The sequence below is a fragment of the Brevibacterium sp. CS2 genome (genome assembly GCF_005280295.1).
Taxonomy (GTDB): domain Bacteria; phylum Actinomycetota; class Actinomycetes; order Actinomycetales; family Brevibacteriaceae; genus Brevibacterium; species Brevibacterium pityocampae.
This window is the reverse complement of the sequence record NZ_CP040020.1, coordinates 2,116,955-2,230,393: the sequence shown is the minus strand read 5'-3', so window position 1 is coordinate 2,230,393 and position 113,439 is coordinate 2,116,955. Positions and strand designations below refer to the sequence as shown.

101 protein-coding genes, 5 tRNA genes and 2 pseudogenes (2 of these 108 only partly in view) are annotated in these 113,439 nt (G+C 70.1%); 40 read left to right on the top strand and 68 right to left on the bottom strand.

All coding sequences use genetic code 11. The annotated features are described in order from the left end of the window. Both FDF13_RS09975 and FDF13_RS09970 read left to right on the top strand, forming a co-directional pair. Positions 1-235, top strand: the 3' portion of a protein-coding gene (locus tag FDF13_RS09975) for a MobC family plasmid mobilization relaxosome protein (RefSeq protein WP_254668973.1). The gene continues 212 nt to the left of window position 1, outside the view; the window shows 235 of its 447 coding nt (coding positions 213-447); its start codon lies beyond the left edge, outside the window; it ends in the stop codon at positions 233-235. 4 nt (positions 236-239) lie between these two features. Further along, a complete protein-coding gene (locus FDF13_RS09970) occupies positions 240-2,237 on the top strand; it encodes a relaxase/mobilization nuclease domain-containing protein (RefSeq protein WP_175406946.1) in 1,998 nt (665 codons plus the stop codon). A gap of 73 nt (positions 2,238-2,310) precedes the next feature. On the opposite strand, the gene FDF13_RS09965 is transcribed toward FDF13_RS09970, so the two are convergent. Beyond that, positions 2,311-2,829 (bottom strand): hypothetical protein, encoded by a 519-nt coding sequence (locus tag FDF13_RS09965; protein ID WP_137319512.1) that lies wholly within the window; start codon positions 2,827-2,829, stop codon positions 2,311-2,313. A gap of 272 nt (positions 2,830-3,101) precedes the next feature. Here FDF13_RS09965 and FDF13_RS09960 point away from each other — a divergent pair, with 272 nt between their 5' ends. Then, on the top strand, positions 3,102-3,368 hold the full coding sequence (locus tag FDF13_RS09960; protein ID WP_137319511.1) for a helix-turn-helix domain-containing protein: 267 nt from the start codon (positions 3,102-3,104) through the stop codon (positions 3,366-3,368). Positions 3,369-3,373: 5 nt separating this feature from the next. Here FDF13_RS09960 and FDF13_RS09955 read toward each other — a convergent pair whose 3' ends face one another. The 6 genes from FDF13_RS09955 to FDF13_RS09930 form a co-directional block, all read right to left on the bottom strand. After that, the gene (locus FDF13_RS09955; RefSeq protein WP_137319510.1) at positions 3,374-3,937 is read right to left on the bottom strand and encodes an antirestriction protein ArdA; all 564 of its coding nucleotides are present in this window, start codon (positions 3,935-3,937) and stop codon (positions 3,374-3,376) included. Continuing rightward, positions 3,934-4,257, bottom strand: a complete 324-nt coding sequence (locus FDF13_RS09950; protein ID WP_137319509.1) for a hypothetical protein — start codon at positions 4,255-4,257, stop codon at positions 3,934-3,936. The genes FDF13_RS09955 and FDF13_RS09950 overlap by 4 nt, the downstream gene beginning before the upstream one ends. Positions 4,258-4,531: 274 nt before the next feature. Next, positions 4,532-4,738, bottom strand: a complete 207-nt coding sequence (locus FDF13_RS09945; protein WP_217494938.1) for a helix-turn-helix domain-containing protein — start codon at positions 4,736-4,738, stop codon at positions 4,532-4,534. Between the two features lie 26 nt (positions 4,739-4,764). Then, entirely contained in the window at positions 4,765-5,811 is a 1,047-nt protein-coding gene (locus FDF13_RS09940) for an Eco57I restriction-modification methylase domain-containing protein (RefSeq protein WP_137319507.1), read from the bottom strand. A gap of 3 nt (positions 5,812-5,814) precedes the next feature. Continuing rightward, a complete protein-coding gene (locus FDF13_RS09935; protein ID WP_137319506.1) occupies positions 5,815-9,093 on the bottom strand; it encodes a DEAD/DEAH box helicase in 3,279 nt (1,092 codons plus the stop codon). Positions 9,094-9,097: 4 nt separating this feature from the next. Continuing rightward, a complete protein-coding gene (locus tag FDF13_RS09930) occupies positions 9,098-9,784 on the bottom strand; it encodes a methylase (protein WP_137319505.1) in 687 nt (228 codons plus the stop codon). 336 nt (positions 9,785-10,120) lie between these two features. On the opposite strand from FDF13_RS09930, the gene FDF13_RS09925 reads away from it, so the two are divergent. Then, complete coding sequence (locus FDF13_RS09925; RefSeq protein ID WP_073187031.1) at positions 10,121-10,714, top strand: recombinase family protein; 594 nt, start codon at positions 10,121-10,123, stop codon at positions 10,712-10,714. Beyond that, positions 10,711-11,688, top strand: a pseudogene (locus FDF13_RS15615) (recombinase family protein); the annotation flags it as partial. The gene FDF13_RS09925 and the pseudogene FDF13_RS15615, both read left to right, overlap by 4 nt. A 356-nt stretch (positions 11,689-12,044) precedes the next feature. Here the strand turns inward: FDF13_RS15615 and FDF13_RS14835 are convergent. The 4 genes from FDF13_RS14835 to FDF13_RS09900 form a co-directional block, all read right to left on the bottom strand. Further along, positions 12,045-12,185, bottom strand: a complete 141-nt coding sequence (locus FDF13_RS14835) for a hypothetical protein (protein ID WP_175406944.1) — start codon at positions 12,183-12,185, stop codon at positions 12,045-12,047. Positions 12,186-12,257: 72 nt separating this feature from the next. Continuing rightward, a tRNA-Ala gene (locus FDF13_RS09910) sits at positions 12,258-12,330 on the bottom strand. A gap of 112 nt (positions 12,331-12,442) precedes the next feature. Next, on the bottom strand, positions 12,443-13,420 hold the full coding sequence (locus FDF13_RS09905) for a GTP pyrophosphokinase family protein (protein WP_137319504.1): 978 nt from the start codon (positions 13,418-13,420) through the stop codon (positions 12,443-12,445). A gap of 36 nt (positions 13,421-13,456) precedes the next feature. Then, positions 13,457-14,719: a hypothetical protein gene (locus FDF13_RS09900; RefSeq protein WP_137319503.1), complete on the bottom strand. Its 1,263-nt coding sequence runs from the start codon at positions 14,717-14,719 to the stop codon at positions 13,457-13,459. Positions 14,720-15,224: 505 nt separating this feature from the next. Here FDF13_RS09900 and FDF13_RS09895 point away from each other — a divergent pair. Genes FDF13_RS09895 through FDF13_RS09875 form a run of 5 tightly spaced genes read left to right on the top strand, consistent with a single transcriptional unit; the run spans position 15,225 to position 20,711 of the window. Continuing rightward, positions 15,225-16,694, top strand: coding sequence for a GntP family permease (locus FDF13_RS09895; protein WP_175406943.1), 1,470 nt, complete (start codon positions 15,225-15,227; stop codon positions 16,692-16,694). Between the two features lie 4 nt (positions 16,695-16,698). Then, a complete protein-coding gene (locus FDF13_RS09890; protein WP_137319502.1) occupies positions 16,699-18,108 on the top strand; it encodes a four-carbon acid sugar kinase family protein in 1,410 nt (469 codons plus the stop codon). Continuing rightward, positions 18,105-19,166 carry a 4-hydroxythreonine-4-phosphate dehydrogenase PdxA gene (gene pdxA, locus FDF13_RS09885; protein ID WP_137319501.1) on the top strand — a complete coding sequence of 354 codons (1,062 nt, stop codon included), beginning with the start codon at positions 18,105-18,107 and terminating at the stop codon, positions 19,164-19,166. Before FDF13_RS09890 ends, pdxA begins: the two co-directional genes overlap by 4 nt. 16 nt (positions 19,167-19,182) lie before the next feature. Next, a complete protein-coding gene (locus FDF13_RS09880) occupies positions 19,183-19,962 on the top strand; it encodes a DeoR/GlpR family DNA-binding transcription regulator (protein WP_137319500.1) in 780 nt (259 codons plus the stop codon). A 47-nt stretch (positions 19,963-20,009) separates the two neighbouring features. Then, positions 20,010-20,711: a hypothetical protein gene (locus FDF13_RS09875; RefSeq protein WP_137319499.1), complete on the top strand. Its 702-nt coding sequence runs from the start codon at positions 20,010-20,012 to the stop codon at positions 20,709-20,711. A gap of 64 nt (positions 20,712-20,775) precedes the next feature. Here FDF13_RS09875 and FDF13_RS09870 read toward each other — a convergent pair. Further along, positions 20,776-21,611: pseudogene (locus FDF13_RS09870) on the bottom strand (ornithine cyclodeaminase); the annotation flags it as partial. Between the two features lie 300 nt (positions 21,612-21,911). Between FDF13_RS09870 and FDF13_RS09865 the strand changes: the two are divergent. The 5 genes from FDF13_RS09865 to FDF13_RS09845 all read left to right on the top strand — a co-directional run bounded on the left by FDF13_RS09865 (position 21,912) and on the right by FDF13_RS09845 (position 27,380). Next, entirely contained in the window at positions 21,912-22,343 is a 432-nt protein-coding gene (locus tag FDF13_RS09865; protein ID WP_137319498.1) for an Lrp/AsnC family transcriptional regulator, read from the top strand. A 3-nt stretch (positions 22,344-22,346) separates the two neighbouring features. Continuing rightward, on the top strand, positions 22,347-23,273 hold the full coding sequence (locus FDF13_RS09860) for a DUF817 domain-containing protein (RefSeq protein ID WP_137319497.1): 927 nt from the start codon (positions 22,347-22,349) through the stop codon (positions 23,271-23,273). Positions 23,274-23,455: 182 nt separating this feature from the next. Further along, positions 23,456-25,522, top strand: a complete 2,067-nt coding sequence (gene acs / locus FDF13_RS09855; protein WP_254668764.1) for an acetate--CoA ligase — start codon at positions 23,456-23,458, stop codon at positions 25,520-25,522. A 47-nt stretch (positions 25,523-25,569) separates the two neighbouring features. After that, positions 25,570-26,892: an O-acetylhomoserine aminocarboxypropyltransferase/cysteine synthase family protein gene (locus FDF13_RS09850; protein ID WP_137319495.1), complete on the top strand. Its 1,323-nt coding sequence runs from the start codon at positions 25,570-25,572 to the stop codon at positions 26,890-26,892. Next, complete coding sequence (locus FDF13_RS09845; RefSeq protein ID WP_137319494.1) at positions 26,889-27,380, top strand: CoA-binding protein; 492 nt, start codon at positions 26,889-26,891, stop codon at positions 27,378-27,380. The genes FDF13_RS09850 and FDF13_RS09845 overlap by 4 nt, the downstream gene beginning before the upstream one ends. A 58-nt stretch (positions 27,381-27,438) precedes the next feature. Here FDF13_RS09845 and FDF13_RS09840 read toward each other — a convergent pair whose 3' ends face one another. Beyond that, positions 27,439-28,614 carry an oxygenase MpaB family protein gene (locus FDF13_RS09840; RefSeq protein WP_137319493.1) on the bottom strand — a complete coding sequence of 392 codons (1,176 nt, stop codon included), beginning with the start codon at positions 28,612-28,614 and terminating at the stop codon, positions 27,439-27,441. Positions 28,615-28,790: 176 nt separating this feature from the next. Here FDF13_RS09840 and FDF13_RS09835 point away from each other — a divergent pair, with 176 nt between their 5' ends. The 7 genes from FDF13_RS09835 (at position 28,791) to FDF13_RS09805 (ending at position 34,534) form a co-directional block, all read left to right on the top strand. After that, positions 28,791-29,174, top strand: a complete 384-nt coding sequence (locus tag FDF13_RS09835) for a hypothetical protein (protein ID WP_137319492.1) — start codon at positions 28,791-28,793, stop codon at positions 29,172-29,174. Between the two features lie 138 nt (positions 29,175-29,312). After that, positions 29,313-30,122, top strand: coding sequence for an ABC transporter ATP-binding protein (locus FDF13_RS09830; protein ID WP_137319491.1), 810 nt, complete (start codon positions 29,313-29,315; stop codon positions 30,120-30,122). A 19-nt stretch (positions 30,123-30,141) separates the two neighbouring features. After that, entirely contained in the window at positions 30,142-30,825 is a 684-nt protein-coding gene (locus FDF13_RS09825) for an ABC transporter permease (RefSeq protein ID WP_137319490.1), read from the top strand. After that, positions 30,822-31,505 carry an ABC transporter permease gene (locus FDF13_RS09820; RefSeq protein ID WP_137319489.1) on the top strand — a complete coding sequence of 228 codons (684 nt, stop codon included), beginning with the start codon at positions 30,822-30,824 and terminating at the stop codon, positions 31,503-31,505. Before FDF13_RS09825 ends, FDF13_RS09820 begins: the two co-directional genes overlap by 4 nt. After that, positions 31,502-32,428, top strand: a complete 927-nt coding sequence (locus FDF13_RS09815; RefSeq protein WP_137319488.1) for an ABC transporter substrate-binding protein — start codon at positions 31,502-31,504, stop codon at positions 32,426-32,428. Before FDF13_RS09820 ends, FDF13_RS09815 begins: the two co-directional genes overlap by 4 nt. Beyond that, positions 32,425-33,975 (top strand): YdiU family protein, encoded by a 1,551-nt coding sequence (locus FDF13_RS09810; protein ID WP_217494845.1) that lies wholly within the window; start codon positions 32,425-32,427, stop codon positions 33,973-33,975. The genes FDF13_RS09815 and FDF13_RS09810 overlap by 4 nt, the downstream gene beginning before the upstream one ends. 124 nt (positions 33,976-34,099) lie before the next feature. Further along, the gene (locus FDF13_RS09805; RefSeq protein WP_137319486.1) at positions 34,100-34,534 is read left to right on the top strand and encodes a hypothetical protein; all 435 of its coding nucleotides are present in this window, start codon (positions 34,100-34,102) and stop codon (positions 34,532-34,534) included. A gap of 89 nt (positions 34,535-34,623) precedes the next feature. Here FDF13_RS09805 and FDF13_RS09800 read toward each other — a convergent pair whose 3' ends face one another. The 4 genes from FDF13_RS09800 to FDF13_RS09785 all read right to left on the bottom strand — a co-directional run bounded on the left by FDF13_RS09800 (position 34,624) and on the right by FDF13_RS09785 (position 36,361). Beyond that, positions 34,624-34,989 (bottom strand): DUF86 domain-containing protein, encoded by a 366-nt coding sequence (locus tag FDF13_RS09800; RefSeq protein WP_175406942.1) that lies wholly within the window; start codon positions 34,987-34,989, stop codon positions 34,624-34,626. An 8-nt stretch (positions 34,990-34,997) separates the two neighbouring features. After that, positions 34,998-35,414: a helix-turn-helix domain-containing protein gene (locus tag FDF13_RS09795; protein WP_254668763.1), complete on the bottom strand. Its 417-nt coding sequence runs from the start codon at positions 35,412-35,414 to the stop codon at positions 34,998-35,000. Between the two features lie 157 nt (positions 35,415-35,571). Further along, positions 35,572-36,105: a CPBP family intramembrane glutamic endopeptidase gene (locus FDF13_RS09790; RefSeq protein ID WP_217494844.1), complete on the bottom strand. Its 534-nt coding sequence runs from the start codon at positions 36,103-36,105 to the stop codon at positions 35,572-35,574. Positions 36,106-36,288: 183 nt separating this feature from the next. Beyond that, a tRNA-Ala gene (locus FDF13_RS09785) sits at positions 36,289-36,361 on the bottom strand. 173 nt (positions 36,362-36,534) lie between these two features. On the opposite strand from FDF13_RS09785, the gene FDF13_RS09780 reads away from it, so the two are divergent. Next, a complete protein-coding gene (locus FDF13_RS09780; protein WP_137319483.1) occupies positions 36,535-37,455 on the top strand; it encodes an alpha/beta fold hydrolase in 921 nt (306 codons plus the stop codon). A 53-nt stretch (positions 37,456-37,508) separates the two neighbouring features. Further along, positions 37,509-38,147 carry a pyridoxal 5'-phosphate synthase gene (locus tag FDF13_RS09775; protein ID WP_137319482.1) on the top strand — a complete coding sequence of 213 codons (639 nt, stop codon included), beginning with the start codon at positions 37,509-37,511 and terminating at the stop codon, positions 38,145-38,147. Between the two features lie 231 nt (positions 38,148-38,378). On the opposite strand, the gene FDF13_RS09770 is transcribed toward FDF13_RS09775, so the two are convergent. Genes FDF13_RS09770 through FDF13_RS09745 form a run of 6 tightly spaced genes read right to left on the bottom strand, consistent with a single transcriptional unit; the run spans position 38,379 to position 44,370 of the window. Then, positions 38,379-38,804 carry a monovalent cation/H(+) antiporter subunit G gene (locus tag FDF13_RS09770; RefSeq protein WP_137319481.1) on the bottom strand — a complete coding sequence of 142 codons (426 nt, stop codon included), beginning with the start codon at positions 38,802-38,804 and terminating at the stop codon, positions 38,379-38,381. Continuing rightward, the gene (locus tag FDF13_RS09765; protein ID WP_137319480.1) at positions 38,804-39,064 is read right to left on the bottom strand and encodes a transporter; all 261 of its coding nucleotides are present in this window, start codon (positions 39,062-39,064) and stop codon (positions 38,804-38,806) included. Before FDF13_RS09765 ends, FDF13_RS09770 begins: the two co-directional genes overlap by 1 nt. Next, a complete protein-coding gene (locus FDF13_RS09760) occupies positions 39,061-39,480 on the bottom strand; it encodes a Na+/H+ antiporter subunit E (protein WP_137319479.1) in 420 nt (139 codons plus the stop codon). The genes FDF13_RS09765 and FDF13_RS09760 overlap by 4 nt, the downstream gene beginning before the upstream one ends. Beyond that, positions 39,477-40,994: a monovalent cation/H+ antiporter subunit D family protein gene (locus FDF13_RS09755; protein WP_137319478.1), complete on the bottom strand. Its 1,518-nt coding sequence runs from the start codon at positions 40,992-40,994 to the stop codon at positions 39,477-39,479. The genes FDF13_RS09760 and FDF13_RS09755 overlap by 4 nt, the downstream gene beginning before the upstream one ends. Further along, entirely contained in the window at positions 40,991-41,323 is a 333-nt protein-coding gene (locus FDF13_RS09750) for a sodium:proton antiporter (protein ID WP_137319477.1), read from the bottom strand. Before FDF13_RS09750 ends, FDF13_RS09755 begins: the two co-directional genes overlap by 4 nt. Beyond that, on the bottom strand, positions 41,320-44,370 hold the full coding sequence (locus tag FDF13_RS09745) for a DUF4040 family protein (RefSeq protein WP_137319476.1): 3,051 nt from the start codon (positions 44,368-44,370) through the stop codon (positions 41,320-41,322). Before FDF13_RS09745 ends, FDF13_RS09750 begins: the two co-directional genes overlap by 4 nt. Before the next feature lie 201 nt (positions 44,371-44,571). Between FDF13_RS09745 and FDF13_RS09740 the strand changes: the two genes are divergently transcribed. Next, entirely contained in the window at positions 44,572-45,669 is a 1,098-nt protein-coding gene (locus tag FDF13_RS09740; RefSeq protein ID WP_137319475.1) for a glycosyltransferase family 1 protein, read from the top strand. A 12-nt stretch (positions 45,670-45,681) separates the two neighbouring features. On the opposite strand, the gene FDF13_RS09735 is transcribed toward FDF13_RS09740, so the two are convergent. From FDF13_RS09735 to FDF13_RS09675, 14 genes are all read right to left on the bottom strand, one after another. Continuing rightward, on the bottom strand, positions 45,682-46,302 hold the full coding sequence (locus tag FDF13_RS09735; protein ID WP_137319474.1) for a histidine phosphatase family protein: 621 nt from the start codon (positions 46,300-46,302) through the stop codon (positions 45,682-45,684). Positions 46,303-46,305: 3 nt separating this feature from the next. Beyond that, positions 46,306-46,713, bottom strand: a complete 408-nt coding sequence (gene rsfS, locus FDF13_RS09730) for a ribosome silencing factor (RefSeq protein ID WP_137319473.1) — start codon at positions 46,711-46,713, stop codon at positions 46,306-46,308. Positions 46,714-46,768: 55 nt separating this feature from the next. Continuing rightward, the gene (locus tag FDF13_RS09725; protein ID WP_137319472.1) at positions 46,769-48,151 is read right to left on the bottom strand and encodes a hypothetical protein; all 1,383 of its coding nucleotides are present in this window, start codon (positions 48,149-48,151) and stop codon (positions 46,769-46,771) included. Then, positions 48,144-48,749: a nicotinate-nucleotide adenylyltransferase gene (gene nadD, locus FDF13_RS09720; protein ID WP_137319471.1), complete on the bottom strand. Its 606-nt coding sequence runs from the start codon at positions 48,747-48,749 to the stop codon at positions 48,144-48,146. Before nadD ends, FDF13_RS09725 begins: the two co-directional genes overlap by 8 nt. A 1-nt stretch (position 48,750) precedes the next feature. Beyond that, positions 48,751-48,909, bottom strand: coding sequence for a hypothetical protein (locus FDF13_RS14830; RefSeq protein WP_175406941.1), 159 nt, complete (start codon positions 48,907-48,909; stop codon positions 48,751-48,753). 110 nt (positions 48,910-49,019) lie between these two features. Further along, positions 49,020-50,321 (bottom strand): glutamate-5-semialdehyde dehydrogenase, encoded by a 1,302-nt coding sequence (locus FDF13_RS09715; RefSeq protein WP_137319470.1) that lies wholly within the window; start codon positions 50,319-50,321, stop codon positions 49,020-49,022. 12 nt (positions 50,322-50,333) lie between these two features. Further along, positions 50,334-51,494 carry a glutamate 5-kinase gene (proB, locus tag FDF13_RS09710; protein ID WP_137319469.1) on the bottom strand — a complete coding sequence of 387 codons (1,161 nt, stop codon included), beginning with the start codon at positions 51,492-51,494 and terminating at the stop codon, positions 50,334-50,336. Beyond that, a complete protein-coding gene (gene obgE, locus FDF13_RS09705; RefSeq protein ID WP_137319468.1) occupies positions 51,491-53,017 on the bottom strand; it encodes a GTPase ObgE in 1,527 nt (508 codons plus the stop codon). Before obgE ends, proB begins: the two co-directional genes overlap by 4 nt. Positions 53,018-53,150: 133 nt before the next feature. Further along, positions 53,151-53,402, bottom strand: a complete 252-nt coding sequence (gene rpmA, locus FDF13_RS09700) for a 50S ribosomal protein L27 (protein WP_137319467.1) — start codon at positions 53,400-53,402, stop codon at positions 53,151-53,153. 36 nt (positions 53,403-53,438) lie between these two features. Then, positions 53,439-53,747, bottom strand: a complete 309-nt coding sequence (rplU, locus tag FDF13_RS09695; protein WP_137319466.1) for a 50S ribosomal protein L21 — start codon at positions 53,745-53,747, stop codon at positions 53,439-53,441. A gap of 218 nt (positions 53,748-53,965) precedes the next feature. Further along, a complete protein-coding gene (locus FDF13_RS09690; RefSeq protein WP_137319465.1) occupies positions 53,966-54,271 on the bottom strand; it encodes a chorismate mutase in 306 nt (101 codons plus the stop codon). After that, positions 54,261-56,708, bottom strand: coding sequence for a 4-alpha-glucanotransferase (gene malQ, locus FDF13_RS09685; RefSeq protein ID WP_137319464.1), 2,448 nt, complete (start codon positions 56,706-56,708; stop codon positions 54,261-54,263). The genes FDF13_RS09690 and malQ overlap by 11 nt, the downstream gene beginning before the upstream one ends. 114 nt (positions 56,709-56,822) lie before the next feature. After that, positions 56,823-58,397, bottom strand: a complete 1,575-nt coding sequence (locus FDF13_RS09680) for a sodium:alanine symporter family protein (protein ID WP_137319463.1) — start codon at positions 58,395-58,397, stop codon at positions 56,823-56,825. A 235-nt stretch (positions 58,398-58,632) separates the two neighbouring features. Further along, the gene (locus FDF13_RS09675) at positions 58,633-61,971 is read right to left on the bottom strand and encodes an Rne/Rng family ribonuclease (protein WP_137319462.1); all 3,339 of its coding nucleotides are present in this window, start codon (positions 61,969-61,971) and stop codon (positions 58,633-58,635) included. 343 nt (positions 61,972-62,314) lie between these two features. Between FDF13_RS09675 and FDF13_RS09670 the strand changes: the two genes are divergently transcribed. Beyond that, on the top strand, positions 62,315-63,040 hold the full coding sequence (locus tag FDF13_RS09670) for a vitamin K epoxide reductase family protein (RefSeq protein ID WP_254668762.1): 726 nt from the start codon (positions 62,315-62,317) through the stop codon (positions 63,038-63,040). Here FDF13_RS09670 and ctaD read toward each other — a convergent pair. The 7 genes from ctaD to FDF13_RS09635 all read right to left on the bottom strand — a co-directional run bounded on the left by ctaD (position 62,986) and on the right by FDF13_RS09635 (position 73,344). Further along, positions 62,986-64,716: a cytochrome c oxidase subunit I gene (gene ctaD, locus FDF13_RS09665; RefSeq protein ID WP_137319461.1), complete on the bottom strand. Its 1,731-nt coding sequence runs from the start codon at positions 64,714-64,716 to the stop codon at positions 62,986-62,988. The two genes, FDF13_RS09670 and ctaD, sit on opposite strands and share 55 nt — an antisense overlap. A gap of 256 nt (positions 64,717-64,972) precedes the next feature. After that, positions 64,973-65,392 (bottom strand): nucleoside-diphosphate kinase, encoded by a 420-nt coding sequence (ndk, locus tag FDF13_RS09660; RefSeq protein WP_137319460.1) that lies wholly within the window; start codon positions 65,390-65,392, stop codon positions 64,973-64,975. Between the two features lie 163 nt (positions 65,393-65,555). Next, positions 65,556-65,927, bottom strand: coding sequence for a DUF4233 domain-containing protein (locus FDF13_RS09655; RefSeq protein ID WP_137319459.1), 372 nt, complete (start codon positions 65,925-65,927; stop codon positions 65,556-65,558). Then, on the bottom strand, positions 65,924-67,438 hold the full coding sequence (locus FDF13_RS09650) for a folylpolyglutamate synthase/dihydrofolate synthase family protein (RefSeq protein WP_137319458.1): 1,515 nt from the start codon (positions 67,436-67,438) through the stop codon (positions 65,924-65,926). The genes FDF13_RS09655 and FDF13_RS09650 overlap by 4 nt, the downstream gene beginning before the upstream one ends. Then, the gene (gene ileS, locus FDF13_RS09645; RefSeq protein ID WP_137319457.1) at positions 67,435-70,761 is read right to left on the bottom strand and encodes an isoleucine--tRNA ligase; all 3,327 of its coding nucleotides are present in this window, start codon (positions 70,759-70,761) and stop codon (positions 67,435-67,437) included. Before ileS ends, FDF13_RS09650 begins: the two co-directional genes overlap by 4 nt. 481 nt (positions 70,762-71,242) lie before the next feature. Further along, positions 71,243-71,995, bottom strand: coding sequence for an SDR family oxidoreductase (locus FDF13_RS09640; RefSeq protein WP_137319456.1), 753 nt, complete (start codon positions 71,993-71,995; stop codon positions 71,243-71,245). Positions 71,996-72,174: 179 nt separating this feature from the next. Next, positions 72,175-73,344 carry an acyltransferase gene (locus tag FDF13_RS09635; protein WP_137319455.1) on the bottom strand — a complete coding sequence of 390 codons (1,170 nt, stop codon included), beginning with the start codon at positions 73,342-73,344 and terminating at the stop codon, positions 72,175-72,177. 82 nt (positions 73,345-73,426) lie between these two features. Here FDF13_RS09635 and valS point away from each other — a divergent pair, with 82 nt between their 5' ends. Together valS and FDF13_RS09625 are read left to right on the top strand one after the other, a co-directional pair. After that, positions 73,427-76,087: a valine--tRNA ligase gene (valS, locus tag FDF13_RS09630; RefSeq protein ID WP_137319454.1), complete on the top strand. Its 2,661-nt coding sequence runs from the start codon at positions 73,427-73,429 to the stop codon at positions 76,085-76,087. An 89-nt stretch (positions 76,088-76,176) separates the two neighbouring features. Then, positions 76,177-76,866, top strand: a complete 690-nt coding sequence (locus FDF13_RS09625) for an AIM24 family protein (RefSeq protein ID WP_137319453.1) — start codon at positions 76,177-76,179, stop codon at positions 76,864-76,866. A gap of 70 nt (positions 76,867-76,936) precedes the next feature. Here the strand turns inward: FDF13_RS09625 and clpX are convergent, their stop codons facing one another. The 4 genes from clpX to tig all read right to left on the bottom strand — a co-directional run bounded on the left by clpX (position 76,937) and on the right by tig (position 81,618). Beyond that, entirely contained in the window at positions 76,937-78,217 is a 1,281-nt protein-coding gene (clpX, locus tag FDF13_RS09620; RefSeq protein ID WP_137319452.1) for an ATP-dependent Clp protease ATP-binding subunit ClpX, read from the bottom strand. Between the two features lie 245 nt (positions 78,218-78,462). Then, a complete protein-coding gene (locus FDF13_RS09615) occupies positions 78,463-79,110 on the bottom strand; it encodes an ATP-dependent Clp protease proteolytic subunit (protein WP_137319451.1) in 648 nt (215 codons plus the stop codon). Between the two features lie 20 nt (positions 79,111-79,130). Continuing rightward, on the bottom strand, positions 79,131-79,754 hold the full coding sequence (locus FDF13_RS09610; protein ID WP_137319450.1) for an ATP-dependent Clp protease proteolytic subunit: 624 nt from the start codon (positions 79,752-79,754) through the stop codon (positions 79,131-79,133). 298 nt (positions 79,755-80,052) lie between these two features. Then, complete coding sequence (gene tig / locus FDF13_RS09605) at positions 80,053-81,618, bottom strand: trigger factor (RefSeq protein WP_175406940.1); 1,566 nt, start codon at positions 81,616-81,618, stop codon at positions 80,053-80,055. A gap of 302 nt (positions 81,619-81,920) precedes the next feature. Between tig and FDF13_RS09600 the strand changes: the two genes are divergently transcribed. Next, the gene (locus tag FDF13_RS09600) at positions 81,921-82,967 is read left to right on the top strand and encodes an NAD(P)-dependent alcohol dehydrogenase (RefSeq protein ID WP_137319448.1); all 1,047 of its coding nucleotides are present in this window, start codon (positions 81,921-81,923) and stop codon (positions 82,965-82,967) included. 70 nt (positions 82,968-83,037) lie between these two features. Here the strand turns inward: FDF13_RS09600 and FDF13_RS09595 are convergent. Beyond that, a tRNA-Pro gene (locus FDF13_RS09595) sits at positions 83,038-83,111 on the bottom strand. 128 nt (positions 83,112-83,239) lie between these two features. Between FDF13_RS09595 and FDF13_RS09590 the strand changes: the two genes are divergently transcribed. Then, positions 83,240-83,310: transfer RNA gene (locus tag FDF13_RS09590), tRNA-Gly, on the top strand. Positions 83,311-83,381: 71 nt separating this feature from the next. Here the strand turns inward: FDF13_RS09590 and FDF13_RS09585 are convergent. Continuing rightward, positions 83,382-84,977, bottom strand: a complete 1,596-nt coding sequence (locus FDF13_RS09585; RefSeq protein ID WP_137319447.1) for a sodium:solute symporter — start codon at positions 84,975-84,977, stop codon at positions 83,382-83,384. A 32-nt stretch (positions 84,978-85,009) separates the two neighbouring features. Next, positions 85,010-86,608, bottom strand: a complete 1,599-nt coding sequence (locus FDF13_RS09580) for an amidohydrolase (RefSeq protein ID WP_175406939.1) — start codon at positions 86,606-86,608, stop codon at positions 85,010-85,012. A 214-nt stretch (positions 86,609-86,822) separates the two neighbouring features. On the opposite strand from FDF13_RS09580, the gene FDF13_RS09575 reads away from it, so the two are divergent. Beyond that, complete coding sequence (locus tag FDF13_RS09575; protein WP_254668972.1) at positions 86,823-87,578, top strand: CPBP family intramembrane glutamic endopeptidase; 756 nt, start codon at positions 86,823-86,825, stop codon at positions 87,576-87,578. 76 nt (positions 87,579-87,654) lie between these two features. On the opposite strand, the gene FDF13_RS09570 is transcribed toward FDF13_RS09575, so the two are convergent. Together FDF13_RS09570 and FDF13_RS09565 are read right to left on the bottom strand one after the other, a co-directional pair. After that, positions 87,655-88,122, bottom strand: coding sequence for a ribose-5-phosphate isomerase (locus FDF13_RS09570; RefSeq protein ID WP_137319445.1), 468 nt, complete (start codon positions 88,120-88,122; stop codon positions 87,655-87,657). 67 nt (positions 88,123-88,189) lie between these two features. After that, positions 88,190-88,795: a DsbA family protein gene (locus tag FDF13_RS09565; RefSeq protein ID WP_137319444.1), complete on the bottom strand. Its 606-nt coding sequence runs from the start codon at positions 88,793-88,795 to the stop codon at positions 88,190-88,192. Between the two features lie 168 nt (positions 88,796-88,963). Between FDF13_RS09565 and pepN the strand changes: the two genes are divergently transcribed. From pepN to FDF13_RS09550, 3 genes are all read left to right on the top strand, one after another. Continuing rightward, positions 88,964-91,624: an aminopeptidase N gene (gene pepN, locus FDF13_RS09560; RefSeq protein ID WP_137319443.1), complete on the top strand. Its 2,661-nt coding sequence runs from the start codon at positions 88,964-88,966 to the stop codon at positions 91,622-91,624. Between the two features lie 178 nt (positions 91,625-91,802). Then, positions 91,803-92,876, top strand: coding sequence for a mechanosensitive ion channel family protein (locus tag FDF13_RS09555; RefSeq protein WP_137319442.1), 1,074 nt, complete (start codon positions 91,803-91,805; stop codon positions 92,874-92,876). Positions 92,877-92,922: 46 nt separating this feature from the next. Further along, a complete protein-coding gene (locus FDF13_RS09550; RefSeq protein WP_137319441.1) occupies positions 92,923-93,396 on the top strand; it encodes a globin in 474 nt (157 codons plus the stop codon). Between the two features lie 44 nt (positions 93,397-93,440). On the opposite strand, the gene FDF13_RS09545 is transcribed toward FDF13_RS09550, so the two are convergent. Further along, positions 93,441-94,139, bottom strand: a complete 699-nt coding sequence (locus FDF13_RS09545; protein ID WP_137319440.1) for a hypothetical protein — start codon at positions 94,137-94,139, stop codon at positions 93,441-93,443. Between the two features lies 1 nt (position 94,140). Continuing rightward, a complete protein-coding gene (locus FDF13_RS09540; protein ID WP_137319439.1) occupies positions 94,141-94,677 on the bottom strand; it encodes a thioesterase family protein in 537 nt (178 codons plus the stop codon). Positions 94,678-94,919: 242 nt separating this feature from the next. On the opposite strand from FDF13_RS09540, the gene FDF13_RS09535 reads away from it, so the two are divergent. Continuing rightward, a complete protein-coding gene (locus tag FDF13_RS09535) occupies positions 94,920-95,801 on the top strand; it encodes an acyl-CoA thioesterase II (RefSeq protein ID WP_137319438.1) in 882 nt (293 codons plus the stop codon). 118 nt (positions 95,802-95,919) lie between these two features. Here the strand turns inward: FDF13_RS09535 and ettA are convergent, their stop codons facing one another. From ettA to FDF13_RS09510, 5 genes are all read right to left on the bottom strand, one after another. Continuing rightward, complete coding sequence (gene ettA / locus FDF13_RS09530; RefSeq protein WP_137319437.1) at positions 95,920-97,602, bottom strand: energy-dependent translational throttle protein EttA; 1,683 nt, start codon at positions 97,600-97,602, stop codon at positions 95,920-95,922. 66 nt (positions 97,603-97,668) lie between these two features. Then, entirely contained in the window at positions 97,669-98,310 is a 642-nt protein-coding gene (locus FDF13_RS09525) for a hypothetical protein (protein ID WP_137319436.1), read from the bottom strand. 77 nt (positions 98,311-98,387) lie between these two features. After that, complete coding sequence (gene ssb / locus FDF13_RS09520; protein ID WP_175406938.1) at positions 98,388-99,005, bottom strand: single-stranded DNA-binding protein; 618 nt, start codon at positions 99,003-99,005, stop codon at positions 98,388-98,390. A gap of 136 nt (positions 99,006-99,141) precedes the next feature. Further along, positions 99,142-100,725, bottom strand: coding sequence for a GTPase (locus tag FDF13_RS09515; RefSeq protein ID WP_137319434.1), 1,584 nt, complete (start codon positions 100,723-100,725; stop codon positions 99,142-99,144). Further along, positions 100,722-102,434 (bottom strand): dynamin family protein, encoded by a 1,713-nt coding sequence (locus FDF13_RS09510; protein WP_254668761.1) that lies wholly within the window; start codon positions 102,432-102,434, stop codon positions 100,722-100,724. Before FDF13_RS09510 ends, FDF13_RS09515 begins: the two co-directional genes overlap by 4 nt. Before the next feature lie 215 nt (positions 102,435-102,649). Between FDF13_RS09510 and FDF13_RS09505 the strand changes: the two genes are divergently transcribed. Beyond that, positions 102,650-102,859: a hypothetical protein gene (locus tag FDF13_RS09505; RefSeq protein ID WP_137319433.1), complete on the top strand. Its 210-nt coding sequence runs from the start codon at positions 102,650-102,652 to the stop codon at positions 102,857-102,859. A 185-nt stretch (positions 102,860-103,044) separates the two neighbouring features. Here the strand turns inward: FDF13_RS09505 and FDF13_RS09500 are convergent. The 5 genes from FDF13_RS09500 to FDF13_RS09480 all read right to left on the bottom strand — a co-directional run bounded on the left by FDF13_RS09500 (position 103,045) and on the right by FDF13_RS09480 (position 107,563). Next, positions 103,045-103,117, bottom strand: a tRNA-Arg gene (locus FDF13_RS09500). A 95-nt stretch (positions 103,118-103,212) separates the two neighbouring features. Beyond that, entirely contained in the window at positions 103,213-105,060 is a 1,848-nt protein-coding gene (locus FDF13_RS09495) for a pyruvate kinase (protein ID WP_137319432.1), read from the bottom strand. A 159-nt stretch (positions 105,061-105,219) separates the two neighbouring features. Further along, positions 105,220-105,531: a thiamine-binding protein gene (locus FDF13_RS09490; protein ID WP_137319431.1), complete on the bottom strand. Its 312-nt coding sequence runs from the start codon at positions 105,529-105,531 to the stop codon at positions 105,220-105,222. 58 nt (positions 105,532-105,589) lie between these two features. After that, positions 105,590-106,777, bottom strand: coding sequence for an acetyl-CoA C-acetyltransferase (locus FDF13_RS09485; protein ID WP_137319430.1), 1,188 nt, complete (start codon positions 106,775-106,777; stop codon positions 105,590-105,592). Positions 106,778-107,068: 291 nt separating this feature from the next. Then, the gene (locus tag FDF13_RS09480; protein WP_137319429.1) at positions 107,069-107,563 is read right to left on the bottom strand and encodes a Dps family protein; all 495 of its coding nucleotides are present in this window, start codon (positions 107,561-107,563) and stop codon (positions 107,069-107,071) included. 291 nt (positions 107,564-107,854) lie between these two features. Here FDF13_RS09480 and FDF13_RS09475 point away from each other — a divergent pair, with 291 nt between their 5' ends. Next, on the top strand, positions 107,855-109,501 hold the full coding sequence (locus FDF13_RS09475) for a cell division protein (RefSeq protein WP_217494843.1): 1,647 nt from the start codon (positions 107,855-107,857) through the stop codon (positions 109,499-109,501). Between the two features lie 99 nt (positions 109,502-109,600). Here the strand turns inward: FDF13_RS09475 and FDF13_RS09470 are convergent, their stop codons facing one another. Beyond that, positions 109,601-109,906, bottom strand: coding sequence for a hypothetical protein (locus tag FDF13_RS09470; RefSeq protein WP_247425370.1), 306 nt, complete (start codon positions 109,904-109,906; stop codon positions 109,601-109,603). A 29-nt stretch (positions 109,907-109,935) separates the two neighbouring features. On the opposite strand from FDF13_RS09470, the gene nucS reads away from it, so the two are divergent. The 3 genes from nucS to FDF13_RS09455 are packed head-to-tail and all read left to right on the top strand — an operon-like array spanning position 109,936 to position 112,131. Next, complete coding sequence (gene nucS, locus FDF13_RS09465; protein WP_137319428.1) at positions 109,936-110,631, top strand: endonuclease NucS; 696 nt, start codon at positions 109,936-109,938, stop codon at positions 110,629-110,631. 28 nt (positions 110,632-110,659) lie between these two features. Then, on the top strand, positions 110,660-111,745 hold the full coding sequence (locus tag FDF13_RS09460) for a pirin family protein (RefSeq protein ID WP_137319427.1): 1,086 nt from the start codon (positions 110,660-110,662) through the stop codon (positions 111,743-111,745). Next, positions 111,742-112,131, top strand: coding sequence for a GNAT family N-acetyltransferase (locus FDF13_RS09455; RefSeq protein WP_137319426.1), 390 nt, complete (start codon positions 111,742-111,744; stop codon positions 112,129-112,131). The genes FDF13_RS09460 and FDF13_RS09455 overlap by 4 nt, the downstream gene beginning before the upstream one ends. 77 nt (positions 112,132-112,208) lie before the next feature. Here FDF13_RS09455 and FDF13_RS09450 read toward each other — a convergent pair whose 3' ends face one another. Next, positions 112,209-113,141, bottom strand: a complete 933-nt coding sequence (locus FDF13_RS09450) for a hypothetical protein (protein WP_137319425.1) — start codon at positions 113,139-113,141, stop codon at positions 112,209-112,211. Positions 113,142-113,414: 273 nt separating this feature from the next. Beyond that, positions 113,415-113,439 carry the end of a UDP-N-acetylglucosamine 1-carboxyvinyltransferase gene (murA, locus tag FDF13_RS09445; RefSeq protein ID WP_137319424.1) on the bottom strand. 1,280 nt of this gene lie beyond the right edge of the window, so 25 of the gene's 1,305 nt are visible here — the last part of the coding sequence; its start codon lies off the right edge, out of view; its stop codon occupies positions 113,415-113,417.

Below are 113,439 nucleotides of genomic sequence, written 5' to 3'. Positions count from 1 at the left end.
GGCATCGGCCCGAAGGGGCGGTGCCGATCCCGGGGTGGTGGACGGCCTGATCGACGACGTCCAGGAGCTGAGGACCGAGATGAGGAAGGTCGGTCACAACGTCAACCAGATGGCCAAGGTCGCCCACCAGACGGGTCAGGTGACCGGCGACCTCGACGACGTGAAGCGCCAGCTCGAAGCGATCGACGGCAGGCTGGTGGAGCTGGCCGGGCGCATCGCGGGAGTGGATGACTGAGGTCATGGTGAAGCCCATCGCAGCGGTCGTGATGTCCAGCCCGACTAGGAACTCGGCGCGGCTGATTGCGTATGCGCTCACTGAGAAGGACGGTCAGGCCAAGGGCGACCGGTTCGTGGCTGCGAGCGGCATCAACGGCTGCATCCCGGAGTTCGCCGAGGGGCAGTTCCGGGACAACCGGAAGCGCTGGCGCAAGGACGGGACGAGGACGGTCAAGGTGCAGTGGGGCACCGACAAGGTGACGGGCCAGCCGACCTACCGCGACGTCACCGAGGGCGCCTATGTGCAGGCGTACCACGTCATCCAGAGCTTCGCGCGGGACGGTGCGGGGGCGCTCGACCCCGACGATCCCGACGACTGGGAGGAGGGGCACCGGCTGGGCCAAGAGCTGGCCCGCTCGCTCGCCGGTGACCACCGCCGCGCGCTGGTCGTCACCCAGGTCGACGGGAAGACCGGCTGCGTCCACAACCACATCGTGATCGACTCGATCGACAAGGCCACGGGCAAGAGCTTCGCGTCGTCCAACGTGAAGCACTCGGTCCTGTCCAGGACCCACGACGCCGTGCTCGCCGCGCAGGGGTATGAGCAGCGCAACGAGCTGACGTCCACGGGCTGGGAGCTGAAGGAGAAGTCCGAGCGGCGGGGGCTGGACAAGCATCAGAAGTGGAGCGCCGGGGCGTCGCCGAGCGAGCCGGAGCCGTTCAGCTTCGCGGTGCTGAAGGACCGCATCAGGACTGCGCTCGAGGCCACGGGCTACACCGACTTCGACGGGTACGCCCAGGTGCTGGCCGAGGTCGGCGTCGTGGTCGAGAAGCGCGGCGAGAAGGGCCGCGGGCTCACCTACCAGATGAAGCGTCGCGGGGCGGACGGTGAGTACATCGAGCCGAGCACCAGCGACCGGCGACGGGCCAGCAGGCTCGGCCGGTTCGCCATGCTCGACCACGTCGAGGAGACGATCCAGCGCAACGCCGAGCTGGCTGCGCAGGCCGCGCCGAAACCGGCCATGTCGGCGGCGCAGATGCGCGCGGCGATGGCGAGCAGCCTCGACGACGCCCTGGCTGAGCGCCGCAGCGAGAGCGCCGCGGCACTGGCCGCCCAGTGGGAGCAGGAGCGCCGCGCGGAGGAGATGATGGCCGAAGCCCGGCGGGCTGGGTTCGAGGCGGCCATGGTGCCCGAGAGCGCAGACGACGGCGTCGCCGTGGCGGATGGACTCGATGCGGATGGACCGGACGCGAAGCTGGCCGACAAGGTCGTCCTCGACGCTTGGGACCTCCAGAGGCGGCTGCGCACGCCCGACCGCGGCGCGATGCTCAGGGTGGGGATGCGCTACGCGGAGGTCGACGCCGCCATCGCCGCGTGGCGCGCGCTCGACGAGCCGAAGACCGCCTGGGAGCGCGAGCGGGAGGCCGAGCAGCAGCGTGCCGTCGAGACGGTCGAGGACGTGGCCGAGGTGAGCGCGTCGGCTGCCGCCGACACGACTCCGGCCCCAGCCCCGGCTACCGCCGGGTCCGGGGCCGAGGCGTCCTCGACCTCCGAGGTGCGGGCCGCTGCGCCCTACGAGTCGCCGCTGCGGGAGAGGAGGCCGACGCGCGAGCGCGAGGTGGCTGCATGGGAGCAGATGGTCCAGATCGACGAGCGCTGGCGCGTGCAACTGGCCGCCGGGGAGCCGCTGGACGGCGCGCTGGCCAAGGGGCTCAGGAGCGCCACGCTGGAGCGCTACGAGGACGCGCTGGACGCCTCGGTGGCCTTCGAGCTGTGGCGCCGCGCGGCGAAGCTCGCCGTGGCCCGCAGGGCCGTCGAGGTGCGCCAGGACAAGGCACTGGCCGACGCGATGCGCGCCGAGGTCGCTGCGGGCGACCACGCCTGGGACGGCGAGCCCTCGACGCTGGCCGAGCTGAGGCACGAGGCCACGAGGCGAGAGCTGACCAGCAGGGAGAAGGCGCTCAAGTCGGTCCGTGAGGCCGACCTCGAGGTCAACCACGAGGACGAGCTGGAGCGCTGAGGAAAAGGTAAGGAGCCCGCTGGCGCGGGCTCCTTGTCAGGTGCAGGGTGCCGGAACGCGTGGACACCGTGGCCTAGTCGGCAACCCAGTCGCCGTTTGAGTCACGGACGAAGTCCTCGACATCGCTGTCGACGATCGTGATGGACCCGTCTTTCATGACGGTGAAGTCGATCTCGGCACCGTCGGTCATGTCCCCGTCCCGCAGGAACTTGAAGTCGAGGGCGGAGGAGTTGTCGTCGTCCATGGGGCTTGCAGCGCAGTCGTTCACCCGGACCGCATGGGAGTAGTCGTCCGCGATGAAGAAGTTGCCGGGCCCTTCGCCGTCCGGGCTCAACTCGGACAGCGGGTGGTGGTAGGCGTAGCCGAGGGCGAAGCCGTAGTTCGGTCCGTCATCGGAGCTGCTGGACGATGCGATCAACTCATCGGCTCCGGGAGCCCACTCCAGGTCGATGCGCACTGCACAGTTCTGGGCCCCATCCAGCTCGTAGGCGGTGAGTGTGGCCCGCTGGAGAAACAGGTTCTCGCCGTCTGGACCCATCGCCTCCTTGAGCCCTTCGGGTATCTCGACGACGATCTCCTCGGCCGGTCCCATCGTCGGGGAGGAGAAGTCGAAGATGCCTCCCTGGCCTGCCGCTTCGTCCTGGGCTGATGCTCCATCCTGGCCGGCTGGACCGTCCTGCCCTCCGCAGCCTGCGAGCAGGCCTGTCGCCACGATCGCCGCGATGATCGCCCTTGTGTGTATTACCCGTGTCATGGGGTTCCTTCCGTCGGGTGGGTCGAGAGTTTGGAACTCCCGATCAGCGTACTGAAAACAGGTGCGTTTGGGTTACTGTGCAACGCACGCGCCTGCGGGAAGTTGGGTGGATGCCTGCTCCCGCTCCAGACCTGCGCGCCCTCGGCGTGGAGGTGGCGCGCCTGCGCAAGGAGTCCAGGTTCTCGATCGACCGGCTCGCAGAGGCTGCCGGGGTCCACCGCAAGACGATCATCGAGGTCGAGGCCGGGCGCGTGGCCGCGAAGATCTCCACGCTCCACGGCATCGCCCACGCCCTCGGGGTGCCCTTGACCGAGCTGGTGGCCCCGGTGTGCGCTCGTCACCCCAAGCAGGTGGGCGTGCCCACCAAGCTCGTCTGAGCAGCTCACAGGTTTCGGAACACGTAGACGCCGTAGCCCTCGACCGCCGGGGCGTCGACGACGGTGAAGTCGAACGCGAGATCACGGGTCCAGCTCGCCCAGTCGAAGTACCGCACGGCCTCCTCCGGCCAGCCGGTCATCATCCCGGTGCCGTCGGCGAGCTGCTCGGCGTACTCCCGGAAGCCCTCCCAGTGCCCGCAGTAGCGCTCCTCGAAGTCGCCCAAGCTCGGGATGTCGCCGGTGCCCTCGACCACGTGCATCCCCGACCGGACCCACGCGCACACGGCTGTCCAGCGGTCGGAGCCGGCTTCCTCGTAGCACCGGCCCCACTGAGCGGCCTCCAGAGGCCCGAACTCGCCCTCGACGGGCACGAACTCGTGGTCGAGCACCCAGACCTCCTCACAGGCCGCGTACGGCCTCCCAGAGCCCGCGTGGAGGTCGGCGAGGGTGACGTCCTCGACGTCGGTGCAGTCGAGCCACCGGCCCACCAGGGCCCCGTCGTTGTAGCAGCCCAGGCACCCGAGCCATACCCGGGGAGCACCAGTGTCCGTGGGGGTCGCCGTGCTCATGCTGCACCTCCCGCGGTCAGCACGCGCACGCGGTGCGCCGTGGCGGCGAACGGCCCGACGGCGATGGCGTCGAGCAGCTCGACGACGCCTGCCTCGGCCAGGGCGCGGGCCAGCCCGCTGTGCTCGGACCAGTCCTTGACGACGGCCTCGTCGGGCAGCAGTGGGAGGTCGGGCAAGCGGGTGGTCAGAACCTCGGACTCGCCGCTGGCGGGGTCCAGGGCCAGCAGGGCGTGCTGCGCGGGGTCGTGGTGGATCTCGACCGGCTCAGCGAAGGCGGGCAGGTCGAGAACGGCGTCGGTGCGGATCGTTGTCCAGGCCATGGTGGTCCTCCTCGGTGTCAGGGAGGACCCAGCGCACCCTCGCAGCCGTGCTCGGGTGAATCGGCGCTTGTGGGCGCAGCCGGGTCCTCGCCAGGAGGCCCGGCGCCGCGTCAGCGGCGCATGCAGGGTAGGTGTCCGAAATGGCCACGAGGCACGGCTTGGTACACCTACTGATCTGGATAGGGATTATAAGACACTGGTGGAGGCTCCGGCAGGCCGAACGGCTCCGAGCTGGACAGGTGTCCGAGATCGACCGATCCTGTGACAGCGCGCCCTAACCTTGATCTGCTACTGCAGACACCACCGTGAGCGTCAGTCCAAGGCAATCTACGACCTTGGCCAGGGTCGCGGTGGAGACGTCGCCCCCCCGCTCGATCCGGGCGATTGTGGGACGTGACAGGCCTGCTTGGGTGGCCAGCTCAGTCTGGGTCCAACCCAGGTTGTCGCGGGCGGCCCGCACACGGCCAGCGATGCTTTGCATCGGGTCGAGTGGGTCGGTCATCACGCTCACTCCATCGGCTTGACGTTGTCCTCGATGAAGGCGATCTCTTCGGCGGCGAGACCGTACTTGGCGTAGAGCTGTTGGTCGATCTCGGGGATCGGCTTGGTCCAGTCGATGTCGGAGTTGGCTGAGAAGTCCTGAGCCGGCACGTACTTCCAGGTGCCTCGGGGGTTGTGCTGGGTGACCTTCAACACGCCTAGCATTGCCCGCGCAAACTTCGTTCTGAGGTAATTCAGGCACGCGTCCGCTTCCGTTTCCGAACTGAACGCGCCGATCGTCATGAACGTGAGGGTGGCGCCGACACCTGGGCCCAGTACGAACGGGTTGGTTAGCGGCAAGCCGAAGAAGTCTGTCGTCGCCCCTGTTCCGTTGGCTGCTGCAATGGCCACCTTCCACTTATCGAAGGAAGCGGGCCCAGAGACGTAGTCCCGTCGAACGTAGCGAACCACACGCTTCGTCGACTGGAGGCCGTACATTGCTGCGTAGTTCTGGCCGTCACCCGGATTGTCTTGGTGCCAGAGGAACGGCAGGTTATCGAAGCCGACGACCATGTTGCTGCTGCCCTCGGGGATGAGTTGTCTCGCGCTCGGGTGCTCCTCGAACATCTTGTCGGTATAGCGGAAGGCGCCCTTGGCCGAGACCACCTCCATAATCGACGGCGCATTTGCTTTCTCGACTTTGTGCAGGGCTCCGCTGAGCGCGGGGTGACGGGTGAAGGTGCCGATCGGACCGAGGGTGCGTTCCGAGTCGCGGTGTGTAACGACGATGCCACCCTTGATTGTGTCCGTGATCTGGGGGAAAAGCTGTCCCGAGTCCGGCTCGAAGTGTGCGACCTCTAGGTGTGCATCGGCCAGCATCTTCTCGTTCCACACTTTCGGGGTCTGACCCGCATTGGAGAGGAACCGGGCGGGGGTGATGATGACGGCCTGTCGGCCGACTTCAAACGCCGCATCCATGAAGAGGTGATACAGCGGTTCACCACGCCCACCGGGCCGAGCGGGCTCGCTGTGGTACGGAGGATTCCCGATGACGACGTCAAATTTCTTGCTCATGTCCTACTCCTTTTCGCTCAGCATGCGGTCGATGACCTGCTGCCTCTGTTCGGCGCGCATACGTGCAATATCGCCGTAGATGTAGTGCCCGGACTCTTCAATCCACTGTTTGCGCTGGGCATCGCCACCCGACACGGCCTCAATGGTGATGCGGTGCAGGATCTCGTTGTGACTCATCTCGAACAACTGCTGGGTCAGGATGTGGCGCAGGCGTTCCTGCTTGTCGGGGATCACGTCGGTCAGGCCATCGTCGAGCCGCTTGACCAGCTCCATCAAGAACAACCCCGCGGTGGAGAACAGGTCGGCGAAGGTCTTGGTTGGATCGTTGAAGATCCCGGGGGTCTGGTCCTCAACCAAGTCGACCATGAGGGTGACGACCTTGTGCGGGGTGAACACGAGGGAGGTCTTCTGCTGGGGGATGTAGGCGAAGATGTCCTCGGTCAGTGAGTCGTCGAAGTAGTCGGCCAGCTCCTTCTTCTTGTCGAGGAACTCCTGGATCGACTGGTCGAAGACGGCCTCGTCGAACAGGCCCGGGATGGTCGTGGTGGTGCCGTCGTCCTCAGTGATCACCTGGCCGTCGCGCAGGACGCGGAACTCCTCCTCGGTGATGCCGGTGACCTCCTCGAACACATCGTCGGGGGTGTACTCGTCGAAGTTGGACAGCCTGACTCCTCGTTGGCCGTAGGCCATGAGGAACATCGGGATGGTGCGGGCGAACCCTCGAAGGTGGGAGCGGGCATCCTCCATGGCTGTGTTGGCGCGGGTCTGCTCCTTCTTCGTCTCCTCCCGGGTGACGAACTCGGTGGGGACCGTGCCGGTGAGTTCCTCGATGGCGGCGAACAGCTCGGTACTGAACGCTTGCTGCTGCTCCTTGCGCTCTACCTCGATGGCGTTTGCTTCTGCCTCGGTGGCGGCCTCGGCGAGTCGAGCCTCGAGGTGCTTGTCGGCGATGCTCTGCTCGGTCATCTTGCGCTCGACGACCGCGCGTGTACGTTCGGCGATGGCCTTCTCGTCTCGTTCGGCCTGCTTGGCCGAGAGGCCGTACATTTCCTTGAGCTCGTCGCGGGTGGGCTGGAGCTTCTGCGTGACCAGATCGACGACATGCTTGACGGCCTTGCCGCGCGGGGTGTCGGGGGTGATGGCGGCTAGCTCCTGGACATCCCAGACCGGCTTGCCGAGGTGCTCGATCTTGGGGTTGATGACGGTCTCAGCGTCGACTTGGACGCTGCCGTCCGTGTCGGTGACGATGGGGGGCTCGGGGTTGGCGAACTCTTCCTTCTTGAGCTTCCCAGCCTTGGCAGTGGGCAGCTTGTCGAGGATGTCCTTCAGGTGTTCGGAGTAGCGGAAGATGCCTGCCACGTTGTCGAACAGCAGGTTGGACAGGAAGCCTCGGCGCACTACCTCACGGGCCTTGAACACCTGCGGGAAGGTCAGGACCTGGGACGCATCGAGCTCAACCATGCGCCCCTCGGAGTCCTCGCCGATGACCGGGAAGAAGTTGAGCAGCGTGCGGATGTTGTCCTGGCGCCCGGCGGTGGTGATCGAGGGGCGGGGGCTGAGGTTGTTGGCGAACTGGTCGTAGATGGTGAGGGTGCGCTCGGGGGCGAAGTCGAAGATGTAGGCATTCTGCTTCTGCAGCAGCTGGCCGTTGCGCTCGAACGCGTGGGGGTTCTGGGCCCTGAAGGCGGCCTGCATGTAGAGCGCCGGGGAAGCGATGTTGGACAGCATGATGACGGCCGTCCACTCCGGCACGGTGACGCCGGTGGTGAGCTGGCCGACCGACAGCGTGATGGTCCTCCCGCCGGTCTTCTCGGCCTCGGCGATCGCCGACCGGACCCGGTCGAGCGACTTGCCGACGAGGGCGACATCGGCGTCGGCGCTGCGGCCATCACCTGCGGCCAGCACGATCGTGTAGTCCTTGAATGCGGCGTGATTCTTGAGGATGCGCTCCAAAGCCTTGGCGGAGTCGACGCGGTTCAGCAGCCAGAACGAGTGCCGGATCTCGTCGCGCAGCTCGGGGGTGGAGAACGGGTACTTCTCGTTGGTGGTGAGGCAGTCGAGGAACTTCATGACTTCGGCCTCGTGCTCGAAGTAGCCGTTCTCCTTGGTGGCGAAGAACTCGCCCAGGTCGAAGGCGTAGTCGATGTTGGCCTCGTCCTCGGCCAGGGCCACGCCGACCTCCAACTGGTCGCTGATCATGCGTGACACCTGATAGGTGTACATGTTCAGCTTGGGCAGGGCCGCATAGGGGTTGTCCTCGGCCTCGTCGGCCCAGGCCTGCAAGGCCTCGCGCTCGTCGGCGTAGGTCCAGTTGTAGATCTCCTCGGGGGCGAACTTGCCCGAGGCCAGTGCACGGAAGGGCGTGCCCGACAGGTGCAGGGTGTGGGCACGGTGGATGTGGTCGAAGGCCACGTCGGTGCGGTCGGTGTCGATGCCCTCATGGGCCTCGTCGATGACGAGCAGGTCCCACTCCAGGTCGGCCACGTGGCGCAGTTTGTCGTACTCGCCGCCGAAGTACTGGGAGCCCTTGAGGTCCTGCAGGGACAGGAACTCGATCATGGTGGCCTCGGGCTCCTGGGCCAGCAGCGAGCGGTACTGCGCCCGGGTCATCGGGCTGCGATTGGCCAGGGCCGGTGACTCCGAGACGAACTTGAAGGTGGTCTGGTGGCCGATGAAGCGAACGAAGTCGTCGTACCAGGAGTTGGCGATGGCGGGCCGGTTGGTGACGATGAGGGCCTTGGTGACACCCAGTCGGCGCATGAGGTCGTAGGTGGTGAGCGTCTTGCCGAACCGGGGCTTGGCGTTCCACAGCACGTCGGTGGCGCCGTTGCCGAAGGCCTCCATGGCCTGCTGCACGGCATCCTCCTGCTCGGGACGCAGCTGGTACAGGTCCTGGCTCTCGACCTGCAGGTCGGTGAAGTCCTGCCCGGCGAAGTCGTTGAAGTAGTCGATGGACCGGCGCGGCATGTCGGCGAACCGGTGCCACTCGCTGCGCTTGGGCTTCAGCTCGCGTTCCACCCCCTGTTGCTTGAGGTAGCGGTGGAACTCGTGATCGGTGAACGAGCCGTCGGCGCCCTCGCTGGTGAAGAACGCCTTCCGGGTCCAGTTGATGTCCTTGGTGACGTTCATCTGGGAGGCCTGCTGGGCGATCCGGTCGGCCGCGGTCTGCTGGTCGGTGTAGCCGATCTTCTCCCAGCCGTTGTACTTGGGGACGTCGGGGGTCGACCACGAGTAGATGACCGGCTTGATCTCGCGGTAGGTGCTGAGATGGGGGGCGTTCATCGGGTCAGGCTCCCTTGTGGACGTGGTCGATGCGGCAGGGCGGGTAGGTGGGGAGCACGTCGAAGTCCAAGAGGGACTCGTCGGCGTTGCGCAGGGAGGAGAGCTTGAAGGCTTCGCGTTGGACGGTAGGGGGCGCGTTGAGGATGCGATGCCACCAGGAGAACACCAGGGGGTGCCCCGCAGCGTCGAGGCCGGTGAGGGTGTTGCCCTGTTGGATGTTGGCGGTGATGAGGTGCTGGGCAGCCTTGAACAGGTTGGTCTTGGGTGAGCACTTGACCTTGTGCTTAACGTGGAAGGCCACGAACTCCCCGAGCATGTTGGTTTGGGCGTCGGAGTGGTTGTCCGCGAGCAGCTCAACGCTGTAGATGGAGGCCAGCGCGAACAGCGATTCGGTCGGCCACATCTTCGGCGCGTAGCGCTTCTCAATGGCTGCCAGCTTGCGCCGGAAGATCGCGGTGAGGAAGTTGCCGTCGCCAGCTGCCGGCTCGAAGAAGGTCTTGTCGACGAAGCCTGGGCCAGTCTCTAGCTCAGGGCGGACCAAGTCGAGCATCTGCTCCACCATGTGCGCGGGGGTGAACACCTCGCCGTGAGCCTTGACCCGGTCGCGCGACTTCACCAGCACCTCGACCTGGTCACCCTTGACGACCACCTGGCGGCGTTGCTGGAGCACGGGGGTGGTTCCGCTGGTCATGGGCTCGCTTCAGTCGGGGGACGATGTATCAGATAGTTTACCTGATCACCCCCTGGCGGGGCGGCGAACGCTCAAGCGGCGCGCCGCGCGAACACTCACACGGTCGACGATCGGGCACGCAGGGGCACAGGTGGGTGAGGTGGTGCGGACCTCAACCACCCGGTGGCCGGTTCGCTGACCCCGCCCCGGCTCTGCCCGGATAGTTCGCACCATCAGAGTAACGACGCAACGTCCATCAGGGTCTACCCCAACTACCACGACCGGATGCGGTGTTTCCTGCGTCCAACGGCATCGGTGATGTGTATCGTTGGACAGGAGTGGAGAGGCGGTCCAGGCATGGTCGGACACAAGGGCCAGGTGGTCGGGTACGTGCGCGTGAGCGCGGCCGACCAGAACCCAGCGCGGCAGCTCGAAGGCATCGGCGAGGTCGACCGGCTGTTCGAGGAGAAGGTCTCGGGCAAGAACATGGTCGACCGGGAGCAGCTGACGGACTTGCTCGCCTACGTCCGCGAAGGCGACACAGTGAGGGTCAAGTCGCCGGACCGGCTGGCGCGCTCGACGACCGACCTGCTGGCCCTGGTGCAGCAGCTGCGCGACAAGGGGGTCGCGGTGGAGTTCGTCGACAACCCCGAGCTGAGTACCGAGACCGCGCACGGGGAGTTCATGCTCACGGTGCTGGCGGGCATCGCCCAGATGGAGCGTCGGGTCATCCGCGAGCGGCAGGCCGAGGGCATCGCCATCGCCAAGCGCAAGGGCGTCTACGACCGGGGGCCGAAGCTGACCCCTGAACAGGTCCGAGAGGCCCGTCAGCGGGTCGCTGGGGGCGTTCCGAAGGCGAAGGTGGCCCGAGACCTGGGTGTGGCCCGACAGACGCTGTACGCGGCACTCAAGGGCGAGGGACGGTACGCGGAGCAAGGCGTCGCGTCATGAGGGGCAAGCCGGAGTTCAACGACAACGACCTGGTCGTCGGCTACTACAGGTACTCCTCGTCCTCGCAGAACGAGGCCTCCATCGAGCAGCAGCGCGAGCTGGTGCATCGGTGGGCCGAGGCGCAGGGTCTCCAGGTTGTGCGTGAGTACACCGACGCGGCCAAGACCGGCACCAACACTGAACGACCCGAGTTCCAGCTGATGCTGCGCGAGCTGCCGAGCATCCGTCCTTCCTACGTGGCGGTCTGGAAGAACGACCGCCTGGGCCGCGACCGGATGGACCTGCTGAAGGTCAAGAACGCGATCCGCATGGCCGGCGCCAAGCTGCACTACATCGAAGGCTTCTCCCCCACCGATGACCCCGACTCGATCTTGGTCGAGGGGCTCAGCGATGCCTTTGCCGAGTACTACTCCAGGCAGCTCTCGGCGAACATCCGCCGCGGGGTCCACTTCAACGCCGAGAAGGCCTTGGCCAACGGCAGGAAGATCTTCGGCTTCGCCATCGGCGCTGACAAGCGCTACGAGCTGGACCCGCAGAACGCCCCGGTGGTCGAGCAGATGTTCGCCGACTATGCCGCCGGCAAGTCGATGCAGCGCATCTGCGACGAGGTGAACGCTGCCGGCGTCCGCACGACCAACGGGTTCACGTTCTCCCCCAAGACGCTGAACAAGATGCTGAAGAACCGGGCCTACATCGGCGAGTACTCCTACGCCGGGCACGTGGTCCCAGGCGGGATGCCGCAGATCGTCGGCGACGAGACGTTCGAGCAGGTCCAGAGGATGTTCGCGGTGAACAAGCGCCGTGGCGCGAGGACGAAGGCCGAGCTGGCTGCCCTGGGCGACGAGGCGCCCGACTACTGGCTGACCGGTCGGCTGTTCTGCGAACGGTGCGGCGCGTCGATGGAAGGTGTCTCGGGCACGTCGAAGACTGGCCGGAAGTATCGGTACTACTACTGCCTGAACCAGCGCAAGAAGAAGTGCACCGCCAAGTCGGTGCGCAAGGACGAGATCGAGGAGCGGGTGGCCGCTGTCGTCGAGTCCTTCCTCGACGACACCGAGATGCTGGCCTCCCTGGCAGTCGACATGGCCTCCCACTACCGGGAGACCCACGAGCGCGGCAGAGACGTCCTGGAGGGCTTGGAGGCCCGCAGGAAGGACGTGGAGGCTAAGCTGGGCAACTTCGTCAAGGCCATCGCGATGGGCATCATGAACGAGTCCACGGCCGAGGCCATGTCATCGCTGGAGCAGCAGAAGAAGGAGCTGGACGCAGCGATCCAAGCCGAGCACGTCAAGGCCACGCTGTTCGAGGACGAGGCGTCGATCGGGGCGTTCTACCAGCGCTTCGCCCACGCGACGATGGACACCCGCGAGACCAGGGAACTGCTGTTCGAGTACTTCGTCGACAAGATCTTCGTCGGCGCGACGACGCTGACCATCGCGTCGTGGTTCTTCGACCACGGCGCAGAGTTCACCCTCGCCGATCTGGACGAGATGAAGCAGACGGGGGAAGTGCTGAACGTGGAGTTCAACACTTCCCCCCGAGGTGGAGCTAAGGGGAATCGAACCCCTGACCTTTTCATTGCGAACGAAACGCTCTACCAACTGAGCTATAGCCCCGAGACCCCGTTACTGTAGCAAACCCAAGGCCCGGTTTCACAATCGGCGGATCGGCCTCGGAACTCTGCGTCACAGCGGGGACGCGTCACAGCGGGGACGTCCCCGCCGCTCCCTACCCGCGCTCGGCGAACTCGACCGGCGCGAAGTAGCGGTTGCCCTTGAACTCGACCTCCGCGGCCGGCAGCTCGTCGCCCACCTTGACGAGATCGGAGACCTTGATCTGCTTGCGGTTCTCCCCCGACTTCTCCGCAGCTCCCGTGACCTCGGCGAGCAGCCGGACGTCACGGGCGCGGATGAGGCCGCGCCGGCCGAGCTCGTCCTCGGCGATCGCATAGCCCGGACCGGTGCGCGTCACGGTGACGCGCAGCAGGTCGCCGGCCTGCGTCTCGCCCTCGCCGTCCTGCGCATCCCCGCGCGAGGTCTGCTCGATGTCCTGGGCGAGCAGGTCCGCGAGCCGGTCGACCTCGGACAGGAGGTTGGCCATCGAGGCCGCGACCTGCGTGTGGAAATCACTCGGCGACAGCGGTCCGCCGGGCTTGTAGAGGTCGTCGTGCGTGAGCTCGCCCCAGGCGTCCTGGAGCCGGGTGCGCACCTGGATCTCCACCCGCACGGGGTGCTGCGCCTTGGAGTCCTCCGCGCCGAGCACCGCATGGAAGGCGCGGTACCCGCTCGGCTTCGGGTCGAGGTGGTAGTTCTTCACCGGCTCGACGACCTCGAACCGACCGGCCCGGCCCATCTCCGCGCGGAGCACGTCGACGAAGGCCTCGAGGTCGCGGGAGGACTTGCATAGCACCTTGACCCCGGCGAGGTCGGAGATCATCTCCACGATCTCCCCGGGCTCGCTCGGCAGCGCCTGGCCCTCGGACTTCTTGAGCACCTTCTCCAGCGTCCGCATGGGCTCCTTGATCCGGTAGCCGTCGACGACGATCCGGGAGCGGTCAGCGAGCTCCATGCTCTCGGTGATCCCCTCGAGGAAGCGGATCACTCGCTGGCACGCCACCTCCCAGCGCTGGGAGTCGGCTTGGTAGAGCCGGTCGACGGCGGCGCGCACGCGGGCACGCGCGAGGTGGGGAGCGGGGTCGGTGTTCATCGTTCCCAGGATACGCGGCACCGCGCCGGGTACGCCTCAGCCGCGACGGCGCACGCGCAGCACGGCGACGGCACCGACCGACACGAGAACTGCGCCGATCCCGAGGAGCCCGAGCACCTGGGTGCCGGTGCGCGGCAGCGAACCGGGCGAGTCGCCACGACCGGGCCCGGAGGCACTGTCGTCGGTGGAATCATCCTCGCGTCCGCCCGGCGCGGTGGGAGAGTCCGTATGCGTGGGCTGGGCGTCGGGCGACGGCGACACCGACGGGGTCGAGTCCGGGGCCTCGGTCGGATCACCGCTCGGGCGATCGGTGGGCTCGGGAGCAGTCGGCTCCCCGGTCGGGCCATCACTCGACCCCTCGCTCGGCTCCTCGCTCGGAGCAGGCGTCGGCTCCGCTGAAGGCTCCTCGGTCGGAGTCGGCTCCCCCGTCGGCTCCCCGGCCGTAGGGGTGAGCACATATCCACGGGCACCGTCGGGGGTCTCCGCGGTCCCGACGATCTGGCCTGCCTCGTTGATGTCACGGGCTTCCCGCAGCATCACGCCCTCCGGGAGGTCGACCACGGAGTCGAGGGCGGTGACTCCACCGCCGTCCCACAGGAGCGCCGACCCGCCGAAGCTCGTATTGCCGGCGTAGCGGGAGGCGTACCCGACGGCCTGCCCCTGCGTGTTCACCGCCGCGGCCTTGGTGTGCGGGTACTCAGCCACTGGGGTCGTGGCGAGCGCCTCGGCCCGCCCTTCGCGCCAGACGTAGGCGGTTTCCACCCGGTCGATCCGGGCAGAGCCGACCACGACGTCCGCGCCCGCGATCCCGGCCGGGTCCGCGGAGACGTGTTCGGCCGGCTCCTCGAGCAGCGTCGGGGTATCGCCGTCCCACACGACCGCGCGGCGCACCCCGTGGGAGTGATCGCCGTGGGCCTCCTCGATCGTCGCGGTGCCGACCGCGGAACCGTCCTCGGCGAGCGCGGTCACCCGCACCCGCGTCACCTCGGACCCGGGCTCCTCGGCGGCCGGGGCGGGCAGCGGCTCGAGCGCATCGGGCCGCCCGCGGAAGGCACCCTCGGCCGTCTGCACGACGATCGTGCCCGAGTTCGCGATGTCGACCGCAAATCCCGAGCTGTCGTGCGCACGCACCGGTGCGGCCCCATCGGCCCACAGCACAGGCACCGAGGATCCTGCGTCGTCGAACGCCTCCCCTACCGCGGTGCGCGCATCACTGATGTCGAAGGGGCGGGAGAACTGCGAGGTGCCCTGGTACTGGCCCAGGGCCTCCCCCGTCGCCTCACCGGCCCGCCACAGCACGGTCTCCTGCGGCTGCGCCTTCTTCGTCGGGCGCTGGAGACCGATGACCTCGCCGGACTCGCTGATCCCCTGCGCGCTGTGCTCATCACCCCGTCGGTCGGGTCGAGGAGGGTGAGCGTGTACTCGGCAGCACCCCGGTCAGGATCCGCGGGAGCGGCCGCAGCGGCCGGCGGCGGGACTGCGGCAGAGGAGAGTGCGAGCGCGCTGAGCGCGCTGAGCGCGGGGACGGAGAACGGGGCGGAAGGACGGCTGCGGGACATGATGACCTCGAATCGGCAGAGCGGAGTTGACGGTGCACGCGCTGCGGACGAGCCCTCGGCACCCGACTCGAAGCTAGCGGACCACAGGGCACATGCACCTACCCTCATCTGCAGATACGTTGATCTGTGCCGCTACTGGCAGCCCCTGCGCTCCCCGTCCTCTTGTGCGGTCACACAGAGAAGGTGCATGATTCACTCAGCAAACCTGCGCAGTTCGATCATCTCTCGACCCAAGGAGACCGCCCATGGATGTGCGGCTGATTCTCGCCCTCGTGCTCGGCATCGCGACCATCGTCGTCCTCGTGCTGCGCACCCGCCTCGACGCGTTCGTCGCCCTGCTCATCGCCGCCCTCGTCACCGGCCTCGTCGCCGGTCAGGAGATCCTCGGCGTCATCGACTCCGTCACCACCGGCTTCGGCAGCACGCTCGCGAGCATCGGCATCGTGATCGGCCTCGGCGTGGCCGTCGGCAAGATCCTCGAGGTCTCCGGCGCCGCCGACGCGCTCGCCCGCGCCTTCCTCCGCGGCTTCGGCAAGGGCAAGGAGCCCTGGGCCATGGGCACGGTCGGCTCGCTCGTGTCGATCCCGGTGTTCTGCGACTCCGGCTTCGTCATCATGAACCCGCTCGCCCGCTCGATCGCGCGCGTCAAGCGCGGCGGCTACGTCACCCTGTGCCTCGCGCTCGGCTGCGGCATGACGCTCACCCACCACATGGTGCCCCCAACCCCCGGCCCGCTCGCCGTGTCCGGCCTGCTCGGCGCGGACCTCGGCGCCGTCATCCTCACCGGCCTGATCTTCACCGTCATCCTCCTGCCCGTCGTCGTGTTCTACGCCAAGTGGATGGGCCCCAAGCTCGAGGCCCACCTCAACGACGAGGTCGCCGCCGAAGTCTACGGCGCCGACCACGACCTCGCGCTCGCCGAATCCGGCGGCGAGGACGTCCACTCGAAGCTCGACACGATCCAGACCTACCGCGCCGAGGACTTCCTCGGCGAGACCCCGGCCGGGAAGAAGCCCCACCGCATCAACGCGTTCATCGGCTCCCTGCCGCTGCTCCTCCCGCTGCTCCTCATCGTCCTCAACACCGTGACCGCCGCGATCGACAAGAACGCCACCGGCCAGATCAACGCCGAGGAGTACGAGGCCTCCGGCTGGGTCGTGCCGTTCCTGTTCCTCGGCAACCCCGTCATCGCCCTAGTCATCGGCATCATCCTCGCCGTCTACGTGCTCCTCCCCCGCTGGACGCCGCGCACGAAGGTCCACTCCTGGCTCGCCCAGGCCGCCGAGTCCGCCGGACTCATCCTTCTCATCACCGGCGCCGGCGGCGGCTTCGGCCAGGTGCTGCGCGACTCCGGCGTGGGCGATGCGCTCGCCGAGGCCGTGTCCACCCTGCCCCTGCCGGCGTTCATCGTGCCGTTCATCATCGCCTCGCTCGTCCGCGTGGCGCAGGGCTCCGGCACCGTCGCGATGATCACCGCCGCCTCGGTCACCGCCCCGCTCGTCGGCACCCTCGGCATCTCCCCGCTCATGGCGGCGATGGCCTGCGTGTGCGGCTCGATGGTGTTCAGCTACTTCAACGACTCGTACTTCTGGGTCGTCACCCGCTTCACCGGCCTCGACGGGACCGCCGCCCTCAAGGGCTGGTCGGGCATCACCACCGCCGTGTGGGCCGGCAGCATCCCGCTGCTGTTCATCGCCAACCTCATCATCGGCTGATGCGATGACCCGCATCCTCATCGTCGCCGACGACCTCACCGGCGGGAACGGCTGCGCGGCGGGCTTCACCCGGTCGGGTCTGCGCGCGGCCACCCTGCGGGCGGACGCTTCGGCATCGGAGATCGGCACCCACCTCGACGCCTACGACGCGCTCGTCGTCACCACCGACTCCCGCCACCTCCCGGCCGAACGCGCCGCCGCGGCCGTCACCGCGGTGCTCGACGCCGGCTGGCCTGCCGACCTCGTGTGCTCGCGCGCCGACTCCACCCTGCGCGGGAACTTCGGGGCCGAGGCCGAGGCGGTCATCACCGGGGTGCGCGCCCGCGGCCGCCGCGCGGTGGGACTGTGCATGCCGGCCTTCCCCACGGCCGACCGGCAGACCGTGCACGGCCTCCAGCTGCTCGGCGGGACCCGGCTCGAGCACACCGAGCTCGCCCACGACGTCCGCTCCCCGATGACGAGCTCCTCGGTCGCCGAGGCGCTGCGGAAGGACACGCACCTGTCCACGCTCGGCATCGACCTCGCCGCCGTCACCGGCCCGCGCTCCGCGCTCGTCGACCGGATCCGCACCCTGCTCAGCGAGGATCCCGACGTCATCATCGCCGACGCCCTCACCGAGGCCCACCTGCGCGATGTCGCTAAGGCCGCCGTCGAGGCCGACCCCGAGGTCATGTGGGTGGGCATCGATCCCGGGCCGGGCTCGCTCGCGATCGCCCGGGCGATGGGCGCCCAGGGTGCCGCTGGAGCTCCCCCGCTGCTCGCGATCGCCGGCTCCGCCACCGAGCTCACCCAGGCCCAGCTCCAGCGGGTGCTCGGCGAGCGCCCGACCACCATCGTGCGGCCCGTGCCCCGGGCCGAGGACTCCGCCGTGCCCGATGTCGAGGCGACCGCGGCCGAGGTCAGCGCCGCAGTGCGCCGGGCGCGGGCCGGGGAGATCGTGCTCCTCGCCTCCGTCGTCCACCCCGAGGACGTGCGCGAGCTCAGCGACGCGGAGTCCGACGCCCTGCCCGAGGCGCTCGGCCGGATCGCCGCCCGTGTGGTCTCCGCGCACGCCGTCTCCACCCACGACGGGCCGGCCACCGACGCCGGACCCGGCCCCGCGATCGGCGGCCTCTACACCACCGGCGGCGACATCACCACGAGCGTGCTCGCGGCGCTCGGCGCCGTCGGCATGGAGATCGACGAGGAGGTCGTGCCGCTCGCCGCCGCCGGCGCGCTCGTCGGCGGACCGTGGGCCGGATTGCCGATCGTCACCAAGGGCGGGCTCGTCGGCGATGCCGGGACCGCGCTCGCCTGCCTCGACCACCTCTCCGGCATGGTGCGGATGCGCACCCGCCTCCTCCAGTCCCGCGCCGCGCAGACCACCGCTCGACGCCCAGCCCCTGACAGCCCGGCTCGAAAGGACACCCCATGACCGCTTCCGCCTCCTCCGCCGCCCCCACCCTCGCAGTCACCGTCGGCGATCCCGTCGGCATCGGCCCGGAGATCACCGCCGCCGTCCTCCACGAGTTCTCCGGCGACACGAGCCAGCACGGCATCGCCGTGGCCGACCTCGCGGTGATGGAGAAGGCCGTGCAGGTGCTCGGGCTCGACGCCGAGGTGCGCGCCGTCTCCTCCTGGGACACGCCGTCGGCCGGTGAGGGCGTCATCGACGTGTTCGACATCGGCGTGCTCGGCTCCGACCTGCCCGCATGGGGCCGGGTCGACGAGCGCGCCGGGCGCGCGGCGGTCACCGCGATCGAGGTCGCCACGCAGGCCGCGATGGCTCAGCAGGTCGCCGGCATCGTCACCGGGCCGATCAACAAGGAGGCGGTGTGGAAGACCGGCTCGGAGCACCTCGGGCACACCGAGATGCTCGGTGAGCTCACCGGCGTGACCAAGCAGGACACGATGTTCGTCGTGGAGAACACGCACGTGCCCGGTCACCGCCTCCAGGTGTTCTTCGCCACCCGCCACATGGCGCTGCGGAAGGCCCTCGACGCGATCACCGTCGACACCCAGGTCGACTCGATCCTCCGCGCCCACCGCGCGCTCGAGGTCTACGGGGTGGCGAACCCCCGGCTGGCCACCGCCGCGATCAACCCGCACGCCGGGGAGAACGGCGCGTTCGGCGACGAGGAGATCGAGATCCTCACCCCCGCCGTCGACCGGGTGCACTCCCAGGGCCTCGAGGTCGCCGGCCCGATCCCCGCGGACTCGGTGTTCCACCACGGCCTGCAGGGCCGCTACGACGGGATCCTGTCCCAGTACCACGACCAGGGGCACATCGCGACGAAGACCTTCGACTTCGACGGCACCATCAGCGTCACCGTCGGCCTGCCGATCCTCCGCACCTCGGTGGACCACGGAACCGCCTTCGACATCGCCGGCACCGGCACGGCGGATCCCGGCACCATGCGCTCGGCCTACCGGGCCGCCGTCGGCTACGCGCCCTACGTCGACGGCATCCGCGCCGAATACCTCCCCCGGTGACCGCAGGACGGCCCCGATGACCTCCCGTTCGGCCACCCGCGAGCGCCGCGACCGGCTGCTGCGCCTCGTGCGCTCCGGCACCGACCGCGTCGAGGACCTCGCCGTGCACGCCGGGGTGTCGGAGTCGACGATCCGTCGCGACCTCGCCGCGCTCGAGCGCTCCGGCCGGCTGGCCCGCACCTACGGCGGGGCGACCTCGGTGGCGCCGTTCCGGGAGCGCGGGCTCGCCGAGCGGATAGCGGCGCGCACCTCGGCGAAGGCGGCGATCGGCCGGATCGCGGCCGCGCTCGTGCCGGCCGGGGCGACGATCTTCGTCGATGCCGGCTCCACCACCGCTCAGCTCGTCGAGTCCTTGGCACGCGATCAGGAGCTCACCGTGGTCACGCGCGGGCTCGAGATCGCGCTCGCGCTCGCCGCGGAACCCCGGGTCGACGTGCAGCTCATCGGTGGGCGCCTGTCCGCCGGCAGCCACGGCACCACCGGGGCGCTCGCGCTCGAGGGCATCGACCGCTTCTCCTTCGACCTCGCGTTCCTCGGTGCCGACGCCGTCGACCCGGCCTGCGGGGTCGGCGAGCCCACCGTGGACGAGGCGTACACGAAGGAACGCGTCGCGGCCCGCTCGCGGCGCACCGTCGTCCTCGCCGACGCCGCGAAGCTCGCCCCGCGCAGCGTGCCGGCCTGGGCTCGTCTGCCCCACGGATGGACCCTCGTCACCGATGAGTGCGATCCCGCGCTCCTCGAGGAGTACCGGGAGGCCGGGGTCGAGGTGCTCCACCCGGCCACACAGACGGCGTGACGCACCTCACCTCCGCTCAGGTGCCGCTCCTCCGCTAGGCTCCACACGTGAGCGAATACGACACAGAACCCTTGCAGATGTCCGACGTCCTCGTGACCGCCCGGTCGCTCGAGGAGTACATCGCGATGTTCGACCTCGACATCGACGACCTCGCAGGGAAGTGCGTCCTCGACTGTCCGGGCGGATCCGCGAGCGCTCCGGCGGAGCTCGCGGCCCGCGGCATCGAATCCTTCGCGATCGACCCGCTCTACGGCGGAGACCGCCACCTGCTCGCGGACCGGGTGGCGCACGAGGTGGAGCGCTGGGCCGACTTCGCCCGCACCCACGGCGAGCGCCTCGACTGGCAGCAGTCCGGCACCGGCGAGGAGCTCTACCGGGCACGCGTGCACTCCGCGCAGCAGTTCCTCGACGACTTCAACGCCCGTCCGGCGCACTACATCGATGCGACGCTGCCGCACCTGCCGTTCTCCGACGACGCCTTCGACCTCGCGGTGAGCAGCCACCTGCTCTTCACCTACGCGGGGATGTTCGACGCGGACTTCCACGTCGCCTCGCTCCTCGAGCTCGCCCGTGTGGCGAAGGAGGTGCGGGCCTACCCGCTCGTGTCGATCGAGGGGGTCGAGGACACCGCATTGCTGGACACGGTGACCAGCGAGCTCACCGATGCGGGGCTGGAGGTCGAGCGGCCGGCCTCGCGCTACACGCGGCAGGTCAGGGCCACGACCTACCTGCGGATCACCCGCCGCTGAGGTGCCCCGGCCGAGGTGCGGGACCTCGGCCGGAGCACGGGAGCTGGGCCGCCGCCGAGCGGCCTCAGCCGACCGGGGAGAGCGCGCCGATGAGACCGAACAGGTCCTTCGGGTCCTCGGGCTCGGCGACGAGGTCGATGTCGTCCTGGTAGGCCGTGCCGGCGGTCGCGTCGCGCACGTAGCGCAGTGCGGAGAAGTCCGCGATCGCGAAGCCCACGGAGTCGAAGATCGTCACCTGCTGCGGCGAGGTGCGCCCTGCGGCCTGACCGGTGAGCACCTGCCACATCTCGGTGACGGGGAAGTCCGGATCCCGGAGCTGGATCTCGCCCTCGATGCGGGTCTGCTCGGGGAACTCGACGAACACCTCGCCCAGGTCGAGGATCGCGGGGTCGAGCTCGGTCTTGCCGGGGCAGTCCCCGCCCACGGAATTGATGTGCACGCCGGGCTTCACATCTGCGGCCTCGAGGACCACGCAGTGGGCCTTGTCGGCGATGCACGTGGTGATGACGTCGACGCCGGCGACCGCCTCGGAGGCGGAGGCGGCCTCGGTGATGGTGAATCCGAGGGGCTCGAGGTTCCGGCGCAGCTTCGCCATCGCTTGCGGGTCGGTGTCGAACACGGCGAGCTCGGAGATGCCGAGCGCGGCGCGCATGCCGAGTGCCTGGAACTCGGCCTGGCTGCCGCAGCCGATGAGCGCCATGCGGGTGGAGTCGGGGCGGGCGAGCGCGCGGGCGACCATCGCGGAGGTCGCGGCGGTGCGCAGGGCGGTGACGAGGGTCATCTCGCCGAGGAACACCGGGTAGCCGTTGTGGACGTCGGCGAGCACGCCGAAGGCGGTGACGGTCTGGAAGGCGGGGCCGGGTTGAAGGGGTGGCCGTTGACGTACTTGAAGGAGTAGGTGTCCCCGCGGGCCGTGTTCTCGACGCCGACGAAAGCCGTCATGGGTTCCTCCTGCTCAGACGATGATGCGTGGGATGGGGATGAGTGCGGGCCGGGGCCGGGGCCTCATGGTCCACGACCTCGGGGTGGATGACCCCGCGGTCCGTGGAGCAGTTTACGGGCGCGCCCTGCAGGGATCCGTTCCGTTTTCGCAGTACCGTCTGAGTCCAGGTTCGGGCCGAGGGCAGCAACAATGAGCAGACCCTCCGAAATCTGCGCACCGGGCGATCATTGTGCGCACCGCAGGTTTACACTCTGACCATGTACCGCATGGACGACCTCGACCGCCGCCTCATCGCGGCGCTGCGCCGGGATGGGCGCTCCCCGGTGTCGACGCTCGCCGCGGACCTCCACACCACCCGCACCACCGTGACGAGCCGGATGAAGCGGCTGACCGACGCCGGCATCATCGTCGGCTACACCGTGCGGGTCGACACGGATGCGGAGGGCGGCGGCCTCCAGGCGATGAGCCTCATCGAGGTCGAGGGCAGGACCACCGACCGCGTCATCCACGAGCTGCGCGGACTGCCGGAGATCAGCGCGCTCCACACGACGAACGGCGGCTGGGACCTGATCGCTGAGCTCGAGTGCACCGGCCTGCAGAACTTCGACGAGGTGCTCCGCCGCATCCGCGGGGTGCCGGGCATCGTCAACAGCCGCACCCACGTCCTCCTCCGCTCGGTCGTGCGCTGAGCGATGACGGACGAGTCCCGGGAGCGGCTCGAGCATCCGCGCGCCGACCTCACCCGGGTCGAGGCCGCCCTCGACGCCTGGGCCCACCGGCACCTGTCCGCGGAGTCCGGGGCCCGAGGCGCCCGCAGGGCCGGGGTCGAGTTCCTCGTCTTCATCCTCAAGCAGGCCTGGGCGTGCGTGTTCGGCGCGCTCATGCTCGCAGCCCTCGTCGCCACCGCCCTGTGGTACCCCGACGGTGCGGCGCTCAGCCGCAACGACGCGCTCGTCCTCATCGCGGTGGCGATCCAGGTGCTCATGGTCGCCCTCCGGCTGGAGAGCGGCCGCGAGCTGTGGGTGATCGTCCTGTTCCACCTCGTCGGCACGGTGATGGAGCTGTTCAAGACGGCCGCCGGATCGTGGGAGTACGGCGGAGCCGGCGTGCTCGCGATCGGCGCGGTGCCGCTCTACACCGGGTTCATGTACGCCGCGGTCGGCTCCTACATGGTGCGCGTGTTCAAGCTCTTCGACCTGCGGTTCGTGCGCTATCCCCCGCTGTGGCTCACCGCCGTGATCGGGGCGGCCATCTACGCGAACTTCTTCACCCACCACTTCCTGCCCGATGCCCGCTGGGTGCTGCTGGTCGCCGTCGTCCTCGTATGGGGGCGGTGCATCATGCTGTTCCGGAACCATCGCGAGCGGCCGGCTCGCAGCCTGCCGATCCTCCTGCCGTTCCTCGGGGTGGCGTTCTTCATCTGGATCGCGGAGAACATCGGGACGGCCGCCGGGGCCTGGATCTACCCGCACCAGGCGGGCGGCTGGGAGATGGTGTCGCTGTCGAAGATGGTGAGCTGGTTCCTCCTCATGATCATCTCCGTCGTCCTCGTCACCCTCGTCTACCGCCCCCGGCCGCCGGGAGAGCCCGCACCCACCGGTGCCGCAGAGCAGCACTGAGGCACGGTCCGCACGACAGGTCCGGCCGCGATCGCACCGGGTAGCACAGCGCGCACCTCCCGCCGCGCTCCCCGCGCCACAGTCCGTCATACGTCGTCATATGACGCGCGAATACGACGCCGTCTGACGGCGTGTGACGCCAAGCGGCGGCTGTGACGCGGGCGTGCGGCTCAATGGACGACATGACCGTCCAGACGACTGCCCCCGTGCTCTCCCCCGTCGCCAGGGCCGATGCGAACCCGGCGCAGGAGTCCGATGCCGCACGGATCGCATTCTGGGAGAAGCAGGCCACCCGGCTCGACTGGGATTCCCCCTGGCATACCGCCCACACCTTCGAGAAGCCGCGTCGAGTCGACACCCCCGCCCCGGAATCCGGCGTCACCGAACCCGGTGACCCCGAGTACACCGTGCCGCGCATCGAGTGGTTCGCCGGCGGCACGCTCAACGCGGCCGTCAACTGCCTCGACCGGCACTTCGCCGCCGGGCACGGGGACCGGGTGGCGCTCCACTTCGAGGGCGAGCCCGGCGACCGCCGCACCTACACCTATGCGGGGCTCCTCACGGAGGTGTCCCGCGCGGCGAACGCTCTCGAAGCGCTCGGCGTCGTCCCCGGTGACCGCGTGGTGATCTACCTGCCGGTGATCCCGGAGACGATCATCATCACGCTCGCCTGCGCCCGGATCGGCGCGGTCCACTCGCTCGTGTTCGGCGGGTTCTCCGCCGAGGCGCTGCGCTTCCGCATCGAGGACACCGGCGCGAAGGTGCTCGTCACGAGCGACGGACAGTTCCGGCGCGGCGCGGCCGTGCCGGTCAAGGCCGCCGCGGACGCCGCATGCGCCGGGGACAACGCGATCGAGCACGTGCTCGTCGTCTCCCGCACCGGCGACGACATCCCGTGGACCGCCGGCCGCGACCTGTGGTGGCACGAGTCGCTCGCCGCCCAGCCGGACACCCACACCCCGCGCGCCTTCGACGCCGAGCACCCGCTGTTCATCATCTACACCTCCGGCACCACCGGGAAGCCCAAGGGGCTCGTCCACACCACCGGCGGGTACCTCGTGCAGACGGCCTACACCCACGCGCTGCTCTTCGACCTCGTCGACGACGAGCTCGCCGCGGTCAACGACCCCGCCCGGGTGGACAGCACCGTCCACTGGTGCACCGCGGACCTCGCCTGGGTCACCGCCCACACGTACGAGATCTACGGCCCTCTCCTCAACGGCGTCACCCAGGTGATCTACGAGGGCACCCCGGCCAGCCCGCACCCGGGCCGCCACTTCGAGATCATCGAGCGCTACGGCGTGACGAACTACTACACCGCCCCCACCCTCGTCCGCTCGCACATGGGGAACTTCCCCGACGGCCTGCCCGACACCTGGGACCTGTCATCGCTGCGTCTGCTCGGCACGGTCGGGGAATCGATCAACCCCGAGGCATGGCGCTGGCTGCGCGGCGAGCTCGGCGGCGGCATCCTGCCGGTGATCGACACGTGGTGGCAGTCGGAGACCGGGTCGACGATCATGTCCCCGCGCCCCCACGACCCGTGCTTCGACCCCGGCTCCGGGATCGCCTCGAAGCCCGGCTGCGCCACCCGCGCCCTGCCCGGCGTGTCGACCCGGGTGGTCGACGAGACCGGTGCGGACACCCCGACCGGCGAGCAGGGGTATGTCGTCGTCGACCGGATCGGACCGTCGATGGCGCGCACCGTGTGGGGCGACCCGCAGCGCTACCTCGATTCGTACTGGAGGGCGTTCGGCGAGCGCGGCTGGTTCCTCTCCGGCGACGGCGGCCGGCGCGACGCCGACGGCGAGATCACCCTGCTCGGGCGCGTCGACGACGTCATCAACGTGTCCGGCCACCGGCTCTCGACGATCGAGCTCGAATCCGCGCTCATCGCCCATCCCGACGTCGTCGAGGCCGGCTCCGCGCCGATCGCGGATCCGCTCACCGGGCAGGCCGCGATCGCCTACGTGGTCCTCAGCGAAGCCGCACGCACGCGGCCGCCGGCCGAGGTCGAGGCGGAGCTGCGCGCCCACGTGGCCCGGGAGATCGGTCCCGTCGCCAAGCCGGCGCGGGTCATCCCCGTGCCCGAGGTGCCCAAGACCCGGTCGGGGAAGATCATGCGCCGCCTCCTCACCCAGCTCTTCGAGGGCACGGCGCTCGGCGACACCACCTCGCTACAGAACCCCGAGGCGATCGACGGGATCGCTCGGATCGTGGGACACCCGAGCACGACCGGCTCCCGCTGAACCAGACTCCCAATCACCACCGACCAACCGGAAGAGGCCCCCACCCGATGTCAGATCATCAGTTCGGCTTCCGCACCCTGGCGCTCCACGCCGGGGGCACCCCCGACGCCATGCACGGCTCCCGGGCGGTGCCGATCTACCAGTCCACCTCGTTCGTGTTCCAGAACGCCGCCGACGCCGCGAACCTCTTCGCGCTGCAGAAGTACGGCAACATCTACTCTCGGATCGGCAACCCGACGGTCGCCTCGTTCGAGGAGCGGATCGCCGCGCTCGAGGGCGGGATCGGAGCGGTCGCCACGGCCTCGGGCATGGCGGCGGAGTTCATCACCTTCGCCGCGCTCACCCAGGCCGGCGACCACATCGTGGCCTCCTCCCAGCTCTACGGCGGTACCGTCACCCAGCTCGACGTCACGCTGCGCCGGTTCGGGGTGGACACGACGTTCGTCCCCGGCACCGACCCGGCCGACTACCGCGCCGCCCTCCGCCCGGAGACCAAGGCGCTCTACTGCGAGCTCGTCGCCAACCCCTCCGGTGAGATCAGCGACCTCGAGGCGCTCGCGGAGATCGCCCACGAAGCCGGCATCCCGCTCGTCGTCGACGCCACGCTCACCCCGCCCTACCTGTGCCGGCCGTTCGACCACGGCGCGGACATCGTGATCCATTCGGCGACGAAGTTCCTCGGCGGCCACGGCACCACGCTCGGCGGCGTCGTCGTCGAGTCCGGCCGCTTCGACTGGGGCAACGGCAGCTTCCCGGCGATGACCGAGCCGGTGCCCTCGTACAACGGCCTGTCGTGGTGGGACAACTTCGGCGAGTTCGGGTTCCTCACCCGGCTGCGCTCCGAGCAGCTGCGCGACATCGGCCCGAGCCTCTCCGCGCAGTCGGCCTGGCAGCTCCTCCAGGGCGTGGAGACCCTCCCCCAGCGCCTCGACGCCCACCTGGCGAACGCGCGGGCCGTCGCCGAATGGCTCGACTCCGACCCCCGCGTGTCCTACGTCAACTACGCCGGCCTGCCCTCGCACCCGCATTACGAGCGCGCGCAGAAGTACCTGCCCAAGGGCACGAGCCCGGTGTTCTCCTTCGGCGTCACCGCGACCGCGGAGCTCAGCGGGCGCGAGGTCGGGGCCCGGTTCATCGAGGCCACGCAGCTCGCCAGCCACCTGGCCAACGTCGGCGACGCCCGCACCCTCGTGCTCCACCCGGCGTCGACCACGCACCAGCAGCTCACCGCCGAGCAGCTCGCCTCCGGCGGCGTCCACGAGGATCTCATCCGACTGTCGGTGGGCATCGAGGACGTCGAGGACATCATCTGGGACTTCGATCAGGCGCTCACCGCCGCGACCGGACTGGAACGAGAGGACGCACGATGATCGAGACCCGCACCTGGGTGGGACCCAGCGCCACCGAACGCCTGCGGATCCTCCGCGACGCGGAGTCGATCGCCATCGTGGGGGCATCGGACAAGCCCTCGCGCGCCTCGAACTTCGTGGCGACCTATCTGCTGTCCTCCTCGACGTACCGGGTGTACTTCATCAACCCGGTGCTCGACGAGATCCTCGGGCACCCCGTCTACCCCTCGCTCGCCGACCTGCCCGAGGTCCCCGACATCGTCGACGCGTTCCGCAGACACGACGACCTGCCCGGGGTGGCCCGGGAGGCCGTGGAGATCGGGGCGAAGACTCTGTGGCTCCAGCTCGGCTCCTGGAACGAGGAGGCCGCGGCGATCGCGGAGGCCGGCGGTCTGCAGGTCGTCATGGACCGGTGCACGAAGATCGAGCACGCCCGCTTCCACGGCGGCCTTCACCTCGCCGGTTTCAACACCGGCGTGATCTCCTCGAAGCGCCAGGTCACCGCCTGAACCGCACGCGACACCGGCTCCCCTCGGCCACGGGTCCGAGGGGAGCCGGCGCGTCTGCTCAGGCGGCGGTCTCCTCCCCGGCGGGCGCCGTCTCGTAGGCCGACTTCCCGTCCTCGGTCGCGGCGAGGAGATGGGTGAGCATCGCCTCGTTCGTCGCGATCTCCCGCTCGAGCTCAGCGGGCAGCTGCCGGAGGAAGTCGTACCGCTGCCTCACCACCGGCACCTGGAGGAGCTCGGCGACCTGCATCGAGGTCCGCGGGATCGCGAGCCAGTCGGCGAGCTCGTCGCCGTGGATGATCCGGATCTGCGCCTGCGTCCGCTCCACGAGCGGCCCCTCGGGGAGACCGAGGACGAGCGCGAGCTGCGCGGCGGTCGCCCCGACGAGCGCGTCGACGAGCGCCCGCGAGCCGTCGTCGGGCTTCCCGGCGACGGCGGCGACCGCCTGCACCATCGGCTCGGAGGACTCGTGGTCGTCGAGCCCGGCGAGGAGGTCGGCGGGGATCCCGAGCAGCCGCCCGACGACCTGCCACATCCCGTAGACGTCGCGGATCTGCTCCTCCGTGAGGTCGTAGCCCATGGCCGCCAGACCGCGGTACGGGATGTAGGTGAAGTCGAACCACGTGCGGATCATGTCGATCGCATTGATCGGCAGGCCCCACTCCCCCGTGTCCGGGTGCCGCTCGAGATGCTGGGCGCGCGCGTAGGCGTGCATCGCCCGGACCATCCCGGTGTGCTCGAAGCCGCCGCCGCCCGGCTCGAGCGCGCCGGCGGCATAGAGATGGTAGTTCCAGTTGCGGGTGTCGATGAGCCGACGCAGCGCCCCGTCGACGAGCCGACCGGTGCCCACGAGCACGGTGGAGATCGCCGGGCTCGAGTAAGTGTTGACGAGCGAGCCGGGGCCGAGCGCCACGGAGTGCGTGAGGACGGGGATCGAGAGGTACACCCGGCGGCCGCGCTCGATCTGCTCCCAGTCCGCATCGCTCACCGCCGCGCGCATGTCGTCGAGGAAGGCCGCGACCTGGGGCGCGTCACCAGGTGCGGCCTCCCCGGCGCGCAGCGCGCTGCGGAGCTGCCGCATGAGCGCGGCCCGGGGGACGTCGGCCGTGAACAGGGCGTCGCCGACGGGGTCCCCCTCGTGGAACGCGGTGAGGAAGCGCGCGGCGCGCTCCTCCCCGTGGGTCCGGGTGAAAGCGGCGCGGTCGCCGCGTCCGGCGGGCCAGTCGGTGCGCGTCATGGGTACTCCTTCGGAACCATGCAGTGGTGCGCTGAGCCTAGCAGAACGTTTGCTCGGAGGCCAGGGCATCACACTGCGCGCCCGAGCGGTCCGACACGGTGTCGGGAAATCGATCGATCTGACACCGTGTCAGCAAGCTGGCAGGCCTGGAGATTCTCGAGAACGTCATCCCCGTCGTGCACTTCATCGGCATCGCGGCACTGCTCGGCGGGGTGATCATGCAGTCACTCGCGATGCGGGAGGCGCGGGCCCGGATCGTCGCCCCGCTCATGCACGGCGCGTGGACGATGCTCATCACCGGCGCGCTCCTCGTCAGCCTCCAGCACCCGATCGGCAGCGAGGTCAACGACACGAAGATCACCGTCAAGCTCCTCGCGCTCGTCGCGATCGAGAGCTGGGGCCAGAAGATCGAGGACCTCGGGATCGAGGAGGCCCACCGACGCGCGCCCCTGGTACAGGGCATGATCGGGGCCGGGATGGAGCTCATCGCCCGCGGGGTCGACGAAAACACTGCCGCCGACGACGTCTACCGCATCCTCGTCGACGGCCTCGGCGCCTGAGCGGTCGAGCGGACCCCCTCTGTTCTCCCCGGCTCCGTCACGTAGACTTGCCGCAACCGAGCCGGATGACCGGGGAGGGCGAGTTCCCCGCCCTCGGCCCGCCGGCGCTCCAGTCGACAACCCCCGGGCGGTGGCGCCATGATCGAGTTCGAATCCGTCTCCAAGACCTATCCCGGTGCGCCCGCGGCCGTGACGGACTTCTCGCTGACCATCCCCTCGCACCGCACCGTCGTGCTCGTCGGTTCGTCCGGCTCCGGCAAGACCACCCTCATGCGGATGGTCAACCGGATGGTCGAGCCGACGAGCGGTCGGGTGCTCATCGACGGCACGGACGTGCAGAGCGTCGACCCGGTTCAGCTGCGCCGCTCGATCGGCTACGTGCTCCAGCACGGCGGCCTGCTCCCCCACCGCACCGTGCTCGACAACGTCGCCACCGTGCCCGTCCTCCGGGGGCAGGGGAAGAAGCAGGCCCGCGACGAGGCCGGCGAGCTGCTGCGCCGCGTCGGCCTCGACCCGGCGATCGGCATCCGCTATCCCGGCCAGCTCTCCGGCGGCCAGCAGCAGCGCGTCGGGGTCGCCCGGGCGCTCGCCGCGGATCCGAACATCCTCCTCATGGACGAGCCGTTCGGCGCCGTCGACCCGATCGTGCGCCGCGAGCTCCAGGACGAGCTGCTGCGCCTCCAGTCCGAGCTCGGCAAGACGATCCTCTTCGTCACCCACGACATCGACGAGGCGTTCCGGCTCGGCGACGAGGTCGTCGTGCTCCGCGACGGCGGTCGGATCGCCCAGCAGGGCACCCCCGCCCAGATCCTCGCCGCCCCGGCCGACGACTTCCTCCGGGGCTTCATCGGCGCCGACCGCGGCGAGCGGCAGCTGCGCACCGAGGTCGTCGACGGCCGCACCATCGCGATCGACGCCACCGGGCGGCCGGTGGGGGTCCTCGAATGACTGCGACGGAGAAGCCGGCATGAACTGGCTGGCCAACAACTGGCCCCAGGTCGTCGATCTCACCGGCGCCCACCTGGTGCTCAGCATCCCCGCGATCCTCCTCAGCGTGCTCATCGCAGTGCCGATCGGGCGCCTCGCGTTCTCCCGCCCGCGCCTGGGGTCCCCGCTGCTCGGAGCCGCCTCGCTCATGTACGCGATCCCCGCGCTGCCGCTGCTGATCATCATCCCCGCCGTGCTCGGGCTGCCCCTGCGCTCGCGAGCGACCATGATCGTCGCGCTCACCGTCTACGGCGTCGCCCTGCTCGTCCGCACCGCCGCGGACGCCTTCGCCGCCGTCGACGCCCGCACCCGCGATGCGGCGATCGCGCTCGGCCACTCGCGGTCGAGCGTGTTCTGGCGGGTCGACCTGCCCCTCGCGGTGCCCGTGCTCCTCTCCGGCGTGCGGGTGGTCACGGTGAGCACCGTGAGCCTCGTGACGATCGGTGCGCTCATCGGGGTGCCCGGCCTCGGCTCCCTGCTCACCGACGGCTTCCAGCGCGGCATCACGGCCGAGGTCGTCACCGGGGTGCTCGCCACCGTCGTCCTCGCGCTCGTGCTCGACGGCCTCCTCCTGCTCCTCGGCCAGGCGCTCACCCCGTGGGCGCGCACGAAGGCCGGCCGCGGCACCCACCGTCGGGCCGCCGGAGCGGGGAGCCGCCCATGAACCTCTTCCTCGACGCCCTCGCCTGGCTCGCCGATCCCGCGCACTGGACGGGCCCGAACGCCGTGGGCGTGCGGATCGTCGAGCACCTGTGGATCTCGTTCCTCGCCGTGCTCATCGCCGCGGTCCTCGCGGTGCCGGCCGGGATCGTCATCGGGCACACCCGCCGCGGCGCCGGGATCGTCGGGGCGCTCACCGGCGCGGCCCGCGCGATCCCCACGCTCGGCCTGCTCACCCTGTTCGGCCTCGCGCTCGGCATCGGGCTCGAGGCGCCGCTGCTCGCCCTCGTCGTCCTCGCCGTGCCCTCGCTGCTCGCCGGCGCCTACGCCGGGGTGCAGTCGATCGACCCGGTCATCCCGGACTCCGCCCGCGCGATCGGCCTGAGCCCGACCCAGGTCATCCTCCGGGTCGAGGTGCCGCTCGCCTCGCCCGTGCTGCTCGGCGGGCTGCGAGCGGCGACCCTGCAGGTCGTCGCGACGGCGACGCTCGCCGCATACACCGCCGACTACGGGCTGGGGCGCTACCTGTTCTCCGGACTCAAATCCCGCGAGTACGATCAGATGCTCGCCGGCGCGCTCCTCGTCGCCGTCATCGCCCTCCTCCTCGAACTCCTGCTCGGCGCCGCCCAGCGCCTCGCCCGCACCCGCATCGCCCATCCCGCACCGGAGAGGACCTCCTCATGAATCGCACACCGCTCACCCTGCTCGCCGCGCTCACCGCCGCCGGCCTGCTCACCCTGTCCGCGTGCGGGGGCGACCCGCTCGCCGAGGACACCACGGGCTCCGGGGGCACCGGCGGCGGAGGCGGCGACACGATCGTCATCGGCTCGCAGGCCTACTACTCGAACGAGATCATCGCCGAGGCCTACGCCCAGGCCCTCGAGGCCGCCGGTGAATCCGTGGACCGGCAGTACCAGATCGGGCAGCGGGAGGTGTATCTGCCGGAGATCGAGGCCGGGGAGATCGATCTGTTCCCCGAGTACTCCGGCCCGCTCCTCCAGTACTGGGAGTCCGACACCCCGGCGCGCCAGGGCGAGGAGGTCTACAGCGCCCTGCAGGAGGCCATGCCCGACGGCCTGCGCGCCCTCGCCCAGGCACCGGCGACCGACCAGGACTCCTACGTCGTCACCCGCGAGTTCGCCGAGCAGCACGATCTCACCACGATCGCGGACCTCGCCGAGGTCGACGAGGACCTCACGCTGGGCGCGAACTCGGAGGCCGAGAACCGGCCGAACGGACCGCAGGGCATCAAGGAGGCCTACGGGATCGACGTCGGCTTCTCCCCGATCGAGGACAGCGGCGGTCCGCTCACCGTCAAGGCGCTCGAGGACGGCGACATCCAGCTCGCGATCGTCTACACCGCCGACCCGTCGATCACCGAGAACGACCTCGTCGTCCTCGAGGACCCGGAGGGACTGTTCCTCACCTCGCAGGTCGTGCCGATCGCCGGCGAGAACGTGTCCGAGGACGCAGCAGCCGTCGTCGACGAGGTGAGCGCGGCGCTCACCACCGAGGCGCTCCGGGATCTCAACGCACGCAGCGTCACCGACGAGCTGCCCTCGTCGACGATCGCCGGGGACTGGCTGACGGAGGAGGGATTGCTGTGACCGGCGCGGACGCAGGCATCACGCTCTCCCACCGCTTCGCCGACGAGCTGCCGGAGCTCGCGGTGCCGTGGCAGGCCGCGAAGCCGCCCGAGCCCCGACTCCTCGTCCTCAACGATCCGCTGGCCGCGCAGCTCGGCCTCAACCCGGAGGCGCTGCGCGGCCCGGACGGAGGCGGCTCGAGTGCCGGACTCGGTCTGCTCACGGGAACCGCGCCGCCGGCCGGGACGCAGCCGGTGGCCCAGGCCTACACCGGGCACCAGTTCGGGACGCTCAACCCGCGCCTCGGCGACGGGCGGGCCCTGCTGCTCGGCGAGGCGGCGGGACCCGGCGGAGAACTGCTCGACATCCATCTCAAGGGTTCCGGACGCACGCCGTTCGCTCGCGGCGGGGACGGGCTCGCCGCGGTCGGGCCGATGCTGCGGGAGCACCTCGTGAGCGAGGCGATGCACGGACTGGGGATCCCCACCACGCGGGCGCTCGCGGTGGTCGCGACGGGCGGCTGGGTGCGCCGCGAGCGGGCGCTGCCCGGTGCGGTGCTCGCCCGGGTCGCGCGCAGTCATGTGCGGGTGGGCAGCTTCCAGTTCGCCCGGCTGTCCGGCGACGACGCGCTGCTGCGCCGGCTCGCCGATCACGCGATCGACCGGCTCCACCCGGAGGCACGCGCGGCCGCCGACCCCTACCTCGGCCTGTTCGAGGCCGTCGTCGCGGCGCAGGCGGAGCTCGTGGCGCGGTGGATGCTCGTGGGATTCATCCACGGGGTGATGAACACCGACAACATGACGATCTCCGGGGAGACGATCGACTACGGTCCGTGCGCGTTCATGGACGCCTTCGACCCGACGACCGTGTACAGCTCGATCGACACCGGCGGGCGCTACGCGTATGCGAACCAGCCGCTCATCGCCGAATGGAACCTCGCCCGGTTCGCCGAGGCGCTCCTCCCCCTGCTCGGTGAGGACCAGGAGGCGGGGATCGCGGCCGCCCAGGAGGTGCTCGGCGGGTTCCGCGCCCGCTACAGCGCGGCGTGGACGGCCGGCATGCGGGAGAAGCTCGGGCTCCGGGACGCGGTGTCCGAGGAGACCGCGGGCGAGGCGATCAACGCGATCCTCCTCATGCTCCGGGACCACCGGGTCGACTACACGGGATTCTTCCGGGGTCTGGCGGACGCAGGCAAGACTGGTCCGGGAAGTGCCGGCGGCGGTGCCGGGGCGCGCGGTGATGACGCGGGTCGTGCCGGGCAGGGCAGTGCCGACGCGAGCGTCGTCACCGAGATGCTCGCCGACGTCCCCGAGTTCGTCGACTGGCTCGCGACCTGGCAGGGGCTCGATCCGGATACCGCACACATGCAGCGGGTCAACCCGGTCTACATCCCTCGCAACCACCTCGTCGAGGAGGCGCTCGTCGCCGGGGAGGCCGGGGACATGGAGCCGTTCACCCGGCTGCTCGAGGCGGTGACGGATCCGTACACCGAGCGCCCGGGGCTCGAGCGGTACGCGCTGCCGGCACCCGAGGACTTCGGACCCTACCGGACCTTCTGCGGGACGTGAGGACTGTGGGCGGCGCATGCCCGAACGCTTGACGGGTTCCATCCGCACCGATAGAAGTGATGCATGTCACTCGATGAGGAGTCGCGGCACCTGATCGCGGCATTCGCCGCCGCTGGGCGGTGATGTGCGGGAGTCCTGGGCCGAGGTGCTCGCGGACTCCCGCGACCGCCGCGTCGTCGTCAAAGCCGTCCACGGGGGTGGGCGCGGACGGGGTGTGCTGTCGGACCCGCTCCCTGCGGATCCCCCGATGGACGGCCCCTATCTGGTGGAGGACTGGATCGATCACGACAGGATCGACCGCAAGCTCTACGTCGCCGGCGGGTGGGTGAGCGGGCTGCTCAAGCCCTCGACGCTCGACCACGAGCACACCACCGGCGGTGAACCCTTCGCCGTCGACAATGCTCTCGCCGCCCTCGCCCGGCATGCGGCGGCCGGGCTCGGCATGCACCTCGCCGGCGTCGACGTGGTCAACGCCTTCCCCGGCTTCCGCGGGGTGGACGGTGCCGCGGAGGCGGTGGCGGAGCATCTGGTCGAGCACGACGGGGCAGACCGGGGCTGATCCGGACCGGGCGCCGGACCGCCCGTGTCCGAACCCGCCGGTAGGGTGAGACCGGCAAGCGAACCGGACGGGACTGCCGGATCAGCGAGCTACGGATCCGGATCGCCCTCGCGATCCTCGAGCAGGGTTTCGATGTGGTGACGCAGGTCGGCGGCGTGCACCGAGATGACCTGCCACACGATCTCGTAGTCGACCGCGTCGTACTCGTGGGCGAGCCGGTTTCGCATCCCGACGGCCCGGCGCCAGGTGGGCTGTTCGGCACGGTCGCGCAGGAAGTCCTCGGGCAGTCGGCGGACCGCTTCTCCCAGCTTGAGTACGAGGGAGTCCGCCGCGAGGTGCGGTACGCCCAGCTCAGGGTCGCTGTCGTACCACTCCCGGCCCCGGGCCGCCAGCGCCTCCGCGTGACGACACAGCCGGATGATGTCCTCGAGTCTGCGGCGGATACCGGCAGGCAACGGTGGGTTCACAATGCCACCGCAGCGCGGGCGATCTCGTGATCAGCACGGAGCGAGCGCGAGGTGATGATGTCCACGCCTCTGCCCAGCAGCTCCTCCAGCAGCTCTGCGGCATCGATGATGTCGAGCAGGTCCAGGTCGGGCTCTGCATCGACGAGCAGATCGATGTCGCTGCCAGGATGATCCTCATCGCGGGCGACGGAACCGAACACCCGGGGATTGCTCATACGGTGCTCCCTGAGCACGGTCAGGATCGCGTCATGATGATGGGCCAGAGCGGCGCGAGCGGAAGGTCGCAGTGCCGAGTCCAGGCGCTCGACGGTGGCCGCCGAGGGGCGGCGCCGGCCTCGCTCGTAGGCGGCGATGTTCGGCTGCGGCACACCGCTGCGTTCGGCGAGCTGCGCCTGGGTGAGTCCCGCCTGCACTCGACGAGATCTGAGGTCTTCCATGACCCGAGTATAGCGCGCGATATACTCGCGCGCTCCCGCTGACGATCGACCCCGTGCCGAGGGCCCGGCGGCCAACGCCGTCGGCCCGAGGAGCACTGCCGTGCCCGCGGCGCACCCCGGCCGGCCTCTTGCGTCAGACCAGCCCGCTGCTGAGGAGGAAGATCGCCAGGCCGTGGGCGATCGCCGCCGGGATGACGCCTCGGCGCAGGCGGAGGAACGCGTAGATCAGTCCTTCCCAGAGAGTGAATGCCAGCAGCGGCCATCCGACGTCGGTCACGGTGGTGGCGAGGTAGGCGCGGCACGCCGCGAAGATGACGGCGGACCGCAGCGCGGCACGCACGGCAGCCATGGCGGTCTCGAGCCGGCCCTGCAGGTGGCCCCGGAAGAACACCTCCTCGCCGAGGTTGCCGGCCAGCGCCATGAACGCCAGGGCGGGGAGGACGCCGAGAGCGACCGCGCCGCCGCGCTCCTCCAGCGGTGCTGCGGCCGACACCGCGAGGATGGGAGCCGCGGCGAGGATCCCGCCGAGGATGCACAGCCCGAGGGTGCTGGGATTCGGCGTCCCCCACTGCACGAGCGACCGCAGGCGCGGGTCACGCAGGGTGGCGAGGACCAGGAGGATGCTGCCGAGACCGAATGCCACGAGCACCACAGGGTCGTCGGTCATGCGCAGCCAGGCACGAAGTCGCCCACGAGTCCGAACTCCCACAGCCGGGTGGGAGTCATCGCGTCGCAGATGAGGACGACGATGCGCAGGCGACGCTCCTCCGGGATGACGGTACGAGCTGCGAACGGTTGGGGAATGAGAAAGACCCCGCCGTTGGCGGGGCCGTTCTCCTGTTCACTTCGGTGGAGGTAAGGGGATTCGAACCCCTGACCTTCTCCATGCCATGGAGACGCGCTACCAACTGCGCCATACCCCCGAAAGGCGCCTCCCGGAACTCCGGGCGACTCGAACCATAGTACTCAGTCCCGGACCGTTTGCAAAATCGGCGAGGCCGCCGCCCCGGAACCTTCATCGGCGACCGCCGCACGGACCGGTCAGCGCAGCTCGGCAGCCACCGAGCACCCGATCGCGCTCGCTAGGCTGGCCCCCATGAGCTGGATCGATTCCTCCCGGGTGGACCTCGACGTACCGGTGTCCGGCGGCGTCCACCCGACCGCGGCCTGGGAACACCCCGGACGCGCCTCCGCGCCGGCGGATCCGGTCGCGGCCACCCGCCCGCTGCTCCTCGTTCACGGCTTCCGCGGCGATCACCACGGCATGGACCTCATCGCCCACCATGTCCGCCACCGCCCGGTCGTCGTCCCCGACCTCCCCGGTTTCGGGGCGACCGCTCCCCTGCCCGGCGGACTCTCCCTCGACTCCTACCTCGACTTCCTCACCGGCCTCCTCGGTGTCGTCGAACAGCGGTACGGCACCCGGCCGCTCGTCGTCGGCCACTCCTTCGGCTCGATCCTCGTCGCCCACCTCGCCAGCCGGCTCGCACGGCGCGGCGACCCGCTCGACGCGCTCGCACTCATCAACCCGATCACCTCGCCTGCGCTCGAGGGGCCGTCCCGCCTCGCCTCGCACCTCGCCCGCTTCTACTACGCGCTCTCCGCCCAGCTGCCGGAGCGGGCCGGCGATGCCGTGCTCGGGCACCCGCTCATCGTGCGCGGGATGAGCGAGGTCATGGCGACCACCCGGGACCCCGGCCTGCGCCGCTACATCCACGATCAGCACCACCGGTACTTCTCCACATACTCCGACCGGGACTCCCTCGCCCAGGCCTTCGACGTGTCCGTGTCCCACACCGCCGCCGAGGCGGCCCGCGCCCTCACCATGCCCGTGCTCGTGATCTCCGGGGGCGCCGATTCGATCGCACCACCGGCGCCGACCCGCACTTTCGTCGACGCGCTGCCCGATGCCCGCTCGCATGTGTTCGACGGCGTCGGGCACCTCGTCCACTACGAACGGCCCGAGCCCACCGCCCGGCTCCTCGAGGACTTCGCGGACCGGCACCCCGGTCGCTGACCGCGCCACCGGCCCCCGCTGGCCACCGGCAGCCGGTCGTCTACACTGCGAGCATGAAGGAACCGCGCACGCTCAGCGGCGATGCGACGCTGCATCTGCCGGAGTTCGACTCCCCGCCCGCGGACCCGCTCGCCCTGCTCCGACAGTGGATCGGCGACGCAGAGGACCGCAATGTGCGCGAGCCGCACGCCGCCGCCCTCGCCACCGCTGCAGCAGATGGGCGGGTCGCCCTGCGCACGGTGCTCCTCAAGGGGATCGGCGACGACGGGCCGGAGCTGAGCTTCACCGCTCGCAGCCGCAAGGGCGCCCACCTCGCGGCGAACCCGCACGCAGCGCTCAACCTCTACTGGCGCGAGACGCTCCAGCAGATCACCGTCGAGGGAGTGGTGCGCGCGCTCCCCGACGCCGTCTCCGACGCGATCTGGGAGGACCGCCCCCGAGGCGCCCGCGCCACCTCCTCGCACTCCTACCAGAGCGCCGAGCTCACCGAGGAGTCCGCGCTCTCCACGGCCGCGCGGGAGCTCGAGGAGTCCGCGGCGCCGATCCCCCGTCCCGAGCACTGGCATGCCTTCGTCCTCGTACCCGAGCGGATCGAGTTCTGGCACGGCAGCCCCGACCGCCTCCACCGGCGGCTCGAGTACTCGCGCACGGAATCCGGCGCTGCCTGGACCACGCACCGCCTCCAGCCCTGACGCCCGGACGGCGCACGCGCAGCCGTGCGCCACCACCGGTGAATGCAGGGGTTTCTCCGGAGAGCATCTGAATCTCCGCCCAGGGAGCCCTGATCAGCGACGATTCGGTCGCCGCGGGCAGAAACTCTCGCATCGGCGGTCAGTGCGACGCCGCCAGGGCGCAACGCCGCCAGGGTGCCAGCAGGGCGCCGGGCGGGTGCCAGGAGGGTGCCCGGGCCCATAGGGCGCCTCTCAGTGCTCGGAGTCGTCGATATCGAAGTCGGCGAGGGTCGACTCGTACTCGGTGAGGCCGGCGTCCTCGTCCCCGGGCGCCTCGGACAGGCGGTTGGGCGAGGTATGACGCCACACCGGAGCACCCCCGGCGAAGGTCGAGCGCGAGAGCACGTTCGACGCGACCGAGGACACGACGATGAGCGCGAGGAAGCCGGCGACCGCCATGAAGAGGCGGGTGAGGCTGAAACCGTCGTGCCACAGCGTGTAGATGTAGGCGGCGAGCAGGATGAGCGGCATCGCCAGTCCGGTCGCCGGTGAGAACACGTTGATCCGCGACAGCGCATCGTTCGCGCGGAACATCGCGACCGCACAGAGGAGCACGATGGCGCTGCCGGTGATCCCGAAGACCCCGACGAGGGTGATGGCGAGCGTGTCCGGGATCATCAGCGGTGCCCCCTCGTCTGGATGCGGGACAGTGCCACGGTGGCGAGGATGCCGAGCATCGACGACAGGAAGATCACGTCGAGCACGATCGAGAGGTCGACGAGCATCGCGATGAAGGTGAGGATGCCGATCGCGGAGAAGTACACGAGGTCGCCGACGATCGCCCGCGATCCCATGTCCTTGGCGGTGAGCACCCGGCAGAGGCCCACCACGATCGCCAGCGCGAGCAGGCCGATGCAGATCCACAGCACGATGGTCACTGGGCACTCCTCTCCGTCGATCCGGCTTCACCGCTCGGCCTCTGGACGGCGGTCCAGCTGCTGATCGGCTCGGGCTTCCGACCGCGCGTCATGTGCAGCAGCCGGTCCTCCATCTCGTACAGTCCCTCGAGCACGTCCGCCTCGGACTCCCCGAACAGCGCATGGACGAAGAGCGTCGCACGCGACCGCTCGTCCGCCGCTGCCGAGGCGACGACGAGCGTGCCCGGAGTGATGGTGATCGAGGAGGCCATGAGGGTGATCTCGACGTCCGTCTCGCAGCGCAGCGGGAGCTCGACGATCATCGGCCGACCGTACTCACCCGCCTTGAAGATCCCCGTGAGGACATCGACGGTGCCGGTGACGATCTCCTTGCCGATCCACAGGCTGTAGCCGATCGCCCGGAACGGATTCATCATCGTGTGCGCACCGCCTCGATGTAGGGGACCGTGTGCAGGAGGTCCTCCGCGGCCCGCTCGGTCACCGCGAACAGCAGATCAGGGAACAGGAACAGACCGACGGACAGCGCGATCATCACCGTGCCCGGCAGGAGCAGCCGCGTGCGGATCCGCACGGAGTCCGGCAGCTCGGTGAGCGCGGCGCGCCCGGTGCTCAGCGAGTCCGGGTGGTAGTGCGTCATCGGCTCCCCCCAGAAGGAGTTCGCCCACAGCCGCTGGAGGGCGAGGATGCTGATGAGCGACCCGAGGATCACCGCGCCGATGAGCACGGGGCCGAGCACGGACTCGTCCGCCGCCGAGGCCCGGATGAGCCCGATCTTGCCCCACACGCCGGAGGTCGGGGGCAGGCCGATGAGGGAGAACAGGCCGACCACCATGAGCACGGTCGCCCATTTCTCGCGCCCGGCGACCCCGGAGAGCTTCTTGAACGCGCCCGTGCCGTAGGTCTGCTCGACGGCACCCATGGTCAGCAGCAGTCCCGCCATGGTGATGATGTGGTGGGTGAGGTAGAACGTGCCGGCGGACAGCGCGGCGGCACTCATGAGGACGACGCCGATGAGGATGTGGCCGACGCCGGACACCATCTGGAAGGCGAGCACATTGCGCACGCGGATCTCGCCGAACGCGGAGAGCACCGCCAGCAGGATGGTGACGACGACGATGACCGCGACGACCCACGACCAGACCGGGGGCTCGACGAACACCGAGGAGTAGACCCGGTAGATCGCATAGAGGGCGACCTTGGTGTGGAGACCGGAGAACAGCGCCATCATGCCGGCGGAGGTGTTCGGGTAGCTGCGGACGAGCCAGCCGTGCACCGGCGCGGCACCGGCCTTGACGAACAGCGCGGTGAGCACGACGCCGATCGCGAGCTGCCCGGCCGGTGGGATCTCCTCCATCTCCGCGATGAGCGCGAGGTTGACCGTGCCGAGCGAGCCGTAGACGAAGCCGACTCCGATGAGGAGGATCGTCGAGGTCAGGAGGTTGACCATGACGAACATCCGGCCCACCCCGAGCCGCCGCCAGGTGCCGGTCACCGCGATGAGCGCGTAGGACGGCAGCACCATGACCTCGACGAAGACGAAGAGGTTGAAGAGATCACCGGTGAGGATCGCGCCGTACACACCGGTGAGCATCATGAGGATGAGCGCGGGCATGAATCGGTACTGGTCCTCGCCGGTGGCGATGAGGAACCACGAGCACACGAGCGCGGCGACCGAGGTGACGGTGAGCAGCAGCGCGGCGAAGGTGTCGGACACGAACGGGATCGCCAGTCCGTCCACGAAGCCGCCCACGGAATGCGCGATCACCGGCTCCCGGGTGTGCACCGCGAGCAGGTACAGGCCCGCCGCCGTGATGAGGGCGGGGATGCCGATGAGGAGGATCCGGTCGAGGAGCCGGGAGCGGACGATCGTCGACAGCGCCGAGGCGCCGAGCGGGATCGCGATGATGAGCAGGAGGAGAGCGGAGTTCACTGTTCGCGGGCCTCCCCCGTGTTCGGCGGCGTGTGCTGGTCGTCGTCGTGGCCGAGCACGGCCATCGCGAGCATGAAGATCGTGATCGCGAGCGTGATGACGATCGCGGTGAGCACGAACGCCTGGGGCAGCGGGTCCGCGGCGATCGAGGGGTCGGTGCGCCCTTCGAGCGGCTCGCCGCGCCATGCCGTCACCCCGGAGGCGAGCAGCGCGAAGTTCGCGGCGTGGGAGATCAGCGTGAGTCCGAACACCGCGCGCACCATGGAGCGCTGCAGCAGCAGGTAGACGCCTCCGGCGACGAGGATTCCGACGGTCACTGCGAGGATCATTCGCCACGCTCCTGGTGCTGCTCGCCGGTGGACATGTGCTTCGACCGCACGCCGAGCCGGCTCCTCCGCTCGGGCTTGACGAGCGCACCGGCCTGCGGGCGCTCGCCGCGGGTCGCGTCGAGCGGGCCGTGGAGCTCGCCGTACATCATCTCGTCCGCGCGCTCGCGCGTGCCCTCGAACGGCAGCGCGTCGACGTCGCGCTGCATCTGCCCGTCGGTGAGGACGTCGTCGCCGGCCGGGGTGAACGCCGAGTCCGAGGTGCCGAGCAGGTTGAAGGACACGAGGATGAGCCCCACCACGGCCATGTACACGCCGACGTCGAACAGCAGCGAGGTGGTGAAGTGCTCGCCGAGGATGTACCCGTGGATCGGTTCGAGGAACGAGCCGGCGAAGACCAGGCCGACGAAGCCGGTGAGGACGGCGACCATGACGCCGCCGCCGATGAGGATGAGCGGGGCGCGCGGCGGACCGATCGCGCGGTCCTTCGAGGTCGACATGTAGAGCAGGCCGACGATCGCGGAGCCGACGAGCGCGGCGATGAAGCCGCCGCCGGGCTCGTTGTGGCCGCGCCAGAAGATCAGCGCGGAGGCGATCGCGAGGATCGGGCCGAGGACGCGCACCATGAGCTGCATCGGGATGACGTTGGGCCAGGCGACCATGACGGCGCGATGGGCGACCGAGCCGCGCGGTCGCAGGCTGAGCCACGGGGTGCGCGGCACCTCGGGGATGTCCGCGGCGGGCGGGTCGATGAACTTGTCGCGGACCGAGGACAGCACCGCGACGATCGCGATCCCGGCCATCCCGAGCACGGTGAGCTCGCCGAGCGTATCGAGTGCACGGAACTCCACGAGGATCGTGTTGACGATGTTCGAGCCGCCGCTGATCTCCGGGGCCTCGTGGAGGTAGTAGAGCGCGATCTCGGAGCGCTCCCGGCGACCGGTCATCACCCACACCGCGGTGCCGACGGCGACGCCGACGAACACGGCGAAGATCCCGCGCCGGGTCTGCGTGCGCTTGCGGTACCGCCAGAAGGTGCGCGGGAGCTTCTGCAGGACGAGCATGATGACGATGATCGTCATCGCCTCGACGAGCAGCTGGGTGAGTGTGACGTCGGGGGCGCCGAGCGCCATGATCTGCACGGTCGCGAGGATGCCGACGGCCGACAGCGCGACCGTCGCGGTCATCCGCGAGCGCGCGAAGCACACGGCGAGCACGGAGAAGCCGATGAGGACGAGGAGGACGAGGTCGATCGGGCGCGACAGGTTCGGCTGCACCGGCGGCAGACCGGGGCCGAGCGCGATCGCCAGGGTGCCGCCGAAGATCACGAGGGAGAGCAGTCCGAGGATCGCGCGCACGTGCGGCGCGGCGCGGACCGGGGCGACGAGTCCGCTGGCGCCGCGGCCGGCGGACTCGAGGCCGCGGGTGATGCCGCTGATGACATCGGCGCCGTCGAACGGCAGGCGGGCACGCATGAAGAACGGGAACACCGTGCGGCGGGCGAGGATGATGGCGATGCCGGCGGCGATGATGAGGATCGAGGCGATGAGCTCCGGGGAGATCCCGTGCCACAGCGCGAGGTGCGGGTGGGGGTCGGTGCCGGGCAGTGCGGCAGCGGCCGCGGGGACGACGAGGCGCTCGACCGTCGGGAGCATGAAGGCCAGCGGCACAGAGGCGAGGATCGGCAGCGCTGCGAAGGTGAGCATGACGCCGTCGGTGCGTCCGAGCCGCTCCCGGTCCGGGGCCGGACCGTCGACGAACGCGCCGAACACGACCTTGGCGCAGTAGGCGAAGGTGAGCACGGAGGCCGCGGCCGCGGCGATGAGCGTGGCCCAGCCGGTCCACGCCGCACCCGGCGCCTCGCCGAGTCCCATGAACACGGTCTCCTTCGAGGCGAAGCCGAGCAGCGGCGGGATGCCGGCCATCGAGGCGGTGCCGATGATCGTGACGACGAAGGCGAGCGGGGACACGCGGAAGAGCTGCGGAATCTTCCCGAAGTCGCGGGTGTGGCCGATGTGGTCGACGACGCCGACCATCATGAACAGGCCGGACTTGAACAGGGCATGGGCGATGACGTGGAGCACGGCGGCAGAGAGCGCGAGCTCGGTGCCGACGCCGATCGCGGCGACGATGAGGCCGAGCTGGCTCACCGTCGAGTAGGCCATGAGCTTCTTGAGGTCGACCTGGTTGAGGGCGAACCAGCCGCCGATCGCGGTGGTGATGAGTCCGGCGACGATGAGCACCGCATTCCACGCCGGGGTGGAGTGGAAGGCCGGGCTGAACCGGATGAGGAGGAAGATGCCGGCCTTGACGACCGCCGCGGCGTGGAGATAGGCGCTCACCGGGGTGGCGGCGGCCATCGCGTCGGGCAGCCAGGAGTGGAACGGGAACTGCGCGGACTTCGTCATCGCGGCGAGCGCGACGAGCAGTGCGACCGTCGTGGTGAATGCCGGATCGGCGCCCCACACCTCGTCGGTGAGCGCGGCGTGGATCGAGGTCGTGCCGGTGCGGGCGATGATGAAGCCGATCGCCACGAGCAGGCCGAGACCGCCGATGAAGGTGATGAACATCGTGCGCAGCGACGCCGGGTGGGCGGCGGCGCCGGACCGGGCGATGAGCATGAACGACGCGAGCGAGGTGACCTCCCACGCGATGAAGAGCACGAGCAGGTCGTCGGTGAGGACGAGCACGACCATCGCGAAGGTGAATGTCGCCATGAGCCAGTAGAAGCTGAGGTTCGGGCCCGGCGACAGGTAGGCCGTCGAGTAGAAGAGCACGAACGCGCCGATGACGAGGGCGATGAGGGTGAAGACCACGCCGATCCCGTCGACCCGGAAGGCCAGGGCGACGTCGAGGCTCGGGACCCATTCCCAGGCGGCTTCGACGGTGCCGCCGGCGAGGACCTCGGTGACAGCGGGCAGGAAGGCCGCGGCCGCGGCCAGATACGCGACTCCCAGCACCCACCCGGCATGGCGTCCGAGCCCGGCGGTGACGAGCGGGGTGAGGACGAGGAGGGCTGCGAGGATGCCCACGGTCACGAGGATCGTCATGTGTCGACGGCTCCCGTCCTGCCACGCGGTGCACACGAGGACATCCGGGTCCCGACCATTGACTTCATGGTTGTCGATCCTAGCGAAACTGGACGATCCTCAGCAAAATGGTGAGAGCCGACGGAGAGTCGACAAACCGGTCCGAACGCTCATCGGCTCGGCCCAAGGAGGCAGCGGCGCACTCCTCTAGGCTGATGCACCATGAAGCTGTTCTTCGATGCCCGGTTCACCCGCACCGATCGCCACGACGGGATCTCCCGCTACGGCTCGTGCCTGCTCGCCGCACTCCTCGAGGTCACCTGCGGGACCGAGGTCGAGGTCACCGCGATCATCCACGACGAGGCGCAGCTCGCGCTGCTGCCCGACACCCCGTACGTCGTCCTCAACCATCCGACGTCCCCGGCCGAGCTGACCATCGCCAAGCGGCTCGACGCCCTGGGTGCCGATGTCGTGTTCTCGACGATGCAGGTGATGGGCTCCTGGGGCCGCGACCACGCGCTCGTCCTCACCCTCCACGACCTCATCTACTACGCGCACCCGCAGCCGCCGGCGGACCTGCCGGCGGTGGTGCGCGGGGCGTGGCGGCTCTACCACCGGGCGTACTGGCCGCAGCGGCTGATGCTCGACCGCGCGGACGCCGTCGCAGTGGTGAGCCGCACGACGGCCCGGCTCGTCGCCGAGCATGCGCTCACCTCGCGGCCGGTGCACGTCGTGCCCAATGCCGTCGCTCCCCCGCCGGAGCTGCCTGCCCGCGCGCCCGGCCACGACGCCCGCTCGCTCGTCTACATGGGGGCGTTCCTCCCCTACAAGAACGTCGAGGCGCTCATCCGCGCGCTCGCGCACCTGCCGGGCTGGACGCTCCACCTGCCGAGCCGGATCACCCCGGCCCGCGAGCGGGAGCTGCGGGCGCTCGTCCCCGACCGGGCGCGCGTCGTGTTCCACCGCGGGGTGAGCGACGAGGAATACGCCGCGCTCCTCGATTCGGCGACCGCGCTCGTCACGGCCTCGCTCGATGAGGGCTTCGGGCTCCCCGTCGTCGAGGCGATGGCGCGCGGGGTGCCGGTCGCGGTGAGCGAGCTGCCGATCTTCCGGGAGCTCGCCGACGGGGTCGCGGAGTTCTTCGACCCGCACGATCCCGCCGACATCGCGCACGCCGTCTCCGCGCTGTCCGTGCCCGAGGTGTGGGCCGCCCGCGCCCAGGCGGCGCAGGTCAGGGCCGCAGAGTTCTCCTGGGAATCGTCCGCCGAGGTGCTCCTCGACCTCGCCCGCTCCCTCCACGCCGAGCGGACGCGACGCTGATCCGGCGCCGGATCAGGCGATGGCGGCGGGGTCGGAGCTCGCGCCCCAGGAGCGCAGCACCCAGGTGTCGCGGCGCGGGGTGAGCACGCCGTAGCCGCAGTTCGCCATGACGCCGAGGTACCCGGCGCCCTCGCGGCCCAGGCCGAGGAGCTCCTCAGCGGCCCCGCGGAGCACAGCGCCGTGGGCGACGACGGCGAGCGTCTCCTCCGCTCCGGCGCCGGCGACGATCTCGCGGATCGCTGCGACGACGCGGGCCGAGGACTCCCTGCGGCTCTCCCCGCCCGGGGGGCGCATGTCCACGCCGGACTGCCAGGCGGCGAGCTGGTCGGGCCAGATCTCCGCGATCTCCGACCGGGTGCGACCCTGCCATTCCCCGACGGAGATCTCGCGGAGCAGCGGGTCCGCCTCGAGCCCGGCGCCGGTCCGGGCCGCCAGGGCCTGGGCGGTCTCGTAGGCACGGGCGAGGTCGGAGGACACGATCCGGTCGATGCCGGAGCCGGCGAGCGCCTCGGCGGCCGCGCGGGCCTGGGAGCGGCCGAGCTCGTTGAGCGGGATGTCCGCTTGACCCTGGAATCGTCCTTCGGCGTTGTAGTCCGTCTGCCCGTGGCGCAGCAGGATGAGCGAGGCGACCACGGCTCAGGCCTCCGCGGTGCCGCGGGTCTCCGCGGCGTCAGCACCGGCGACGGCAGGCAGGTCGAGGTCGACGACCGGGCAGTCGCTCCACAGCCGCTCGAGGGCGTAGAACTGTCGGTCCTCCTCGGTGAACACGTGGACGACGATGTCGTCGAAGTCGATGAGCACCCAGTTCCCGTCGCCGTTCTCACGCCGCACGCGCTTGACGTCGTGCTCCTTGAGGAGCGCCTCCTCCACGCCGTCGACGATGGCCTTAACCTGGCGCTCGTTGGTCGCGGAGGCGATGACGAAGACGTCGGTGAGCGCGAGCTGGGCGCTGACGTCGAGGCCAACGATGTCGGTCCCGAGCTTGTCGGCGGCGGCTGCGGCGGCGGTGCGGGCGAGTGCGGTGGCTGCGGGAGTGGCCGTCACGCATGTCCTTTCGGGGGCATCGGGGTGCAGTGGGCGGGAGCGAGCGGGTCGGGAATCAGAAGATCAGCAGGAGCGCGATGACGACGAGGACGAGCGCGATCGCCGCAGACACCCCGAGCAGGACGTAGGGCACCTTCGAAGGACGCTCCCCGATGAGGATGTCGCCGTCCTGGCCGGTGACGTTGCGTGCGCTCAGCGGCGACGCGGGAGGGTTCTCGATCTCCTCGCCCACCTCCGCGTTGGGCAGATCCCACACCGGTCCGTCGGACTCGCCGTCCTCGTCGGCGTCGACCGAGGAGATCGGCTGGGTGGGCGGGTGCGCCGCGGCCCGACGCACCTGCTCGTCGTCCGAGGTGTGCTCGGCGGCGGGCCGGGAGACGATCGGCTCCTCGTCCGTCGACGTCGCGGGCCGTGCTCCGGCTCCGGTCTGCGTTCCGCCCGTCTTCGCGGACCCGTTCGGTGCGGTCCGGGCAGCGGGCCCGGCGGTGTCTCGACCGGAGTCGGACCCGGCGGACCCGGACTGCTCCTCGAGCTCGGCGCGGCGGGCGGCGTCCATCGCGGCCTGGGTGCGGGCGAGCGAGGTCGCGCCGGTCACCACCCGGATGCTCTGCGATGTGGGCGGATGCACCACCGGGGTGCGACGGGCGCGGGAGGCCGCCGCGCCGTTCGCCGCGGAGTCGTCCGGCCCGCCGAAGTCGAGTCCGGCCGGGTCTGCGGCAGACGCCGTAGCGGTGCTGATCTGCGGGCGTGCCGCGGCCTGGCGACGGGCGGTGAGATCATGGCCCGCGGTGTCCCGGGCCGGAGCGTCCGGGCGTACGGGGACCGGTTCTTCCGCAGAAGCGGGCGGAGGCGCCGGCGACGGCGCCGCAGGGGGTGCGGCGGGTGCGGACGCAGCGGACGAGTGCTCCGGAGCAGCACCGGGGCCGTTGCGCGGCTCACCGTCCTCCCGAGCGGGCTCGGCATCCTGCTCGCCGCTCGAGGGGCCGTCCTCCGCGTCGACCGGGGGCGGCTCGAGCCCGTGCTCGCGCAGGTAGCGCTTCCGCTCGGCACGAGTGGCGAAGTGCGGGATGTCATCGGCGCCGACGCCGGGCCGACCCGTGCCTCCCGGGAGGTTCCGGAGGTTGACGGAACTCGCTGCGTCGCGCGGAGCGGCCTCTCGCTGGGGGTGGTCCGACGCCAGCGGTCCGCGTTCGTGCCGGTCGGGCTCGAACGGTGTGTCTTCGAAGGCCGGGATCTCCGACTGCGGGGTCGGCGCCGAAGACGCAGACTCCGCGCGGGCGGCCGGAGGCGCCTGCTGGGTCGATGGCTGCTGGGTCGGGGCCTCGGTCCGAGCGGGATCTCCCTGCTGGGGAGAGGACTCCGTCTGTACGGCACCGGCAGCAGCCGCGCGCCGTTCCGCCTCCCGGCGTTCTCTGCGCGTCATGAACTGCTCAGCCATGCTCACTCCTGTACAACTCGTGTTTTGCGATGTACTGTACAACGCCGTCCGGCACGAGGTACCAGACCGGCAGATCGTCCTCCACCCGCCCCCGGCAGTCCGTCGACGAGATCGCCAGAGCCGGGATCTGCAGCAGGCTCAGGCCCTCCGTCGGCAGTCCGTCGACGACGAGCTCGTGGCCAGGTCGGGTGACGCCGACGAAATGGGCCATCGAGAACAGCTCGTCGAGGTCCTTCCACGTCATGATCTGCGCCAGGGCATCGGCTCCGGTGATGAAGAACAGCTCGGCGGTCTCCCCGTACTCCGCCCGCAGATCCCGGAGGGTGTCGATGGTGTACGTGTCCCCCGGCCGGTCGACGTCGACGCGCGACACCGTGAAGCGGGGGTTCGACGCCGTCGCGATGACGGTCATGAGGTAGCGGTGCTCAGGCGGCGTCACCTCCCGCATGCTCTTCTGGTACGGGCGTCCGGTGGGCACGAAGACGACCTCGTCGAGCGCGAACTTGGCCGCCACCTCGCTGGCGGCGACCAGGTGTCCGTGGTGGATCGGGTCGAAGGTGCCGCCCATGACACCGACCCGGCGTGAGGAGAGACTCATATCAGTGGCGGTGCGAGATGCCCTTCCACGACATGGTGATGAACATCAGCAGCATGAGCACCGCGAAGGCGATGAGCCCGAAGAAGATCGGGTGCATGGGCAGATCCACCACGGTGTGATGGGCCTCTTCGGCCTGGGCCAGCAGGATGGACGTCGTCACGGAGTGCTCCTTGTCTCACGACCGCGCGCGGTCGGGGTGATGGTCCTCAACAGTTTCTCATGCATTGTACGCAGGTGCCCCACGCAACGTGCCGTGGGACGGGGATCGTGTCAGCCGCGGACCTGCCCGCTGCCGCGCATGATCCATTTGGTGGTGGTGAGCTGGGCGAGCCCCATGGGGCCGCGCGCATGGAGCTTCTGGGTGGAGATCCCCACCTCCGCCCCGAGTCCGAACTCGCCGCCGTCGGTGAAGCGGGTCGACACGTTGATCCCGACCGCCGCGGAATCGATCGCCGCGACGAACCGCTCCGCCTTGTCGAGCTCGTTGGTGACGATGACCTCGGTGTGCCCCGAGGAGTAGGCGCGGATGTGCTCGATCGCCTCGTCGAGCCCCGCGACGATCTTCACCGCGAGCTCGAGCTGGAGGTACTCCTTGGCCCAGTCGCGGCGCGTCACCCGCTTGGTCCTCATGCCCTCGGGCGCGAACTGCGCGACGTCGGCGTCGGCGTGGACGACGACCCCGGCCTCGTCGAGCCGGGCGAGCAAGCGGGGCAGCACCCGCTTGGCGGCCTTCTCGTGGACGAGCAGGGTCTCGAGCGCGTTGCACACGCTCGGGCGCTGCGTCTTCGAGTTGATGACGAGGTCGCAGGCCATCCCGACCGGCGCGCTCGCGTCGAGGAACATGTGGACGTTGCCCACCCCGGTCTCGATGACCGGGACGATCGATTCGCGCACGACTGCGGAGATGAGCTCCGCTCCCCCGCGCGGGATGAGCAGGTCGACGTGGTCGCGCGCCTGCATGAGTACCTTGGCGCCGTCGCGGCCGTACTCGTCGATCCCCTGCACGGCGTCGGCGGGCAGCCCGGTCGAGGCGACCGCGCGGCGCAGCAGCTCGATGAGCAGGGTGTTCGAGGAGCGCGCCGCGGAGCCGCCGCGCAGCACCACCGCGTTGCCGCTCTTGAGTGCGAGCACCGCGATGTCGACGGTGACGTTGGGGCGGGCCTCGTAGATCGCGCCGACGACGCCCATCGGCACGCGCTCCTGCCGCAGCAGGATGCCGTTGGGCAGGGTCCGGCCGAGCACGACGTCGCCCACCGGGTCCGGCAGCGCCACGACCTCGCGCACCGCGGCGGCGACTTCCGCGATCCGCTCGTCGGTGAGGGTGAGCCGGTCGATCATCGCCTCCGGGGTGTCCTTCTTCCGGGCGGTCTCGATGTCCTCGGCGTTCGCGGCCCGGATGTCCTCGGTGTTGTCCTCGAGGATGCGGGCGATCGCCTCGAGCGCGGCGTCCTTCTCCGTCGTGGAGGCGGCGGCGAGCGCGAAGGAGGCGGCCTTGGCCGCGCGCACCGTGCGGGTGACTCCGCGCACGGTCTTCTGGTCGATGTCGGGGGTGGGCGTGGGGATGTCGGTCATAGTGTTGCTTTCCTAGAACACCGCATCCGTGAGGACGAGGTCGTTGCGATGGATGACCTCTTTACGGTAGTCGCCGCCGAACCTGTCGCCAAGTGCGTCGATCGACATCCCGAACATGCCCGGCAGCTCGTGGGAGGCGAAATTCACCATCCCGCGCGCGATGAGGTCCCCGGCCGGGTCGCGCACGTCGACAGGGTCCCCTGCCTCGAACTCGCCGCTCACCGCGGTCACTCCGGCGGCCAGCAGCGAGGTGCCGCGCCGCAGCAGCGCGCGCGCCGCCCCGGCGTCGACGTGGACGGAGCCGTGGGTCTCCGCGAGGTGGGCGAGCCACAGCAGGCGGGTCTGGCGCCGCCGGTGGGTGACCCCGAAGTACGTGCCGAGGTCCGCCCCGGCGAGCGCCGCACCGACCTGCGGGGCCGAGGTCAGCACGGTGGGGATGCCGGAGTCGGCGGCCATCGTCGCGGCCTGGACCTTGGTGAGCATGCCGCCGGTGCCGACCCCGGCCTCGCCGACCCCGCCGATCCCGACAGCGGCGAGGTCCTCGGGTCCGGCGACGAACGGCACGTGGGCGGCCCCGGGGGTGCCGGGCGGCGCGGTGTGGAGGGCGTCGACGTCGGACAGCAGGACGAGCGCGTCGGCGTGGGCGAGGTGGGCGACGAGCGCGGCGAGCCGGTCGTTGTCGCCGAACCGGATCTCCCGCGTGGCGACGGTGTCGTTCTCGTTGACGATCGGCATGATGCCCAGCGCCAGCAGCCGGTCCACGGCGCGCTGCGCGTTGCGGTAGTGGGAGCGGCGGATGAGGTCGTCGGCGGTGAGGAGCACCTGGCCGGGCACCACGCCGTGGGCGGCGAGCGCGTGCGTGTAGGCGGCCATGAGGAGGCTCTGCCCCACCCCGGCCGCGGCCTGCTGGGTGGCGAGGTCCTTGGGGCGCCGGCCGATCCCCATCGGCTCGAGCCCGGCGGCGATCGCGCCGGAGGACACGAGGATGACCTCGTGCCCGGCGGCGCGGTGGGCGGCGAGCGCTGCGGTGAGCGCGCGCAGGTGGGCGTGGTCGAGCCCGCCGGCCACGGAGGTGAGCGAGGAGGAGCCGATCTTGACGACGACCCGCTTGGCGGTGGACACCGCGCGGCGCGTGCCGGCGAGGTCGGTGCCGGCCCGCACCTGCTCCGTCATGCGCCGGACTCCCGGGCGCGCTTCTCCGCGAGGCGCTCGGCCTCGAGCTCGGCGCGCGCCTCGGCCTTGGCATCCATCCGCTCGTGGAAGGCGGCCTTGCGCTCCTTGCGGGAGGCGCGCCCGGTCTCCTCGAGGCGCAGGTCGGTCCCGCGCTGGCCGAGCAGCTCCGCCCCGCCGACCATCGTCGGGTCCCAGTCGAAGACGACACCGGCCCCGGGCCCGATGACCACGGTGGAGCCCGGCACGGCACCGGCCTTGAACAGCTCCTCCTCGACGCCGAGCCGCTCGAGCCGGTCGCCGAGGTAACCGACCGCCTCGTCGTTGGCGAAGTCGGTCTGCACGACCCAGCGCTCGGGCTTGTCGCCGAGGATCCGGAACACCGGCCCGTCGGCGGTCTCCTCGACCGTCACGCGGAAACCGGCATCGTCGACGGCCCGGGGCCGGATGACAGTCCGTTCGGGCACGGCGGGCTCGGCCTCGCGGCGGGCGCGCTCGGCGGCGACGAGCTCGGCCATCGCGAAGGACAGCTCGCGCAGGCCGCGGTGGGACACCGCGGACACGTCGAACACGCGGTAGCCGGCGGCCTCGAGGTCGGCGCGGACGATATCGGCGAGGTCCTGCCCGTCGGGGATGTCGATCTTGTTGAGCGCGACGAGGGTGGGGCGCTCGGTGAGCGGGAGCAGGTCGCCGCCGTCATGGGCGATGTCGACGGCGTACTGCGCGAGCTCGGCCTCGATCGTCGCGAGGTCGGACACCGGGTCGCGGCCGGGCTCCCACGTCGCCATGTCGATGACGTGGACGAGTGCGGCGCAGCGCTCGACGTGGCGGAGGAACTCGAGTCCCAGGCCGCGGCCCTCGGATGCGCCCGGGATGAGTCCCGGGACGTCGGCGACGGTGAAGCGGACGTCCCCGGCCTCGACGACGCCGAGGTTGGGGACGACCGTGGTGAACGGGTACTCCGCGATCTTGGGTCGGGCGGCGGACAGCGCGGCGATGAGGCTCGACTTCCCGGCCGACGGGAAGCCGATGAGCGCGATGTCCGCGACGGACTTGAGCTCGAGCACGAGGTCGCGGGTCTCGCCGGGCTCGCCGAGGAGGGCGAATCCCGGGGCCTTGCGCTTGGTCGAGGCGAGGGCGGCGTTGCCGAGCCCCCCGCGCCCACCGGCGGCGGCGACGAACTCCGTGCCGGGCTCGACGAGGTCGGCGATGACGTCGCCGGCGGTGCTCTTGACCACGGTGCCCACCGGCACCGGGAGCACCAGGGTCTCGCCGTCGGCGCCGTGGCGCAGATCGCCCTTGCCGATCCCGCCGTTGGGGGCGGAGCGGTGCGGGCTGCGGTGGTAGGGCAGCAGGGTGGTCGTCTGGTCGTCGACGAGGAGCACCACGTCGCCGCCGTCGCCCCCGTTCGCGCCGTCCGGGCCGCCGAGCGGCTTGAACTTCTCGCGGCGGATCGAGGCGCAGCCGTTGCCGCCGTCGCCTGCGGAGACGTGCAGGGTGACGCGATCGATGAACTCCGTGGCCATGGCCGTCCTTTGCGTTCGGAGGGTGCGGGTACGGGAATGGGGCGAGCCCAGCGGGCTCACCCCATCCACGTGCGGAACGTGCTCAGCGGGCGCGTGCCCGCGAGCCGACCGGTGCTGCCGGTCGCTCGGCGTCTCAGCCGGCGATGATGTTGACGACCTTGCGGCCGCTCTTGGCACCGAACTCCACGGTGCCCGCCGCGAGGGCGAAGAGGGTGTCGTCGCCGCCGCGGCCGACGTTCTGACCGGGGTGGAAACGGGTGCCGCGCTGCCGGACGAGGATCTCACCGGCGCTGACGACCTGGCCGCCGAAGCGCTTCACTCCGAGGCGCTTGGCGTTGGAGTCACGACCGTTGCGAGTCGAGCTCGCTCCCTTTTTAGTTGCCATGGTTATTCTCCTGCGAAAGAAAAGTCGGTGTCGGTCTTACTTGATGTCGGTGATCTTGAGGCGGGTGAGGTCCTGACGATGGCCCTGCCGCTTCTTGTACCCGGTCTTGTTCTTGTACTTCTGGATCACGATCTTCGGACCGCGGAGCTCGTCGACGACCTCGGCGGAGACCTTCACCTGGGCGAGCTTGTCCGCGTCATGGGTGACGGTGTCGCCGTCCACGTGCAGAACAGCGGCGAGCTCGACGGTGTCGCCTGCGGCCGCCTTCATACGGTTGACGGTGATGATGTCGCCGACGCTGACCTTCTCCTGATGGCCGCCGGCACGGACGATGGCGTAGACCATGTCGAACCTCTTCTCATGTGTTCTGCGCGGACAGCTCCGGGCTGCTCACGTCTGCTGTGACGGCAGCTCTCCCTTGGCCGAACGGGACCCGGGCGCCTGCCCATGATCCGCGCTGCCCATTGGAAGGAAGAACCCACCGTGGCGCTTGTGCACCGACGCACCATCGTACCGTCGTTCCGACCCCGGGGACAAATCGCACAGCGGGCGCGGCGGCGGTCTCAGCGCCCGTCGCGGTGCTCTTCGGCGATCCGCTCGTGATGGCGGATCACCTCGGCGACGATGAACGCGAGGAACTTCTCCGCGAACTCGGGGTCGAGGTTGGCCTCCGCGGCGAGCCGCCGCAGCCGCTCGACCTGCCGTGACTCCCGGGCCGGGTCGGCGGCGGGCAGGTCGTGGCGCGCCTTGAGCTCGCCCACCCGCTCGGTGAGCTTGAAGCGCTCGGCGAGGATGTGGAGGAGGGCGGCGTCGACGTTGTCGATGCTGCCGCGCAGGCGGGCGAGCTCGGCGGGGATCTCAGCGCTCATCGTCGTCCTCGGTGTCGGGTGCGGTGGTGGCGGCGTCCGACGGCCGCGTCCCGGACTCCGCGACGGCTGCGGGCTCGGGTCCGACAGGCCGCTCCTCGTCCATGGTAGCGGGGGCCACCGGCCGGTCCGCGGCGACCTCGTGGGCGGAGGCGTTCATGATCCGGGCGATGACCGGCAGCCGGTCCCCGCCGTCGAGGTCGTCGAGCACCACCGGCGCGCCGGTGCCGTCGGTGAGCGGCAGCGTCCAGTTGGGGTACTCCTCGGAGGTGCCCGGTTTGTTCTGCGCCCGCGTCTCCCCCACGACATCGGCGAGCGCGATCCCGACGAGCTGGGCCGAGGTGCGGGCGAGGTAGGCGTGGAGGCCCACCGTCACCGGCCACACGTCGTCGATCGTGCCCACCATGGTGTCGGTCGGCTCGAGGTCGCCGGCCTCCGCGATGGTCTTGAGGGCGTCCTGCCGGTTGCTGCGCTCCCCGGTGTAGACCTCGCGGGGGTCGGCATCGAGCAGCCCGAGCTCCTCGGACAGCTCGATGTCGGCGAGGTTGAGGTACCCGGCGGTCGGATGCATGTCGTGGGTGTTGAGGGTCGCCAGGCTGAGCGAGCGGTAGTCCCGGGGGTCGGTGAGTCCCGACTCGGTCTGCTCGAACCACAGCACCGAGGTGCCGAGCACCCCCAGCTCCGTGAGCCGCTCGCGCACCCCGGGGCCGACGGTGCCGAGGTCCTCGCCGATGACGAGCACGCCGGCCCGGTGCGCCTCGAGCGCAAGCACGGCGAGGATCGCCTCGGAGTCGTAGGAGACGTAGGCGCCGTCCTTGGGAGCGTTGCCGCGCGGCACCCACCACAGTCGGAACAGGCCCATGATGTGGTCGATGCGGATGCCGCCGGCACCGGTGAAGGCGGTGCGGAACAGGTCGCGCAGCGGGGCGTAGCCGGCGTCGGCGAGACGCCGAGGGTGCCACGGCGGCTGCGACCAGTCCTGGCCCTGCTGGTTGTAGAAGTCGGCGGGCGCACCGACGGTGGCATCGGTGGCGAGGAACGTGTCGAGGGTCCAGGAGTCGGCCCCGCCCGCGGACACGCCGACGGCGAGGTCGGTGACGAGACCGATCCGCATCCCGAGCTCGCGCGCGGTGCGCTGGGCCCGGCGCAGCTGCTCGGCGGCGATGAACTGCGTCCACATCCAGAACTCGATGTCCCCGGCGTGCTCGGCCTCGAACTCGCGCACCGCCTCGGCGCGCGGACCGGTCATCTCCTGCGGCCAGGCGACGCCTGTGGCGAGGATGCGCACCGTGTCCTTACCGGAGCGTGCGCTGTCCTTCTGCAGGGACTTCGCGGCGCGCTTCGCCTTGGCCCCGCCGCTGCTCGCGTGGCGGTAGATCGCGTTGAAGACCGCCCAGTCGCGCATCCCCTGCGGTGCGCGCTCGACGAAACGGCGGAACTTCGCCCGCCGGGCGGCGCCCACGGGGACCTTGTAGAGGAGCTCGAGGGCGGCGATCTTGTCCGCGATGATCCGGTCGCGGTCGATCGGATCGGCGGTGATCGCCGGCTTCCCCCAGCGCCGGGCGAGCGACTGGATGGCCAGCCGCTGGTCGGTGTCGATGTAGGCGGCCTCGGGGACGTCCTCGATCCGGATGTAGATCGGGTCGATCGCCTGGCGGCTCGACGGGAGGTACGGGGAGTTCTCCACCGGCGGCACCGGCGCCTGCGCATGGATGGGGTTGATGAGCACGAAGTCCGCGCCCTGTTCGGCACTGATCGCCATGAGGTCGCGGAGGTCGCCGAAATCGCCGGTCCCCCACGAGATGCGCGAGCGCAGCGAGTAGAGCTGCACGGTGATCCCCCAGGGGCGACGGTGGCTGTCGGATGCCGCCATCGCGGCGGCGGTGACGTCCTCGACGGTGGGGACGGTGCGCGGAGCGACGATGAACGGCATGGTGTCCGCGCGGTGACCGCTCGTCAGGGTGATCGTGTGCTCGCCGAGCGGCAGGTCGGCGGGGATCGCCACCGTGCGCACCTGTCGCAGCACCGGCGCGCCCTCGGTCATCACGGTGCGCGTCTCCGTCACCGGCCCGACCTCGGTGAGCGGGACGCGGGTGCCGGACTCGGTCATGAGCGACAGGCCGAAGCGCTCCCCCTCCGGCAGGGTGAACGGGATCCGCGCGGAGTTTCCGGCGAACTGGTGGGCGAACGCCGGCAGGGGCCGCGCGAATCGCGCGTCGTCGAGGGCACGGAGCCCGTCCTCGACCTGCGCACGCGTCTCGCAGCGCGCACCGAGCGCGGTGAGCACGGCAGCGAGCGTGCGGTCGGGGATCTGCACGGTCTCGCCCTCGGCGGAGCGGTACTCGGGCTGGACGCCGAGCGCCTGTGCGAGCCGGTGGAGGGGCCCGGTCATGTCGGTGACGAAATGGGGCGCTGCGGATGAGGAGGACTGCTCTGCCATGCTCCCAGCTTAGTCGGACGGCGGGGCGATCCGGTGCGCGCACGACGGAGGCCGGAACCCCAGGGGTTCCGGCCTCCGCAGGTGCAGCTCAGTCGCGGAAGAGCTTCCGTGGGATCACAGGTTGCCCTGCTCCTGGCGGATCTCGACGAGCTCCTGCTCGTCCTCGGCACCGAGCTCGTGCAGGGTGCCCGCCCTGCGGTCCGCGAGGTACTTCTTCATCTCGCGCTTGACGACCGGCATGAGCATGTACAGGCCGAGGATGTTGATGAAGGCGCACATGAACAGCGCGGCATCGGCGAAGTTGATGACCTGGCCGAAGGTCGCGACACAGCCGATGATGATGAACGCCATGAGGATGAGGCGGAACACGATGTCCGTGGCCTTGCGGCGGCCGAACAGGTAGTGCCAGGCCTTCTCGCCGTAGTACGCCCAGGTGATGAGGGTGGAGAAGGCGAACAGGGTGACGGCGATCGCGAGCAGGATGGGCCACCAGCCGGCGATCGTGGTGAACGCGTCGGAGACCAGCGTGACGCCGTCGGGCGACACACCCTCCGCGGCGTAGTCCTGCTGCGCCTGCGAGTAGGAGGCCTGGTCGGCGATGATGATCGTCAGCGCGGTCATGGTACACACGACGACGGTGTCGATGAAGGGCTCGAGCAGGGCGACGAAGCCCTCGGAGACCGGACGACGGGTCTTCACCGCCGAGTGGGCGATCGGAGCCGAGCCGATGCCGGCCTCGTTGGAGAAGGCCGCACGCTGGAAGCCGACGATCATGACGCCGAGGAAGCCGCCGGCGATGCCCTGCGGGCTGAAGGCGCCGGAGACGATCTCGCCGAAGGCCGCGGGGATGTGACCGAAGTTGCCGATGAGCACGATGAGGCAGGACACGACGTAAAGGATGCCCATGCCCGGGACGAGCTTGTCGGTGACCCGACCGATCGACTTGATGCCGCCGATGATGACGAGGCCGACGAGGACGGCGATGATGATGCCGACGATGAGGCCGGCCCACTGGCCGCCGAGCACCCCCTCGCTGCCGCCGGTGACGTTCTTCAGCTGCGCGAAGGTCTGGTTGGCCTGGAACATGCCGCCGCCGGCGACGCCGAAGAGGAGGATGGCGATGGCGAACACGCCGGTGAGCACGGTGGCGACCGGGGTGGAGAACTTGCGGAAGGCGACGGGCAGGTACTTGAAGGGACCGCCGTGGACGACGCCGTCGGAGTCGATGGTGCGGTACTTGACGCCGAGTGTGCACTCGACGAACTTCGTCGCCATGCCGAGCAGACCGGCGACGATCATCCAGAAGGTCGCGCCGGGGCCGCCCATGGCGATCGCGGCGCCGACGCCGGCGATGTTGCCGAGGCCGACGGTGCCGGACAGCGCCGAGGACAGGGCCTGGAAGTGGGTGACCTCACCCGGGTCGTCCTTCGAGGAGTACTTGCCGCGCACCACCTCGAGCGCGACGCCGAAGCCGCGGAACTGGATGAATCCCGTGTAGATCGTGAACACCAGGGCACCGATGATGAGCCAGGCGACGACGATCGGGAAGCTCACGCCGCCGATGGTGATCGGGAAGAAGATGATGTTCGAGAACGCGGTGACGAACGGGGACAGGACCGAGTCGACCCGCTGCTCGATCGGGGACAGTTCGGCCGCAAGGATGTCAGCCTGTATCGATGTTCTACTCATGGTTCACTAAACTCCACGAGAATGTGACCTGAATCAAGCCAGGACAGGGTGGCGCCCGGTTTGGTTACTCAACTGTTACCTCGGTCACAGCAGGTGACGCGCACCACACTCCTTTCGGCCCAGCCTCGGCCCAGGTCGGACGGACGACAACGGCGGCCGGGGACCCAAGGTCCCCGGCCGCCGCTGGCACGTCCTGTGCGCTCCGAATCCGGCTGATCTCAGCCGCGTCGCGCGCTCAGCCGTCCATGCCGATCATGAGCACCGGCAGCGCCGCCTTCGTCTCCGCAGGCTTCGTCTCCGCCGGCTTGGTGTCCGCCGGCTTCTCGACCGGCTTCGACTCCGATGCCTGCGGTGCCGGCTCCGGCTTCTCCTGCACCTGCGGCGCCTGCTGGACACGGGTCGCGCTGTCCGCGCCGATCATCAGCGGCGCCGGGCCGGTGGGCTTCGTCGGTGTGCGCTTGGCACGCGGCTTCCGGGCGGCGCGCTTCGGCTCCGCCGGCTCGGCGTCCTCGGCAGGCGCAGTTCCGGGCACGGTGCCGGTTGCCCCGGAGTCGGCAGGCTGGGAGTCCTCGGTGCCGGAGTCGGACCGTGCGGGCTCGGACTGCACCGCGGTCGCGGGTGCGTCCTCGCTCCGGGTGTCCTCGCTCCGGGAGTCGTCGCTCTGTGCGCCGCCCCGCCTGCTCCCCCGGCCACGGCCGCGGCGGCTCGAGCGGCGACCCGCGGTCTTCTCCTCGGAGCCGTCCGAGCCGGGATCGGGATCACCCGACCCGCCCGTGCGGGATCCCTCGCCGGACTCGTCCGCTGCGGGTGTCCCGGCCGCGGTCCCGTCCCCGGGCACCTCCTCGGCGTCCGCGGCCGAGGCCTCCGCCGCGTCCTCGTCCTTCTTGAGGGTGGCCTTGGCGATCGCGGCGACCGCCGAGCGCGAGGCGTCCTGCTTCTCCTCGTCGATCGGCTCGGAGTCGTTCCGGCGCTGGTCCTGGCGGGAGTCCTTGGCGGAGTCCTGCCCCTTCCGGCGGCGCGAGGAGCGGCCCTGCGACTGGCCGCGCCCGGATTGCTCCGGCTCGGTGCCCGGGAGCAGCAGGCCGCGCCCGGTGAAGTCCTCGCCCGCCTGGGCGAGCGACTCGGCCAGACCGGTTCCGATCCGCTTGCGGGTCATCTGCACGAGTCCTAGCGAGGTCACCTCGGCGACCTGGTGCTTGGTGCGGTCCCGGCCCAAGCACTCGATGAGGCGCCGGACCACGAGGTCGCGGTTCGACTCGAGGACCATGTCGATGAAGTCGACGACGATGATGCCGCCGATGTCGCGCAGCCGCAGCTGGCGGATGACCTCTTCGGCCGCCTCGAGGTTGTTCTTCGTCACCGTCTCCTCGAGGTTGCCCCCGGAACCGGTGAACTTGCCCGTGTTGACGTCGATGACCGTCATCGCCTCGGTGCGGTCGATGACGAGGGAGCCGCCCGAGGGCAGGTTGACCTTGCGATCGAGCGCCTTCTCGATCTGCTCGGCCACCCGGTAGTGCTCGAAGATGTCGCCGTCCGCCTCGTACCGGCTCACCCGGTCGAGGAGGTCGGGCGCGACGGCCTCGACGTACTCGCGGATGGTCTCCCACACCTTGTCGCCGTCGACGACGAGGGCGGAGAAGTCCTCGTTGAACACGTCGCGGATGATCCGGACGGTCATGTCGGGCTCGCTGTAGAGCAGCTGCGGGGCCTGCACCTTGGTCGACTTCGACTTCTTCTCGATCGACTCCCAGCGCTTCGACAGCCGTTCGACGTCGCGCCCGAGCTCCGACTCCGAGGCGCCCTCGGCGGCGGTGCGGACGATGACGCCGGACGAGCCGGGCACGAGCTCCTTGAGCACCTTCTTGAGCCGTTGGCGCTCGGTATCGGGCAGCTTGCGCGAGATCCCGGTCATCGAATTGCCGGGCACGTAGACGAGGAAGCGACCGGGCAGCGAGACCTGGCTGGTGAGCCGGGCGCCCTTGTGGCCGATCGGGTCCTTGGTGACCTGGACGAGCACGGGATCCCCGGGGTTGAGCGCGACCTCGATGCGGCGCGGCTTGCCCTCCATCCCGAGGACGTCCCAGTTGACCTCCCCGGCGTAGAGGACCGCGTTGCGGCCCTTGCCGATGTCGACGAACGCGGCCTCCATGCTCGGGAGCACGTTCTGCACCTTGCCGAGGTAGACGTTGCCGATGATCGAGGCGTGGGCCTTCGCCTCGCTGAGGTAGTGCTCGACGGCGATGCCGTCCTCGAGCACGACGAGCTGTGTGCGGCCCTCGGTCTCGCGCACGAGCATGGTGCGCTCGACGGATTCGCGGCGGGCGAGGAACTCCGCCTCGGTGATGACGGGCCGACGGCGACCGGCCTCGCGTCCCTCGCGCCGGCGCTGGCGCTTGGCCTCGAGCCGGGTCGAGCCCTTGAGACCGGTGACCTGGCTGTCGTCGGACCCTCCGCCCGCGGGCCTGCGGCTGCGGGTGCGGCGGCGACGGCGGCCGTTCGAGCCGTCCTCGGTGTCGTCGTCGGCGGAGTCATCGCCGCGGCCGGAATCGTCCTGGCCGCCCCTGCGATCCTGGTCCTGCTGCGAACCGCGGCCCGAACCGCGTCCGGAGCGGCGGCGGGACCGGTTCGAGCCACCGCTGCCGGAGTCCTCGGTGTCCTCCGAGTCGTCATCGGAGTCCTGCCCGTTCGACGCGTCGGAGTCGTCCTGCTGGTCGCGGTTGCGCGACCGCCGGCCGCGACCGCCGCGCCGGCGGCGGCGCGGCTGGGAGTCGGAGTCGTCCGAGTCGTCGTCGGAGTCGTCGGTGTCGCGGGCATCGTCCCGGGAGTCGTCAGCGGAATCGCCGTCGCCGGAATCCCCGTTCCCCGAGCCGTCCGAACGCCGGCGGGAGCGGCGGCCGGATCCGCGGGAGCGCGAGCGGCGGCCGTCGCGGCGGCCGCGGTCGTCGTCGCTGTCGCCCTCGTCCCCGGAGTCGTCGGAGTCCTCGGAGTCGTCACGATCGTCGGTGTCGTCGTCCGCGGAGTCGTCGTCGAACTCGTCCTCGTCGTCCTCGTCCCACTCCGGGTCGACCTGTTCGGCGAGCTCGGGCTGGGGCGGCTGGAACAGCAGTCCTCCGCCGGTGGGGATCGGGGCGGCTTCGAAGGTCACCGGCTCCTTGGGCGCGGAGAACGCCTGGTTGAAGGCGAAGGGATTGCGGAGGTCCACCTGCGCGGGGGCGGCGGCCTGTACGGAGGCGGGATCGTCATGGTCATCGGACTCGTCCGCACCGCTCACGGCGGACTCGAAGATCAGTCCGCGGTTGGCGACGGCGGAACGCGCCGAGCGCGGTGCCGACTCGTCCCGGGCGGTGCGGGGCGCCTCGGCCTCATCCGGGTTCCCGGAGTCGCGGCGCGCCGGCGGTGCGGCGGGCCCGCGGAGCGAACCGGCGGCATCGGCCAGTGAGTCGAGGCGGGCGCGGGTGTCCTCATCGACCTGACCGGATCCGTCCGTCCGGGATTCGTGCTCTGCGCGGAGGTTCTCGAGATCCGCGAGGATCCCGGCGGTGGGATCCTGCTGGTCCTCTGGGGTGTTCGTCATGGTGCACTGCTCCTAGCACCGAGCGGCGGGCGGCACACCGACTCGCCTGCGCTGCGGTTCGACCGGTGTCCGGGTGCGTACCCGGATCCAAAAACCTGTGGCGTACAGGGGCGGCTCGCGCGATAGTGTCGGCGCGGTGGCCAGGCCCATGCCGCTTCGTCTTGTTACCTGCCGGCGGGAGAGCCAGGCTCGGTGGAAGCGGGAGACCCGCTTGGTGTGAATGGCGGGTCGCCATGAACATTATGTCACAGGCACCCCGGCAGACCGGCGAACGGGCCGCGGGACGGCGGGTGCCGCATGCCCGCGCTTGTGCCTGCGCACCGAGCAGGTGCATTCTGGCGGGGTGAGCGCATCGCATTCCTCCACCACCGGCCACGAGCACGACGACGCGGAGTTCGGCGATTCCGGGTCCGACGGCACCCGGTTCGACGACGGCGAAGGACACCTCGACCCCGGGGCGCGTTCCCGGGGGCCCTGGTTCATGGACGAGGCCAAGCTCGGGGTCTTCCTCGTCGTGAGCTCGGTCATCGGCTTCCTCGCGTCCTTCGAACTCTCGATCGACAAGGTCCGGCTGCTCGAGAACCCCTCGGCGACGCTGTCGTGCGACTTCAATCCGTTCTTCTCCTGCGGCAGCGTCATGGCGTTCGAGCAGTCGCAGATCTTCGGGTTCCCCAATCAGTTCCTCGGGATCGCGGCGTTCATCTTCCCGCTCCTGCTCGGTGTCCTCCTCATCACCCGCACCCGGGTCCCCGGCTGGGTGATGGTCGGCCTGAATCTCGGCCTGCTCGCCGGCACCGTGCTCGTGATGTACCTCTACTACTCCTCGATCTTCGTCATCGGGATCGGCTGCCCGTGGTGCATCGTCGTGTGGACCGTGACGATCCCGCTGTTCTGCGTGGTCACCGGTTACAACGTCATCGCCGGGAACCTCGGCGCCGGGCTGCGCGACAACGGGGTCGTGCGGGCGATCGCCGGCACCGCGCTCATCATCGCCGTGCTCTGGCTGATCCTCGTCTATGCGTCCATCGTGTTCCGCTTCTGGGTGTTCTTCGGCTCGCTCGTCGGCTGACGGGAGAGCTCCAGGAGCTCGAGCAGCTCCGGGTGGTTCGCGTCGAACGCAGGGCGCTCGGAGCGGATCCGGGGCAGCGAGGTGAAGTTGTGGCGCGGCGGCGGGCACGAGGTCGCCCACTCGAGGGATCCCCCGCAGCCCCACGGGTCGTCGACCGTGACCTTCGGTGCCCTGCGGGCGGTGACCCAGACGTTCCAGAAGAACGGGATCATCGACAGGCCCAGGATCAGCGAACCTACGGTGGAGATCTGGTTCATCCACGTCCAGCCGTCCTGCGGCAGGAAATCCGCGTACCGGCGCGGCATGCCATCGGCACCCATCCAGTGCTGGATGAGGAACGTCATGTGGAAGCCGATGAACAGCAGCCAGAAGTGGATCTTGCCGAGCGACTCGTTGAGCATCCGCCCCGTCCACTTCGGCCACCAGAAGTAGAAGCCGGAGAACATCGCGAACACCACGGTGCCGAACACGACGTAGTGGAAGTGGGCGACGACGAAGTACGAGTCGTGGACCTGGTAGTCGAGCACCGGCGCGGCGAGGATGACCCCGGTCAGCCCGCCGAAGACGAAGGTGACGAGGAAGCCGCACGCCCACGGCATGGGGGTCTCGAAGGTCACCGAGCCGCGCCACATCGTGCCGATCCAGTTGTAGATCTTCACACCCGTCGGCACCGCGATGAGCATCGTCATGAACGCGAAGAACGGGAGGAGGACCGCACCGGTGACGTACATGTGGTGGGCCCACACGGTGACGGACAGCGCGGCGATCGCGATCGTCGCGTAGACGAGGCCCTTGTACCCGAAGATCGGCTTGCGGCTGAAGACGGGCATGACCTCGGAGATGATCCCGAAGAACGGCAGTGCGATGACGTACACCTCGGGGTGGCCGAAGAACCAGAACAGGTGCTGCCACATCACCGGCCCTTCGTTCTCGGGGCTGAAGAGGTGCGCTCCGGCGATCCGGTCCGCCGCCAGGCCCAGCAGCGCCACCGCGAGCGGCGGGAAGGCCATGAGGACGAGCATGCCGGTGAGGAGCACGTTCCAGGTGAAGATCGGCATCCGGAACATCGTCATGCCCGGAGCACGCATGGTGATGATCGTGGTGATGAAGTTCACCGAGCCGAGGATCGTGCCGAAGCCCTGGAACGCCAGGCCCATCGCCCACAGGTGTCCGCCGAGCCCGGGGGTGAAGGTCGTGTTGCTGAGCGGGGCGTAGGCGGTCCAGCCGAACGAGGCAGCGCCTTGCGGGGTGAGGAAGCCGGCGAGCGCGATGAGGCTGCCGAACAGGAAGAGCCAGAACGCGAAGGCGTTGAGGCGCGGGAACGCGACGTCCGGCGCGCCGATCTGGAGCGGCATGATGACATTGGCGAAGCCCGCGAAGAGAGGGGTGGCGAACATCAGCAGCACGATCGTGCCGTGCATGGTGAACAGCTGGTTGTACTGCTCCTTCGTCTCGATGATCTGCATCCCGGGCTCGAACAGCTCGAGCCGGATGAGCAGCGCCATGACGCCGCCGATGCAGAAGAACGTGAAGGAGGCGGTCAGGTACATGTACCCGATGGTCTTGTGGTCCGTCGAGGTGATCCACTCGACGAACGGTGCGCGCCGTCGCACGGGTGGCCGCTCGGGTGTCGGTGTGCGTCGTCCGGTGTCGGGGATCTCGGTTGCGCTCGTCATGACCGCGCCTGCTTCCATCGGCTGGAATGTGCGCGACGGGTCGGCGGTGGCCCTCTTCGCGCGGCCCGGAGATCGACCGGGGGCCATTCCGGTTCCTCGAGCTTCCCACCCGGGCACCGGCCGGTCTACGGATCGGACGCCTCGGACGCGAACTGCGCGGTATCCCGCAGAAACCGCGCAATTCCGCGCAGTTCGTGGGATACCGCGCAGTCCGGCGCGGGGCCGGCCCATGAGTGGGAGCCGGCCGGTGGGCGTCTCAGCCCTCGGGGAACCAGATCGCGATCTCGCGCGCGGCGGATTCCTCGGAGTCGGAGCCGTGGACGAGGTTCTTCTGCACGTTCAGCCCCCAGTCGCGGCCGAGGTCGCCGCGGATGGTGCCCGGGGCCGCAGTCGTCGGGTCGGTGGTCCCGGCGAGCGAGCGGAAGCCCTGGATGACCCCGTGGCCGGATGCGACGAGCGCGACGAGCGGCCCCTCCGACATGAACTCGACGAGCGGCGGGTAGAAGGGCTTGCCCTCGTGCTCGGCGTAGTGCGCGGCGAGCTGTTCGGGGGTGGCCCGGAGGAGCTCGAGGCGTTCGACGGTGTAGCCCTTGGTCTCGATGCGGGCGATGATCGCTCCGATCAGTCCGCGTTCGACGCCGTCGGGCTTGACGAGCACGAGAGTGCGTTCGGTCACGAGGGGTTCTCCTTCAGGGATCTCGGTTTCGCAGGCGGCGGCCGGTGTGCGGCGCCGCGATCAGTCTAGGACATGCAGGGCCCGGCGCACCGGGCGAGACGGCCTCGGGCCGGTGCACCGGGCGAGACGGTCCCGGTCGGGCGCACCGGGGCCGCGCCGGCGCTCAGCGGCCCCAGGCGGTGAGCTCGCGATCCATCCGCCGCCCCCAGTAGACGGCGACCGCCCACATCACCCCGAACACGGCCCCGACGAAGAACAGCGAGGTCATGACGAATCCGGCGGCGAGGATGAGGATCTGCGCGAGCCAGCCGAGCGCGATCCCCGCGCTGCGCTGTCCGCGACGCCGTGGCAGGGTCGCCACCGCAAGGATGCACAGTGCCGCGAGCGCGGTCGCACCCCCGATCACCCAGCCGAAGGGCACGGGCCGCAGCCCGAAGCCGGCGAGCGCGGCGAAGTAGATCACGAGCACCTCGGAAACGAGCACGGTCGCGCACAGCAGCGGGATCTTCGACTTCTGGGCGGCCGCGCCGGTCATGAGGCGTCCTTCCGGCCGAGCAGCGTGCGCGCCTCGGCGACGGTGGTGAGCGAGCCGGTGACGACGATGCCGACTCCCGGTTCGCCATCGGCGAGTGCGAGGTCGATCGCCTCCATGAGGGCCGCGTTCATGTCCTCGGCGCCGATGACATCATCGGGGTCCCACCATTCGCCCGCCGCCGCGGCGAGCTCCTCGCGCGGCAGTGCGCGTTCGGAGCGGGCCTCGGTGACGACCACCCGGTCGGCGAAGCGGTGGACGTGCTCGAGCACGCCGTGGAGGTCCTTGTCGCCGAACATCGCGAGCACGGCGACGACCTCGCGGAAGTCGAAGGCCTCCTCGATGGTGTCGGCGAGGACGCGGGCGCCGTCCGGGTTGTGCGCACCGTCGACGAGGATCGTCGGCTCGCTCCGGAGGATCTCCGCGCGTCCCGGCGAATCGACCTGGGAGAACCCCTGGGCGACGGTCTCCGCATCGAGCGGCTTCTCCCCGTCGGACAGGAACCGCTCGCAGATGGCGAGCGCGAGCGCGGCATTGTGCACCTGGTGCGCTCCGTGGAGCGGGAGGAACAGGTCCGGGTTGATCCCGAACGCGCCGCGGAGCGTGACGAGCTGGCCGTCGACGGCCTGCTGCCGGGAGATCACGGCGAAGTCGCTGTCCTCCCAGGCCGCGCTCACTCCGCGCTCCTCGATCTGCGCGGTGAAGGCGGCTGCGGCCTCCGGGTCCTGCCGGGCCAGCACGGCAACCGGGTCCGGGGCCGGACTCGGGTCGACGGTGCGGTCGAGGATCCCGGCCTTCGTCGTGGCGATCGCGGTGAGATCGGGGCCGAGGAACGCGGTGTGGTCGAGGCCGACGGGGGTGAACCCGCACACCTGGGCGTCGGCGACGTTCGTCGAGTCCCATTCCCCGCCCATCCCGACCTCGAGCACCATGACGTCGACGGGGGCGTCGGCGAACACGGCGAGGGCGAGGACGGTGAGGGCCTCGAAGTACGTCAGCCGGGCCCGGCCGGCCGCCTCGAGCTCGGCGTCGACGACGGCGAGCACCGGCGCGATCTCGTCGTGCACGCGCACGAACACCGGTTCGGGCACCTCGGCGGAATCCACCGCGATGCGCTCGGTGACCCGGTGGAGGTGGGGGCTGGTGAAGCGGCCCACGCGCAACCCGTGCGCGGTGAGCAGCGCATCGACCATCCGGACGGTCGAGGACTTGCCGTTCGTGCCGGTGATGGTGATGACCGGCGCCGCGGTGTGGACGTCGCCGAGCAGCTCGCAGGCCCTGCGCGTCGCGTCGAGCCGCGGTTCGACCATCGTCTCGCCGGCCCGCGCGAGCAGCTCGGCGTAGACGCGGGCGAGGTCTGCGGTGCCGCGCGCGTCGGCGGGTAGCGGGCGGTCCTCGGAGGTCCCCGTCACCGCCTCGACGGCAGGGGCGTCCGGGTCGTCGGGCAGGAGCGGGGCGAGCTCGCCGCCGGGGAGACCGTCGGGAAGCTCCTCGGGGAGGTGCTGATCCGTCATGCGCGGCTCAGCTGCAGGCGCGCATCGGGGTGGAGCTCACCGGCCGGGAACACGCCCTCCTCGGACTCCGGCAGCGGTGCGGCGGTGAGCTCGAGCCGCTCGGTGAGCGTCTCCCCCTGCACCAGCTCGGTATGGGCGCGGAGGTGGTCGAGCGCGGGCTCGGGGGCGGAGATCGTCACCCGGATGCGGTCGGAGACGTTGAGGTCGAGCTGCTTGCGGGCGTTCTGGATCGCGCGCACGGTGTCGCGCGCCGCACCCTCCGCCTCGAGCTCGGGGGTCACGGCGGTGTCGAGGGCGACGAAGCCGGAGTCCATCGCGGCGAGCGCGGCATCGGCGCCCCCGGCGTCGGCGACCTCCTCGAGCGTGTACTCGCCGTCGACGAGCTCGATGCCTCCGGCGGTCACGACCCCGTCGACCACCGACCAGTCGCCGGTCTTCGAGCCCTTGATCGCCTGCTGCACCTGCTTGCCCAGGCGCGGGCCGGCCGCGCGGGCGTTGACGGTGAGCTTCTGCTCGAGGGTGAAACCAGCGGCCGCAGCCTTCTCGAGCGGCAGCACGGTGACCTGCCGCACGTTGAGCTCGTCGGCGATGATCGCGGTGAAGTCCTCGCCGAGCGCGGTGTCGGTGGCGACGGTGAGCCCGGCCAGCGGCAGCCGCACGCGCAGGCTGTTCGCCTTCCGCAGGCTCGAACCGGTGGAGCACACGTCCCGGGTCCGGTCCATCGCGGCCACGAGCTCGGGGTCGGCGGTGAACAGGGAGGCATCCGGGTAGTCCTGCAGGTGGACGGAGCGCTCGCCGGTGAGGCCGCGGTAGATCTCCTCGATGGTGAACGGGATGAGCGGGGCGGCGGCACGGAGGAACGCTTCGAAGCACGTGTAGAACACGTCGAAGGACTCGCGCGTGTCCGGGGTGCCGTCCCAGAACCGGCGCCGCGAGCGGCGCACGTACCAGTTGGTGAACATGTCGAGGTGCTCGCGCACCATGTCGCAGGCGCCCCAGATGTCGTAGGTGTCCATCCGGGCCTCGAAGGCGCGGAGGAAGTCGTGCGTCTTCGCCAGCAGGTAGCGGTCGAGCACCCGGGTCGACTCGTAGCGGGGGCGGGCGGCGTAACCGGTCTTCTCACCCGAGTCGGAGTCCGCGGAGTTCGCGTAGGTGGCGAAGAAGTGCCAGGCGTTCCACAGCGGCAGGATGACCTGGCGCACGCCGTCGCGGATGCCCTGCTCGGTGACGACGAGGTTGCCGCCGCGCAGGATCGGGCTCGACATGAGGAACCAGCGCATGGCGTCGGAGCCGTCGCGGTCGAGGACCTCGTTGACGTCGGGGTAGTTGCGCAGGCTCTTCGACATCTTCTGGCCGTCGGAGCCGAGCACGATCCCGTGGGAGATGCAGTTGAGGAACGCCGGGCGGTCGAACACCGCGGTGGCGAGCACGTGCAGGGTGTAGAACCAGCCGCGGGTCTGGCCGATGTACTCGACGATGAAGTCGCCCGGGAAGTGGTGGTCGAACCAGTCGCGGTTCTCGAACGGGTAGTGCACCTGGGCGTAGCTCATCGACCCGGAGTCGAACCACACGTCGAGGACGTCGGTGACGCGGCGCATCGTCGACCTCCCCGTCGGGTCGTCGGGGTTGGGCCGGGTGAGCTCGTCGATGAACGGCCGGTGGAGGTCGGGCTCCCCGGCCTCGTTGCGCGGCAGCCGTCCGAAGTCGGCCTCGAGCTCGGCGAGCGAGCCGTAGACGTCGGTGCGCGGGTGCTCGGGGTCGTCGGACACCCACACCGGGATCGGCGAACCCCAGAAGCGGTTGCGGGAGATCGACCAGTCGCGGGCGTTGGACAGCCACTTGCCGAACTGACCGTGCTTGACGTTCTCCGGCACCCAGGTGATCTGCTCGTTGAGCTCGACCATCCGGTCCTTGAAGGTCGACACCGCGACGAACCAACTCGACACCGCACGGTAGATCAGCGGGGTGCGGCAGCGCCAGCAGTGCGGGTAGGAGTGTTCGTAGGTCTCGTGGCGCACGAGCAGCGCGCTGCGCCCGGCGAGCGGACCGGTGTGATGCTTGAGGTCGGCGATGATCGGCTTGCTCGCGTCGAACACCTGCTGGCCGGCGTAATCGTCGACGGGGTGCTCGAAGCAGCCGCTGTCATCGACGGGACGCGCCGCCCGGATGCCGTAGGTGTCGGTGAGGACCTTGTCCTCCTCACCGAAGGCCGGCGACTGGTGGACGATGCCGGTGCCGTCCTCGGTGGTGACGAAGTCGGCCTCGAGGATCGTGTGCATCCGCTCGCCGAACTCCTCCTGGCGTCCCTCGAAGTACGGGAAGGGCGGCTCGTAGCGGCGGCCGGCGAGCTCGGGGCCGGGCACGGTGGCGACGACCTCGGGCTCGGCGCCGAGCTCGCTGGCGTAGGCGGCGAGGCGCTCGCGGGCGAGGACGAGGACATGCCCCTGCAGCTCGGGGGCGGCGTCCTCGCCGGGGAGCACGGCGACGTACTCGACCTCGGGGTTCGCGGCGACGGCCTGGTTGCTCGGCACCGTCCATGGGGTCGTCGTCCAGATGAGGACGTACTGCTCGGCGGAGTTTACCTCGGCGCGGCCGGTGCCGAGCTCGACGGGATCGAGGAGCCGGTAGCCGATCGTCACCGAGGGGTCCTGACGCATCTTGTAGACGTCGTCGTCCATCCGGAGCTCGTGGTTGGACAGCGGGGTCTGATCGCGCCAGCAGTACGGCAGCACGCGGTAGCCCTCGTAGACGAGGCCCTTGTCCCACAGCTGCTTGAACGCCCAGATGACGCTCTCCATGTACTCGACGTTGAGCGTCTTGTAGTCGTTGTCGAAGTCGACCCAGCGACCCTGCCGGGTGACGTACTCCTGCCATTCGTCGGTGTACTTGAGGACCGAGGCGCGGCAGGCGGCGTTGAACTCGGCGATGCCCATGTCGGAGATCTGGGACTTGTCGGTGATGCCGAGCTGGCGCTCCGCCTCGAGCTCGGCGGGCAGTCCGTGGGTGTCCCAGCCGAAGCGGCGCTCGACCCGCTTGCCGCGCATGGTCTGGTAGCGCGGCACGACGTCCTTGACGTAGCCGGTGAGGAGGTGGCCGTAGTGCGGCAGGCCGTTGGCGAAGGGCGGCCCGTCGTAGAAGACGAACTCGTTCTCCCCGTTCTCACCGGCGGGCCGGTTGTCGATCGAGGCCTGGAAGGTGCCGTCCTCCTCCCAGAACCGCAGCACATCGGCTTCGATGGCGGGGAACCGCGGAGAGGCGGTGAGCCCGAAGGCGGAGGTCGACTTCTTCGGGTAGAGCGGAGCGGAATCGTGCTGTTCGGTCATGAGCGTCCCTCGGGGTTCGTCCGGTTCGATGGTGTGTCGGTTCGATCCGTGCGAGGACGACATCACTGCCGCGGTACCACCCCGCTTATCCGCGCACCCGCCGGGTCGAACCCGGACCTCCGACCTGCCCGGACCGATGTCGGGGCAGATGATCGGTCCGCGGCTCCGGTGGGGAGCGGATCGCTCATTCCTGCAGGCTGTGACGGGCCCACCCGTCCGGTTCTACTGGGCCGCGGCGCCACGCCCGAGGCGGACGCGCGCGGCTGTTCTTCCGAATGCTCCCCGGTGATGGCCGGATCAGCGCAGTTCCTTAGTCTAGCGCACGGCCGCACGGGGTCCAGTCCACCGCCGCGACCGCGCGCCCGCTGCCGAACTGCGCGGTATCCGACGACCGCCGCACAATTGCGCGCGCGGATTCGGATACCGCGCAGTTCGAGCCCGCTGGGCCGGCCGGGACCCCGCCCCGGAGTCCATGCGGGCCTCAGAGGCCCTGGTGCCTGGCGACCTTGTGCTGGGCGGCCTGGGCGATCGGGCGGATGACCATGAGGTCCACGTTGAAGTGGTGCGGCCGGGTGAGCGTGTAGACGACGGCGTCGGCGCAGTCCTCGGCGGTGAGCGGGTTCTCCACGCCCTCGTAGACCTTGTCGGCCTTCTCCTGGGATCCCAGCCGCTTGCGGGAGAACTCCTCGGTGGCGACCATGCCGGGAGCGATCTCGATGACCCGCACCGGCTGCCCAGCGAGCTCGAGGCGCAGGGTCGCGGCCGTCGAGTGCGAGCCGTGCTTCGCCGCGACGTACCCGCCGCCGCCCTCGTAGGCCTGGTGGCCGGCGGTCGAGGACATCACGACGATGTCACCGCGCCCGGACTCGACGAGCGCAGGCAGCAGCGCCTTGACGCACCGCACCACGCCGAGGACGTTGATGTCGAACATCCGCCGCCAGCCGTCGACGTCGGCCTCGGCCACGGTGTCGGTACCGAGCGCGAACCCGGCGTTCGCGACGAGCGCGTTGACGGGGCCTTCGGCGACGACCTGCTCGGCCATCCGGGCGACGTCGGCGTCGCTCGTCATGTCGGCGACGACGACCTCGGCCCCGGTCTCGGCCGCGAGCTCGGCGAGCCGGTCCTCGCGGCGGGCGACGGCGACGACGTCCCACCCCTCCCGGCGGAGGCGGCGGACGGTGGCCGCTCCGATTCCCGAGCTCGCTCCGGTGACGACTGCGCGCAGAGTGGACATGGCTCCTCCGTGTTCCTGGTGGTCGAGTTCCCGGTCACCCGCGGTCACGGGTTCGGCGGTCCTGCGGCCAGCCTACCGGGGTGCGCCGCCGGTGGGCGGAACCGTGCCCGAAGCGCCCGCGGCCCGGCAGGATCCTCGCACGCCCGAGGCGCCCGCACCTCGGCCCCGGCCCGCACGCTTCAGCACCCGTGCGTCCTGAGGTCGGAGGGCCCGACGCCGGTCGACCCGGTGCCCGGCGCACCGTCGGCGCGGGAGTCCTCGGCCGCGAGTCGGCGCATCCACCGGCGCGGCGGCCGCCCCTCCCCGAATGCGGCCCGCACGAGCGGGGTCCTCAGCGCGATCATCGTGAGGACGGTGCACACGAGGGTGTAGACGATCGGCATGACGAGGCCGTGGAGCGCGACGTCGCCGAGGCTCGACGGGCCGCCGATGAGTTCGCGCATGGGGAACAGGAGCAGCGGGTGGAGGAGGAACACGCCGAAGGAGTACGGATAGAGGCGAGTGAGGAGCCCGAACCCCGAACGCATGGAGAAGTGGAGGAGGAGGTAGGCGGCGAGCGACATCGCCACGACCATGGGCGAGAGGTACTCGTAGGAGAACTTCCACGGCTTCTCCCCCGGGCCGAACCCCGCCCACAGGAAGGTCGACAGCACACCGGAGGCGAACACGAGTGCGGCGATCACGGCCTGCCGGCGGGTGAGGATCCAGTCGCGCAGCACCCAGCCGAGCACGTAGTAGCCCATCATCGGCAGGAAGCGGGTGGCCGCGTTGGACTCCCCGACCCCGAATGCCGAGGCGAAGATCCCGTCGGCCATCCCGATCCCGAGCAGGATGAGCGCGGTCCCCCACTGGACCCGCCGCGAGCCGTGCGTGGACAGGAGCCGCATGAACGGCGTGAGGAGCGTGAGCCCGGCGAGCACGTAGAGGAAGTAGAGCTGGACGAACGGCGAGCCCGAGGCGATCGCGAGGATCGGATCCCAGTCCGACTCCCGACCGCCCATGTAGTAGAGGCGGAACAGGACATAGATCACGGTCCACACGACGAGCGGGATCCCGATCCGGAAGACCCGCTTGAGGAGGAACTCGCGTGGTCGGCCGCCCTTAGCCGGATCGAGGGCGAGCGCGCCGGCGATCATGAGGAACACCGGGACGGACCAGCGGGCGGAGGAGTCGATCGCATTGGCGAGCCACCACGCGCTCGTCCCGAGATCGGTGTACCGGGTCTCCACGGTGTCGCCGATCGCGTGGATCGCCACGACAGCGATGATCGCCAGCGACCGGGCGGGGTTCATCCAGCCGGTCGAGGTGGGCGGGGGGTTGTCCTCCCCCACGCGTCCGAGCAGTGCCATGCCACCATCGTGCCACGGCAGCGCGCCGCGACGGTGCCGCCTGTTTGGATTGCACCTGCACCGGTGCGAGAATCTGAGCACTATGACTCAACCTGCCTCGCGCACACATGACTCGGTGCATCTCCCGGACAAGCCGGCCCTCGAGGGCCTCAAGGACAAGTGGGACGCGAACTGGGGTGAGTCCGGCGTCTACGCCTTCGACCCCGACACGCAGCGCGACGCCGTCTACTCCATCGACACTCCCCCGCCCACCGCCTCGGGCTCCCTGCACGTGGGGCACGTGTTCTCCTACACCCAGACCGACATCATCGCCCGCTACCAGCGGATGACGGGGAAGAACGTGTTCTACCCGCTGGGCTGGGACGACAACGGCCTGCCCACCGAGCGGCGGGTGCAGAACTACTATGGCGTGCGGTGCGAGCCCAGCCTGCCCCACGAACCGGGCTTCACCCCGCCGGCCAAGCCGGCGAAGAACCCGCGGGACTTCGTGCCGGTGTCCCGGCAGAACTTCATCGAGCTGTGCGAGCAGCTGTCCGCCGACGACGAGAAGGTCTTCGAGGACCTCTTCCGCTCCGTGGGCCTGTCGGTCGACTGGAAGTACACCTACCGCACGATCGACGACACCTCGCGCGCGGTGAGCCAGCGGGCGTTCCTCGCCGACCTGGCGGGCGGCCACGCCTACTCCACCGATGCGCCGACGATGTGGGACGTGACCTTCGGCACCGCGGTCGCCCAGGCCGAGCTCGAGGACCGCGAGAAGGAGGGCGCCTACCACCGGGTGGCATTCCACCCGGCCGCCGCCGACGGCACCGCCGACACCTCCGCCGACCCGATCGTCATCGTCACTTCGCGCCCGGAGCTCATCCCCGCCGTGGTCGCGCTCGTCGCCCACCCCGACGACGAGCGCTACCGGCCGTACTTCGGCACCACGGTGGTGTCCCCGCTGTTCGGCGTGTCCGTCGAGGTCCGCGCCCACGAGCTGGCGAAGGCCGACAAGGGCACCGGCATCGCCATGGTCTGCACCTTCGGCGACCTCACCGACGTCACCTGGTGGCGCGAGCTCGACCTGCCCACCCGCCCCGTGATCACCCGCGAGGGGCGTCTGGCCCGCGAGGTCCCCAAGTGGATCGCGGACTCGCCCAAGGCCGATGCGGCCGAGCTCTACACGCAGCTCGCCGGCAAGACGACCTTCACCGCCCGCAAGGACATCACCGAGCTCCTCCGGGAATCCGGCGACCTGCTCGCCGACCCGGAGCCGATCACCCACCCGGTGCCCTTCTACGAGAAGGGCGACAAGCCGCTCGAGGTCGTCACCAGCCGCCAGTGGTACATCCGCAACGGCGGGCGCTCGGCCGAGCTCCGCGATGCGCTCATCGCCCGCGGCCGCGAGGTCACGTGGTACCCCGGCTTCATGCGCTCGCGCTACGAGAACTGGGTCGAGGGCCTCAACGGCGACTGGCTCGTGTCCCGGCAGCGCTACTTCGGCGTGCCGATCCCGCTGTGGTACCGGCTCGACGCCGACGGCAGCCCGGACTACTCCGCGCCGATCGTGCCCGAGGACGCCGCGCTGCCCGTCGACCCGCAGGCCCAGGCTCCCACCGGGTTCAGCGAGGATCAGCGCGATCAGCCCGGTGGCTTCACCGGCGACCCGGACGTCCTCGACACCTGGGCGACCTCCTCGCTCACCCCGCAGATCGTCGGGGGCTGGTCGCGGGACCAGGCGCTGTTCGACACGGTCTTCCCGTTCGACCTGCGGCCGCAGGGTCACGACATCATCCGCACCTGGCTGTTCTCCACGGTCGTCCGGGCGAACTCGCTCAACGACTCCGTGCCGTGGCGCAGCACCGCGCTGTCCGGCTGGATCCTCGACCCGGACCGGAAGAAGATGTCGAAGTCGAAGGGCAACGTCGTCGTGCCGAGCGACATCCTCGAGGAATCGAAGCCCGGCTTCGGTCCGGACGCGGTGCGCTACTGGGCGGCGAGCGCACGGTTCGGCGCCGACACCGCCTACGACGTCGCGCAGATGCAGATCGGCCGGCGGCTGGCGATGAAGCTCCTCAACGCCTCGAAGTTCGCGCTCGCGCAGGGCGTGCACGCAGGCCTCGTGGGCCGGGCGGACCTCGTCACCGAGCCGCTCGACCGGGCGCTGCTCACCGCGCTGCGGGCGACCGTGGCCGACTGCGGCACCCACATGGCCGCCTACGACTACTCGCACATGCTCCGCGCCGCGGAGTCGTTCTTCTGGGAGTTCACCGACGACTACGTCGAGCTCGTCAAGGACCGCTCCTACGGGGCGGACGGCGAGGCCGCGCAGCTGTCGGCCCACGCCACGCTCGCCACCGCGCTCGACGTGCTGCTGCGGCTCTTCGCACCGATCACCCCGTTCGTCACCGAAGAGGTGTGGTCGTGGTGGCAGGAGGGCTCCGTCCACCGTGCCGCATGGCCCGCGCCGGAGGCGCTGCCGGAGTTCCCCGCCGCCGAGGCGCCGGCCGGCATGCTCGCCGACGTCGCCGCGGTGCTCGGCGAGGTGCGCCGGACGAAGACCGAGGCGAAGGTCTCGCAGAAGACGGAGATCACCCGCGCCGTCGTCACCGCCGAACCGCGGATCATCGAGCTCATCGCACGCGCCGAGGCGGACCTGCGCGCCGCCGGCCGCGTGAAGGACTGGGAGCTGCGTGCCGTCGAGGGCGCGGAGCTCGCCGTGACCGAGGTCGAGTTCGCTGTGGCGGATCCGCAACGCTGAGGTCTCGTCCTCGGGGTTCCGGGGATCTAGTCTGGGGAGTGCGAGCACCTGCTCGCACTCCCCTTCTTTGTCGTCACGAGGAGCCCCTGATGCGAAGCGAACTCTTTGCCAAGCGCAATGCCGAACAGGAGAGCAACCAGCGCTGGACGATGCGGTCGTCCAAGATGCTGCGCGCGCTCGTCACCCCCGATGCCCCGATGGTCGCCACGAAGGGCGCGATGGTCGCCTACCAGGGCAACGTCGAGTTCACCCACCAGGGCTCCTCGTCCGTCGGTCAGTTCCTCAAGAAGGCGATGACGAACGAGGACACCCCGATGATGCGGGTCGAGGGCCACGGTGAGGTGTTCTTCGCCCGGCAGGCCGCGAACATCTTCATGATGCAGCTCGAGGGCCAGCAGGACGCCCTCACAGTGAACTCCTCGAGTCTGCTCGCCTTCGATGCGGACCTCGCCTGGGACATCAAGCGGATCAAGGGCGTCGGAGCGCTCGCCGCCGGCGCCGGCCTGTTCAACCTCGAGATGTCCGGGACCGGCACCGCTGCGGTGTGCTGCCAGGGCGATCCGATGATCCTCGACTGCTCGCGCACCCCGACCTTCGTCGACCCGCAAGCCGCCGTGTGCTGGTCGGCCAACCTCGCGCCGAACATCAAGTCCGCGGTGAGCGTGGGGTCGTTCTTCGGCCGCGGGTCCGGGGAGAGCTTCCAGCTCGTGTTCCACGGTCCCGGCTTCGTCGTCGTGCAGCCCTCGGAGGGCTACGGTCAGGCCGTCGCCACGCAGTAATCCGGGGAGACAGCGGATGCCCGGTGCGGACCGTGCGGTCCACGCCGGGCATCCGTTCTCCGCTGTCCGGTCAGGCGGACTTGGGCCTGCGCTGCTGGGGTTCGGAGTCCTTCTTCGGCACGATCGTCGGGGCGGCGTTGCTCTCCACCACCGCCTTGGTGACGACCACGGAGCCGACGTCGTCGCGGCTCGGGATGTCGAACATCACCGGCTGGAGCACCTCCTCCATAATCGAACGGAGGCCGCGCGCACCGGTGCCGCGCAGCAGTGCGAGGTCGGCGATCGCCTCGAGCGCCTCAGGCTCGAACTCGAGCTCCGCCCCGTCGAACTCGAACATCTTCTGGTACTGCTTGACGAGCGCGTTCTTCGGTGCGGTGAGGATCGACATGAGCGCCTCGCGGTCGAGGTTCGACACCGTGGCGAGCACCGGCAGGCGGCCGATGAACTCCGGGATCAGCCCGAACTTGAGCAGGTCCTCCGGCATGAGCTCGGAGTAGAGGTCGTCCTCGTCCTGCTTGGACTGGATGAGAGCCCCGAAGCCGATGCCGTGCTTGCCCTTGCGGGAGGCGATGATCTCCTCGAGGCCGGCGAAGGCGCCGGCGACGATGAAGAGCACGTTCGTCGTGTCGATCTGGATGAAGTCCTGGTGCGGGTGCTTGCGCCCGCCCTGCGGAGGCACCGAGGCCTGTGTGCCCTCGAGGATCTTGAGCAGCGCCTGTTGCACACCCTCGCCGGACACGTCGCGGGTGATCGACGGGTTCTCCGACTTCCGTGCGATCTTGTCGATCTCGTCGATGTAGATGATGCCGGTCTGCGCCCGCTCGACGTCGAAGTCGGCGGCCTGGATGAGCTTGAGGAGGATGTTCTCCACGTCCTCGCCGACGTAGCCGGCTTCGGTCAGCGCGGTGGCGTCCGCCACGGCGAACGGCACGTTGAGGCGCTTCGCGAGGGTCTGGGCGAGGTAGGTCTTGCCGGATCCCGTGGGGCCGACGAGGAGGATGTTCGACTTCGCGATCTCGACGCCGGAATCCGCGTCCGACCCGGAGTCGGTGAGCGCGCGGATGCGCTTGTAGTGGTTGTAGACCGCGACAGCGAGGGCCTTCTTCGCCGGCTCCTGGCCGACGACGTACTCCTGGAGGAAGTCGTAGATCTCGCGCGGGCGGGGCAGCTCCGTCTCCTCGAGCTCTGCGGTCGATTCGTTGAGCTCCTCCTCGATGATCTCGTTGCACAGGCCGATGCACTCATCGCAGATGTAGACGCCCGGCCCGGCGATGAGCTTCCGGACCTGCTTCTGGGACTTCCCGCAGAAGTTGCACTTGAGCAGGTCAGCACCCTCAGTTCCGCGAGCCACTGTCACAACCTTTCAGCGGGGCATCTGCCCCCACGACTATCCCTGTTCGGATGAACACCTCATCAGCATTCCACATCCCGCTGACACGGCGCCGGACCCGGCTCCGGAGGCGTGTCGAGGAACCGGGCCCGTGGCCGGCGACGGCCGTCTTCGCGACGGCGCCGGGTGCGCGACGGGGCGCGGACCTCTGCGGTCCGCGCCCGGGTCCCCGGCGCCGTTCGCGGCGTCGGGGAGGAGACCGATCCTCAGCGCACGGCCTTGCGCGAGGTCAGCACCTGGTCGACCAGACCGTAGTCGAGCGCCTGGTCGGCGGTGAGGAACAGGTCGCGCTCGATGTCGCTCGACACCTGCTCGGCCGTCTTGTTCGAGTGGGACGCCAGGGTCTCCTCGAGCCAGGTCCGCATGCGCAGCACCTCGGCGGCCTGGATCTCGATGTCCGAGGCCTGCCCGTGCCCCTGCCCCTGCATGGACGGCTGGTGGATGAGCACGCGGGCGTTGGGCAGCGCGAGGCGCTTGCCCTTGGTGCCCGCCGCGAGCAGCACGGCTGCCGCGGAGGCCGCCTGGCCCAGGCACACCGTCTGGATCTCCGGCTTGACGTACTGCATGGTGTCGTAGATCGCGGTGAGCGCGGTGAACGAGCCGCCCGGCGAGTTGATGTAGAGGGTGATGTCGCGGTCGGGGTCCTGCGACTCGAGGACGAGCAGCTGGGCCATGACGTCGTCGGCCGACGTGTCGTCGACCTGCACGCCGAGGAAGATCACGCGGTCCTCGAACAGCTTGGTGTACGGATCCTGCCGCTTGAAGCCGAACGGGGTGCGCTCCTCGAACTGCGGCATGACGTAGCGCGAGGTCGGCATCTGGCCGGCGGCGGCCCACGGTGAGAGATTCGTCATTCTTCTGACTCCTTGGTTCTTCAGTTGAGCGCGGACTCGCCGGACATGTCCTCCGAGCCGGTGATGACCCGGTCGATGAACCCGTACTCGCGGGCCTCCTCGGCGGTGAACCAGTGGTCGCGGTCGTTGTCCTTGAGGATCTGCTCGAGCGACTTCCCGGTCTGCTCGGCGGTGAGCTCGGCCATCTGCTTCTTCATGTGGAGGATGAGCTCGGCCTGGATCTTGATGTCCGTGGCCGTGCCGCCGATCCCGCCGAGCGGCTGGTGCATGAGGATGCGCGCGTGCGGGGTGGCGAAGCGCTTGCCCTTGGCGCCCGAGGACAGGAGGAACTGTCCCATCGAGGCGGCCATGCCCATGGCCACGGTGCCGACGTCGGGCTTGACGTGCTGCATGGTGTCGTAGATCGCCATGCCGGCCGTCACCGAGCCGCCGGGCGAGTTGATGTAGAGCCAGATGTCCTTGTCCGGGTCCTCCGCGGCGAGCAGCATCATCTGAGCACAGATCATGTTGGCGTTCTCGTCCCGCACCTCCGAGCCGAGCCAGATGATGCGCTCCTTGAGAAGGCGGTTGAAGATGTGGTCATCGAGGCCCAGTCCCCCGGTTCCGCCTGCGGAAACCGGTGAGGCGAACTCGTGTGTGCTCACGTTTCACTCCTGTTGTCTGTTGCTGTCCTGTACTGGACTCTAACCGCTGCATCCGGGGATTTAGTCCCCGACCGTCCGGTGTTCGCCCTCAGCGTGATCGGCCCCGGCGCGGCCGTGACCGGGCCGGACGCTGCACGCGCGGCAGCACGCGCCGAACCGTCCGGAAGGCGTCTGCCCCCGGGCCCGGAATGGGCCAGAGCGAGGTGACACGAGAGTGCCCGGACGACGACGGCGGGCACGGTGTGCACCGTGCCCGCCGTCGGGTGACCGGACCGCCTCGCAGCGGACCGGCGCGAACTCACTCGGAGTCGGAGTCCGCCTTCTCGTCCTTCTTCGCCGCGGCCTTCTTGGCCGCCGGCTTCTTGGCGGCGGCCTTCTTCGCCGGCGCCTTCTTCTTGGGCGCGTCCTCGGCATCGGCCTCGGCGTCGTCCTTCTTCGCGGACTTCTTCGGAGCGGCCTTCTTGGCCGGGGCCTTCTTCTCGGCCTTCTCCTCGGAGTCGGCCTTCTCGCCGGAGTCGGACCCCGCCTCGGCGTCGGTCGACTCGACAGCCGCCTCGACCTCCTCGGAGTCCTCCTCGTCCTCACCCGGGGCGGTGGTGAACGCGGTCATGTCGACGGTGCTGCCGTCGGCATCGACGACCTTCGCCCCGGCGAGCACCTCGGCCAGGGCCTTGCGGCGCGCAACCTCGGACACGATGGCCGGGACCTGGTTGTTCGAGTCGAGCGCCTGCGCGAACTCGTTGGGGTTCATGCCGTACTGCTGGGCCGCGGAGATGATGTACTCGATGAGCTCCGGCTGCGAGACGTCGACGTTCTCGGCCTCGACGACCGCGTCGAGCACGAACTGGGTGCGCAGGGTCTTCTCCGTCTCCGCGGTGACCTCGGCGCGGTGCTCGTCGTCCTCGAGCCGGTTCTCCTGCTCGAGGTGGCGGTGCACCTCGTCCTCGACGAGCTTGGCCGGGACGGGGACATCGAGCTTCTCGATGAGGAGCTCGAGGACCTTGTCGCGCGCCTGCACGCCCTGGTCGAACTCCTTCTGCTTCGCGGCCTGCTCGCGCAGGTCGGCCTTGAGCTCGTCGATCGTGTCGAACTCGCTGGCGAGCTGCGCGAAATCGTCGTCGGCCTCGGGGAGCTCGCGCTCCTTGACGGCCTTGAGGGTGATCGCGACGAGGCCGGCCCTGCCGGCGTGCTCGCCCCCGGCGAGAGTGGACTCGAAGGAGGTCTCCTCCTCGGCGGACAGCCCGTCGAGCGCCTCGTCCATGCCCTCGAGCATGGTGCCGGCACCCACCTGGTAGGAGATGTCGGAAGCCGAGTCGACCTCTTCGCCGTCGACCGTGGCGGTGAGGTCGAGGGTGACGAAGTCGTCCTTCTGCGCCGGGCGGTCGACGGTCTTGAGGGTGCCGAAGCGGCTGCGGAGGTCGGTGAGCTCCTTCTCGACGTCCTTGTCGGAGACCTCGAAGGTGTCGACCTCGACGCTCAGGGTGTCGTAGGCGGGGAGCTCGATCTCGGGGCGGACGTCGACCTCGATGGTGAAGGTGAGGTCACCCTCCTCCGTGCCGTCGAGGCCGGGGATCGCGGTGACTTCGACCTCGGGCGAGCCGAGCGGGCGGAGCTCGTGCTCGTCGATGGCTTTGCGGTAGAGGTCGTCGAGGCTGTTGTTCACGGCCTCCTGCAGGACCGCCGGGCGACCGACGCGCTGGTCGATGATCCGCGCAGGGACCTTGCCGCGGCGGAATCCGGGGATGGAGACCTGCTTGGCGATCTCCTTATACGCCGCGTCGATGCTCGGCTTGAGTTCGGCGTAGGGCGCTTCAACGCTGAGCTTGACCCGCGTGGGGTCGATGTTCTCGACGGAGCTCTTCACAGTAAACCTCTCGTTGGGACAGAAGGTAGGGGGATCCGGCTTACTCGCCGGATTGCAGACCGCCCTACAGCCTATCCCAGACCGTTCGACGGGCGAAAATCCGCCGTAGCAGGGTCCGCGGCGGCCACCCGCCCGACCACGGAGTGAACACCGGATGTCGACGATCCGAACGCACGCGCATGCGCGCATGCGTCGATCTAGGGCGGACGTGATCGCGGTTCCCGGACCCGAGGGCCCGGCGGCCGCGATCGGGTCGGCGATGTCGGCCCGCACCGGAAAGCATCCACAGGAGTGAGGCACACATGCGCGCGATCGTGTTCGAGAACTACAAGACCTTCCCCACCCTCAAGGAGATCGACCGGCCCACCCCCGGACCCGGCGAGGTGCTCCTCAAGGTCGCCGGCGCCGGTGCCTGCCACTCCGATGTCGCGATCTACGACGTGTTCGAGGAGGACACCCCGGGACGGGTGCCCCCGTCCTTCGTGCTCGGCCACGAGAACTCCGGCTGGGTCGAGGAGGTCGGGCCCGGCGTCGAGGGATTCGAGAAGGGCGATGCCCACCTCGTCTACGGGCCGGTGGGATGCGGCCGGTGCAAGGCCTGCTCGCGCGGCCAGGACACCTACTGCGAGAACCAGGCGAAGAACCCCTACATGGGCATCGGGCTGGGCCGCGACGGCGGGATGGCGGAGTACGTGTCCGTCCCCGCCCGCAACCTCGTGCCGCTCGGCGACGCCGACCCGGTGGCCGCCGCTCCCCTGTCCGATGCCGGCCTCACCCCGTACCACGCGATCAAGCTCGCGCTGCCGCACCTGGCCGGCGGCGGGAAGACCGCGCTCGTCATCGGCCTGGGCGGGCTCGGTCAGATCGGGGTGCAGATCCTCCGCGCGCTCACCGGTGCGACGATCATCGCCACCGACATGAAGCCCGAGGCGATGGCCCAGGCGGAGAAGTACGGTGCGGTGACCGTGCCGGGCGGGGACGATCAGGTCGATCGGATCCGCGAGCTCACCGGCGGTCGCGGGGTGGACGCGGTGTTCGACTTCGTCGGCGCGGCTCCGACGATCGGGGTCGCGATGGCCTCGGTCGCGGTGCAGGGCCGGGTGACGATCGTCGGGATCGACGGCGGCGCACACCCCTGGTCGTTCTTCACCGCGCCCTACGAAGCGGAGCTGACGAGCACGTACTGGGGCACGATCGAGGACCTCCACGAGGTCGTCGCGATGTACCGCGCCGGTCAGATCGTGCCGGAGGTCGAGCGCTTCTCGCTCGACGACGGGCTCGAGGCGTACCGGAGGCTCCAGGCCGGCGAGCTGTCCGCCCGCGCCGTCGTGGTCCCCCACAGCAGCTGAGGAGCCTGATCGTCGGGAGCCGGCGATGCACGAGGGCCCACGGACCGATCGGTCCGCGGGCCCTCCGCCGTCGGGGTGACAGGATTTGAACCTGCGACCCTCTGCTCCCAAAGCAGATGCGCTACCAAGCTGCGCTACACCCCGGGGTCCCCTCGAATCATAGTCAGGCGTTCTCGATTGCCCTAATCACCCGGGCCGGATCACCCGGGCCGATGGGGATGCAGGTTTTGCCAAACCGCCCGCCTCTGGTCTAGAGTCGGTCTCGCACATTCGGGGATGTAGCTCAATGGTAGAGCCTCAGTCTTCCAAACTGATGGTGCGGGTTCGATTCCCGTCATCCCCTCGCAACAGAAGCGCCGCTGGTGACAGCGGCGCTTCTGCATTCTCGGGTACCCACCTCGGGACCCGGCGGGGTCACTGCGGGCGACGGCCCGGTTCCATGGACGCAGCCGCCGAGGTGCCGGCCGCCCGGCCATCTCCACGCGCACCCGCATCCGTGCCTCCGGTCCCGCTCGCCTCGTCTCCCGCGCCGTCCGACCGCTCGGAATCGAGCACCAGGCGCGTCTCCTCGGGCGGCAGTCCGGCGAACTCGACGAGCCGCCTGCGGTCGACGAAGTGGAACACGAGGTACGTGGCGATCGACAGTGGGAACCCGAGGAACACCGGGTGGATGCCGAACGGCCCGCCCAGCAGGGTCCAGCCGATCGACACGACGAGTCCGACCCACATCGAGATGATGGCCCCGCGGCCCGAGACCCGCGTGAAGTACAGGGCGACGATGGCGGGGAACAGGAGGCCGGACACGAGCATGGCCGTTCCGGTCACCCACAGCTCGACGAGCACCGGCACCGCGAGCGCGAGGACGAGCGCGATCACCGCAGTGATGACGACCGCGATCCGGCTCCAGCGCAGGAGCGCCTTCTGCGAGGTGTCCTTGGCCAGTCGGGGTTTGATGACGTCGTTGACGATCGACGACGCGCCGCACATGAAGAACGAGTCCGCGCACGAGATCACCGTCGCCATGAGAGCGACGATGAGGATGATGACGACCTCGAAGGGGAGCAGCTCGGCGATGAGCTCGTAGTACACGAGGGTCGGGTCCTCGGATTCGAGTCCGATGCCGAACCGGGCCCAGACGCCGATCCAGATCACCATGACCATCGTTGCGGTCATGAGCGCCAGCGCGATCCAGTACCCCTTGATCACCGTCTGGAGGTCCTTGCCCGCCCAGGCGCGCTGCCACAGGTCCTGCCGGACGAGCTGGTAGGCGCCGACGGTGAGCGCGTAGACGGCCACCTCGGCGAAGCCGATCCCCATCGGATCCATGAGCTGACCGAGCCCCTGGGCCTCGGCGTTGGCCTGCACCTGGCTGAAGTCCCCGGCGACGACGAGGACGAGGACGAACAGCCCGAACACCGCGATGGTCTGCAGGGTGCCGTGGAACGCGTCCTGCCACACCACGGCCTTGAGCCCGCCGAACACCGTCTTGATCGTGAGCATGACGGCGGAGATGATGATCGCCGCGGTCATGGGGATGTTGGCGATGAGGTTGAGGATGAGGCCGATCGACACGAACTGCATGCCGGTGATCGCGCAGTAGGCGGTGAGCACGGCGATCGTCGTCGGGATGCGGGCCGCGGAGCCGAAGCGGTGCGCGGTGAAGTCGCCGATCGTCACATAGTTGTTCTTCTCCCCGAGCACCCGGATGCGCTTGATGAAGAAGACCGCCATGAGCACGCTGGCGAGGATGATGCCGGCGTTGAACCACTGCTGACCCATGCCGAGCGAATAGCCGTTGGTGATGAGGCCGAGCAGGATCGAGCCGCCGATCGCGGTGCCGACGTAGGTGAGGATGAGGGGGAACAGCGTCACGCTGCGCGAGGCGACGTTGTAGTCCTCGTAGGTCTTGATCTGCTTGAGTCCGATCCACACCGAGACCCCGATGAGGAAGAAGAAATAGGCGATGGTGATGACGGTGAGGATGACCTGCTGGTCTCCTGAATAGAGCATGAGTGCGTCCTCTCGGCGGTGTCCGGTGGGCGTCAGTTCGGTGAGACGGGCTCCCCCGCCAGGTACACCCCGGTCGGGGTGAAGTCCTTGAGCTCCTCGACGTCGACCTCGAACGGGCTGCGCTCGTAGACGCCGAAGTCCGCGTGCGCTCCGACGGCGATCGTGCCGAGCGTGTCCTCTTCGAACGTCGCATAGGCGGCGAGCGAGGTGTAGGCGGCGAGCGCCTCGGCCACGGTGATGTTCTGCACGGTGTCGAGCACCTGGCCCGAGGAGCTCTTCCGGGTCACGGCGCCGTAGATCCCCTCCCACGGATTGCCGTTGGTGACAGGGACATCGGAGTTGCCCGGTGCCACGATCCCCCGATCGATGAAGGTGCGGTGGGGGTAGACCCGCTCCATCCGCTCGGCTCCGAGGACGTCGAGGTAGCTGTCGCCGATGTGATAGACGAACCCGACGGAGGAGGCTGCGATGATGCCGTGGCGGGCGAGCGCATCGAGGTTCTCGTCGCTCGGCAGGGTGCAGTGCTCGATCCGCGCCCGCATCTCTTCGACCCGGCCCATCAGGCCGGTGCCCTCGAGCGCACGCAGCGCCTGGTCGATCGCGGCGTCCCCGATCCCGTGGATCGCCGGACGCAGGCCGTGCTCGAGCGCGCGACGCACGGCCGCCGTGATCTCCTCGTCGTCGTAGTAGAGGATCCCGGTCTCGTCGCTGTGCTCATAGGGGCATGTCAGCGCGGCGGTCTGGCCTCCGACTCCCCCGTCGAGCACGAACTTCATTCCCTGGATCCGGACCATGTCGTCGCCGAGGCCCGAGGTGATCCCGGCGCCCACCGCGGCGGACAGGAGCCCCTTCATCCCCATCTGGTCGAGCGCCCACAGCCACGGTCGGACCCGGACGCCGAGCCGGTCGGCGCGGTTGAGGGCGGTGTAGAGGCGCATCTCCGCAGAGCCCGTGGACATGTCGTTGACGGTGGTGACTCCCCATTCGGCGAACTTCGCCTGGGCGAGCGCGAATCCGCGTTCGAGCATCTCCGGGGTGTAGGCGGGAATCTGCAGGAGGTCCTGGGCGGCCTCCTGCAGGATCCCGGTGGGCTCCCCGGTGTCGGGGTCGCGCACGAGCCGTCCGCCCGCCGGGTCCGCGGTGCTCGCGTCGATCCCCGAGAGCTCGAGCGCCTTCGAGTTCGCGAGTGCGATGTGCCGGCAGCCGCGGATGAGGACGACCGGGTGATCGGGGGCGACCGCATCGAGATCCTGCCGGGTGGGGACCCTCCGGTCGTCGAGGTAGCCATCGAGCCAGCCCGCCCCGCGGATCCAGCCGTCGGCCGGAGGATCCTGTACGGCCGCGGCGACCGCGTCCTGGATCGCGGCGATCGACCCCGCGCTCTGCGGCGTCACATCGACCTCGAGAAGCGTTCGCGCGAGCATCGCAGGATGGCCGTGGCTCTCGATGAAGCCGGGCAGCAGGTACTGCCCGGCGAGGTCGACGGTCCGGGAGTCGGGGTCGGCCCGAGTCCAGTCCGGGGCGGCCTCGTCGATCGAGCGGACCCGGCCGTCGACCACCGTGACGGTCCGCGGTGGCGAGAACGAATCCCCTTCGAACACCCGGGCATTGGCGAAGATCCTGACGGTCACATGCTCTCCTTCGTCGACGTGTGACCAAGGTAACACGGGTGATCCGACCGTCGGAGCACAGTGCTGGGCCGGTGCCGAAGCCCCGGTCGCCGTGCCCGGCGGCCCGACCTGCGACACTGGGACGGTGAGCTCATCCTTCGAATCCCGTACAGCGTCCCCCGGCAGCGCCCACCCGAGCCGGCACGGTGCGTTCTCGCTCGGGTCGCTCGCGACCCTGCTGGTCTCCATCGCTGCCGTGCTGCTCTTCGGCTTCATGTCCGACTGGGGCTATCTCCCACTCGTCGCCGGGGTCGCGCTCGGGTTCGTCGCGGCGGCCTCGCTCGGCCGCGACCTGCTGCTCATCGCGCTCGCGCTCGGCCTCATCAGCCTGATCTCCGTCGAGGCGGACATCACCTGGGGCAACATCGCGCTCATGGGTGTCGTGCTGTCCGGGGCCGTCATCATCCCCTACGTCATCAGCCGGTACGGGTACAAAAACCGGGCGATCGTGTTCCCGCGCCGTCAGGGCCGCCCGTGGTCGAAGCTCGAATGGGGCTGGCTGTTCGCAGTCCTGTTCCTCGGCTGGCTCATCCTGCCGCGCTACTTCATCTCCTCCGGGGTCTATCAGAACTGGCCGGCGGTGGAGACCCTGAGCGAGATCATCCGGCTGTTCCTCGGTGTCAACGCCGTCGGCATCTGGGACGAGCTCTTCTTCATCTGCACGATCTTCGCGCTCCTCTACCGCCACTTCTCGTTCTGGACCGCGAACGTGCTCACCTCGATCATCTTCGTGTCGTTCCTGTGGGAGCTCGGCTACCAGTCGTGGGGGCCGCTGCTCACCATCCCGTTCGCACTCGTCCAGGCGGTGATCTTCACCCGCACGAAGTCCCTGCCGTACACGATCACGGTGCACCTGCTGTTCGACTTCATCGTGTTCCTCACCATCGTCCACGCCCATCACCCGGAGTGGATCCCGATCTTCTGGTACTGACCTGCTGGTGCCGAGACAGCGATATCCTGCGGTTCCGTTCTCAGGAACCGCAGGATATCGCTGTCTCGGGGTGGGGTCAGACGGTGCCGGTGTCCTCGAAGGAGCGGATGATCCCGATCCGGCGCTCGTGGCGCTCGTCGGCGGAGAACGGCTCGGCGAGGAACGCGTCGACGATCGCGAGCGCCTCGGCCTCGGGGTGCTGGCGCGCCCCCACGCTCACCACCCAGGCGTCGTTGTGCTGCCGGGCGAGCTGCGCGGTGTCGGTGTTCCAGGCGAGCGCCGCACGGGCCCCGCGCACCTTGTTCGCCGCGATCTGCTCGCCGTTGCCGGAGCCGCCGATCACCACGCCGAGCGAGTCGAGACCGGACTCGCGGTCGGCCACCACGCCCTGCGCGGCCGCGATGCAGAACGCCGGGTAGTCGTCGAGCGCGTCGTACTCGAGCGCGCCGTGGTCGACGACCTCGTGCCCGCCCTCGGCCAGGTGGCGCTTGAGCGTCTCCTTGAACTCGTAGCCGGCGTGGTCGCTGCCCAGATGAACTCTCATGTCTCCCCCATCGATCGAAGCCGTCGGTCGGGCCGCGGCTCCGCGGTCGTGCGGCCACCGGTGCCGATCAGTCGAAGATCGGGCCCTCGGTCCGGGTGCGCTTGAGCTCGTAGAAGCCGGGCGTGGAGGCCACGGCGAGCACTCCGTCGAACAGTGTACCGGCCGCCTCGCCCTTGGGCGCCGGGGTGACCACGGGGCCGAAGAACGCGGTGTCGCCGACCGCGACGACCGGGGTGCCGACGTCCTCGCCGACCTTGGAGATGCCCTCCTGGTGCGAGGCGCGCAGCTGCTCGTCGTAGTCCGTGGAATCCGCTGCGGCGGCGAGCTCGGCGGGCAGGCCGACCTCGGCGAGCGATTCGGCGATGACCGCGGCGTAGTCGGTGCTGCCGCCGGGATGGATCCGGGTGCCCATCGCGGTGTAGAGGGCAGGGACGACGTCCTCGCCGTGCTGGTCCGCGGCGGCGACGATCACGCGCACCGGGCCCCAGGCCCGATCCATCTTGGCGCGGTAGTCCTCGGGCAGGTCCCGGCCCTCGTTGAGCACCGCGAGGCTCATGACGTGGAAGCGCACCTCGACGTCGCGGACCTTCTCGACCTCGAGCGCCCAGCGGGAGCTCATCCAGGCCCAGGGGCAGGTGGGGTCGAACCAGAAGTCCAGGGTGGTCGTCGACATCGATCGGTCCTCTCTGCGGGCCCGCGGGTCCGGCTCTCCGGCCCGCTCCCGCGCGCAACGGTGACGGTGGGTCGCGGGGCCCCGCGCCTCGGCGGCGGCGTCCGCACTTCGTGGAACAATGATCCAGCAGTGATCATTCCACACCCGACCCGCCCGGGAGGCCCATCGATGCCGCAGCACAACCTCACCCGCGCCGAGGCGCAGACCCGCGCCGCGCTGCTCTCCGTCCAGTCCTACGACATCACGCTCGTGCTCGACGGGCAGGGCGAGGACTTCCGCTCGGTGACGCGGGTGACGTTCTCCGCCGAGGAGGGCGTTGCGACGTTCATCGACGCGATCACCACGCACGTCGAGTCGATCACCCTCAACGGCGAGGAGCTCGATCCGACCGCGCTCGTCACCCCGGGCCGGATCGAGCTGCCGGGGCTCGCCGCGGAGAACGTGCTCACCGTCGACGCCCGCTTCGCGTACATGAACACCGGCGAGGGCCTCCACCGATTCGTCGACCCGGTCGACGACGAGACCTACCTCTACACGCAGTTCGAGGTGCCCGACGCCCGCCGCGTGTTCCCGGTGTTCGAGCAGCCCGATCTCAAGGCGTCCTTCTCCTTCACCGTGCTCGCCCCGGACCACTGGACCGTCGTGTCGAACTCCCCCACCCCGCAGGCCGGGGACGCCGCGGAGCCGGCCGCCCGGCTCGGGATCGACGCCACCGGCCTGAGCACCTGGCAGTTCGCCCCCACGCCGCCGATCTCAAGCTACATCACCGCGATCATCGCCGGGCCCTACCGCGGCGTGTTCTCCTCCCTGCGCAGCTCCGACGGGGAGGACGTCGAGCTCGGCGTCTACTGCCGCGCCTCGCTGTTCGAGCACCTCGACGCGGACGACATCCTCGACATCACCCGCGCGGGCTTCGAGTTCTACGAGCGCATCTTCGGCACGCCGTACCCGTTCGAGAAGTACGACCAGCTCTTCGTCCCCGAATTCAATGCCGGGGCGATGGAGAACGCCGGTGCGGTGACCTTCCTCGAGAACTACGTGTTCCGCTCCCGCCCCACCCGGGCGATGGTCGAGCGCCGCGCGGTGACGATCCTCCACGAGCTCGCGCACATGTGGTTCGGCGACCTCGTGACGATGCGCTGGTGGAACGACCTGTGGCTCAACGAGTCCTTCGCGGAGTTCATGTCGACGCTCGCCACCGCGGAGGCGACCGAGTTCACCGATGCGTGGACGACCTTCGCCACCTTGGAGAAGGCCTGGGCCTACCGGCAGGACCAGCTGCCGAGCACCCACCCGATCGTCGCGCCGATCGAGGACCTCGCCGACGTCGAGGTCAACTTCGACGGCATCACCTACGCCAAGGGCGCATCGGTGCTCAAGCAGCTCGTCGCCTGGGTGGGACGCGAGGAGTTCTTCACCGGCGTGCAGCGGTACTTCGAGTCGCACGCCTGGTCGAACACCGAGCTCTCCGATCTCATGGTCGAGCTCGCCGAGGCCTCCGGTCGCGACCTCTCGGCGTGGACGGCCCTGTGGCTCGAGGAGTCCGGGGTCACCCTCATGCGGCCGCGGCTCGAGCGCGCCGCCGACGGCACCGTGTCCGCGCTGTCGATCGAGCAGACGCCGGTCGAGCTGCCGGGGCAGCCCGTGCCGAGCCTGCGCCCGCAGCGCATGGGGGTCGGCCTCTATTCCCTCGGGACCGACGGCATCTTCGCGCGTACGGAGTTCCACGAGATCGACATCGACGGCCCCACCGCGCAGGTGCCGCTCACCGGGACCGGGGGCACCGGCGCAGAGCGCGCCGGGACCGGGCACGCCGGGGTCGAGGCGGCTCCCGTCGTCGTCGTGGTCAACGACGCCGACCTCGCCTATGCGAAGGTCCGCTTCGACGAGCTCAGCCTGCGCACCGCGATGGAGCACCTCAGCGGCTTCACCGACTCGCTCACCCAGCTCATGGTGCTCTCCACGGTGTGGGACATGGTGCGCGACGGGGAGCTCTCCGCCCGCGCCTACATCGACATGCTGTGCACCCATCTGCCCGCTGTCACCCATTCGACCGGTCTGCTCGTGCAGATGCGCCAGCTCACCACCGCGCTCACCGCCTACCTGCCGCCGGCCGATCGGCCGCAGGCCCGCGCACAGGTGGCCGCCGCCCTGCAGCGGATGATGCATGCCGCGCCCGCAGGCTCGGACCAGCAGCTCCAGTTCTTCCAGGGCTTCACCGCCCACGCCTGCACCCCGGAGCAGCTCGACGAGCTCGCCGCGGTCCTCGACGGGCAGGACGAACCGCTGCCGGGGCTGAGCCTCGACACCGACCTCCGCTGGTCGGTCGTCGTCGCGCTGGCCGCCGCCGGGCGCCTCGACGCCGCCGGGGTCGAACGCTGGCTGGCCGAGGACGACACCGCCACCGGGCGGCGCAGCGCGCAGACCGCACTCGCCGCCCCGGCCACCCCGGAGGCGAAGAGCACGGCGTTCACGCGCCTGGTCGACGACCGGTCGCTGCCGAATGCGACCGCGCAGGCGATCGCCCGGGGGTTCCGCCTGGGCCTGGAGACGGAGTCGGGAGAACCGGTGGCCGCGCTCGCACCGCTCGAACCGTTCGCCGCGGAGTACTTCGACCGCGTCGCCGGCTGGTGGGAGACCCGCACCCTGGAGATCGCACAGCTCTTCACCCTCGAGCTCTACCCGCCGGCCTCGCAGTCCACGGTCATCGCGACGCGCGCGTGGCTTCAGTCGCACCCGGCCGCACCGAAGGGACTGCTGCGACTCATGCGGGAGAACCTCGATACCGCCGAGCGCACCCTGCGCTGCCAGGCGGCGGCCGGGAGCTGAGGCGGGCGGCCGACGCCCGGGGTGAGATCGCTCACGACGGACCCGCGCAGTCCGACCTGCGACCGGCCGTACGGCCTGGTCAGGACGCACGGCCGGGACCCGGACCCAGCGCGTCCTCAGACACCGCGGACCGCGTGCCGCTGATACTCAGAGACCGTCCCTAGAGTGGGTGCACGTTATGCAGACTCCAGCTGAACAGGTCCGCGACGCCGTCACGGACACCGTCGACAAGACCACCGAATTCGACTACTGGGCGTTCTTCCTCGGCACCCCGCTGCGCATCCTCGTCATCGTCGTCGTGGCGATCATCCTCAACGTCGTCGTGCGCAAGCTCATCCGCCGGTTCGCCCAGTCGATCGCCGACGGCTCGACCGCGGCGACGGAGAAGAAGCGGTTCCCCGCCGGGGAGAGGCCCGCCGAGCAGGACCCCTCGGTCCGGGCGCGGCGCGCCCAGCGCGCCAAGACCGTCGGGTCGATGCTGTCGTCGATCGCGACGATCCTCATCAGTGTGCTCGCAGTCCTCATGGTGCTCACCGAGCTCGGCTTCAACCTGGGCCCGGTGCTCGCCTCTGCCGGTATCGCCGGTGTCGCGATCGGCTTCGGCGCGCAGACCCTCGTCAAGGACTACCTGTCCGGATTCTTCATCGTCGTCGAGGACCAGTACGGGATCGGCGACTCGGTGGACCTCGGTGAGGCGATCGGCATCGTCGAGGAGGTCGGGCTGCGCACCACCCGGGTGCGCGGGGTCGACGGCACCCTGTGGCACGTGCGCAACGGCGAGATCCTGCGCGTGGGCAATCAGTCGCAGGGCTGGGCGCGCGCGGTGATGGACATCCCGCTGCCCTACAGCTCGGACCGCGCGACGATCGATGCGGTCATCGCCGACGCCGTCGCCGCCCTGCGGCGCAATCCCAAGATCGCCGAGGCGATCCTCGAGGATCCCGAGATCTGGGGTGTCGAGGCGATCAGCGGGGAGTCGATGACCATCCGGACGGTGATCAAGACCGAGCCGAACGAGCAGTGGGCCGTCGCACGCGCCTTCCGCGGGGAGATCAAGAATCAGCTCGACCGCCGCGGCCTGCGCATCCCGCTGCCGCAGCAGACGGTGCTGCGCACCCTGCCCGACCCCGCCCATGCCCACAAGGACCCCGATGCGGAGACCGAGTCCGGGGACGGCGGCACGGGGACGACGAGGAAGAGCACGACCGGCTCGGGCGTCGCCGATGGCGGCTCGACGAAGCCGATAGGCTGAGCGGACGTCCCCGCACCGAGGGACGTCGACGACCGGAAGGGCCCCGATGATCGACCACGTGTCGCTGCAGCGACCGGACAGCTTCTTCGCCATGATCGGCGGGCATGCGACCTTCACCGCACTCGTGGACACCTTCTACGCGGAGGTCGCGGCCGACGAGTACCTCATCGCGATGTACCCGGAAGGTCATGAGCTCACCGGCGCCAAGCACCGCCTGCAGACCTTCCTCGAGCAGTATTTCGGCGGGCCGACGACGTACCAGGAGGAGCGCGGCCATCCGCGGCTGCGGATGCGCCACTTCCCGTTCCCGGTGACCCCCAAGGCCCGCGACCACTGGCTGCGCCACATGCGCACCGCGATGGACACGATCGCCCTGCCGCCGATGTACGACGCGATGATGTGGGACTACTTCCAGCGCGCGGCGACCGCGATGCTCAACACGCCGGCCGAACACGACGAGCCGGCCACCGGCACCTGCCCGGCCTCGGGTCCCGGCCCTGGAGGTCCGCAGGACCGTTGAGCCGGCGACCCCGCCGACGGGCGGGCGCGCCGCGAGGGGCGGCCTCACCCGCGATGACGGGTGAGCACGTGCCCGACCGGGGTGGACAGCCGCAGCCACGTCCCGCAGCCGCGCACCTCGACCGGCGCTCCCTCGACCAGGAATCCGAGCCCGTGGAGCGCGAACGCCGCCCCGGAATCGGGGTCGACCGTGGGGCGCTCCCCGGGCACCGGTCCCGATGCCGCCGTGCCGGCCGCCTCGTGGAGCGACCGCGACCACACGCGTCGGCGCAGTGCGCTCACCGCGGGCCCACCCGCGGCCTCCGGACTGCCGGCGGCGACCTCGGCGATGCCGGCCTCGGCCGCGCGCACGACGATCCCGGCGTCGAGCGACCCGAGCGGCTCCCACGGTCCGCGCGGCGGAGCGATCCCCGCCCACGCGGCGTGCACCTCCTGCGGCGGCACCGGCACGTGGAGCAGGCCCTGTGCCCGGGCTCGGGCGAACCGGTCGGTGAGCGCGGCGAGCGGCACCACGGCATCGAGCCCGTCGAGGTCGGATGCGGGCAGGGGCACGATCCGCATCCCGAGCGTCAGGGGCGTGGTGTCGCCGAGGCCGTGCGGGTACAGCGGGGAGACCGTGAGCACGAGGCGCGCCCCGTGCACGGTGAGGCGCATCGCGCCGTCCGGATCGAGGCGCTGAGCGCGCTGCGTGAATACCTCCCAATCGCGCAGGTCGCGGGCATCGGTGAGTCGGAGATCCGGCATCTCAGCGCCTGCGCAGCGGCACGCGGTCGCCGACGACGGCGCGCAGCTGCACGGTCTCGGACTCCGTGAGCCGGCGCGCACGGCCGGTGTCGGCGTCGACCATCGCGATGACCGATTCCGCCACGGTGTAGGCGCGCGAGCCGTCGGGTTCGGCGATGACATAGCCGACATCGACGGTGGCGGGGCCGACGGCGGAGATCACCGTGTCGACCGCGATCGAGCCGGTCCGGTACGGGATCGGCTCGCGGTACTCGATGCGGTGGGAGAAGACGAGGATGTCGGTGTCGCCCGAGGCGTCGCCGAACACCGGCGGGATGCCCGGCCCCAGGATGACCCCGGAGACTCCGGGGGCGGCCGGTGCGGCGGCGTCCCGGTTCGCCGTGGGCGAGCCGAACGCGCGCACGCGGGCCTCCTCGAGGATGCGGAACTGGGCGACGTTGTTGATGTGCCCGTAGGCGTCGAGGTCTCCCCAGCGCAGCTCGATGAGCACCCGGGTGAAGGGGCCGCGCAGCAGGGGGTCGGTGAGCGTGGAGTCCATTCCCCCATTGTGCCAGCCGCGCACCGACGACACGGCCGTCACCGCACCGCTGTCCTCTCGGCACCGACTCCGGCGGGCAGCGGTGCGGTCCGGAGTCGGGACCCTCGCGCACCACGCGCCGACGGCGCGATTAGACTCGATGTGATCTGCGTTGCAGGACGGCTCCCGCGTCGTCCACACCACCCGTCATGGGCGGCCCGCACCCGCACCGCCGCGGACCGCCCCGAGCCCCCTGGAGCACAATGAATCATTCCGAGAACGTCGCCGCACTGCGAGGCGTCCTGCAGCTCTCCCCGACCGACCCGATCCACGAGAGCCGGGAGACGGAGTTCTTCGAGGGGCAGAGCCAGTTCAAGCCCGACGGCCGGGTGTTCGGCGGCCAGGTGCTCGCCCAGTGCGTCATGGCCGGCGGTCTCACTGTCGCGGACGACCGCCCGATCCATTCCCTCCACGGGTACTTCCTCCGCACCGGCGACGCCACCCGGCCGATCGTGTTCGGGGTGGAGAACCTGCGCGACGGCGGCTCGTTCTCGGCCCGCCGGGTCCACGCATACCAGGACGGGCAGCCGATCATGTCGGTGATGTCGTCCTTCCAGCTCGTGCAGGAGGGATACGACCACGGGGACGACTTCCCCGCCGGGATGCCCGATCCCGAGGACTGCCCGCAGATCAAGGACCTCGTCGGCTCGGTCGACCTCCCGCATGTGCAGGAATGGCTGGTCAAGCGACCGTTCGATGTGCGCCCGGTCGAGCCGTCCCTCTACCTCGCGCATCAGGGCGACGAGGTCTCGCACCAGCACGTGTGGATCCGCGCCTCGGCCGAGTTCCCGGCCGACCCGCTCCTCAATGCCGCCGCCCTGGCGTATGCGAGCGACTTCAATCTCCTCGAGCCCGCGATGCGACGTCACGGGCTCGCCTGGCAGGAGCCGGGCCTGCGGCTCGCGAGCCTCGACCACGCGATGTGGTGGCACCGTCCGATCCGCGTGGACGAGTGGATGCTCTATTCCCAGAACTCCCCGTCGGCCGAGGGGGGACGCGCGCTCGGTGCCGGCCGGATCTTCGCCCGCGACGGGCAGCTCCTCGCCACGGTCGCGCAGCAGGGCATGATGCGCGTCAAGCGCTGACCGTCGATCCTCGAAGGTTCCTGACCGTCGAACCGCAAGGAATCGACAGGTCACAGCACGGCAGCGCCCCCGGGATCCATAAGGCTCCCAGGGGCGCTGCAGTGCACCACCGAGGTGGTCAGTCGCGGGTCAGGCGACGGTGGGTGACGCGGTGCGGCCGGGCCGCCTCCTCGCCGAGGCGCTCGACCTTGTTCTTCTCGTAGGACTCGAAATTGCCCTCGAACCAGTACCAGCTCGACGGGTTCTCCTCCGTACCCTCCCAGGCCAGGATGTGGGTGGCGACGCGGTCGAGGAACCACCGGTCGTGGGACACGACCACGGCGCAGCCCGGGAACTCGAGGAGAGCGTTCTCGAGCGAGCCGAGGGTCTCGACGTCGAGGTCGTTGGTCGGCTCGTCGAGCAGGAGCAGGTTACCGCCCTGCTTGAGCGTGAGCGCGAGGTTGAGGCGGTTGCGCTCACCGCCGGACAGCACGCCGGCCTTCTTCTGCTGGTCCGGGCCCTTGAAGCCGAACGCGGACACGTAGGCGCGAGACGGCATCTCGACCGCACCGACCTGGATGAAGTCGAGCCCGTCGGACACGACCTCCCACAGGCTCTTGTCCGGGTCGATGCCGCCGCGGGACTGGTCGACGTAGGAGATCCTCACGGTGTCGCCGATCTTGAGGTCGCCCCCGTCGATCTCCTCGAGTCCGACGATGGTCTTGAACAGCGTGGTCTTGCCGACGCCGTTGGGGCCGATGACGCCGACGATGCCGTTGCGCGGCAGCGAGAACGACAGTCCGTCGATGAGCGTGCGGCCGTCGAAGCCCTTGACGATGTCCTCGGCCTCGATGACGATGTCGCCCAGGCGCGGACCCGGCGGGATCTGGATCTCCTCGAAGTCGAGCTTGCGGGTCTTCTCCGCCTCCGCGGCCATCTCCTCGTAGCGGGCCAGGCGCGCCTTCGACTTGGTCTGACGGGCCTTCGCGTTCGAGCGCACCCACTCGAGCTCCTCCTTGAGGCGCTTCTGGAGCTTCTGGTCCTTCTTGCCCTGGACCTTGAGGCGCTCGGCCTTCTTCTCGAGGTAGGTCGAATAGTTGCCCTCGTAGGGGTACAGGTGACCGCGGTCGACCTCGGCGATCCACTGCGCGACGTGATCGAGGAAGTACCGATCGTGGGTCACGGCGATGACGGCGCCGGGGTACGAGGCGAGGTGCTGCTCGAGCCACAGCACCGATTCCGCATCGAGGTGGTTGGTGGGCTCGTCGAGGAGGAGCAGGTCGGGCTTCTCGAGGAGCAGCTTGCACAGCGCCACCCGGCGGCGCTCACCGCCGGAGAGGACGGAGACGTCGGCATCCGGCGGAGGACAGCGCAGGGCGTCCATCGCCTGTTCGAGCTGGGAATCGAGGTCCCAGGCGTCGGCGGCGTCGATGGCCTCCTGGAGCTTGCCCATCTCCTCCATGAGCGCGTCGAAATCGGCGTCCGGGTCGGCCATGAGGGCGGAGATCTCGTTGTAGCGGTCGACCTTGCCCTTGATCTCGCCGACACCCTCCTCGACGTTGCCGAGGACGGTCTTCTCCTCGTTGAGCGGCGGCTCCTGGAGGAGGATGCCGACCGTGTACCCGGGACTCAGCCGAGCTTCGCCGTTCGAGGGCTGGTCGATCCCGGCCATGATCTTGAGGATCGTCGACTTGCCGGCGCCGTTGGGCCCGACCATGCCGATCTTCGCTCCGGGGTAGAACGACATCGACACGTCGTCGAGGATGACTTTGTCACCGTGCGCCTTGCGCGCCTTGTGCATGGTGTAAATGAATTCGGCCATAGTGACACCAGGCTATCGGCTCGGCACAGCGGCGGCGAATCAGGCGCGGCGCATGCACCCGCGGCGTCAGTTGCCGCCGAGCTCCGGAGGTCCGTCCCCGGAGCCGCCGTCGGTGCCGCTCCCGCCGCCGGAGCCCCCGGTGCCGCCGTCGGTGCCCGAGCCGCCGGAATCCTCGGTGGGCGATTCCGTGGCCTCCTCGCGCGGGCGGTTGATCTCCTCGCCCGGGATGTGCCCGGCGCCGTTGTCGGAGTCGTCCTCGCCGCGCTCCTCACCGGAGGGCGCATCGACGCCCTCGGGTCGTTCGACAGCGCCGAACAGGCAGGTGTCGACGGACTCGCTGGGCGGCATGAGCCGGGCGGTGGCCGCTCCCCCGCGGATCTCCCCGACGACGCAGCCGTCCTCGACGCGCACGCCGAACATCTTCGCCGGCACCTCGTTGCCGAGCGGCGACTCGTCGAGCGTCGTCTCGATGTCCTCGGCGTCGTATCCCGCCTCGATGAGGGTGTCGAAGAGCTCCTGCGAGTTCGGCAGCGGCTCCTCGTCACCGGTCAGCGGTTCGAGCGCGGCGATGACCTCGTCGACGACGGCGGGCTCCTCGGTCGGCTGCACCGGTCCGGGTCCGACGGGCTGCTGGAACAGGGAGCACCCGGTCAGGGCCAGGGACGAGAGCAGCAGAACTGGCACTGCCGCACGCGCGTGGAACGTCATGGATCTCCTTCGCAACCGGCACCGACTCGCCTGCACCACTGTAGCGCCTCGGCGAGCCCGCGCCGGTCCCGGGAGACTCAGAACGGCGCGTCCTCATCCGTCGAGGATCCGGGCTCCGCACCGACGAGGGCCGGTTCGGGATCCCCGGGGGCGGCTGCTCGGTCCCCCGTGCCGACCGGAGCGAGGTCTGCGGCATGCTCCGGCGGCGCCCCGTCTGCCTGGGCGTGTTCGGATTCCCACGGAACCGGGCCGGCCGGCGGGCGCTGGGACAGCCCACCCCACTCGGTGTCGGATCCGGAGTCCGAGGCCGGATCCTCACCGCCGGAGGACCGACGCCGGGAGCTGCGGCGGCTGAAGGACCCGGTGCCGAAGCGCAGATTGTGGCCGATGGCATCGGCGATGATCTCCACCGCGGTGCCCGACCTCTCCCCCGACGTCCAGTCGCGCACCCGGAGTCGTCCGACGACGATGACGGGGTCGCCCTTCGACAGGGAGCAGGCGCACGCCTGGGCGATCGCGCCGTAGGCGGCGACGTCGTACCAGCTCGTGTCGCCCGATTCGTAGGCGCCGGTCTCGGAGTTAAAATAGTCGTGGTTCACGGCCAGCCGGAAGCCGACGTAGGGCCGGCCGTCGGTGAGGGTGCCCGTGCGGGGGTCGCTGCCGATGGTGCCGATGAGATGATTCGTGGTCTTCACCGTTCTCGTCCTTTCGAGTGGAGGTGAGTCCACGCTCGCCCCGGCGTGCCTCGTGCACCAGGGACGAGTTCGGCCTGTGGAGGAGCGAGCGCTCCTCCACAGGCCGCGGTCACCGAGGACGGCGCACTGTCCTCAGTCAGCGCAGACCGTCGTAGACCGCCTTGTGCTCTCCGAGGATCGCGGTGATCGGTTCGAGGTAGGAACCCGCCGCGGCGCGCTGCACCGCCTCACGCAGGCGCTCATCGACCTCGGCACCGGCCTCGCGGGCACCCTTGGCACGGGCCGAGGCGGCGGTGACCGAGGTGACGATCGAGCCGATGATCCCGATCCCGAGCAGCGCTCCGGGGACGATCCACAGCCAAGGGGATCCGTCGACGAGGACGCCGGCGAACATGAGCACGAGCTGCGCCACGAGCCACAGCGCGCCGATCACGGTCGCGAGGAAGAACAGGATCTGGAAGAAGCCGGCGACTCCCCACCACCCCGGGGTCCGCCGCTCGATGTCGACAGCGGTGACCGCGGAGTCGAGGGTGTGGGTCAGCTCCGCCGTGCTCTGCTTCTCCGCGTGGGAGACCGCGTGGCGCCACTGCAGCGGGAGCGAGCGCACCGCCTCGGCGACGAGTTCGTGCGCGGCGAGGTTGACCCGCGCGCTCTGCGTGCGGGTGGTCTCCGGGACGGCGGCACGGATGAGGTCGTCGCGGTCCCCACCGTGCTTGGCGCCGAGTGGGTCGGCCTGCCCGCGCTGGGCGAGCGCGAGAGGCGGGTAGCCGGTCTTCCGATAGGCGCGCCGCTGGTAGTCGTCGCGCACGGTCTGCGCGACGGCTTCGACGCCGGCGGCGTCGACCATCGTGTCGACGAGGCGGTCCGCACCCGGCAGGCGCGTCGGGTCGGACAGCGGCTCGCCGAGCTCGGAGCGCATCTGGGCGGCGAGCGAACGCATATCGGCGAGCAGCCTCTCCGAGGCGGCCTCCTTCGCCGACACCGTCTGCGTCAGGGTGTCACGCAGCTGCGGGACGCCTTCTCTGGTGACGGCCGAGGCGAGCTGGATCCGGGCCCCGTCGAGACCGTCCTGGGAGAGCAGCTGCCGCAGGTGGTCATGGCAGGCCTCGCGCTCGGCCGTGGTCAGCGTGTCGATCTGGTTGAGCACGACGACCATGTTCGTCGTGTGCTCGGCGAACTGGGAGAGGTAGTGCGAGTGGAGGGAGAAATCCGCGTACTTCTGCGGGTCGACGACCCAGAACACGACATCGACGAGGCCGACGAGGCGATCGGATTCGATCCGGTGCTCGGCAGCGGTGGAGTCGTGGTCGGGCAGGTCGAGGAGGATGAGTCCGTGGAGCGATTCCTCGTCATCACCGTCGAGTGCGCTCTCGCGCCAGGTCCGGTTGTCGACGGGCACCCCGAGCCAAGACAGGAGCTCTTCGCCGCCCTCTCCCCAGACGCAGGCCGTCGGCAGCGAGGTCGTGGGCCGTCGCACGCCGACCTGCGCGATCTCGAGCCCGGCCACCGCGTTGAACAGAGAGGACTTGCCCGAGCCGGTCGAACCGGCGAACGCGACGACGGTGAAGTCCTCGCCGAGGTTCATCCGGGCGTCGGTCTTCTCCAGGAGCTCTCCGGCGCGCGCGACGGTGGTGCGATCGAGACGGCCCTCCTCGAGGTCGAGGGCGCGGCGGATGCCGGCGGCCAGCCGGCTGATGGCCTCGTGGGTCTGCTGGCTCAAAGGGTCTCCTCCAATCGGTCTCCGGCTCCACGCAGCACCCCGGCCTGCCGGGGCGGCACCTCGGTGTCGGCGAGCGCCTGATCGAAGGGAGCACGGTGCCGTTCGAGCACCGCCCTCGCCCGTTCGACGAGCTGCTCGCGAGCGGTCTGCGCGAGGTCGCGGGTCACCTGGTCGCCGAAGATCGTGTCGAGCAGCTTGCCCGCGACCACGGCGGTGCCCCCGGCGATGCCGGCCTCGGCACCGGTGAGTCCCCCGGTGCCCGCGAACACGGCGAGCATGAGGACGGCGCCGACGCCGTTGACGCCGAAGGACAGGATCCGGGCCTTGGCCCGCTTGCTCTGGCCGACCTCGCGCACGAGGTCGTTGACGCCGGAGGACCAGTCGGCGACCATCCGGCCGACCTCGGCATCGAACTGCGGGGGCAGCGTGGCCATGGCAGGACGCTCGTCGACGAGCGCGGCGCCCTCGGGGTAGGCCTGCCAGCGTTCGGCGGTCTCCGCGACGGCACGCACCGTCTGCTCCCGGATGAGGAGAGCCACGCTGCTCTCGATGGCCTGCTCGAGCGACTCGGCGGCGTCGCGCTTGCCGGTCACGGCTGCGGTGATGCGGTCGCGCACGCGCGCGACGGTGGGCTCGAGGCCGCGGAAGAACTGGCCGGTGCCGACGAAGTCCTGCCAGCGGGCCAGCACCTCGCCGCGCAGCACCCGGCCGTCGGCGAGGGACTCGGCGAGATCGGCGGCGCTGCGGCCGAACTCCTCGTCGACCACGGCGTGCAGACGCTGGTGCGCGTCCTCCTGGCCGGACACGATGTCGGCGAGCTCGCGGACCTTGGCCGGGACGGCGGCGAGCGCACCCGTGAGCGTGCGGGAGATCACCCGGTCGCGGGCGGTCGCATTCATCCCGAGATTGAGGATCCACGAGCGCACCGGGAACACCGCGGCGTCGGGCAGCAGGCCGTCGGTGAGCTCGAGCTCGGGGATGGTGAAGATCGGCGCGGAGCCGAGCCCGGAGTCGGAGAGGAGCCCGGACAGGTGGTGGCGCACCTCACGGTTGGCCTGCGGAGGGACCCGGTCGAGCACCATCGCCACCGTCGTGCCGCGCTCGACCGAGGTCTTGAGGAGCTCCCACGGCACGGCGTCGGCGTAGCGGGCGGCGGTGGTGACGAACAGCCACAGGTCCGCCGCGGCGAGCAGCTGGCGGGCGAGCGTGCGGTTGGATTCGAGCACGGAGTCGATGTCCGGGGAGTCGAGGAGCGCGAGACCGCGCGGCACGCCCTCGTGCGCGACGAGGCGCACCTGCGGCTGCTCGAGGTCGGTCTCGGCCCGCACGACGCGTCGGAGAGTGGGGAGGATGCGGTCGGAGGTGAAGTACTCGCGGTCCTCGGGATTGTGGACGAGGACCGGCCAGCGGGTCGTCGGGCGCAGCACGCCCGGGTTGGACACCTCGGAACCGATGATCGAATTCACCAAGGTCGACTTGCCGGCACCCGTGGAGCCGCCGACGACGACGAGGAGCGGCGCGTCGGTGTCCGACACCCGCGGGAGCAGGTAGTCGGTGAGCTGGTCGTCGATGTCCCGCTGCAGTGCACGACCGTCCTGCGCGTCCGCTGTCTGCAGGGGGAACCGCGACTCCCGGACCCGTCTGACCAGGTCGGAGAGCGCCGGCGCCACCCCGGGCGCGAGGGCATGGAGATTCGATCGGGTAGTCACGGCTCCACTCTGTCGGTTTTCGCCGCACGTCACCACTCACCACGCCGACCACCGCGCCGATTCGCGCGTTCTCGAGCGGATTCCGCCCGCCGCGTCACGCGCATCCGGTCGGCGCCGCGAATGTGGCGTGGGTCACAATTTCCAGCGAACTCCCAGGTGCAGAACGATCGTTCGAGCGTAGTGTTCAAGCACCACACCGAAAGGGGTTGATTCCGATGACGGGATCGCGTTTCTTCCAGGCCGCTGCGGCCATGTCCTTCCTCGCCCTCCTGCTCGTCGTGTTCGGCGGGGTCAGCGTCCTCTTCGTCGATGTCGCCTTCTTCATCCAGGCGTTCGCACTGCTCGCCGCGCTCGCCGGGATCGGCCTCGCGATGAGTGAGCGGCTCGCGTTCTGGGGCAAGCCCGCCAGCCCGTACCTCGCCTGAGAAGACACCCGGGGCCGCTTCCCGGGCTTGATGCACAGACATGGCCCGAGCCCGCGGATTCAACGGAGAATCCGCGGGCTCGGGCCATGCGCGGGACGGTTCTCGCGGCGTGTTCGAGGGCCGATGCTCGAGCGCCGCTGCTCGATCCGGGCCGACCGTGGTCGAGCGCCGTGATCCCGATGCTGCGCCCCCAGCAGGATTCGAACCTGCAACCTACGGATTAGAAGGCCGTTGCTCTATCCATTGAGCTATGGGGGCCGGGCCGCACGGAGCGGCGCCACTCAGGCTACTACACGGCCCTTCCCCGCCGGGCACGGCCTCACAGCGGCCGGGACCTCACGGCGACGACGACCTCACAGCGACCACGACTCGAGCTGCCGGAGCATGTCGCGCTTCTTGCTCGTGTGCTCGCCCATCCGCGACAGGATGTCCGACAGCGCCTCGATCGCCTCTTCGATGTAGGGGCCCTTGTTGAGCATGACGCACTCGGCGCGTTGCGCCATCGCCGCGTCGGTGATCTCAGCGCGCGACGGCAGCCCGGACTTCGCGAGGCTCTCGAGCACCTGGGTCGCCCAGATCACCGGGACGTGCGCGGCCTCGCACAGCCACAGGATCTCCTCCTGGAGCTCGGCCATCCGCTCGAACCCGGCCTCGACCGCGAGGTCGCCGCGGGCGATCATCACCCCCACGTCCTGCCAGCGCATCGCCTCGAGCAGCATCCGCGGCAGCTCCTCGAACGCCGCGACGGTCTCGATCTTGAGCGTGATGTCGACGTCCTCGGCCTGTTCCGCGGCGAGCGCGTCGATGAGCTGGGCGACGTCGGCGGCGGAGCGGACGAAGGACAGGTTGACCATGTCCGCATGCGCGGCGACGAACGGGATGTGGGAGCGGTCGGCATCCGTCAGCGCCGGGATGCCGATCGTCGTGTCCGGCAGGTTGATGCCCTTCTCCGCCTTGAGCTTCGCCCCGCGCGGACCCGCGCTCGTCACCCGCAGCTCGAGCGCGTCGGTACCCCCGGCGGTAACGACGGCGCCGATCCGGCCGTCGTCGATCCACACCTCGTCGCCGATCGCCGCGTCGTCGAACACCTCCGGCAGCGAGCAGCCGATGACGAAGGGCGGGTCGGTGACTGCGGGGCGCGGCTCCATCGAGCGGGTGAGCACGATGGTGTCGTCGAGGTGCACTCGCATACTCTGCTCGACACCGGGCAGCGGGCCGACGGTGAGGACGGCGTCGAGCGCGTGCACCTCGGTCCCGGTCATCCAGTAGATCGTCTTGTCCGCCGACAGCAGGATCCCGGCCGAGCCGCGGGCCTCGATGCGCAGCCGACGGTGCGAATCCCGGGCGTCGGTGAGACGGACCTCATCGCCCTCGTCGAGGCGGGACAGCGCCTCGGTGATCGCTCCCGCGTCCCCGGCGAGCGGCAGCGCCTCGGCGTCGAGAGCGCCCTCGATGCCGCGGGCCGCCTGGTCGTCGACCCTCCCCAACCACACGAGAGAGCGCTCGACGACCCGTCCGGAGACGTCGCGCTCCGGGCGGATCTTGAGGACGGGCGGCCCGGGCAGGAGCGGACCGGTGCGGAGCTTCGGACCGGCGAGGTCCATCGCGATGAGCGGAGGGGATGTGCGACCGGGACCGCGCTGGGCGCGGATCGCTGCGATCATCGCGGTCCACGTGTCCTCGTCGTCATGTGCGCAGTTGATCCGCGCGAGGTCCATCCCGGCGGCGGCCATCGCCGCGACGAGGTCGCCGTCGTGGGCCGACTCGGTGGGCATCGTCACCATGATGCGGGTCCGGCGATCGGCCGGTTCCGGGCCGAGGAGCCGCGCGGTGTCACGCGCCAGGATCTCCCGGCCGGCCACCGGGGTGAGCGCCTGCGGATCCGGGTCCGGAGCCTGTCCGAGCTGGGCGCGCAGCGCGGTGAGGACCACGTCGAGGTGTCCGAGCACCCCGGCCTCCATCCGGCCGAGCGAGGACACCCCGACCTCGGCGAGCCGGTCCTGGAGCCCGCGGATGTCGAGCGCCCGCAGGGCGACGTAGTGCACGAGGTTCCGCGCGGACTCCCGGTGCTGGTCGCGCACGCGGGCGATGAGCTCCGTGCTGCGCACCTCTGCGGCGAGCACAGCGGCGCGCACCTCGGCGACCTCGGTGATGAGGGATTCGACGCGCTGTGCAGCGGGGATCGTGTGGTCAGTGGTCATGCGGCAGCACCTCCAGCACGGGAGCGTAGTGCTCCGAGGTCAACGGGAGGTGAACGGCGCATGCGCGCGGACGGGGCGGAGCAGGAGACGTCCCCCTGCTCCGCCCCGTCCACAACGGCCCGGCGCGTGCACGGCGATTCGGCGCGAGCGCGCGTCGGTTCAGTCGGCGCGCTCGTCGAGCGCCTTCTCCAGCCGATCGAGCTTGCCGGTGAGCTCACCGGTGTACCCCGGCCGGATGTCGGCCTTGATGACGAGCGAGACGCGCGAGCCGAACGCCCCGACGGCCTCGGTGGCCTCCTTGACCACGGCGAACACCTCGTCCCACTCGCCCTCGATGGTGGTGAACATCGAGTCGGTGCGGTTGGGCAGACCGGACTTCCGCACGACCTCGACGGCCGCGGCGACGGCGTCGTGGACGGAGCCGGTGGGGTCGTCGCCGCCCGAGGGGGCGACGGAGAATGCGAGGAGCATGATCGATCCTTCCTTCGGAGTGCGTCGGTACGCGGGGTGCGTCGGTACGCGGGGTGCGTCAGGTCGCGGGGACCTCGAGGACGAGCGCGTCGCCCTGGCCACCGCCGCCGCACAGTGCGGCCACGCCCTTCCCACCGCCGCGCCGCTGGAGCTCGAGCGCGAGGTGGAGTGCGACACGGGCGCCCGAGGCGCCGATCGGGTGGCCGAGCGCGACGGCGCCGCCGTTGACATTGACCTTCGAGTCGTCGATCCCGAGGTCCTTCATGCTCGCCAGGCTCACCGCCGCGAACGCCTCGTTGATCTCGTAGAGATCGAAGTCCGCCGGGCTCATGCCCTCCTTCTCCGCGGCGGCCTTGATCGCCTGCGAGGGCTGGTGCTGCAGCGTCGAGTCCGGCCCGGCGGTCCAGGCGTGCGAGCGGATGACGGCGAGGATCGGCAGACCGAGCTCCTCGGCCTTCTCCCGCGAGGCCACGACGACGGCGACGGCCCCGTCCGAGATCTGGGAGGCGGAGCCGGCGGTGATCGTGCCGTCCTTGCGGAAGGCCGGCCGGAGCTTCCCCAGGGATTCGGCCGTGGTGTCCGGGCGCACGCCCTCGTCCTCGCTCACCACGGTGTCGCCCTTGCGTCCGCGGATGGTGACCGGGGTGACCTCATCGGCGAAGCGGCCCTCCTGCCACGCGGCGGCGGCGCGCTGGTGTGACTGCGCGGCGTAGGCGTCCTGCTGCTCGCGGGTGAACTCGCCGTCGCCGGTGTTCGCGGACTCGGTGAGACCGCCCATCGCCTCGTCGGTGAAGGCGTCCCACAGTCCGTCGTAGTCCATGTGGTCGCGGACGGAGATGGTGCCGTACTTGTAGCCCGCACGCGACTTCTCGAGCATGTGGGGGGCGTTCGTCATGGATTCCTGGCCGCCGGCGACGACGAGGTCGTACTCACCGGCGCGGACGAGCATCGCGGCCTGGGTGATCGCGTTGAGCCCGGACAGGCAGAGCTTGTTGACGGTGATCGCCGGCGTGGACATCGGGATGCCGGCCTGGGCGGCAGCCTGCCGCGCCGGCCCCTGCCCGCAGCCGGCCTGGAGGACCTGGCCCATGATGACGTACTCGACTGCCTCGCGTGCCACGCCCGCGCGGTCGAGGGCGCCGCCGATCGCCTCGGCGCCGAGGTCGACGGCGCTGAGCGATCCGAGTGCTCCGGACATCCGCCCCTGCGGGGTGCGCGATCCGGCGACGATGACGGCTTCGGTCATGTTCTCCTCCTTGAGCAGCCGACCGGCGGGGCGTCCCCGGCGATCGGGCGATGATGGTGGGTGCGTCCGGCACCCGGCCGGCCGCGCGGCGCACCGGCCCTTCGGCGCGCTCCCGTGCTCCGTCCAGGGTATCCGAGGACGTGATGGCCGACACAACCGCCGGCCGAGGCGGCCCGCGGACCGGCACGTGTCCGATCGGGATCAGGCCGGAACCGCACGCACCCGCCCCACCGGTGACGGCGGAACGGGTGCGTGCAGGAAGCGTGGGACGGCCGGGCGCCGCCAGGGCGGTCAGCCCTTGAGGTTGCCGGCACCGTCGTCGAGGTGCGCGCGGAGGAACCACTGGAACTGCTCGAGCTCCCGGGTCTGGGCGGTGAGGAGGTCCTCGCTCATCGGATCGATCTCCGCGGTCGCGGCGACGGCCTCGCGGTGGGCGGCGTTGACGTCGTCGTAGACGGCGTCGAGCGCGGCGATGTGCGCCTGGGTGCCGGCCCGGTCGAGCTCGTACTTCATGCCCGGGCGATCCCAGGCCACGCGGCTCGGCACACCGTTGGGGCTGCTGCCGAGAGCGGCGATCCGCTCGGCGATCTCGTCGGCGAAGCCGCGGACGAGCTCGACCTGCGGGTCGAGCATCTCGTGCACGCCGACGAAGGCGGGCCCGACGACGTTCCAGTGCGCGTGCTTGAGGATGAGGTGCAGTGCGTTCATCGCATCGAGCCGCTCCTGCAGGATGCCGGCGACCTTCTCGCCTTCGGCCTCGCTGAGTCCGGGAAGGGTGTAAGCCATGGGTGTTCTCCTCTGCTGCGTGTGACGGATGGAGGGGTGAGCACTTCCGCCGTGGCACTCGAGCGGCCGGCGGCGTCTGCGCTCTCGATCGGTTCAACACGGACCGCGGTGCCGGTATTCCGCCCGCACCGCCCGCCCCCGGGTGAGATCCCTCGCATCCGCACCGGTGACGCCCAGGCCCCGGGTGCGATCCGCCGGGTCGTGGCCGATCGGGCACATCCGCTCGGAGGTCATACCCATGAATCCTCAGTAGAGTGGACCGAGAAGCTGAAGAGCACCGGTGAGACAAGGATGGGAGTCGAGAGCGTGACGCCTCCGGAAGAGTTCCGCACTGCAATGCGCGGATACGAGAAGAATGAAGTCGATGCCCGGATCGGGCAGCTGCAGACCGAGATCGATTCGCTGCGCAAAGCGCTGGCAGATGCACGGAGCCAGGTGATCACCGCCGATCGCGCCAAGCTGCAGATCGCCGGCGAGCTGTCCGAGGCGAAGCAGCAGCTCAAGAAGGCCGCGAACGACAGCGCCGAGGCGTCCGGCCCTCCCGGCAGCCGGATCGACCACCTGCTCAAGATCGCGGAGTCCCAGGCCCGCGAGACCCTCGCGCAGGCGACCGCGGACGCGGAGACGATCCGCAACAAGGCCCGCGCCGATGCCGCGAGCCAGCGCGCCCGGATGCACACCGAGAGCAACGACGTGCTCAACAAGGCCCGCTCCGAGGCCGAGGCGATCACCGCCTCGGCGGAGCTGCGTGCCGAGGAGACGATCAAGGCCGCGGACTCCCGTGCCGAGGAGCTCAAGGCCACCGCTGCACGCGAGGCCTCCCAGCACACCGACTCCGCGCAGGCGGAGGCCGAGCAGAGCCGCGAGACCGTCAAGCGCGAGATCGCCGCGCTGCGTGCGGACGCCGAGAAGGAGGCCGCCGACATCCGCGCGAAGGCGAAGAGCGAGGCGGACTCCATCCTCGCTGCCGCCCACGCCGAGCAGGAGAAGGCGAAGAAGGCCGCGAACGACCTCGAGGTCGAACTCGCCGACAAGCGCCAGCAGGCGGAGAAGTCGGAGAAGGAGCGCTTCGACAAGGCCACGGAGGAGAACGCGAAGCTCATCTCCGAGGCCCAGGCCCGCGCCAAGAAGGCCTACGAGGAGGCCAAGGCCGCCGCAGAGCGCGCGGAGACGACCCGCAAGGAGGCCGTCGAGAAGGCCGACCGCATCATCGCCGACGGACGGAAGCGCTCGCAAGAGCTCATCGCCGAAGCCCGTGCCACCGCCGAGGCGACGATCGAGGAATCCGCCGCCGAGGCCAAGCGCAACGTGTCGAGTGCCCAGTCGCAGGTCGACCTGCTCACCAAGCAGCGCCGCACCATCACCGCCCAGCTCCAGCAGCTGCGGTCGATGTTCGCCGCTCCCGGACTCTTCGACGGCGTCGACATGACCGAGGACAAGTCGGATCAGGAGGCCGCCGCCGCGCTCCCCACCGAGAAGATCGCCTCCGGCTCCGAGCTCGACGACCTCACCGCACCTGCAGATGCGGAGGACGCCGCGGCCGGCGAGCAGGAGTCCGGCACGACCGGCGGCTCCGGCTCCTCGGGCGCTGCCGGCTCCAGCGGCGGCGGGGCGCTGAAGCCCGGGGCGCGCAAGCTCGATGAGAAGCCTGCCGGCTTGTCCGGCGCCTCGGGCTCCTCGCAGACCGGCGGCCAGCAGCCGAGCGACCGGAAGAACGACGGTGAGAAGCCTGCCCCCGCGCGGCAGTCCGAGGGCGGAACGAAGGCCGATGGCACCGCGAAGCCCGATGGCGCCGCGAAGCCCGCCTCCGGGTCGAAGGGTTCCGCGAGCGGTTCCGGCGGCTCGGGGCCGGCCGGCGCCTCGGCGGGTGGAAAGGCTCCGCAGGGCGGCCGACCCGCCCGCGACCCGAAGTCGCGCGACTTCAACCGGCTGCGCTGAGACGGGCGGACACCGACCCGACCCCCGCACCGCGGACGATCCCGCCGTTCATGTCGAACGGCGGGATCGTCGTGTCCGGGGTGTACGGGGCGGCTGTGCTCAGCGGCGCCGGCGGCGGGCGTTGAAGCAGGAGGTGTGCCAGTGGCGCCGGAACGAGACGCCGGCGGCCACCGCGAACTCGTCCTCGGAGCGCCAGGCGACGGTGTGGGCGATCGATGCCGGGAGGTCCTGCCGGCAGCCCGGGCACACGTAGGTCTTCCCCGAGCTGGTCCCGCGGACGTGCTGCACCACCCACTGTCCGTCGGGTTCGTCGTGCACGCGGCGCAGGGAGTTGAGGGACAAGCTCAGATCGCGCGGCTCGCGGGACCACTTGTTGGACCGGCGGGAGGAGGACGAACGTGGCATGGCCCGATTCTCTCACGTAGGGTTGCAGGGTGCGTGTGGTGATCGCGAAGTGCAGTGTCGACTATGCCGGAAGGCTGACGGCTCATCTGCCGACGGCTGACCGGGTCCTCATGATCAAGGCCGACGGCAGCGTCCTCGTCCATTCCGATGGCGGATCCTACAAGCCGCTCAACTGGATGACCCCGCCGTGCACCCTGAGCGTGACGGAGCCGGACGAGGACCAGCGGGCAGCCGGGTTCACCGAGATCTGGACGGTGACCCAGGCGAAGACCGACGACCGTCTGGTGATCTCGATCGCCGAGGTGATCTCCGAGACCGTGCACGACCTCGGCGTCGATCCCGGTCTCGTCAAGGACGGGGTCGAGGCGCACCTCCAGGAGCTCCTCGCCGAGCACATCGAATCGCTCGGCACCGGGTACCAGACCGTCCGCCGGGAGTACATGACCGCGATCGGGCCCGTCGACATCCTCGCGAAGGACGCGCTCGGCTCCTCGGTTGCGATCGAGATCAAGCGGCGCGGGGGGATCGACGGTGTCGAGCAGCTCACCCGCTACCTCGAGCTCCTCAACCGCGATCCCCTCCTCTCCCCCGTCAGTGGGGTCTTCGCCGCGCAGGAGATCAAGCCCCAGGCCCGTGCGCTCGCGGAGGACCGCGGCATCCGCTGCGTCGTCCTCGACTACGATGCGCTGCGCGGGATGGACGACCCCGAGACCCGGCTCTTCTGAGACCGCCGGCCGCTGCCGAAGGAGCCCGATGACGAATCCCGAGATCGACCCGGCTGAGTACGAGTGCGCACACGTCACCTGCGCCGATGCCATCGACATCATCACCGCGCGCGAGGTGCCGCTCGGCGGGCTGCGGGCGATGACCGTGCGCCGCACCCTCCCCCAGCGCAAGCGCTCGCTCATCGGCCCCTGGTGCTTCGTCGACCACTTCGGTCCCGACGATGTCGCCGCCACCGGGGGCATGCAGGTCGCCCGCCACCCGCACACCGGGCTCGCCACCGTGACCCTGCTGTTCCACGGCGAGATCGAGCACATCGACTCCACCGGCTTCTCCAACATCGTGCGGCCCGGCGAGGTCAACCTCATGATCGCCGGCTCCGGCATCTCCCACTCGGAGTTCTCCTCCGATGCCACCGAGCAGCTCCACGGCGTCCAGCTCTGGTACGCGCTGCCCGACGCGCTGCGCAACGGGATGCCGGAGTCCCAGCACTTCGTCCCCACCTGGGCCGAGGTGCCCGGCGGCCAGGTGCTCACCTACCTCGGCTCCTTCGCCGGGCAGAGCTCGCCGGTGGACACCCGTGTGCCCGCGCACGCCGCGGAGATCCTCGTCGATGCGGGGCAGACCGTTGAGGTCGACCTCGATGCCTCCTGCGAGCACGGTGTGCTGCTCGACTCCGGTGCGCTCACGCTCGGCGTGCGCGATCACGAGCAGACGGTGGCGCCGGACGAGCTCGCGTACCTCCCGTCGGGTCCGGATGCGCTGAGGCTCACCGCCGGGCCCGAGGCGCCCGCCCGGGTGATCGTCGTCGGCGGGCGGCCGTTCGGGGAGAGCATCGTCATGTGGTGGAACTTCGTCGGACGCAGCCACGACGAGATCGTCGCCTACCGTCGCGCGTGGCAGACCGAGATCGGTCGCGCCGAGGACAGCGACAGCGCCGATGGCGCCGGTGCCGCTGAGCCGCTGGGCGACGGCGAGGGCGGTGACACCATCGCCGAGCCTGTGGGCGACGGCGTCGAGGGGCCGCGGTTCGGCACCTTCCCGCCCGACCAGCCCGAGCCGATCCCGGCGCCCCCGCTCCCCCGCGTCCGCATCAAGCCCAGGAGGCAGTCATGAGCGATCCTGTCATCGAAGTCACCGACAACCCTGCCGAGCACCGCTACGACATCACCGTCGACGGCGCGCCGGCGGGGTTCTCGGCCTACCGCGACACCACGGCGCCCCGCGGCGGCGGGAGCGGATCCGGTGAGGGGGACGCCCCCGGCGGGGGTTCCTCGGACCCGGCGCAGCAGCGGATCCTCTACCACACGGTGATCGACGAGGCCTTCTCCGGCCAGGGGCTCGCCTCGCGCCACACCCGGGACGCGATCGCCGCCTCCGTGACCGAGGGCTACCGGGTCGTCCCGCTGTGCCCCTACGTCAAATCGTGGGTGGGCAAGCACGACGAGTTCGCTGACCACGTCGACCCGGTCAGCAGCGCCCACCTCGCCCTCTTCTCCTGACAATTTCCGAAGGTTCCTGAGAGCGATTCCGCGCGTCTGTGCGATCTCACGATGCAGGACCTCACGGACCCCCGACCTCATGCCCCGAATCCCCGGACCGTCGGCGAGGCGTCCAGGGCAGCGGCCGTGAGCGCGACGACCTCGGCCTCGGGCATGTCCTTCGTCACCCGGATACGTCGCCAGCCCTCCGACTCGAACGCCTGACCGCGCTCGATGTCGACCGCCCACTGGACGGGGTCGGTCCGGTGGTGCTCCCCCTCGTACTCGACGGCGAGTCGCTGCTCGACGTAGCCGACATCCGGATGGATCGTCCGACCGAACGCTCGGATGTGGACGGGAGGATGGACGACCGGCTCCGGGAGCCCGCCGTCCACAAGCACGAGTCGCAGAGAAGTCTCGCGCGGCGAATCCACCCCCGGCCGCGCGCGGTCGAGCGCGGCGCGGAAGGTCGACCTGCCGCGGTACCGGACCGGCGCCTCGGCGACGGCGCGGAGCGAATCCAGGGTGGCGCTCGCCTCTCCGTGCCACGTGCCAAGCAGGCAGTCGAGGGCGATGGTCATGTCGCGCACGCCGAGCATCCCGGCGATCTGCCGCAGCGTCTGATCACGTGCGACGATCCGCAGGTCCCACTCCTCGACGACATCGAGCAGCTCCGCCGAATGCCCTTTGACGCCTCGGCGGCGGATCGGCACGACGCCGATCATCGAGGTCACGTGGCTGTGGCGGAGCAGGTGCTGCGGGACCGCCATGCCGTGGAGGACCGCCGCCGAGGTGTGGCTCGCGGCACAGTCCGGCCGCACGTGCTGGAGGCCGAGCTGGCGCAGATGGATGGTCTTCCAATCCTCATCGGCCCAGTCGGGGATCTCGATCGTCTTCCGCCACTCCGGGTGCTCGCGCACGCCGTGATGCGGTGCACGGACATGTCCGCGCGCGGTGACGGAGTACGAGGACAGGTCGTAGGAGTCGTGATCGTCGGGGTTGAAGTACAGGGGGATCCGGTGTGCAGCCATGCCGGCACGCTAGACAGAGCGTCGCCCCGGCACCAGTGCGCGCCCCGGCCTGTGGACTGCTGCGGGCTCCGGCTCCCGCCTGTGACACCAGGACGCCGCGGCTGTGACCTCGCGACGCGGGCGATGACATCGGGGGCACCTTCGCCACCGGGGAACTCCACCGGTCGCTGCGCTGCGACCAGCACCCGGACCCGTCACGGGACACAGCCGGCGGCGCGCTGACCTTGCGAAGAATCGCGGAAAGACTCTCAGGAACCTTCGGAAATTGAGGTCTCAGGGGCGGTCGAAGTCGAGGAGA

What these genes read in the sequence shown, in the direction of transcription:
- FDF13_RS09635 (WP_137319455.1), bottom strand. Translation starts at nt 73,344, where the DNA reads ATGGCACTGCTCGGACGCGTGGGGGAGGACAACCCCCCGCCCACCTCG.
- FDF13_RS09945 (WP_217494938.1), bottom strand. Translation starts at nt 4,738, where the DNA reads ATGCAAAGCATCGCTGGCCGTGTGCGGGCCGCCCGCGACAACCTGGGT.
- FDF13_RS09790 (WP_217494844.1), bottom strand. Translation starts at nt 36,105, where the DNA reads ATGACCGACGACCCTGTGGTGCTCGTGGCATTCGGTCTCGGCAGCATC.
- proB (WP_137319469.1), bottom strand. Translation starts at nt 51,494, where the DNA reads ATGACGGAGCAGGTGCGGGCCGGCACCGACCTCGCCGGCACGCGCCGC.
- FDF13_RS09600 (WP_137319448.1), top strand. Translation starts at nt 81,921, where the DNA reads ATGCGCGCGATCGTGTTCGAGAACTACAAGACCTTCCCCACCCTCAAG.
- FDF13_RS09880 (WP_137319500.1), top strand. Translation starts at nt 19,183, where the DNA reads ATGACCTCCCGTTCGGCCACCCGCGAGCGCCGCGACCGGCTGCTGCGC.
- FDF13_RS09770 (WP_137319481.1), bottom strand. Translation starts at nt 38,804, where the DNA reads ATGATCCCGGACACGCTCGCCATCACCCTCGTCGGGGTCTTCGGGATC.
- FDF13_RS09825 (WP_137319490.1), top strand. Translation starts at nt 30,142, where the DNA reads ATGAACTGGCTGGCCAACAACTGGCCCCAGGTCGTCGATCTCACCGGC.
- pepN (WP_137319443.1), top strand. Translation starts at nt 88,964, where the DNA reads ATGCCGCAGCACAACCTCACCCGCGCCGAGGCGCAGACCCGCGCCGCG.
- FDF13_RS09485 (WP_137319430.1), bottom strand. Translation starts at nt 106,777, where the DNA reads ATGACCGAAGCCGTCATCGTCGCCGGATCGCGCACCCCGCAGGGGCGG.
- malQ (WP_137319464.1), bottom strand. Translation starts at nt 56,708, where the DNA reads ATGGCAGAGCAGTCCTCCTCATCCGCAGCGCCCCATTTCGTCACCGAC.
- FDF13_RS09550 (WP_137319441.1), top strand. Translation starts at nt 92,923, where the DNA reads ATGATCGACCACGTGTCGCTGCAGCGACCGGACAGCTTCTTCGCCATG.
- FDF13_RS09865 (WP_137319498.1), top strand. Translation starts at nt 21,912, where the DNA reads ATGTACCGCATGGACGACCTCGACCGCCGCCTCATCGCGGCGCTGCGC.
- FDF13_RS09690 (WP_137319465.1), bottom strand. Translation starts at nt 54,271, where the DNA reads ATGAGCGCTGAGATCCCCGCCGAGCTCGCCCGCCTGCGCGGCAGCATC.
- nadD (WP_137319471.1), bottom strand. Translation starts at nt 48,749, where the DNA reads ATGAGTCTCTCCTCACGCCGGGTCGGTGTCATGGGCGGCACCTTCGAC.
- FDF13_RS09955 (WP_137319510.1), bottom strand. Translation starts at nt 3,937, where the DNA reads ATGAGCACGGCGACCCCCACGGACACTGGTGCTCCCCGGGTATGGCTC.
- FDF13_RS09895 (WP_175406943.1), top strand. Translation starts at nt 15,225, where the DNA reads ATGGATGTGCGGCTGATTCTCGCCCTCGTGCTCGGCATCGCGACCATC.
- acs (WP_254668764.1), top strand. Translation starts at nt 23,456, where the DNA reads ATGACCGTCCAGACGACTGCCCCCGTGCTCTCCCCCGTCGCCAGGGCC.
- FDF13_RS09840 (WP_137319493.1), bottom strand. Translation starts at nt 28,614, where the DNA reads ATGACGCGCACCGACTGGCCCGCCGGACGCGGCGACCGCGCCGCTTTC.
- FDF13_RS09845 (WP_137319494.1), top strand. Translation starts at nt 26,889, where the DNA reads ATGATCGAGACCCGCACCTGGGTGGGACCCAGCGCCACCGAACGCCTG.
- FDF13_RS09850 (WP_137319495.1), top strand. Translation starts at nt 25,570, where the DNA reads ATGTCAGATCATCAGTTCGGCTTCCGCACCCTGGCGCTCCACGCCGGG.
- FDF13_RS09650 (WP_137319458.1), bottom strand. Translation starts at nt 67,438, where the DNA reads ATGACGGATCAGCACCTCCCCGAGGAGCTTCCCGACGGTCTCCCCGGC.
- FDF13_RS09535 (WP_137319438.1), top strand. Translation starts at nt 94,920, where the DNA reads ATGAATCATTCCGAGAACGTCGCCGCACTGCGAGGCGTCCTGCAGCTC.
- FDF13_RS09740 (WP_137319475.1), top strand. Translation starts at nt 44,572, where the DNA reads ATGAAGCTGTTCTTCGATGCCCGGTTCACCCGCACCGATCGCCACGAC.
- FDF13_RS09450 (WP_137319425.1), bottom strand. Translation starts at nt 113,141, where the DNA reads ATGGCTGCACACCGGATCCCCCTGTACTTCAACCCCGACGATCACGAC.
- FDF13_RS09930 (WP_137319505.1), bottom strand. Translation starts at nt 9,784, where the DNA reads ATGACCAGCGGAACCACCCCCGTGCTCCAGCAACGCCGCCAGGTGGTC.
- ileS (WP_137319457.1), bottom strand. Translation starts at nt 70,761, where the DNA reads ATGACCGAACAGCACGATTCCGCTCCGCTCTACCCGAAGAAGTCGACC.
- FDF13_RS09495 (WP_137319432.1), bottom strand. Translation starts at nt 105,060, where the DNA reads ATGACCACTGACCACACGATCCCCGCTGCACAGCGCGTCGAATCCCTC.
- FDF13_RS09890 (WP_137319502.1), top strand. Translation starts at nt 16,699, where the DNA reads ATGACCCGCATCCTCATCGTCGCCGACGACCTCACCGGCGGGAACGGC.
- FDF13_RS09675 (WP_137319462.1), bottom strand. Translation starts at nt 61,971, where the DNA reads ATGACGAACACCCCAGAGGACCAGCAGGATCCCACCGCCGGGATCCTC.
- FDF13_RS09760 (WP_137319479.1), bottom strand. Translation starts at nt 39,480, where the DNA reads ATGATGAATCCGTTCCGGGCGATCGGCTACAGCCTGTGGATCGGCAAG.
- FDF13_RS09725 (WP_137319472.1), bottom strand. Translation starts at nt 48,151, where the DNA reads ATGGCTGAGCAGTTCATGACGCGCAGAGAACGCCGGGAGGCGGAACGG.
- FDF13_RS09820 (WP_137319489.1), top strand. Translation starts at nt 30,822, where the DNA reads ATGAACCTCTTCCTCGACGCCCTCGCCTGGCTCGCCGATCCCGCGCAC.
- FDF13_RS09950 (WP_137319509.1), bottom strand. Translation starts at nt 4,257, where the DNA reads ATGGCCTGGACAACGATCCGCACCGACGCCGTTCTCGACCTGCCCGCC.
- FDF13_RS09860 (WP_137319497.1), top strand. Translation starts at nt 22,347, where the DNA reads ATGACGGACGAGTCCCGGGAGCGGCTCGAGCATCCGCGCGCCGACCTC.
- FDF13_RS09830 (WP_137319491.1), top strand. Translation starts at nt 29,313, where the DNA reads ATGATCGAGTTCGAATCCGTCTCCAAGACCTATCCCGGTGCGCCCGCG.
- FDF13_RS09715 (WP_137319470.1), bottom strand. Translation starts at nt 50,321, where the DNA reads ATGACCGACATCCCCACGCCCACCCCCGACATCGACCAGAAGACCGTG.
- FDF13_RS09460 (WP_137319427.1), top strand. Translation starts at nt 110,660, where the DNA reads ATGACGAATCCCGAGATCGACCCGGCTGAGTACGAGTGCGCACACGTC.
- FDF13_RS09490 (WP_137319431.1), bottom strand. Translation starts at nt 105,531, where the DNA reads ATGCTCCTCGCATTCTCCGTCGCCCCCTCGGGCGGCGACGACCCCACC.
- FDF13_RS09745 (WP_137319476.1), bottom strand. Translation starts at nt 44,370, where the DNA reads ATGACGATCCTCGTGACCGTGGGCATCCTCGCAGCCCTCCTCGTCCTC.
- FDF13_RS09960 (WP_137319511.1), top strand. Translation starts at nt 3,102, where the DNA reads ATGCCTGCTCCCGCTCCAGACCTGCGCGCCCTCGGCGTGGAGGTGGCG.
- FDF13_RS09505 (WP_137319433.1), top strand. Translation starts at nt 102,650, where the DNA reads ATGACGGGATCGCGTTTCTTCCAGGCCGCTGCGGCCATGTCCTTCCTC.
- obgE (WP_137319468.1), bottom strand. Translation starts at nt 53,017, where the DNA reads ATGGCCACGGAGTTCATCGATCGCGTCACCCTGCACGTCTCCGCAGGC.
- FDF13_RS09565 (WP_137319444.1), bottom strand. Translation starts at nt 88,795, where the DNA reads ATGTCGACGACCACCCTGGACTTCTGGTTCGACCCCACCTGCCCCTGG.
- FDF13_RS09640 (WP_137319456.1), bottom strand. Translation starts at nt 71,995, where the DNA reads ATGTCCACTCTGCGCGCAGTCGTCACCGGAGCGAGCTCGGGAATCGGA.
- FDF13_RS09925 (WP_073187031.1), top strand. Translation starts at nt 10,121, where the DNA reads ATGGTCGGACACAAGGGCCAGGTGGTCGGGTACGTGCGCGTGAGCGCG.
- FDF13_RS09585 (WP_137319447.1), bottom strand. Translation starts at nt 84,977, where the DNA reads ATGCTCTATTCAGGAGACCAGCAGGTCATCCTCACCGTCATCACCATC.
- FDF13_RS09680 (WP_137319463.1), bottom strand. Translation starts at nt 58,397, where the DNA reads ATGAGTAGAACATCGATACAGGCTGACATCCTTGCGGCCGAACTGTCC.
- rpmA (WP_137319467.1), bottom strand. Translation starts at nt 53,402, where the DNA reads ATGGCAACTAAAAAGGGAGCGAGCTCGACTCGCAACGGTCGTGACTCC.
- FDF13_RS09525 (WP_137319436.1), bottom strand. Translation starts at nt 98,310, where the DNA reads ATGACGTTCCACGCGCGTGCGGCAGTGCCAGTTCTGCTGCTCTCGTCC.
- FDF13_RS09475 (WP_217494843.1), top strand. Translation starts at nt 107,855, where the DNA reads ATGGGAGTCGAGAGCGTGACGCCTCCGGAAGAGTTCCGCACTGCAATG.
- FDF13_RS09750 (WP_137319477.1), bottom strand. Translation starts at nt 41,323, where the DNA reads ATGATCCTCGCAGTGACCGTCGGAATCCTCGTCGCCGGAGGCGTCTAC.
- FDF13_RS09655 (WP_137319459.1), bottom strand. Translation starts at nt 65,927, where the DNA reads ATGACCGGCGCGGCCGCCCAGAAGTCGAAGATCCCGCTGCTGTGCGCG.
- FDF13_RS09480 (WP_137319429.1), bottom strand. Translation starts at nt 107,563, where the DNA reads ATGGCTTACACCCTTCCCGGACTCAGCGAGGCCGAAGGCGAGAAGGTC.
- FDF13_RS09815 (WP_137319488.1), top strand. Translation starts at nt 31,502, where the DNA reads ATGAATCGCACACCGCTCACCCTGCTCGCCGCGCTCACCGCCGCCGGC.
- FDF13_RS09780 (WP_137319483.1), top strand. Translation starts at nt 36,535, where the DNA reads ATGAGCTGGATCGATTCCTCCCGGGTGGACCTCGACGTACCGGTGTCC.
- FDF13_RS09775 (WP_137319482.1), top strand. Translation starts at nt 37,509, where the DNA reads ATGAAGGAACCGCGCACGCTCAGCGGCGATGCGACGCTGCATCTGCCG.
- FDF13_RS09970 (WP_175406946.1), top strand. Translation starts at nt 240, where the DNA reads ATGGTGAAGCCCATCGCAGCGGTCGTGATGTCCAGCCCGACTAGGAAC.
- FDF13_RS09540 (WP_137319439.1), bottom strand. Translation starts at nt 94,677, where the DNA reads ATGGACTCCACGCTCACCGACCCCCTGCTGCGCGGCCCCTTCACCCGG.
- ettA (WP_137319437.1), bottom strand. Translation starts at nt 97,602, where the DNA reads ATGGCCGAATTCATTTACACCATGCACAAGGCGCGCAAGGCGCACGGT.
- rplU (WP_137319466.1), bottom strand. Translation starts at nt 53,747, where the DNA reads ATGGTCTACGCCATCGTCCGTGCCGGCGGCCATCAGGAGAAGGTCAGC.
- pdxA (WP_137319501.1), top strand. Translation starts at nt 18,105, where the DNA reads ATGACCGCTTCCGCCTCCTCCGCCGCCCCCACCCTCGCAGTCACCGTC.
- FDF13_RS09905 (WP_137319504.1), bottom strand. Translation starts at nt 13,420, where the DNA reads ATGAACACCGACCCCGCTCCCCACCTCGCGCGTGCCCGCGTGCGCGCC.
- FDF13_RS09615 (WP_137319451.1), bottom strand. Translation starts at nt 79,110, where the DNA reads ATGACGAATCTCTCACCGTGGGCCGCCGCCGGCCAGATGCCGACCTCG.
- FDF13_RS09455 (WP_137319426.1), top strand. Translation starts at nt 111,742, where the DNA reads ATGAGCGATCCTGTCATCGAAGTCACCGACAACCCTGCCGAGCACCGC.
- ctaD (WP_137319461.1), bottom strand. Translation starts at nt 64,716, where the DNA reads ATGACGAGCGCAACCGAGATCCCCGACACCGGACGACGCACACCGACA.
- FDF13_RS09625 (WP_137319453.1), top strand. Translation starts at nt 76,177, where the DNA reads ATGCGAAGCGAACTCTTTGCCAAGCGCAATGCCGAACAGGAGAGCAAC.
- FDF13_RS09935 (WP_137319506.1), bottom strand. Translation starts at nt 9,093, where the DNA reads ATGAACGCCCCCCATCTCAGCACCTACCGCGAGATCAAGCCGGTCATC.
- valS (WP_137319454.1), top strand. Translation starts at nt 73,427, where the DNA reads ATGACTCAACCTGCCTCGCGCACACATGACTCGGTGCATCTCCCGGAC.
- FDF13_RS09555 (WP_137319442.1), top strand. Translation starts at nt 91,803, where the DNA reads ATGCAGACTCCAGCTGAACAGGTCCGCGACGCCGTCACGGACACCGTC.
- FDF13_RS09545 (WP_137319440.1), bottom strand. Translation starts at nt 94,139, where the DNA reads ATGCCGGATCTCCGACTCACCGATGCCCGCGACCTGCGCGATTGGGAG.
- FDF13_RS09470 (WP_247425370.1), bottom strand. Translation starts at nt 109,906, where the DNA reads ATGCCACGTTCGTCCTCCTCCCGCCGGTCCAACAAGTGGTCCCGCGAG.
- FDF13_RS09965 (WP_137319512.1), bottom strand. Translation starts at nt 2,829, where the DNA reads ATGGGACCGGCCGAGGAGATCGTCGTCGAGATACCCGAAGGGCTCAAG.
- FDF13_RS09940 (WP_137319507.1), bottom strand. Translation starts at nt 5,811, where the DNA reads ATGAGCAAGAAATTTGACGTCGTCATCGGGAATCCTCCGTACCACAGC.
- FDF13_RS09570 (WP_137319445.1), bottom strand. Translation starts at nt 88,122, where the DNA reads ATGAGAGTTCATCTGGGCAGCGACCACGCCGGCTACGAGTTCAAGGAG.